At 71.1% G+C, this 114,045-nt stretch carries 89 protein-coding genes, 6 pseudogenes and 1 riboswitch (1 of these 96 only partly in view); of the genes and pseudogenes, 43 read left to right on the forward strand and 52 right to left on the reverse strand.

The window, feature by feature from the left end:
• Window positions 1–90: 90 nt before the first annotated feature.
• Genes ACZ7J0_RS27345 through ACZ7J0_RS27360 form a run of 4 tightly spaced genes read right to left on the reverse strand, consistent with a single transcriptional unit; the run spans window position 91 to window position 4,829 of the window.
• Window positions 91–1,260, reverse strand: a complete 1,170-nt coding sequence (locus ACZ7J0_RS27345; RefSeq protein WP_470891665.1) for a Gfo/Idh/MocA family protein — start codon at window positions 1,258–1,260, stop codon at window positions 91–93.
• 28 nt (window positions 1,261–1,288) lie between these two features.
• On the reverse strand, window positions 1,289–2,938 hold the full coding sequence (locus ACZ7J0_RS27350; protein WP_470891667.1) for a type 2 periplasmic-binding domain-containing protein: 1,650 nt from the start codon (window positions 2,936–2,938) through the stop codon (window positions 1,289–1,291).
• A gap of 17 nt (window positions 2,939–2,955) precedes the next feature.
• Window positions 2,956–3,852: a carbohydrate ABC transporter permease gene (locus ACZ7J0_RS27355; RefSeq protein WP_470891669.1), complete on the reverse strand. Its 897-nt coding sequence runs from the start codon at window positions 3,850–3,852 to the stop codon at window positions 2,956–2,958.
• Window positions 3,849–4,829 carry an ABC transporter permease gene (locus tag ACZ7J0_RS27360; RefSeq protein ID WP_470891885.1) on the reverse strand — a complete coding sequence of 327 codons (981 nt, stop codon included), beginning with the start codon at window positions 4,827–4,829 and terminating at the stop codon, window positions 3,849–3,851. The genes ACZ7J0_RS27355 and ACZ7J0_RS27360 overlap by 4 nt, the downstream gene beginning before the upstream one ends.
• A 244-nt stretch (window positions 4,830–5,073) precedes the next feature.
• Between ACZ7J0_RS27360 and ACZ7J0_RS27365 the strand changes: the two genes are divergently transcribed.
• On the forward strand, window positions 5,074–5,874 hold the full coding sequence (locus ACZ7J0_RS27365; RefSeq protein ID WP_468713289.1) for a DeoR/GlpR family DNA-binding transcription regulator: 801 nt from the start codon (window positions 5,074–5,076) through the stop codon (window positions 5,872–5,874).
• Window positions 5,875–5,946: 72 nt separating this feature from the next.
• Here the strand turns inward: ACZ7J0_RS27365 and ACZ7J0_RS27370 are convergent, their stop codons facing one another.
• Both ACZ7J0_RS27370 and ACZ7J0_RS27375 read right to left on the reverse strand, forming a co-directional pair.
• Window positions 5,947–8,004 carry a phosphocholine-specific phospholipase C gene (locus tag ACZ7J0_RS27370; protein ID WP_470891671.1) on the reverse strand — a complete coding sequence of 686 codons (2,058 nt, stop codon included), beginning with the start codon at window positions 8,002–8,004 and terminating at the stop codon, window positions 5,947–5,949.
• Between the two features lie 397 nt (window positions 8,005–8,401).
• Entirely contained in the window at window positions 8,402–9,139 is a 738-nt protein-coding gene (locus ACZ7J0_RS27375; protein ID WP_470891673.1) for an SDR family NAD(P)-dependent oxidoreductase, read from the reverse strand.
• 202 nt (window positions 9,140–9,341) lie between these two features.
• Between ACZ7J0_RS27375 and ACZ7J0_RS27380 the strand changes: the two genes are divergently transcribed.
• Together ACZ7J0_RS27380 and ACZ7J0_RS27385 are read left to right on the forward strand one after the other, a co-directional pair.
• Window positions 9,342–9,713: a DUF6479 family protein gene (locus tag ACZ7J0_RS27380; protein WP_470891675.1), complete on the forward strand. Its 372-nt coding sequence runs from the start codon at window positions 9,342–9,344 to the stop codon at window positions 9,711–9,713.
• A 204-nt stretch (window positions 9,714–9,917) separates the two neighbouring features.
• On the forward strand, window positions 9,918–11,141 hold the full coding sequence (locus tag ACZ7J0_RS27385) for an FAD-dependent monooxygenase (protein ID WP_470891887.1): 1,224 nt from the start codon (window positions 9,918–9,920) through the stop codon (window positions 11,139–11,141).
• On the opposite strand, the gene ACZ7J0_RS27390 is transcribed toward ACZ7J0_RS27385, so the two are convergent.
• The 3 genes from ACZ7J0_RS27390 to ACZ7J0_RS27400 all read right to left on the reverse strand — a co-directional run bounded on the left by ACZ7J0_RS27390 (window position 11,114) and on the right by ACZ7J0_RS27400 (window position 16,698).
• Window positions 11,114–15,031 carry an RICIN domain-containing protein gene (locus ACZ7J0_RS27390; RefSeq protein ID WP_470891677.1) on the reverse strand — a complete coding sequence of 1,306 codons (3,918 nt, stop codon included), beginning with the start codon at window positions 15,029–15,031 and terminating at the stop codon, window positions 11,114–11,116. The genes ACZ7J0_RS27385 and ACZ7J0_RS27390 overlap by 28 nt on opposite strands.
• Before the next feature lie 169 nt (window positions 15,032–15,200).
• On the reverse strand, window positions 15,201–16,064 hold the full coding sequence (locus tag ACZ7J0_RS27395; protein ID WP_470891679.1) for a YhjD/YihY/BrkB family envelope integrity protein: 864 nt from the start codon (window positions 16,062–16,064) through the stop codon (window positions 15,201–15,203).
• 76 nt (window positions 16,065–16,140) lie between these two features.
• Window positions 16,141–16,698, reverse strand: coding sequence for a TetR/AcrR family transcriptional regulator (locus tag ACZ7J0_RS27400; protein ID WP_470891681.1), 558 nt, complete (start codon window positions 16,696–16,698; stop codon window positions 16,141–16,143).
• Between the two features lie 176 nt (window positions 16,699–16,874).
• Between ACZ7J0_RS27400 and ACZ7J0_RS27405 the strand changes: the two genes are divergently transcribed.
• The 4 genes from ACZ7J0_RS27405 (at window position 16,875) to ACZ7J0_RS27420 (ending at window position 22,274) form a co-directional block, all read left to right on the forward strand.
• Window positions 16,875–18,272 carry a purine-cytosine permease family protein gene (locus tag ACZ7J0_RS27405; protein ID WP_470891683.1) on the forward strand — a complete coding sequence of 466 codons (1,398 nt, stop codon included), beginning with the start codon at window positions 16,875–16,877 and terminating at the stop codon, window positions 18,270–18,272.
• 110 nt (window positions 18,273–18,382) lie between these two features.
• Window positions 18,383–20,032 carry an amidohydrolase gene (locus ACZ7J0_RS27410; protein WP_470891685.1) on the forward strand — a complete coding sequence of 550 codons (1,650 nt, stop codon included), beginning with the start codon at window positions 18,383–18,385 and terminating at the stop codon, window positions 20,030–20,032.
• A 150-nt stretch (window positions 20,033–20,182) separates the two neighbouring features.
• Window positions 20,183–20,803, forward strand: coding sequence for a LysE family translocator (locus tag ACZ7J0_RS27415; protein WP_470891687.1), 621 nt, complete (start codon window positions 20,183–20,185; stop codon window positions 20,801–20,803).
• Window positions 20,804–20,984: 181 nt separating this feature from the next.
• Entirely contained in the window at window positions 20,985–22,274 is a 1,290-nt protein-coding gene (locus ACZ7J0_RS27420) for an ATP-binding protein (RefSeq protein ID WP_470891689.1), read from the forward strand.
• Window positions 22,275–22,403: 129 nt separating this feature from the next.
• On the opposite strand, the gene ACZ7J0_RS27425 is transcribed toward ACZ7J0_RS27420, so the two are convergent.
• On the reverse strand, window positions 22,404–23,201 hold the full coding sequence (locus tag ACZ7J0_RS27425; RefSeq protein ID WP_470891691.1) for a putative protein N(5)-glutamine methyltransferase: 798 nt from the start codon (window positions 23,199–23,201) through the stop codon (window positions 22,404–22,406).
• 285 nt (window positions 23,202–23,486) lie between these two features.
• Between ACZ7J0_RS27425 and ACZ7J0_RS27430 the strand changes: the two genes are divergently transcribed.
• Window positions 23,487–24,341, forward strand: a complete 855-nt coding sequence (locus ACZ7J0_RS27430; protein ID WP_470891693.1) for a GNAT family N-acetyltransferase — start codon at window positions 23,487–23,489, stop codon at window positions 24,339–24,341.
• 315 nt (window positions 24,342–24,656) lie between these two features.
• On the opposite strand, the gene ACZ7J0_RS27435 is transcribed toward ACZ7J0_RS27430, so the two are convergent.
• The 4 genes from ACZ7J0_RS27435 to ACZ7J0_RS27450 all read right to left on the reverse strand — a co-directional run bounded on the left by ACZ7J0_RS27435 (window position 24,657) and on the right by ACZ7J0_RS27450 (window position 27,434).
• On the reverse strand, window positions 24,657–25,427 hold the full coding sequence (locus ACZ7J0_RS27435; protein ID WP_470891695.1) for a polysaccharide deacetylase family protein: 771 nt from the start codon (window positions 25,425–25,427) through the stop codon (window positions 24,657–24,659).
• A 215-nt stretch (window positions 25,428–25,642) separates the two neighbouring features.
• Window positions 25,643–26,020 (reverse strand): hypothetical protein, encoded by a 378-nt coding sequence (locus tag ACZ7J0_RS27440; protein ID WP_470891697.1) that lies wholly within the window; start codon window positions 26,018–26,020, stop codon window positions 25,643–25,645.
• 238 nt (window positions 26,021–26,258) lie between these two features.
• A complete protein-coding gene (locus tag ACZ7J0_RS27445) occupies window positions 26,259–26,942 on the reverse strand; it encodes a DUF6766 family protein (RefSeq protein WP_470891699.1) in 684 nt (227 codons plus the stop codon).
• An 87-nt stretch (window positions 26,943–27,029) separates the two neighbouring features.
• Window positions 27,030–27,434, reverse strand: coding sequence for a hypothetical protein (locus tag ACZ7J0_RS27450; protein WP_470891701.1), 405 nt, complete (start codon window positions 27,432–27,434; stop codon window positions 27,030–27,032).
• A gap of 182 nt (window positions 27,435–27,616) precedes the next feature.
• Here ACZ7J0_RS27450 and ACZ7J0_RS27455 point away from each other — a divergent pair, with 182 nt between their 5' ends.
• On the forward strand, window positions 27,617–28,207 hold the full coding sequence (locus tag ACZ7J0_RS27455) for a DUF6328 family protein (RefSeq protein WP_470891703.1): 591 nt from the start codon (window positions 27,617–27,619) through the stop codon (window positions 28,205–28,207).
• Here the strand turns inward: ACZ7J0_RS27455 and ACZ7J0_RS27460 are convergent.
• Window positions 28,192–29,745 (reverse strand): ATP-dependent DNA ligase, encoded by a 1,554-nt coding sequence (locus ACZ7J0_RS27460; RefSeq protein ID WP_470891705.1) that lies wholly within the window; start codon window positions 29,743–29,745, stop codon window positions 28,192–28,194. The two genes, ACZ7J0_RS27455 and ACZ7J0_RS27460, sit on opposite strands and share 16 nt — an antisense overlap.
• Window positions 29,746–30,069: 324 nt before the next feature.
• On the reverse strand, window positions 30,070–30,801 hold the full coding sequence (locus tag ACZ7J0_RS27465) for an SDR family oxidoreductase (protein ID WP_470891707.1): 732 nt from the start codon (window positions 30,799–30,801) through the stop codon (window positions 30,070–30,072).
• 95 nt (window positions 30,802–30,896) lie between these two features.
• On the opposite strand from ACZ7J0_RS27465, the gene ACZ7J0_RS27470 reads away from it, so the two are divergent.
• Both ACZ7J0_RS27470 and ACZ7J0_RS27475 read left to right on the forward strand, forming a co-directional pair.
• Window positions 30,897–31,748, forward strand: coding sequence for a LysR family transcriptional regulator (locus tag ACZ7J0_RS27470; RefSeq protein ID WP_470891709.1), 852 nt, complete (start codon window positions 30,897–30,899; stop codon window positions 31,746–31,748).
• Between the two features lie 184 nt (window positions 31,749–31,932).
• Window positions 31,933–32,976 (forward strand): phosphatidylinositol-specific phospholipase C domain-containing protein, encoded by a 1,044-nt coding sequence (locus ACZ7J0_RS27475; RefSeq protein ID WP_470891711.1) that lies wholly within the window; start codon window positions 31,933–31,935, stop codon window positions 32,974–32,976.
• Window positions 32,977–33,137: 161 nt separating this feature from the next.
• Here the strand turns inward: ACZ7J0_RS27475 and ACZ7J0_RS27480 are convergent, their stop codons facing one another.
• The 5 genes from ACZ7J0_RS27480 to ACZ7J0_RS27500 all read right to left on the reverse strand — a co-directional run bounded on the left by ACZ7J0_RS27480 (window position 33,138) and on the right by ACZ7J0_RS27500 (window position 37,857).
• Window positions 33,138–34,085, reverse strand: coding sequence for a DUF6397 family protein (locus ACZ7J0_RS27480; RefSeq protein WP_470891713.1), 948 nt, complete (start codon window positions 34,083–34,085; stop codon window positions 33,138–33,140).
• Between the two features lie 110 nt (window positions 34,086–34,195).
• Entirely contained in the window at window positions 34,196–34,609 is a 414-nt protein-coding gene (locus ACZ7J0_RS27485; RefSeq protein WP_470891715.1) for a roadblock/LC7 domain-containing protein, read from the reverse strand.
• A gap of 275 nt (window positions 34,610–34,884) precedes the next feature.
• On the reverse strand, window positions 34,885–36,537 hold the full coding sequence (locus ACZ7J0_RS27490) for an MFS transporter (RefSeq protein WP_470891717.1): 1,653 nt from the start codon (window positions 36,535–36,537) through the stop codon (window positions 34,885–34,887).
• Window positions 36,534–37,121, reverse strand: a complete 588-nt coding sequence (locus ACZ7J0_RS27495; RefSeq protein ID WP_470891719.1) for a TetR/AcrR family transcriptional regulator — start codon at window positions 37,119–37,121, stop codon at window positions 36,534–36,536. The genes ACZ7J0_RS27490 and ACZ7J0_RS27495 overlap by 4 nt, the downstream gene beginning before the upstream one ends.
• 118 nt (window positions 37,122–37,239) lie before the next feature.
• A complete protein-coding gene (locus ACZ7J0_RS27500; RefSeq protein WP_470891721.1) occupies window positions 37,240–37,857 on the reverse strand; it encodes a GTP-binding protein in 618 nt (205 codons plus the stop codon).
• A 794-nt stretch (window positions 37,858–38,651) separates the two neighbouring features.
• Between ACZ7J0_RS27500 and ACZ7J0_RS27505 the strand changes: the two genes are divergently transcribed.
• The 7 genes from ACZ7J0_RS27505 (at window position 38,652) to ACZ7J0_RS27535 (ending at window position 46,524) form a co-directional block, all read left to right on the forward strand.
• The gene (locus ACZ7J0_RS27505; RefSeq protein WP_470891723.1) at window positions 38,652–39,581 is read left to right on the forward strand and encodes a CAP domain-containing protein; all 930 of its coding nucleotides are present in this window, start codon (window positions 38,652–38,654) and stop codon (window positions 39,579–39,581) included.
• An 80-nt stretch (window positions 39,582–39,661) separates the two neighbouring features.
• Window positions 39,662–41,446, forward strand: coding sequence for a sigma-70 family RNA polymerase sigma factor (locus ACZ7J0_RS27510; RefSeq protein ID WP_470891725.1), 1,785 nt, complete (start codon window positions 39,662–39,664; stop codon window positions 41,444–41,446).
• 88 nt (window positions 41,447–41,534) lie between these two features.
• Window positions 41,535–42,812: a VWA domain-containing protein gene (locus ACZ7J0_RS27515; RefSeq protein ID WP_470891727.1), complete on the forward strand. Its 1,278-nt coding sequence runs from the start codon at window positions 41,535–41,537 to the stop codon at window positions 42,810–42,812.
• Window positions 42,812–43,696 (forward strand): hypothetical protein, encoded by an 885-nt coding sequence (locus tag ACZ7J0_RS27520; protein ID WP_470891729.1) that lies wholly within the window; start codon window positions 42,812–42,814, stop codon window positions 43,694–43,696. Before ACZ7J0_RS27515 ends, ACZ7J0_RS27520 begins: the two co-directional genes overlap by 1 nt.
• Window positions 43,697–43,946: 250 nt before the next feature.
• Complete coding sequence (locus ACZ7J0_RS27525) at window positions 43,947–45,119, forward strand: serine hydrolase domain-containing protein (RefSeq protein ID WP_470891731.1); 1,173 nt, start codon at window positions 43,947–43,949, stop codon at window positions 45,117–45,119.
• Window positions 45,120–45,529: 410 nt separating this feature from the next.
• Window positions 45,530–45,667 (forward strand): hypothetical protein, encoded by a 138-nt coding sequence (locus ACZ7J0_RS27530; RefSeq protein WP_470891733.1) that lies wholly within the window; start codon window positions 45,530–45,532, stop codon window positions 45,665–45,667.
• Between the two features lie 134 nt (window positions 45,668–45,801).
• On the forward strand, window positions 45,802–46,524 hold the full coding sequence (locus ACZ7J0_RS27535) for a YoaK family protein (protein ID WP_470891889.1): 723 nt from the start codon (window positions 45,802–45,804) through the stop codon (window positions 46,522–46,524).
• 79 nt (window positions 46,525–46,603) lie between these two features.
• Here the strand turns inward: ACZ7J0_RS27535 and ACZ7J0_RS27540 are convergent, their stop codons facing one another.
• The 4 genes from ACZ7J0_RS27540 to ACZ7J0_RS27555 form a co-directional block, all read right to left on the reverse strand.
• Entirely contained in the window at window positions 46,604–47,017 is a 414-nt protein-coding gene (locus ACZ7J0_RS27540; protein ID WP_470891735.1) for a DUF742 domain-containing protein, read from the reverse strand.
• Between the two features lie 12 nt (window positions 47,018–47,029).
• Window positions 47,030–47,464 (reverse strand): roadblock/LC7 domain-containing protein, encoded by a 435-nt coding sequence (locus tag ACZ7J0_RS27545; protein ID WP_470891737.1) that lies wholly within the window; start codon window positions 47,462–47,464, stop codon window positions 47,030–47,032.
• The gene (locus ACZ7J0_RS27550) at window positions 47,461–50,292 is read right to left on the reverse strand and encodes a sensor histidine kinase (protein WP_470891739.1); all 2,832 of its coding nucleotides are present in this window, start codon (window positions 50,290–50,292) and stop codon (window positions 47,461–47,463) included. Before ACZ7J0_RS27550 ends, ACZ7J0_RS27545 begins: the two co-directional genes overlap by 4 nt.
• A gap of 76 nt (window positions 50,293–50,368) precedes the next feature.
• Complete coding sequence (locus ACZ7J0_RS27555; protein WP_470891741.1) at window positions 50,369–51,211, reverse strand: MHYT domain-containing protein; 843 nt, start codon at window positions 51,209–51,211, stop codon at window positions 50,369–50,371.
• A gap of 150 nt (window positions 51,212–51,361) precedes the next feature.
• On the opposite strand from ACZ7J0_RS27555, the gene ACZ7J0_RS27560 reads away from it, so the two are divergent.
• The 3 genes from ACZ7J0_RS27560 to ACZ7J0_RS27570 all read left to right on the forward strand — a co-directional run bounded on the left by ACZ7J0_RS27560 (window position 51,362) and on the right by ACZ7J0_RS27570 (window position 53,540).
• Complete coding sequence (locus ACZ7J0_RS27560) at window positions 51,362–51,961, forward strand: class I SAM-dependent methyltransferase (RefSeq protein ID WP_470891743.1); 600 nt, start codon at window positions 51,362–51,364, stop codon at window positions 51,959–51,961.
• 260 nt (window positions 51,962–52,221) lie between these two features.
• A complete protein-coding gene (locus ACZ7J0_RS27565) occupies window positions 52,222–52,524 on the forward strand; it encodes a hypothetical protein (RefSeq protein WP_470891745.1) in 303 nt (100 codons plus the stop codon).
• 101 nt (window positions 52,525–52,625) lie between these two features.
• A complete protein-coding gene (locus tag ACZ7J0_RS27570; protein WP_470891747.1) occupies window positions 52,626–53,540 on the forward strand; it encodes a hypothetical protein in 915 nt (304 codons plus the stop codon).
• 54 nt (window positions 53,541–53,594) lie between these two features.
• Here the strand turns inward: ACZ7J0_RS27570 and ACZ7J0_RS27575 are convergent, their stop codons facing one another.
• From ACZ7J0_RS27575 to ACZ7J0_RS27585, 3 genes are all read right to left on the reverse strand, one after another.
• On the reverse strand, window positions 53,595–54,137 hold the full coding sequence (locus ACZ7J0_RS27575) for an MOSC domain-containing protein (protein ID WP_470891749.1): 543 nt from the start codon (window positions 54,135–54,137) through the stop codon (window positions 53,595–53,597).
• A gap of 139 nt (window positions 54,138–54,276) precedes the next feature.
• Window positions 54,277–54,459: a hypothetical protein gene (locus ACZ7J0_RS27580; protein WP_468713370.1), complete on the reverse strand. Its 183-nt coding sequence runs from the start codon at window positions 54,457–54,459 to the stop codon at window positions 54,277–54,279.
• Between the two features lie 98 nt (window positions 54,460–54,557).
• Complete coding sequence (locus ACZ7J0_RS27585) at window positions 54,558–55,631, reverse strand: fatty acid desaturase family protein (RefSeq protein WP_470891751.1); 1,074 nt, start codon at window positions 55,629–55,631, stop codon at window positions 54,558–54,560.
• A gap of 272 nt (window positions 55,632–55,903) precedes the next feature.
• On the opposite strand from ACZ7J0_RS27585, the gene ACZ7J0_RS27590 reads away from it, so the two are divergent.
• Together ACZ7J0_RS27590 and ACZ7J0_RS27595 are read left to right on the forward strand one after the other, a co-directional pair.
• Window positions 55,904–58,846 carry a DEAD/DEAH box helicase gene (locus ACZ7J0_RS27590; RefSeq protein WP_470891753.1) on the forward strand — a complete coding sequence of 981 codons (2,943 nt, stop codon included), beginning with the start codon at window positions 55,904–55,906 and terminating at the stop codon, window positions 58,844–58,846.
• Window positions 58,843–60,180 (forward strand): SWF or SNF family helicase, encoded by a 1,338-nt coding sequence (locus tag ACZ7J0_RS27595; RefSeq protein WP_470891755.1) that lies wholly within the window; start codon window positions 58,843–58,845, stop codon window positions 60,178–60,180. Before ACZ7J0_RS27590 ends, ACZ7J0_RS27595 begins: the two co-directional genes overlap by 4 nt.
• A gap of 352 nt (window positions 60,181–60,532) precedes the next feature.
• On the opposite strand, the gene ACZ7J0_RS27600 is transcribed toward ACZ7J0_RS27595, so the two are convergent.
• Window positions 60,533–61,393 (reverse strand): bifunctional 5,10-methylenetetrahydrofolate dehydrogenase/5,10-methenyltetrahydrofolate cyclohydrolase, encoded by an 861-nt coding sequence (locus ACZ7J0_RS27600; protein ID WP_470891757.1) that lies wholly within the window; start codon window positions 61,391–61,393, stop codon window positions 60,533–60,535.
• A gap of 21 nt (window positions 61,394–61,414) precedes the next feature.
• Window positions 61,415–61,513, reverse strand: a riboswitch (ZMP/ZTP riboswitch).
• Between the two features lie 120 nt (window positions 61,514–61,633).
• Here ACZ7J0_RS27600 and ACZ7J0_RS27605 point away from each other — a divergent pair.
• Both ACZ7J0_RS27605 and exaC read left to right on the forward strand, forming a co-directional pair.
• On the forward strand, window positions 61,634–62,905 hold the full coding sequence (locus ACZ7J0_RS27605; RefSeq protein ID WP_470891759.1) for a GAF domain-containing protein: 1,272 nt from the start codon (window positions 61,634–61,636) through the stop codon (window positions 62,903–62,905).
• 58 nt (window positions 62,906–62,963) lie between these two features.
• Window positions 62,964–64,487, forward strand: coding sequence for an acetaldehyde dehydrogenase ExaC (gene exaC, locus ACZ7J0_RS27610; protein ID WP_470891761.1), 1,524 nt, complete (start codon window positions 62,964–62,966; stop codon window positions 64,485–64,487).
• A 254-nt stretch (window positions 64,488–64,741) separates the two neighbouring features.
• Here the strand turns inward: exaC and ACZ7J0_RS27615 are convergent, their stop codons facing one another.
• Together ACZ7J0_RS27615 and ACZ7J0_RS27620 are read right to left on the reverse strand one after the other, a co-directional pair.
• Window positions 64,742–67,030, reverse strand: a complete 2,289-nt coding sequence (locus ACZ7J0_RS27615; protein ID WP_470891763.1) for an ABC transporter permease — start codon at window positions 67,028–67,030, stop codon at window positions 64,742–64,744.
• 68 nt (window positions 67,031–67,098) lie between these two features.
• The gene (locus ACZ7J0_RS27620; protein ID WP_470891765.1) at window positions 67,099–67,791 is read right to left on the reverse strand and encodes an ABC transporter ATP-binding protein; all 693 of its coding nucleotides are present in this window, start codon (window positions 67,789–67,791) and stop codon (window positions 67,099–67,101) included.
• 227 nt (window positions 67,792–68,018) lie between these two features.
• Between ACZ7J0_RS27620 and ACZ7J0_RS27625 the strand changes: the two genes are divergently transcribed.
• Both ACZ7J0_RS27625 and ACZ7J0_RS27630 read left to right on the forward strand, forming a co-directional pair.
• Window positions 68,019–69,308: a sensor histidine kinase gene (locus tag ACZ7J0_RS27625; protein ID WP_470891767.1), complete on the forward strand. Its 1,290-nt coding sequence runs from the start codon at window positions 68,019–68,021 to the stop codon at window positions 69,306–69,308.
• Entirely contained in the window at window positions 69,305–69,991 is a 687-nt protein-coding gene (locus ACZ7J0_RS27630) for a response regulator (protein ID WP_470891769.1), read from the forward strand. The genes ACZ7J0_RS27625 and ACZ7J0_RS27630 overlap by 4 nt, the downstream gene beginning before the upstream one ends.
• Here ACZ7J0_RS27630 and ACZ7J0_RS27635 read toward each other — a convergent pair.
• Window positions 69,937–70,371: an aldehyde dehydrogenase family protein gene (locus ACZ7J0_RS27635; protein WP_470891771.1), complete on the reverse strand. Its 435-nt coding sequence runs from the start codon at window positions 70,369–70,371 to the stop codon at window positions 69,937–69,939. The genes ACZ7J0_RS27630 and ACZ7J0_RS27635 overlap by 55 nt on opposite strands.
• Complete coding sequence (locus tag ACZ7J0_RS27640) at window positions 70,364–70,654, reverse strand: FAD-dependent oxidoreductase (RefSeq protein ID WP_470891773.1); 291 nt, start codon at window positions 70,652–70,654, stop codon at window positions 70,364–70,366. The genes ACZ7J0_RS27635 and ACZ7J0_RS27640 overlap by 8 nt, the downstream gene beginning before the upstream one ends.
• 74 nt (window positions 70,655–70,728) lie before the next feature.
• Here ACZ7J0_RS27640 and ACZ7J0_RS27645 point away from each other — a divergent pair, with 74 nt between their 5' ends.
• On the forward strand, window positions 70,729–70,869 hold the full coding sequence (locus ACZ7J0_RS27645; RefSeq protein WP_470891775.1) for a hypothetical protein: 141 nt from the start codon (window positions 70,729–70,731) through the stop codon (window positions 70,867–70,869).
• A 318-nt stretch (window positions 70,870–71,187) separates the two neighbouring features.
• Complete coding sequence (locus ACZ7J0_RS27650) at window positions 71,188–72,297, forward strand: AfsR/SARP family transcriptional regulator (protein ID WP_470891777.1); 1,110 nt, start codon at window positions 71,188–71,190, stop codon at window positions 72,295–72,297.
• Window positions 72,298–72,419: 122 nt separating this feature from the next.
• On the opposite strand, the gene ACZ7J0_RS27655 is transcribed toward ACZ7J0_RS27650, so the two are convergent.
• Complete coding sequence (locus ACZ7J0_RS27655; protein ID WP_470891779.1) at window positions 72,420–73,073, reverse strand: cutinase family protein; 654 nt, start codon at window positions 73,071–73,073, stop codon at window positions 72,420–72,422.
• 345 nt (window positions 73,074–73,418) lie between these two features.
• Between ACZ7J0_RS27655 and ACZ7J0_RS27660 the strand changes: the two genes are divergently transcribed.
• On the forward strand, window positions 73,419–75,080 hold the full coding sequence (locus ACZ7J0_RS27660) for a PLL family lectin (protein WP_470891781.1): 1,662 nt from the start codon (window positions 73,419–73,421) through the stop codon (window positions 75,078–75,080).
• A gap of 89 nt (window positions 75,081–75,169) precedes the next feature.
• Window positions 75,170–75,301 (forward strand): annotated as a pseudogene (locus ACZ7J0_RS27665) (YxiG-like protein); the annotation flags it as partial.
• A gap of 40 nt (window positions 75,302–75,341) precedes the next feature.
• On the opposite strand, the gene ACZ7J0_RS27670 reads toward ACZ7J0_RS27665, so the two are convergent.
• The gene (locus tag ACZ7J0_RS27670; RefSeq protein ID WP_470891783.1) at window positions 75,342–76,298 is read right to left on the reverse strand and encodes an NADP-dependent oxidoreductase; all 957 of its coding nucleotides are present in this window, start codon (window positions 76,296–76,298) and stop codon (window positions 75,342–75,344) included.
• An 85-nt stretch (window positions 76,299–76,383) separates the two neighbouring features.
• On the opposite strand from ACZ7J0_RS27670, the pseudogene ACZ7J0_RS27675 reads away from it, so the two are divergent.
• Together ACZ7J0_RS27675 and ACZ7J0_RS27680 are read left to right on the forward strand one after the other, a co-directional pair.
• Window positions 76,384–76,491: pseudogene (locus tag ACZ7J0_RS27675) on the forward strand (TetR/AcrR family transcriptional regulator); the annotation flags it as partial.
• Between the two features lie 25 nt (window positions 76,492–76,516).
• A pseudogene (locus tag ACZ7J0_RS27680) lies at window positions 76,517–76,666 on the forward strand (SbtR family transcriptional regulator); the annotation flags it as partial.
• 213 nt (window positions 76,667–76,879) lie between these two features.
• Here the strand turns inward: ACZ7J0_RS27680 and ACZ7J0_RS27685 are convergent.
• Together ACZ7J0_RS27685 and ACZ7J0_RS27690 are read right to left on the reverse strand one after the other, a co-directional pair.
• Window positions 76,880–77,896: an alpha/beta hydrolase gene (locus tag ACZ7J0_RS27685; protein ID WP_470891785.1), complete on the reverse strand. Its 1,017-nt coding sequence runs from the start codon at window positions 77,894–77,896 to the stop codon at window positions 76,880–76,882.
• A 183-nt stretch (window positions 77,897–78,079) separates the two neighbouring features.
• Window positions 78,080–80,479, reverse strand: coding sequence for a penicillin acylase family protein (locus tag ACZ7J0_RS27690; protein WP_470891787.1), 2,400 nt, complete (start codon window positions 80,477–80,479; stop codon window positions 78,080–78,082).
• Window positions 80,480–80,835: 356 nt separating this feature from the next.
• Here ACZ7J0_RS27690 and ACZ7J0_RS27695 point away from each other — a divergent pair, with 356 nt between their 5' ends.
• From ACZ7J0_RS27695 to ACZ7J0_RS27715, 5 genes are all read left to right on the forward strand, one after another.
• Window positions 80,836–81,087 carry a hypothetical protein gene (locus ACZ7J0_RS27695; protein WP_470891789.1) on the forward strand — a complete coding sequence of 84 codons (252 nt, stop codon included), beginning with the start codon at window positions 80,836–80,838 and terminating at the stop codon, window positions 81,085–81,087.
• Window positions 81,088–81,152: 65 nt separating this feature from the next.
• Window positions 81,153–82,664, forward strand: a complete 1,512-nt coding sequence (locus tag ACZ7J0_RS27700; RefSeq protein WP_470891791.1) for a DUF8189 domain-containing protein — start codon at window positions 81,153–81,155, stop codon at window positions 82,662–82,664.
• 85 nt (window positions 82,665–82,749) lie between these two features.
• The gene (locus ACZ7J0_RS27705) at window positions 82,750–84,780 is read left to right on the forward strand and encodes a DUF8189 domain-containing protein (protein ID WP_470891793.1); all 2,031 of its coding nucleotides are present in this window, start codon (window positions 82,750–82,752) and stop codon (window positions 84,778–84,780) included.
• Window positions 84,781–85,274: 494 nt separating this feature from the next.
• Window positions 85,275–86,078 (forward strand): serine/threonine protein kinase, encoded by an 804-nt coding sequence (locus ACZ7J0_RS27710; RefSeq protein ID WP_470891795.1) that lies wholly within the window; start codon window positions 85,275–85,277, stop codon window positions 86,076–86,078.
• Window positions 86,075–87,508, forward strand: a complete 1,434-nt coding sequence (locus ACZ7J0_RS27715) for a serine/threonine-protein kinase (protein ID WP_470891797.1) — start codon at window positions 86,075–86,077, stop codon at window positions 87,506–87,508. The genes ACZ7J0_RS27710 and ACZ7J0_RS27715 overlap by 4 nt, the downstream gene beginning before the upstream one ends.
• Window positions 87,509–87,619: 111 nt before the next feature.
• On the opposite strand, the pseudogene ACZ7J0_RS27720 reads toward ACZ7J0_RS27715, so the two are convergent.
• Window positions 87,620–87,916: pseudogene (locus tag ACZ7J0_RS27720) on the reverse strand (enolase C-terminal domain-like protein); the annotation flags it as partial.
• 23 nt (window positions 87,917–87,939) lie between these two features.
• On the opposite strand from ACZ7J0_RS27720, the pseudogene ACZ7J0_RS27725 reads away from it, so the two are divergent.
• Window positions 87,940–88,593, forward strand: a pseudogene (locus ACZ7J0_RS27725) (pyridoxal phosphate-dependent decarboxylase family protein); the annotation flags it as partial.
• A gap of 76 nt (window positions 88,594–88,669) precedes the next feature.
• A complete protein-coding gene (locus ACZ7J0_RS27730) occupies window positions 88,670–88,855 on the forward strand; it encodes a hypothetical protein (RefSeq protein ID WP_470891799.1) in 186 nt (61 codons plus the stop codon).
• Between the two features lie 56 nt (window positions 88,856–88,911).
• On the opposite strand, the gene ACZ7J0_RS27735 is transcribed toward ACZ7J0_RS27730, so the two are convergent.
• The 5 genes from ACZ7J0_RS27735 to ACZ7J0_RS27755 all read right to left on the reverse strand — a co-directional run bounded on the left by ACZ7J0_RS27735 (window position 88,912) and on the right by ACZ7J0_RS27755 (window position 102,607).
• A complete protein-coding gene (locus ACZ7J0_RS27735) occupies window positions 88,912–89,778 on the reverse strand; it encodes a Dyp-type peroxidase (RefSeq protein ID WP_470891891.1) in 867 nt (288 codons plus the stop codon).
• Window positions 89,779–90,701: 923 nt separating this feature from the next.
• The gene (locus ACZ7J0_RS27740; protein WP_470891801.1) at window positions 90,702–98,522 is read right to left on the reverse strand and encodes an RHS repeat-associated core domain-containing protein; all 7,821 of its coding nucleotides are present in this window, start codon (window positions 98,520–98,522) and stop codon (window positions 90,702–90,704) included.
• A 257-nt stretch (window positions 98,523–98,779) separates the two neighbouring features.
• On the reverse strand, window positions 98,780–100,492 hold the full coding sequence (locus ACZ7J0_RS27745) for a serine/threonine-protein kinase (RefSeq protein ID WP_470891803.1): 1,713 nt from the start codon (window positions 100,490–100,492) through the stop codon (window positions 98,780–98,782).
• A 520-nt stretch (window positions 100,493–101,012) separates the two neighbouring features.
• On the reverse strand, window positions 101,013–101,642 hold the full coding sequence (locus ACZ7J0_RS27750; protein WP_470891805.1) for an SMI1/KNR4 family protein: 630 nt from the start codon (window positions 101,640–101,642) through the stop codon (window positions 101,013–101,015).
• Window positions 101,643–101,737: 95 nt separating this feature from the next.
• Window positions 101,738–102,607 (reverse strand): class I SAM-dependent methyltransferase, encoded by an 870-nt coding sequence (locus tag ACZ7J0_RS27755; protein ID WP_470891807.1) that lies wholly within the window; start codon window positions 102,605–102,607, stop codon window positions 101,738–101,740.
• 67 nt (window positions 102,608–102,674) lie between these two features.
• Between ACZ7J0_RS27755 and ACZ7J0_RS27760 the strand changes: the two genes are divergently transcribed.
• On the forward strand, window positions 102,675–103,103 hold the full coding sequence (locus tag ACZ7J0_RS27760; RefSeq protein ID WP_470891809.1) for a GntR family transcriptional regulator: 429 nt from the start codon (window positions 102,675–102,677) through the stop codon (window positions 103,101–103,103).
• Between the two features lie 48 nt (window positions 103,104–103,151).
• On the opposite strand, the pseudogene ACZ7J0_RS27765 reads toward ACZ7J0_RS27760, so the two are convergent.
• The 4 genes and pseudogenes from ACZ7J0_RS27765 to ACZ7J0_RS27780 form a co-directional block, all read right to left on the reverse strand.
• A pseudogene (locus ACZ7J0_RS27765) lies at window positions 103,152–103,385 on the reverse strand (zinc-binding dehydrogenase); the annotation flags it as partial.
• Window positions 103,386–103,720: 335 nt separating this feature from the next.
• The gene (locus ACZ7J0_RS27770) at window positions 103,721–104,425 is read right to left on the reverse strand and encodes an alpha/beta fold hydrolase (protein ID WP_470891811.1); all 705 of its coding nucleotides are present in this window, start codon (window positions 104,423–104,425) and stop codon (window positions 103,721–103,723) included.
• A gap of 213 nt (window positions 104,426–104,638) precedes the next feature.
• Complete coding sequence (locus ACZ7J0_RS27775) at window positions 104,639–105,475, reverse strand: alpha/beta fold hydrolase (protein WP_470891813.1); 837 nt, start codon at window positions 105,473–105,475, stop codon at window positions 104,639–104,641.
• A gap of 52 nt (window positions 105,476–105,527) precedes the next feature.
• The gene (locus ACZ7J0_RS27780; RefSeq protein ID WP_470891815.1) at window positions 105,528–106,556 is read right to left on the reverse strand and encodes a saccharopine dehydrogenase family protein; all 1,029 of its coding nucleotides are present in this window, start codon (window positions 106,554–106,556) and stop codon (window positions 105,528–105,530) included.
• 121 nt (window positions 106,557–106,677) lie between these two features.
• Here ACZ7J0_RS27780 and ACZ7J0_RS27785 point away from each other — a divergent pair, with 121 nt between their 5' ends.
• Window positions 106,678–107,649: a helix-turn-helix domain-containing protein gene (locus ACZ7J0_RS27785; protein ID WP_470891817.1), complete on the forward strand. Its 972-nt coding sequence runs from the start codon at window positions 106,678–106,680 to the stop codon at window positions 107,647–107,649.
• Between the two features lie 338 nt (window positions 107,650–107,987).
• On the opposite strand, the gene ACZ7J0_RS27790 is transcribed toward ACZ7J0_RS27785, so the two are convergent.
• Complete coding sequence (locus tag ACZ7J0_RS27790) at window positions 107,988–108,584, reverse strand: NADPH-dependent F420 reductase (protein ID WP_470891819.1); 597 nt, start codon at window positions 108,582–108,584, stop codon at window positions 107,988–107,990.
• A gap of 56 nt (window positions 108,585–108,640) precedes the next feature.
• The gene (locus ACZ7J0_RS27795) at window positions 108,641–109,459 is read right to left on the reverse strand and encodes a 3'(2'),5'-bisphosphate nucleotidase CysQ (protein WP_470891821.1); all 819 of its coding nucleotides are present in this window, start codon (window positions 109,457–109,459) and stop codon (window positions 108,641–108,643) included.
• A gap of 137 nt (window positions 109,460–109,596) precedes the next feature.
• On the opposite strand from ACZ7J0_RS27795, the gene ACZ7J0_RS27800 reads away from it, so the two are divergent.
• Window positions 109,597–110,502 (forward strand): LysR family transcriptional regulator, encoded by a 906-nt coding sequence (locus ACZ7J0_RS27800; protein WP_470891823.1) that lies wholly within the window; start codon window positions 109,597–109,599, stop codon window positions 110,500–110,502.
• Window positions 110,503–110,908: 406 nt separating this feature from the next.
• On the opposite strand, the gene ACZ7J0_RS27805 is transcribed toward ACZ7J0_RS27800, so the two are convergent.
• The 3 genes from ACZ7J0_RS27805 to ACZ7J0_RS27815 all read right to left on the reverse strand — a co-directional run.
• Window positions 110,909–111,619, reverse strand: coding sequence for a 4'-phosphopantetheinyl transferase family protein (locus tag ACZ7J0_RS27805; RefSeq protein WP_470891825.1), 711 nt, complete (start codon window positions 111,617–111,619; stop codon window positions 110,909–110,911).
• A gap of 90 nt (window positions 111,620–111,709) precedes the next feature.
• Complete coding sequence (locus tag ACZ7J0_RS27810; RefSeq protein ID WP_470891827.1) at window positions 111,710–112,501, reverse strand: thioesterase II family protein; 792 nt, start codon at window positions 112,499–112,501, stop codon at window positions 111,710–111,712.
• 6 nt (window positions 112,502–112,507) lie between these two features.
• Window positions 112,508–114,045: the 3' portion of an AMP-binding protein gene (locus ACZ7J0_RS27815; protein ID WP_470891829.1), read on the reverse strand. The gene runs 118 nt beyond the window's last position; 1,538 of the gene's 1,656 nt are visible here — the last part of the coding sequence; the start codon falls outside the window, past its right edge — the gene reads right to left on this strand; the stop codon is at window positions 112,508–112,510.

Genomic DNA, 114,045 nt, shown 5'->3' on the forward strand with positions numbered 1-114,045 from the left:
CGTGGTGTGTTCCTAGACAGCTCCACCACACCGGAGGTCTTCGCCATGATCAAGACCCGCGACTGTCAACAACGCTCGTGATCAATACACCTAGCGCTGACCGGCGGTGAAGTAGGCCACCAGCTCGGGGTCGAGTGCCGGAACGTCGTACGGCATGCCGCCCTCGCGCAGCGAACGTGTGGCCATCTCCCCCGCCGCCACGCTCATGCGCGCGGCCACGGGCGAGGTGTCGGTGGTTCCGCCGTCGCGCGCGAAGCGGCAGAACTCCTCCACGATCCGGTCGTCCGCGCCGCCGTGCGAGCCCTCCGCGTCGGGCACCCGGTGGACGGCGTCCGCGTCCGGTCGGTAGGCGGACGGGCCGGTGTTCCAGACGCGTACCTCGTCGCCGGGGCGGTCGCCGAAGTTCTCCAGCCGGCCCTCGGTGCCGATGACGGTGTAGTTGCGGAAGTAGTCCGGGCTGAAGTGGCACTGCTGGTACGCGGCGAGGACGCCGTTGTCGAGGCGCATGTTCATCACCGACACGTCCTCGACGTCCACGACGTGGTGGAGGTCCTTGCGCGTGGCCGGCGGCCAGTCGAACTCGCGCAGCCAGCCGGCCGGGCGCGGGGTGTCCGGCGCGCGCCGGGGCAGGTCGCCGTAGAGCATCAGATCGCCCAGGGCGTTGACGCGGCTGGTGTAGCCGCCCGCCAGCCAGTGCACCACGTCGATGTCGTGCGCGGCCTTCTGCAGGAGCAGCCCGGTGGTGCGGCGCCGGTCGGCGTGCCAGTCCTTGAAGTAGTAGTCGCCGCCGTAGGAGACGAAGTGCCGCACCCAGACGGTCTTCGGCTCGCCGATGTCACCACGGGCGATGATGTCCCGCATGAGGCGGACGACGCCCATGTGCCGCATGTTGTGACCGACGTAGAGCCTGGTGCCGGTCTTGTGGGCGGTGCGCAGGATGGTGTCGCACTGCTCGACGGTGATCCCGAGCGGCTTCTCGACGTAGACCGTCCTGCCCGCCACCAGGGCGTCGCGGGCGACGGTTTCGTGGGTGTCGTCGGGGGTGGCGACGACGACGGCGTCGATGCGGTCGTCGTCGAGCAGGCGGCGGTGGTCGGCGACGGCCACCGCCCCCTCGTACAGGCCGGGCACCTCGGCGCGGACGGCGGGGTCGACATCGGCGACGGCCGCCACGACCGAGCCCCTGCCGGGGCGGTGGAGGGCGGTGGCCAGATTGCGCCGGAGCCCGAGCCCGACGACGCCTATGCGCAGGTCTTCCATGGTCCTCTTCTCCGGTGGTGGGCGGAGCTCACTCGGCCTTCGCGAGCGCGTCCTCGAACTCGCCGCGGATCGCGTCTCCGCCGGTGCGCAGGAACTTCTTCACGGTGTCCTTGTAGGAGGACAGCGGCTTGCGTCCGGCGACGATGTCGACGACGTCGAGTTTCAGTTCGTTCTGGAGGGACTGCCACTTCTGGGCGTAGGTGTCGGAGTAGTGGCCGGTGGTGGGGTTGGCCTGGGCCATCCTCAGCAGCGCGGTCTCCACCTCGTGGATGTGGCGGGTGGTCCGGGCGGCGTCGGGGAGGTAGAGGGTCTGCGGGGTGTTGCCGAGGAACATCAGGGCCTGGTTGGTGGTGAGGACCTCGCCGTTGCCCTTGGCGGTGAGCCTGATGTCGCCGTCCTTGGTGCGTTCGTAGTGGGTGCCCTCGATGCCGTTGTCGAGGAAGAGCCGCTCCTCGCTGCCGAAGGGCGCGTTGAGGTAGTTGAGGACGTCGAGGAGCATGTGCAGGCGCTTCTTGTCGGCGGTCTTGCTGATGGCGGTGAAGCCGACGGAGCCGTACCCGAGGTTGTAGACGGGCTTGGCTCCCCTCTGCGCCGCGAAGGGCACGATGACGTCCATAGGGAAGTCGTACATCGAGCTGTCGTCGAGGAAGCCGGGGAAGGACTGGACGTGGGCGCCGAGGAAGCCGCCCTCGAGCTTCTCCAGGGTGGTGCGGAGATTGGGGTCGGGCCAGAACAGCTGTGCCTGGCGGCACTTGAGGGCGAACTCGATGGCGGCGAGGTACTCGTCCGTCTCGAACTGACTGGTGAGCCGGCCGTTCTTCAGGGACCAGGCGTTCGGGGCGCCGTACCACTGGCTGAACATGTGGATGTGGTTGTAGTAGGCCGGTTCGAGGACGTACTTCTTGCGCCGGGTGTCGAGGAGCTCCTTGCCCTTGGCGAGGAAGTCCTCGGCGCTGTCGAAGGTGATGCCGCCGACCGGCTTCCAGAAGTCGGTGTTGGCGACGTAGACCTGCCCCATGCGGCCGTAGGGGACGGCCGTGCCCCAGATCCTGCCGTCGACCACAGCGGTCTTCCAGGCGAACTCGGGGATGTTGGCGAGGTTCGGGTACTTCTTGACCGCGTCGCCCGAGAGGTGGGGCGTCAGGTCGTGGAACTTGGCCTCGAGGATCTGCGGGACGTTCTTCAGGCCCTGGTTCGGGGTGAACCACACGAGGTCCGGGACGCTGTCGCCGGCCACCATGGCGTTGAACTTGGTGCGGTAGACGTCGTCGGAACCGAGTCCGTTCACGATCGTCATTCTGAGCTCGGAACCGAGCCGCTTGTTGAGCTCCTGCCAAAAGGTGTTGCGGTCCATGGCCGGGGCGGCGGTGGTGAAGGTCTCCGTGAGCGCCGTGACGGGGGTGCCGTCGCCCGGTGCCTTGGCGACCGTACGGGTCAGCTTCGTGGGGTAGCGCAGATAGGCGGGGTCGAGACCGGCGGTGTTCCCGGCCAAGTCGGGTGCGGCGACGTTCGCCTGCACGTACGTCGGCAGCCTCACCTTCGCCGACTTGGCGGCGCCGCCCTTGCCGGGCGTCCCGCCGGGGCCGCAGGAGGCGAGCGCTCCGCCGCCGGCGATCGTCAGGCCCGCGGCACCCACGGCTCCGAGGAAACCGCGCCGGTTGATGCTCGGGGAAGTCATGGTTCTCCTCAGGAGGTTCAGGCCTTGATGGCGCCGGTGAGGACGCCCTTGACGAAGTACTTCTGGAGGAAGGGGTAGACGGCGACGATCGGGACGATGGCGAGGATCAGTACGGCCATCTGGAGGGAGCTGGAGGGCGGCAGCGTGGCCACGCCCATGGCCTTGGCGTTGATGGTGTCGCCCTGCAACACGTAGGAGCGCAGCACCAGTTGGAGGGGAAGCTTCGCCGAGTCGTTGAGGTAGAGCATGCCGTTGAAGAAGTTGTTCCAGTACGTGACGGCGTAGAACATGCCGACGACGGCGATCACGGCCTTGGACAGCGGCAGCACGATCCGGACGAGGATGCTCAGCTCTCCCGCTCCGTCGAGCCGTGCGGCCTCGTACAGCTCGTCGGGGATGGACTGGAAGAACGCCCGGATCACGATGATGTTGAAGGCGTTGAGCATGATCGGGACGATCAGCGCGGCGTAGCTGTCGATGAGGCCGAGCTGCTCCACCACGAGGTAGGTGGGGATGATGCCGGGAGTGAAGAGGAACGTGCCCAGCACGACGAACAGGATCGGTTTGCCGGCGACCGTGCCCGGCCGGGACAGTCCGTACGCGAGGCAGACCGTGCAGAGCAGGCTCAGCGCCGTGCCGACGAGGGTGACGCCGACGCTGACCACGGCGGCCCGGGTGACGACACCGCCGGCGAGCACGGCTTCGTAGGCCTCCGTGGTGGGGTGGTGCGGGATGAGGACGTAGCCGCCGTTGGCCGCGAGTTCCGCCTTCCCCGCGAGGCTGGTGCCGAAGGCCAGCAGGAAGGGGTATCCCACGGCGACGGTGAGGGCGAGGAGCACCAGTGCCTTGGCTCCCTGGCCGTACCAGTGCGGCTTCTCCATCCACGGCGGGCGGGAGGGGGAGAGTGCGGTCATCGGTAGACCCCCTGTTCGCCCAGGCGGTGGGCGACCTTGTTGGCGGCGACGATCAGCGCGAAGCCGATGACGCCCTTCATGAGTCCGGCGGCGGTGGACATGCCCCAGTCGCCGTCGACGACGCCGTGGAAGTAGACGTAGGTGTCGAGCACTTCCGAGGCGTCGGCGCCGACGGACTCGCGTTGCAGCACGATCTGTTCGAAGCCGACCGAGAGGATGTCCCCGAGTCGCAGAATGAGCAGCAGGACGATCGTGGGGCGGATGCCCGGCAGGGTGATGTGCCAGATCCTGCGCAGCCATCCGGCGCCGTCCATCGCCGCTGATTCGTACAGACCGTTGTCGATGGAGGCCATCGCGGCGAGGAAGATGATCGCGCCCCAGCCGGCGTCCTTCCAGATCACCTGGGAGGTGATGAGCAGGGTGAACGTGTCGGGGTTGGTCATGATGTTGCCCACGGACACGCCGTGGTCGTTGAGGAGGCTGCTGACGGTGCCGGCGCCGCCGAGGACCTGCTGGAACATGGCGACGACCACCACCCAGGACAGGAAGTGCGGCAGGTAGACCAGGGTCTGCATGACGCGCCGGATCCGGTCGCTGATCAGGGAGTTGAGCAGCAGCGCGAGGGCGATGGGCGCGGGGAAGTAGAGCAGCAGCTGGACGGCGGTGATCTCCAGGGTGTTCTCGACGGCGGTCCAGAACTCGGGCTCCTGGAGCAGGGCGGTGAAGTTGGCCCAGCCGACGAAGGGACTGCCCTGGAAGCCGAGGTAGGGCTGATAGTCCTGGAAGGCGATGGTGTTGCCGGCGAGCGGCAGATAGAAGAACACCACGAAGTAGAGGACTCCGGGTACGCAGAGCAGCAGCAGCGCGCGGTCCCGCCGCAGCCGCTCGCGCAGCGGCCGGCGGGAGGGCCGCGACCGCTGTTTCCCCGCCGTCGGCCGACCGTCGTCGGGCGGGGGCGTGGGAGAGGGCGGGGACATGACCGGGTGGGGCGCGGCAGACGCGGCGGCCGACACATTCACCTCCGACTTCTCGTGGCATCAGTGGCACGAGGGGTGGGCAGCGCTCAGGGCCCGAATCTTGCAACGCTGCGCACGCCCGTGACAAGAGTTGCTCGCAAACTGTTTACTGCGTGCAGTTTCGCGCACGCCGGGCGCCCGGTGGCGTGATGATTAGACTCACCTCCGAGCAAGGCGCTCCCGTCCCGGTAAGGAGTCCCGACGCATGTCGAAGCACGAGCGGTGGAGCGCACTGCTGGAACTGCTGGCCGCCACCGGCCGACTGGAGGTCGAGGAGGCCGCGACCACTCTGGACGTGTCCGCCGCGACGATCCGACGGGACCTGGACGAGCTCGCCGAGCAGCAGATGCTCGTACGCACCCGGGGTGGCGCGATCGCGCAGGGCGTCTCCTACGAGCTGCCGCTGCGCTACAAGTCCTCCCGCCACGCGTCCGAGAAGCAGCGGATCGCCGCGGCGGTGGCCGATCTGGTCGGCGACGGCGAGGTCGTCGGGCTCAACGGCGGTACGACCACGACCGAGGTGGCCCGGGCTCTCGCCCTGCGCGCCGGAAGCGGCCGGCGGGAGGCCGGCGCGGTGCCCACCGGCCCGGCGCTGACGGTGGTCACCAACGCCCTCAACATCGCCGGCGAGCTGGCCGTGCGACCGCAGATCAAGATCGTGGTCACCGGTGGTGTGGCGCGTCCGCAGACGTACGAACTGGTCGGCCCGCTGACCGTGGGGGTGCTGAACGAGGTCGTCCTCGATGTCGTCGTCCTCGGCGTCGACGGTGTCGACCCTCAGCTCGGCGCCATGGCCCACCAGGAGGACGAGGCCAGCATCAGCCGGCTCTTCGCCGAACGCGCGCACCGGGTCATCGTGGTCACCGACTCGTCCAAGATGGGCAAGCGCGCCTTCGCCAGGATCTGCGGTCTGGACCGGATCGACATCCTGGTCACCGACTCCGCGATCTCCCCGGAGTCCGTACGCCACCTCACGGACGCCGGAGTCAAGGTCATCGCCGTCTGACCGCACGCGTCGTCGCACGCTTCTGCCCGGGGACCTGGGCCCCCGGGCAGAGACGCGTGCGGCCGCGACGGGTCAGCCGGTGATGAGGGCCGGGTCGCTCACGCCGGGAGCGCCGGTCTCGACGTGTCCGGCGAACCGGCGCAGGAAGGTGCTGTTCCCGTCGGAGACCACCGACAGGTCGTACCAGCGCTGGGACGCGCGCAGATCCACCGTGTGGGTCACCGTCGCGCCCCTGGCCACCTTGAACGTCTGCCCGGACCCGCCGTACGCGTTGGTCACCGTGAGGTTCACATCGGTCGCGCCGGGGTTCTTCATGGTCAGGACGACCGTGCCGGCCACGCCGTCGTGGCGCGCGGTGACCTCGGGACCGGCGGTCTTGCCCGGCCCGCGGAACGTGCGCAGGAACCCGTTGGGACCGAACACCGAGAGGTCGTACACCCCCTGCGAGTAGGCGGTGTTCCAGGTGTCCGAGACGCTCTTGCCGGCGCCGGCCGTGTAGGTCCAGGGGCCGTCGGTCCGGTTGGGGGCCGTGACCTGGAAGAACGCTCCGGCCGCGGCGCCCGCGCCGAAGGTGAGCGTGAACTTCCCCGTGGCGGGGGTCGACGCCCCGTCGACGAGCAGCGCGTACGGCAGCGGGCGCGCCGGCCGTGAGCCCGGCTCCTGGACCGGCAGCGCCGGGTTGGCGGGCGGCGCCGGTACGTAGCTGGAGTGCCGCTCACGGTCCGGTGGCTGGTATCCGTCGGTGTCCGGGAGCGCCGCCGGCGTGGCGTTCTGAAGGCCGAAGTCGAAGGCCGAGGTGAGGTCGCCGCAGATGGCGCGCCGCCACGGCGAGATGTTCGGCTCGGTCACGCCGAAGCGGCGCTCCATGAAGCGGATGATCGAGGTGTGGTCGAAGACCTCGGAGCAGACGTAGCCACCGGTGCTCCACGGCGAGACGACCGTCATCGGGACGCGCTGGCCGAGGCCGTAGGGCCCAGCGACGTAGCGGGAGTTGCCCGCGAAGTTGTCCAGGGTCGTGGCCACGGTGGACAGGCCCTGCGCGGCGGAGGCGGGCGGGTACGGCGGCACGACGTGGTCGAAGTAGCCGTCGTTCTCGTCGTAGGTGATGAACAGGGCGGTCCGGCTCCATACCTCGGGGTTGGACGTCAGTGCGTCCAGCACCTGGGAGATGTACCAGGCGCCGTAGTTGGCGGGCCAGTTGGGGTGCTCGCTGAAGGCCTCGGGGGCGGTGATCCAGGAGATCTTCGGCAGCGTCCCGGCGGCGACGTCCGCCCGCAGGCGGTCGAAGAGTCCGTCACCGGCCTTGGCGTTCGTGCCGGTGCGGGCCTTGTCGTAGAGCGGGTCGCCGGGCTTGGCGTTGCGGTAGTTGTTGAAGTACAGCAGTGAGTTGTCACCGTAGTTGCCGCGGTAGGCGTCCTCGATCCAGCCCCAGTGCCCCGCCGCGTCGAGACCGTCGCCGATGTCCTGGTAGATCTTCCAGGAGACGCCCGCCTGTTCGAGGCGCTCGGGGTACGTCGTCCAGCTGTATCCGGCCTCCTCGTTGCCGAGGACCGGGCCGCCGCCCTTGCCGTCGTTGCCCGTGTGACCAGTCCACATGTAGTAGCGGTTGGGGTCGGTCGCCCCGATGAAGGAACAGTGGTAGGCGTCGCAGATGGTGAACGCGTCGGCGAGCGCGTAGTGGAAGGGGATGTCCTCGCGGGTCAGATACGCCATGGTGCCCGCCGACTTCGCGGGTATCCACTGGTCGTACTTGCCCTTGTTCCAGGCCTTGTGGCCGCCGGCCCAGTCGTGGTTGAGGCCGGCGATGAACTGCATGCCGAGGTCCTCGGCCGTGGGGTGGTACGGCAGCACGTCCTTGGTGCCGTTGGACTGGTGCCAGACCGACTTGCCGCTCGGCAGCGTCACCGGGCGCGGGTCACCGAAGCCGCGGACGCCCCTGAGCTTGCCGAAGTAGTGGTCAAAGGAACGGTTCTCCTGCATGAGGACGACGATGTGCTCGACGTCCGCGAGGGTGCCGGACTGCCGCGCCGCGGGGATCGCGGCGGCGCGGGCGATGCTGTTCTGCAGGGCGGCGAAACCGGCGGTGGCGCCGGCGATCTGGAGGAAGCGGCGCCGATTGAGTTCAGGCATGTGTGTGGGGACCTCTTGGGAGTCGGGGGGCGATGGGCCTGGCGGGTTCCAAGAGCAGCGAGTGGAGAGTAAGGACGCGTGTCGTCGGTGTGAAGAGGTGCGGTACGTGACACGAACGGCTGGCCGTGGGGCCGGCGGGCGGCTGCCGGGCATCGTGCCGGGTCGGCGGCGTGGAGCGGCGGGGCACCGTCGGCGTCCGGGCGCGAAGAGTCCATGAGGACGTACGGGAAGTCCATGTGCCCGGCCCGGGAGTGCCGCCAACACTGGTGGCCGGCCGAAGCGTTGTCGTGGACCCTCCTGATGGGGCCCACCGGCGGTCGGCACTCCCGGCGGTGGCGTCCGACCGACGGTCGGTACTGCCGCCGACGCTCTACGGGCCGTCGGCATCCGCGGCGGTCTACCGGCCGCCGGCCACTCTCAGCACCGTCCCCGTGGTGTAGGAGGCGTCGTCGGACAGCAGCCAGGCGACGGCGGCGGCGATCTCGGAGGGTTCACCCGGGCGGCCGAGCGGGATTCCGGAGGCCGCCCTGGCGGGGCGGCCGGGGTCGCCCATGGTGGCGTGCATGTCGGTGTCGATGATGCCGGGGGCGACGGCGTTGACCCGGATGCCGTCCGGGCCGAGCTCCTTGGACAGGCCGATGGTCAGGGCGTCGGTGGCCGCCTTGGTCGCCGCGTAGTGGACGTAGTCGCCGGGGCTGCCGAGGGTCGCCGCGGCCGAGGAGATGTTGACGATCGCGCCGGAGCCGTGCGCGGCCATGTCGCGGGCAGCGCGGCGGCAGCACAGCAGATAGCCCAGGAGGTTGACCTCCACCACCCGTCGCAGATCCTCGGTACGGGCGTCGGCGAGCCTGCCCAGCGGCCCGGTGACACCGGCGTTGTTGACGAGGCCGGTGAGCTGTCCGAGCTCGGTCGCGGCGATGTCGAAGAGCCGCTCGACCCCGGTCTCGTCGGCGGTGTCCACGCGGACGGTCACGCAGCGCGCGCCCGCCGCCCGCACCGCTTCAGCGGTCGCCTCGGCGGCCGCGCCGTCACTGACGTACCCGAGGACCAGATCGTGCCCGTCGGCCGCCAGACGGACGCATGTGGCCGCGCCGATGCCTCGGCTGCCGCCTGTGACGATGGTGACCGGTGACACACGTTCCTCCTGGGAAGCGGCGATGCGGGGGTGGCGATGTGATCAAGTCCTACCGCACCGCCGCCGTGGGCCTGCGAGGGGTACCGGGCCGCGCCTGGGTCACCCCGTAGCGGACCGTAGTCGCCGCAGGTCACAGTGGAGTCACTCGGCCATTCGGCCGCCAGGGGCACATGGGTCGCGGCCGTCCGGGTATTCGATCGGTATGAGCACAACGAGCGCACTTCACGACATGGCGTCCGGGGGCCTCGCGGCCAATGAGTTCTGGACCGACGGCGCCGGGCAGTTCACCGTGGGCCTGGTGGTCGTGGCGATCCTCATCGGTGCCGTCTGGCTCGGAATGCGAAAGCGCCGCGAGGAGCCGCCGGCGCCGCTTCCGGAGGAGCAGCCCCACGCGCCGAACCATCAGGCTCACATCGAGGAGTCGGGAAGTCACTCGTCGACGGAGTTTCCCGACAACGGGACGCGGCTCACCCCCCATCAGCTGAAGGGCCACGGCAACGATGCGCCGCATGCCAAGGAGGCTCCGGGTGGCGAGGCTCCGCGGGGCGAGGGCGACACGAATCCGCCGAGCTGACATCCGCCGCGGCGACGCGTGGCGGCCGTACGGCGAAGACCCCGACCGGAGGGGACTGGTCGGGGTCTTCATGTGTCCGGGTGCGCGCTGTTCCGGGGCGCACGCATTCAGTGTGTCACTGGGTGATTGACGGCTCAAGCGTGCCATTTCGGGTGATACTCTCCGTTGCCCGTGGCATACGGTGAGTATCAACTGGAGCGCGTTGTGAAGGTCGCCTGTGTCGGTGGCGGGCCCGCCGGCCTCTACTTCTCCATCCTGATGAAGCGGCAGGATCCGTCCCATGACATCACCGTCCACGAACGGAACCCCGCCGGTTCGACATACGGCTGGGGCGTGACCTACTGGGCCGGTCTGCTCGAGGAACTCGAGCGTCATGACCCCGTGTCGGCGCGGGCCGTCAGCGAGAGTTCGGTCCGCTGGAGCGACGGCGTCGCATACGTCGGCGAGAACATGACGACGCATCATGGCGACGAGGGCTTCGGCATCGGCCGTCACCGACTGCTGCGGATCCTCGGCGACCGGGCCCAGTCCCTCGGCGTGCGCGTAGAGTTCGATCGCGAGTTCGCCCCCGACGGTCCCCTTCCCGACGCCGACCTGATCGTCGCCTGCGACGGTGTCAACAGCGGTCTGCGCCGGCGCTACGCCGAGCACTTCGGCTCCCGGATCGCACGGGGCACGAACAAGTACGTCTGGCTGGGCACGACGAAGGTCTTCGACGCCTTCACCTTCGCCTTCGTGGAGACCGCGCACGGCTGGATCTGGTGCTACGCCTACAAGTTCAGCGAGGAGGGGAGCACCTGCGTCGTCGAGTGCGCCCCGGAGACCTGGGCGGGTCTCGGACTCGACACCGCCGACGAGCCGGACGGTCTGGCCCTGCTGGAGCGGCTCTTCGCCTCGTTGCTCGGCGGGCACCGGCTGGCCGGCCGGGCGCAGCCCGGCGGCAGCGCCCAGTGGCTCAGCTTCCCGACGCTGACGAACCGCACCTGGTCCCGCGACAACCTCGTCCTGCTCGGCGACGCGGCGCACACCACGCACTACTCGATCGGCGCGGGCACCACGCTCGCCCTTGAGGACGCCATCTGTCTGGCCGGCGCGCTGCGGGGCGGCGCCGAGCTGCGGCCGGCACTCGCCCGGTACGAACGGGAACGCAGGTCGGCGCTCCTGCCCGTCCAGAGCGCCGCGCGCTACAGCGCCCAGTGGTACGAGAGTCTGCCCCGCTACATCCACCTCGCCCCGGAGCGGATGTTCGCGCTGCTCGGTCAGAGGCACTCGCCGCTGCTCCCCCACATCCCGCCCCAGCTGTACTACCGGATCGACCGGGCGGCCGATCAGCTCGAGCCGCTGCGCAGGTTCAAGCGCTGGCTGGGCCCACGCGTCGCGCGGACCCTCCATGCGCGGCGTCAGGACACGATGAATGTCCACAGCTGAGTGGGGGCACCGGAGGGGGGCTGCTGGGTGAGCGGGGCGTTGTCGGCGGTGCCGCCCGCTGTGAGGGCGAGGCCGCTGGAGCGGGAGGTGACGGTGTGGGCGCCGCCGGCCGCGGGGGTGAGCAGCCAGCGCTGGTTGGCGTTCCCGGTGCAGGTCCACTGGATGATCGCGGCGCCGGGCGACGCCGAATCGGCGTCGACGTCCACGCAGAGGCCGGAGCGGACGTTCTTCATGGTGTAACTGCCATCGGGCTGGGCGGAGAGCGTCCACTGCTGGTTGGCGCCCCCATGGGCGGTCCAGACGATCAGGCGGGTCCCGGTGGACGTGGACCCGCCGGGGACGTCGGCCACGCGCGGGGTGGCGGACAGGCCGATGGTGTACGTGCCGGGGGGTACGGGTGGTCCGGCGCAGGTCACGGCCGGGCCACCGTACGCGCCGATGTTCGGTGCGCCGGTCGCGGGGACGGGGTTGCCGTAGTAGTCACGGCCGCCGTTGCCGGGGACCGGGGTGCCGGCCGCCAGGGCGGGCGAGCCGGGGCACAGCCGGTAGCCGTCGGCGTGGGCGCGGTCCGTCGCGGTGCCGGGGCCGGACAGGCGCGGGTCGGCGGTGGTTCCCGCACCCGCCGGGGCGCCGGAGATGTGGACGAGGATGTTGTGGCTGAGTGAGTATCCGCCTCCCCTGAGCGTCATGGAGGCCGTGCCGCTGCCGGTCTTGACCACGACGTTGTTCCGGAAGGTGACATTGCGTCGGGTGGTGTTGTTCTCCTGGAGGACCGACTGGCTGATGCCGGGACCGACGTAGAGCGTGTTGTTGTGGATGTCCGCCGACTCGATGGGGCCCGAGCAGTTCTCGACGCCCCGGTAGGAGTCGTTCTGGCTGATGTTGTACCGGACGACGGCGGACGTGAGGACGCCGGTGGCATTGCAGAGCAACAGGAAGCCACCCGCGTTGTCGTGGCTGTAGTTGTACTGGAAGAGAGTGCCCACGCTGCCCTGGTCGACGTCGTAGGCCATGCCGTCGCGGGTGGTCCGGCCGCCGGTTGCCTCGTTGAACTGGAAGACGGCGTGGTCGGAGTCGTAGGACCACATGCCGGCGTTGTATCCGGCTGAGCGCTTCTGGAAGCCGTCGACCTTGTTGTGCTCGATCAGGGCGCCGGTGGTGTTGCCGGCGACGATGCCGTCGCCCCCGAGGTCGGAGAGCTGGTTGCCGGTGATGAGGACGCGGGGCCAGGGCACGAACGTTCCGGCGCTGGGGGTCTCGAAGCCCGAGCGGTTCCAGGTCGAGACGAAGAAGACGCCCTCGCGGTCGACGGCGCGCACGGTGTTGTTCCGCAGGGTGATGCCGTCGAAGGCGGTGGGCTTCGCGGTGCCGGCGACGGTGAAGTAGATGCCCCCGCTGCCGCCGAGGTCCTTGGTGTCGTCGCCGTTGACGTCGTGGATGTCGAGGTTCTCCAGGACGTAGTGGCTGCCGGTGCCGTAGTCGGAGAGTTCGACCGAGACCCCCCGCCGGTTGCCCGCCGCCGCGCCCTTGTTGGTGATCTCCAGGTCGCGGATCTCCCAGCCCTGCTGATTGCGCAGCACCACGGCGCGGGAGGCGCCTCCCGCGGCGATCAGCGGTTTGCTCCCGGTGCCGTAGGTGCCGACGGTGATGGGGGCGCCGACGGTTCCCGATCCCTTGGGAGCCAGGGTCCCGGCGCAGGTGGCGCCGCGTCTGATCAGGATCGTGTCGCCCGCCGCGAAGGAGGTGGCGCTGACCTTGGCCAGGGACTTCCAGGCGGTCGTGGTGGAGGTGCCCGCGGCGGCGTCGCTGCCGGCCGCGCAGTCCAGGTGGTAGGTGGTCGCGGCGGCGCGCGGCGCGCCCGGGGAGCGGGCGGCCGGGCCCGTCGTGGGCGCGTACACCTCGAACTCGTAGAGGGAGTAGCCATAGCCGGTGCCGCGGGCGGTGCCCTGCATCCGCAGATAGCGGCCGGAGCCGCTCAGGCCGCCGAGGTCGTCGGTGCCACCGTCGCCGGCGGTCGTGGTGTGGAGCGTGGTCCAGGCCGTTCCGTCGGCGGAGGCCTGGATGAGGTAGCCCTTGCCGTAGGCGACTTCCCAGGAGAGCTTCACCCTGCCGATCGGGCGGATGCCGCCGAGGTCCACCTGGATCCATTCGCCGTTGGCGTAGGCGCTGGACCAGCGGGTGGCGTAGTCGCCGTCGACCGCCTGGGCGGCGGGGAAGGCGGGGGTCTCCGTACTGGAGGCGGTCACCGGCCGGCCGTGGGCGAGGTTGCCGGGCTGAGCGGCACCGGGCCAGGAGGGGTTGCGGCCCACGGTGGCGATCACCGACCGGTACGCGGCCCAGGTGGCCACGGGCTTGGGCGAGCCCCAGGTCTGCTGGGCGAGCATCCGCAGCGGATCCTTGATACCGGCGGCGATCTGCGTCTCGGTCTCGGCTCCGGGGTTGTCGCACCAGATATGGATCTTGGATCCGAGGTTCTTCGCTGCCGAGGCGGCGTCGAGGCCCTGGTTCCCCTGGAAGCGGTTCGGCGTCCAGGTCTCGTAGCCCCAGGTGGTGTTCGGCTTCGCTCCGCCGAGGACGTAGTAGGTGGGGTCCCAGCTCTCGTTGGAGATCAGATGGCCGTTGTTCACGTGGGCCTGCGGCGAGAGGCCGTAGTCGTACCAGAACTCGATGACGACGTTCGGGTCGACGGTGACGGCGCTTCCGCCCCCGATGCCGTCGTTCCACACACGAGTGGTCCTGCCCGCGGCGCGGACGAGGGCATTGGCCCAGTTGATGAAGCCGAGGTAGGCGTCCTTGGCGTTGGCGTTCGCGCCGTACTTCGCCCGGGCGTGGGTGAGGAGCTGCGGGTAGGCGCTGTAGTTGGTGACGTACTCGTCGGCGCCGATGTGGAAGTACTTCGCGGGGAACAGCGGCAGGTACTCGTCGATGATGTCCTTGATGAGTGCGTAGGAGGCGTCCTTCGACAGGTCGATGAAGCCGTGGTTCACCGCGCCGGTGTTGCTGACCAGCTTGAGGTCGGGGTGCTTGGCCAGGATGGTGTCCATGTGGCCGGGCGCGTCGAACTCGGGCACCACAGTGATCTTGTAGCGGGCGGCGAGCGCGATGAGGTCGGTGACCTCCTGCTTGGTGAGGTGCTGGGCCGAGACGTATTCGGGGTGCCGGGCGCTCTCGATGCGGAAGCCCAGGTTGTCGGACAGGTGCAGGTGCAGCTGGTTGAGCTTGAGATAGGCCAGTTCCTTGACGTGGTCGCGCAGCCACTGGGGGGTGAAGTACTTGCGGCCGTTGTCGACCATGAGGCCGCGCTCGGGCTTCAGCGGCCAGTCGCGTGCGCTGCCCTGCGGGAGGTTCGGGCTCTGACGGAGGAGTTGCAGCAGGCTACGGGTGCCGTAGAAGGCGCCGGCGTCCGCGCGGGCGGTGACGGTGATCCGGTCGCCGATGGCGAGGGCGTAGCCCTCGGCGCCGAGCACGGTGTCCGTGGAGCCGAGGGTCAGGAAGATGTCACCGGCCCGGAGGTCGGCGGCGGTGCCGGCGACCTGCACGGGGCTGGATCCGGTGAGATCGGCCAGGTCGCCGGCGAAGGTCTGGCTGGTGCCCGCCAGGGCCGAGGCGTGGGCGGTGGCACGGACGATCCGCGTGGTGGCCGAGAAGGTGTAGCCGCCCGTGCCGCCGGTCCACTCCTGGAGCGCGGGCACGGTCTGTGGCTTGGGGTTCGGGGCCTGGGCACGCGCAGGAGAGGCGCCGGCGAGCAGACCGCTCCCGGTGACGAGAGTGGCCAGAGTGACGAGCAACGCGAGAAGGGCGCGTAGGGCCGTGCCGGGCGGCGTGGCGTCCGCGGATGGGGGCGCTGGGGGGACGGGCGCGGCTGGGGACGCCGCTTCGGGCTGCGTCATGGACTGCCTCCGTGGGCCGGTTGGGGGACGGGCCGAGCGGGCACGGACGCGCCGAAGGGGCAGGCGGTCTGTATCGCAGAAAGGTGCCGCCGGGAGGACACAGTGTCAATAGGTGCGCGGTTGCGGCACACTTGAAGCAGGAACAAGCAAAAACGGGTCCTTCGGTGCCTCAGGACTCCTCGTCGGCCCCCACGTTCAGTCGGCGCCTCACCTGCGCCTCATGGATCAGACGCCCGACCAGGGCCCCTCCGTACACGACGAAGCCCACCCCCACCAGCCACGACTGCAGCACCAGCACCGTCCCGAACTGGCCATAGGTCACGGCGTTCGAAGCGATCAGGGGCGAGAAGACGAACTGCGAGAAGATCCGCAGTCCGAGCAGCCCGAGCGCCGTCGCGGCGGCTCCGGGGGCGAGGGCGCGCCAGCGGATCCTCCCGCAGAGCAGCAGACGCTGGGACCACCAGAAGAAGAAGAACGTACCGACGACGTCCCCCGCCGCCACCAGGAGCGACGAGAGGGAGGACGCGTCGTCCGGGGGCGCGTTGACGAAGAGCAGCAGGGACGCGACGAGTACGGCCAGCCAGACGACATGCCGCCACATCGTGTGCCAGCGCGCGGTCGGCAGGTCCCACGCGCGTTCGTAGCCCGTCTGCACGGCGGACCCGAAGGTCACCCCGAAGGTGGCGAGCGCGGCGAGACCGAAGGCCGTGGTCCGCTGGAGCGCCTGCTCCGACCGCCCGAACAGCCGCTCGACCTCCTCCTGGGAGACCTCGGACACCCCGAGCCCCTGCACCAGCCAGCGGGCGAAGCCCTGCCCGCTGGCCAGGTCGGCCGCGGCGACCACGATCAGCAGCGGTACGAGGGTCAGGAGGCTGAGCGCCGCGAAACCCATGGCCCGGTGCATCAGCTCCATCTCGCGCCCGCGGTTCCAGGCGACCCCCACGACCGACGTGAGGGCGCGCCGATGGAGCCGCTGGAACCAGTGTCCGCGCTCGGGGCCGCCCTGCCGCGGCCCTCGGGAAGTGGGAGGCATATCCGGTGGGGTACCCCCCGGGGCGCGTGACCCCTCCCCCGTACCGCCGAACGGGTGTGCGCCGTGCGGCGCGCGGTCAGGCGCGCTCGATCAGCCGCGCGGCGGCCGACCGCGCCGCGGCGAGGGCCCGGCGGCGGTCGGCGTCGCGCTGCCCGAGGACGACTCTGGTGCTCAATCCGTCCAGCAGGGCGAGGAGTTCGGAGGCGCGGCCGGGTACGTCCAGATCCGGCGCGAAGCGCGACTGCGCGACTCCTTTGCCAAGGAGTGCCTCCAGGTCCTGCTGCCACCCCAGGTCCATCTCCTCCTGCGCCCGGCGCAGCTCCTCGTTGGACGCCGTCCGCGCCCAGAGCTCGATCCACAGCGTCCAGCGCGGATCGCGGGGGCCCCGCGGCAGATACAGCTCGATGAACAGATCGAGCTTGCGCTCCACCCCCAGGCGCCGGCCCAGCAGCCCCTTGCGCTCCTCCGTGAGGGCGGCCTCGCTCCAGCGCAGGGCCTCGAGCAGCAGCCGGTCCTTGCTGCCGAAGTAGTAGAGGATGTGGCCGCCGCTGGTGCCGAGCCGTTCGGCCAGGGCGGACATGGTCAGCGAGGCCAGACCGTCCTCGGCGATGGCCGTCATGGCCTCTTCGAGCATGCGCTCCTGCGCGACCTGCCCGTCACGCCGCCGTGCCGCTCCGCCCACTGCTCCCGCCCTCCGCTCTTCGTGGCCAGACCTTATCCCGGCGAAGGTCTTGACGCCGCCGGGATCCACCCCTCATCTTGAATGCCATTCAAAGAGTTAGAACGTCATTCAAGATCAAAGGCGGCAGAATGAGTCAGTCCGAAGCAGAACTCGGCCGGCGGGAGACAGCCGCCGTCGACGAGGTGTTCCGGGTCGAGACGCACGGCATCGACCCCATCCCCGACGAGGAGCGGCACGGCAGCGCCAAGGATCTCTTCTGGCTCTGGTTCGGCTCCAACCTCACCTTCACCTATGTGATCAACGGCGCCCTCGCCGTTGCCTTCGGACTGTCCTTCTGGCAGGCCACCGCCGTCGTCGTCATCGGCGGGCTGTCCTTCTTCGCCATCAGCGCGGCCGGTCTCAGCGGCATCCGGACCGGAACCGCCACCCTCGTCATCTCCCGCGCCGCCTTCGGAACCCTCGGCAACCTTCCCGCCGGAGTGCTCAACTGGGTCGTCAGCATCGGCTACACCATCGTCAACACCGTGGTCGGCACCCTCGCGCTGGAGGTCTTCTTCGCCGACCTCGGATGGCAGGGAGGCGACACCGCACGCGCTCTGGCCCTGCTGATCACCCTGGCCCTGACCTTCGTGGTCGCCATGTGGGGACACGCGACCGTCCAATTCGCCGAGCGCTGGATGGCGTACGTGCTGGCAGTCGGCTTCGCCGCGCTGCTCGTCTTCCTCCTGCCCGGCGCCGACACCGCCGCTCCCACGGCGGCCCCGGGTGCCTCCGGGTGGAGCCTGGCCTTCGTCGTGATGCTGGCCGGCCCCTTCTCGTACCTACCGATGCCCGCCGACTACACCCGCTATCTGCCTCGGACCACCTCGCTCCGCGCGATCACCTGGAGCGGGGCGCTCGGCGGCTTCCTCTCCTCCGTCGCCCTGGGGGTCGCGGGGGTGGCGGCCGCCACTCAGACGGACATGACCGACGCGGTCGCGGGCACCGAGAAGCTGCTGCCGGGCTGGTTCCAGCCGCTGTTCCTCGCGCTGGTCCTCGGCGGCTGCGTCACCAACTCGATCATCACGCTCTACTCGTCCAGCCTGAACCTGCAGGTGCTCGGCATCCCGTGGACGCGGGCCAAGGCCATCGTGATCAGCGCGGTCGTCACCGCGCTCGGCTCCCTCGGCGCGCTGTTCCTCACCGACTTCACCGAGTCGCTGCTCTCCTTCCTCTCCCTGCTGATCATCGTCTTCGCGCCATGGGGCGGCGTGTTCCTCGCCGACATGGTGCTGCGGCGCTGCCGGTACGACGCGAACGCCCTGCACGCGGGACGCGCGGGCGCCTACTGGTACCGCTCCGGCTACCACCCGGCGGGCATCGCCGCACTGCTGACCGGCATGGCCTTCGCGGCGCTCACCTGCGATTCGGAGCTGTGGACCGGACCGCTGGTGGCCCCGCTCGGGGGCGCCGACCTCACCCTGCTCGGCTCCGTGGTCTCGGCGCTCACCTACTGGGCGCTGGCCCGGCCCCGAACCGCCGCATGAGCCGTCCGCGCGGCCACCTGTACACGGACGGACCGGAGTCCCCCCAGGAACCGCCGCCACACAGCCAGAACCACCCGCTCGACCCGAACCGCCACCGGAGCGCACATCCCATGACCCGCACCACCAACGCCGACCTCGTCCTCACCGGCGCCCGCATTCATACCGTCGACCCGGAGCTGCCGGAGGCCGAGGCGCTCGCCGTGCGCGACGGCCGGATCGTCTGGCTGGGGGCGGACGCCGACGCCGGCCGCTGGAGGGGGCCGGACACCGAGGTCATCGAGGCCGGCGGGCGGCTGGTGCTGCCCGGTTTCATCGACGCGCACAACCATGTCCGGCTCGGGTCCGACGACGCGTGCGTACAGCTCGCGGGGGTGCGCACGCTCGCCGGGATCCACGAGCGGATCCGCGCCTGGCACACCGCGCACCCGGATGCCGAGTGGATCGAGGGCGAGGCGTTCGACTACTCGGCGATCGGGAACGGGCGCATGCCCCGTGCGTCCGATCTCGACCCGGTCACGGGGGACACTCCGGCTTTTGTCCTCAGCTACGACGTCCATACCGCGTGGCTGAACACGGTGGCACTGCACCGTCTCGGTGTGACACGTGACCGTACGAGTCTGCCCTTCGGCGAGGCGGAGACGGACCCGGAGACGGGCGAACCCACCGGCTTCATCAAGGACTTCGCCGTCAAGGGGCTCTCCCGGGACGGCCACCGGGCCCTGCGGGAGCTGGGCGTGCCATGGGCGTCCCCCGACCGGCAGTACGGGCGACTCGCCAAGAGCCTCGACGACGCCATCCGCTACGGCATCACCACCGTGGTCGAGCCGCAGAACTCCCTCGACGACCTCGCCCTCTTCGAGCGGGCGCGGGCCGAGGGCCGGCTGCGGTCCAGGATCGTCGCGGCGCTGTTCCACCCGCGCGGCACCACGGACACCGACCTGGACGACTTCACGGCCGCGGCACAGCGCTTCAACGACGACCGGCTGCGGGTCGGCCCGCTCAAGCTGTACATCGACGATGTCGTCGAGCCGCGTACGGCCGCGCTGCTCGAACCGTACGCGGGGTGCGGCCACCACCGGGGCGAGACCTTCTACCCGGCGGAGGAGTTCGCCGGGCTCCTCGCCGACCTGGACGCGCGGGGATTCCAGTGCTTCGTGCACGCCACCGGCGACCGGGGCATCCGCACCGTCCTCGACGCCGTCGCGCACGCACGCCGGGTCAACGGCCCGCGCGACGCGCGCCATCAGGTGGTGCACGTCGAATGCCTGGACCCCGCCGACACCCCGCGCTTCGCGGAGCTGGGCGTGGTCGCCTGCATGCAGCCGAGGCACTGCGCCCCCGAGATCGCGGGTCCCGGCCAGGACTGGGCCGAGAACGTCGGCGTGGACCGCTGGCACAAGGCATGGCCGATGCGCGGCCTGCACGAGGCCGGGGCGGTCCTCGCCTTCTCCAGCGACTGGAACGTCGCCGAGATGGACCCGATGGTGGGTATCTACACGGCCGTCACCCGCCGCCCGCTGGGCGGCGGCGAGCCGTGGCAGCCCGCCGAAACGGTGGATGTGGAGACCGCCGTGCGCGCCTACACGATGGGCTCCGCCTACGCCAACTTCCTGGAGACCGAACGCGGTTCGCTGACCGTGGGCAAGCTCGCCGACTTCGTGGTGCTGTCCCGGGACATCCTGAGCTCCGCGCCCGAGGACATCCCCGGCACGGTCACCGAGATCGCGGTGGTCGGCGGGGAGGTCGTACACCGGAGCTGAGCCGGGCCGGGCCCGCACGCATCCTCCGGGCGGGCCCGGCCCGGCCGGCACGGTCGGCCGGGCGGCACCACGGACCCGCGAGCGCCGAAGGACCCCGCGGACCGGCAAACACGGTGGACATGCCCGGAGAACGCGGCCCACGATGGGCCCATGCCGAGCACCCTTCTCCCCTTTCTCGGGGCCTGCGCCCTGATCGCGGCGTCGCCGGGCCCGAGCACGGTACTGATCATCAGGCAGTCGCTGCACAGCAGACGGGCCGGTTTCCTGACCGTGCTGGGCAATGAGACGGGGGTGTTCGTCTGGGGTGTGGTCGCGGCCCTCGGGCTGACCGCGCTGCTCGCCGCCTCGCAGCTCGCGTACGACGTCATGCGAATCGTGGGCGCGGCCGTCCTGATCGTCTTCGGCGTACAGACCCTGCTGGCGGCGCGGCGCGGTTCGGAGGCGCGGGCGACCGACGAGGAGGCGGTCGCGCGTTCGGGCTGGTCGTCGTACCGCTCGGGTCTGCTGCTGAACCTCGCCAACCCAAAGGCCGCGGTGTTCGCGATGTCGTTCCTGCCGCAGTTCGTGCCGACCGGGTCGTCCCAGCTGCCGACGATGATCGGCCTCGCGGCGGTCTGGGCCGTCTTTGAGATCGGTTATTACGGGTTTTATGTCTGGTTTGTCGGTCGAATGAAGGCGATCATCTCCCGTGCGAACGTCCGCAAGCGGCTGGAACAGATCTCTGGCGGCGTCCTGCTGCTCCTCGGCGTCCGGATGGCCCTGGAGAGCTGACCGGGAGCTGACCGGAGAACCGACCCGGCGGGAGCTGAGCAGCCGCCCGGCCGGGGACGCCCCTCGTCTGCCTAGAGCCGGAACGTAGAGTTTCCGGCCGCCGATTGTGCACGGTGGCAGGAGCCCCGGCGCGCCCCCGCCCCTAGCCTCACCGGAACAGTACGAACGAGGGGCGGTACCGGTGAACTGGCTCATCCACGACTACCGCGAGAGCGATCTCGCGGCCGTCGTCCACCTCATCGACACCACGGCCGAGCTCGGCCAGGAGTCGGTCTTCTCGCTCGCCGAATGCATCGGCGCACTCACCTCCCGGCAGCCCGCCGTGGTCGCCGTTCACCAGGGCGTCCCCATCGGGGCCGCGCTCGCCTGCGTGGCGGGCGAGCGCGCCTGGGTGATGCGGATCGCCATCTCGTCCGCCTGGCGCGGGCGGGGCCTGGCCAGCGCGCTGCTGGTGGAGCTGGAGCGCCGGCTGGTCGCGGCACGGGTCGGCCGGATCGCGTACGTGCTGCCCGAGGAGGAACTGCTCGGCGAGGGGCTCCTCAACGCGGGCTACACCCGCCAGCCGGCCGTCGCGTACTTCGAGAAGGTCGAGCCGCTCCACGGACCCTCGGCCAGCCTGCTGGAGGACCTCGGCGGCCGGTTCCTGCCCAAGGACCTGTGGGCCAAGGTCGCCGGCATGGAGGCGGAGAAGGACCTGATCGAGCGGCGAGTCGTCCTGCCGCTGGCCGAGCCGGAGCGCGCGGCGCGCCACGGCGTGCGGCCCCCGCGTGCCATCGCCCTCTTCGGGCCGCCCGGAACCGGCAAGACCACCTTCGCCCGGGGCATCGCCTCCCGGCTCGGCTGGCCGTTCGTCGAACTCCTGCCGTCGCGGCTGGCCGACGAGGGGAACCTCTCGGCCGCCCTGCGCAGCGCGTTCGCCCGGATCGGCGAGCTGGAGCGGGTCCTCGTCTTCATCGACGAGGTCGAGGAGATCGCCCCGGTCCGCACCGAGCCGGCGCAGCCCGGCGGAATGCACGGAGTGACCAACGAGCTCCTCAAGCTGATACCCGGCTTCCGGGAACGCGACGAGCGGCTGCTGGTGTGCGCCACGAACTCGATCCGCTCCCTGGACCCGGCGTTCCTGCGGCCCGGCAGGTTCGACTACCTGATTCCGATCGGCACACCGGACCAGGCGGCGCGTGCCGCGATCTGGGCGCGGTACACCGACGGCCGCCCCGATGTGGACGTCTCGGAGCTGGTGGCGGCGAGCGAGCTGTTCACCCCGGCCGACATCGAGCACGCGGCCCGGATCGCGGCGCAGAGCTCGTTCGAGCGCGACCTGGTGGCGGTCGGCGCCCGGCTCGGCGAGGAGCGGGCGTACGGAGCGAGCACCCAGGACTATCTGGCGGCGATCGCCCAGTGCCGTCCGACGGTGACGCCCGCGATGATCACCCAGTTCGAGTCGGACATCACGACCCACGCCCGGGTCTGACGCCGGCCGGGCGCCGAGAGGGCCGGCTTGAGTGGGTGGAGGCCCCGGCGCCGCCTCCCGTAGCGGGAAGGGAGGCGCCGGGGCCGCTTCCCGTAGCGGGAAGAGGGCGCCAGGGCCGCCTGCCGGGCGCTAACCCGCGGCGGGGCGGGCGCCGATGACGACGGTCGCGTCGAGGTCGTCGCAGGTCATCACCCGCGGAGAGAGCCCATGCGCGGCCATGACGCCGACGGTGTGCGGGGCCTGCCGCTCGCTCGTCTCGATCAGCAGATGGCCACCCGGCGCCAGCCAGCGCGCCGCCGATTCGGTCACCCGCCGCTGCACATCGAGGCCGTCCGCGCCGCCGTCGAGCGCGACCAGCGGCTCGTAGTCCCGGGCCTCGGGCGGCAGGAAGCCGATCGCTTCCGTCGGTACGTACGGGGCGTTGGCGACGAGGACGTCGACGCGCCCCCGCAGGGCGAGGGGAAGCGGTTCGTAGAGGTCGCCCTCGTACGCCCGTCCTCCGACGGTGGCCACATTGCGGCGGGCGCAGAGCACCGCGGCCGGCTCGATGTCGGCCGCGTGCAGTTCGACGCCACCCACGGTCCTGGCGACGGCCGTGCCCACTGCCCCCGATCCGCAGCACAGGTCGACGACGACCGCCCCCGCCCGGGCGAGGGCGACGGCCTGCTCGACAAGGAACTCGGTCCGGCGGCGCGGGACGAACACCCCCGCGTCCACGAAGACGCGCAGACCGCAGAACTCGGCCCAGCCGAGGACGTGTTCAAGGGGGAGCCCTTCAACACGGCGGCCTGCCATGGTGTCGAGCTCTTCCGGGGTACGCGCGGCGGAGATCAGCAACTCCGCCTCGTCCTCGGCGAATACGCAGCCTGCGGCGCGCAGCCGGGTGACGAGCGAGGAGAGCACGCGAGGGGAAACAGTGAGAGACAAGAGGGGCCTTCCGGGATGCCTACGGGCGCTCCCTCGGCCGACCGTGTCGGTCAGACCGCAGTTTCGTGAGGCGAGAGCACCCAGCCTGAACTGGCGAAAATGGGTCCCACCTCCTCGGTCGTGCGCTGCTGAGGCCGCAACCATACATGATCCATAACGCCCCGGCGCAAGCCCTGGTTCTGCCCTGGCTTCCTGAACGAGGCACGCCGGCAGGCCTCGTCGGCAGACGTGAGCCCGCCGGTAAAACAGTGGTGGAGCCGGAGGCCCCGGTGGTTCGATGCGCGCGTGACTTCCAAGGATCTTGACGATGTCCCAGGCCTGCTGGACCGACTCGAGCGGTACTACGACGCCGTGCCACGCAGCAGCGCCCGGACCGAGGACTTCGGGCCACTGACGCTGTTCGTCCAGGAGGGCAATGGCTGGCCCTTCTACGCACGCCCCACCCTCGACCACTCGGGTCCGGTGCACGCGAGCGACGTGGCGCGGGTGCGTGCGAGGCAGCGCGAGTTGGGGGTTCCGGAGAGTTTCGAGTGGGTCGCCGAGACCTCGCCGCACCTCAGGGTCGCCGTCGAGGCGTCGGGACTCGTCGTACACGAGCACCCCTTGATGGTGCTCGACCCGGGTGCCACCACGCCTTCCGCCGACGGGCCCTCCGGCGGTGTGCCCGCGCGGGTGCTGGGCCCGGACGACCCGGAGTTGGCGAGCGCGCTGGCCCTGCCTCATCTCGCCTTCTCGGAGCCCGGGACCGGTGTCGGCGCGGCAGGCGTCGAGGACCTGGTCAAGACGGTCGAGGCCATGGAGGGCGATGGTTCCGTCGAGCGGGCGGCCGCGCGGATCCGGGCGGGTCTCACAGCGGTCGCGGCCGCCGTCTCGGACGGTGTGGCGTTGTGCTCGGGGCAGCATCAGCCCGTGGGCACCGTCAGCGAGATCGTGGGGGTGGGGACGCTGCCCAGCGCGCGCAGACGCGGCCTCGGGCTCGCCGTCACCGGCGCGCTGGTCGGAGACGCCCGGGCACGCGGGGCCTCGACGGTGTTCCTCTCGGCGGGCGACGAGGATGTGGCCCGGCTCTACGGCCGGCTCGGCTTCCGCCGTGCCGCCACCGCGCTGATCGCCGAGCCCGCGCCGGACAGCCCGACCTGATGTGAGGCAGTTCGGCGTCGATGGTCACCCTGACCTGATGTGAGGCCCCGAAGCCGTGTTCCATCCCGCTTCGGTGCGGTGCGCTGATGCGGTCTGCGGCGGGGCCTCCGAGACGGGTGTTTTCCGTACGGGGAACGACGGAGCCCCGGCTGGACGGGGGATTCCAACCGGGGCCGTTCGTCGTGACCGGGAAGGCCGGTAAACCGATCCCTTCGCAGTCACATATGTGTGAACGATAAACCATCAGTCGGCGTTCCCCTGACTCCGGAGTAACCGGTGTGAGTCACCTCACCGACCTGGTCACCCGGTGTCCGCCTAAGGCCGGTACACCTCTCCCGGCTCCGCCCTGCCCGGCGCCAGCAGCTGGGGGACGGTCACGAATGTGAAGCCGCGCTTCTTCAGCTCGGTGATGATGCCCGGCACGGCGGGCACCGTGCCGTCGTAGATGTCGTGCAACAGGATGATCCCGTCGGCCTGGGCGCCGTCGAGCACACGCTGCCGGATGAGCGCCGAGTCGGTGGTCGAGTAGTCCTTGGCCGTCACGCTCCAGAGCACCTGCGCGAGGCCGAGCTCCCGGCTGACGTCCGAGACAGTCCCGTCGGTACGGCCCTGCGGCGGGCGCATCAGGGTGGGCTTGCGCCCCGTCAGCTTCTCTATGGCGTTCTGGGTGCGTGAGAGTTCTTCGCGGACCTCGCCCTCGTCGATGTCGGTGAGGATCCGGTGGGTCCAGGTGTGGTTGGCGACCTCGTGGCCTTCGTTCGCGATGCGCCGTACGACATCGGGATAGCGGTCGACATGCTTCTGGCCGAGCAGGAAGAAGGTCGCGGGGACCTTCTCCGCCTTGAGCGTGTCCAGCAGCCGGGGCGTGTCCTTGCCGGGGCCCGCGTCGAACGTCAGGGCTATGCACTTCGCCTTGCGGCAGTCGACCGCCCCCGTGGAGTTCTTGCCGTCGGAGCCGGCCCGGCCCCTCACGTCCCCGGGAGCCACGGGGTGGACCCCGCAGCCGCCGAGTGCGAACACCAGGAAGGCCGTCGCCATCAGAGCGACCGCAGGCCTCCGGAGCTTCGCCGGCTTCTTCCTGAGCATGGCCCAACCCGCTTTCCCGTAGCAGTGCCGACGAGCCGAACAGGGCCGGGACAGGCCTGATCCAGTGGCACGCCGCGCACTCTACACTCGGTGTATACATGCCGTGTATACCGGGTGGGGCGACGGCGGAGCGCAGGTGGGAACGGGTCGGGGCATGCGCGGGCGAAACACATCGGCGGCCGCCCCGAAGGGCGGCCGCCGTCAGAGAAGCACAGTCAACGGGACGCGAGCAGCAACCGCGCCTCCGTCTCCTGATCACCCGAAACGGCTTGCAGGGACCGGACGTCGAAACTGCCGGCCAGCGCCTTCTCGACCTCGTCCACCGCGTGATATCCGCCGTTCAGGACGGCCTCGACCTCGCCGTCGATCTTCGTGGGAGGGGGAGTTCCCTCGCTCTTCACGGCCGTGTCGAACGTCGCCATCCATACGGTCGGTTCGGGCCCCCCGCCCGACGGCGGCCCCGAGACCGTCAGGTCTTCACAGGCGTACAGCTTGTCGAGGACGTCGAAGACGGCTCGCGCGTCCTCACGGCCGCATCGGCTCAGCTGCACCGTGACATCGGTATCGATATTTCTGCCCTCCACGTCGCTCATCTCCTCGTGCCCCGGGGGACAATCAGCGCCTCCCCGACCCTGCTCGCTTCACACTCACCCTCCAGGATCCCTTTCAGGATCGCTTCTCCACGGGCTCGACGCAGGGCGTGAGGGCCGCACGTGTGGTCCACCGTTCCCCCGGCTCTTCCGTTCCCCCGTCGCCCGGCTCTCCGCTTCCCTCGTCGCCCGGCTCTCCGCTTCTCGTCGCCCGGTACTTCCGTTCCCTCGTTCCCTCGGGTCAGCCTTCGACGCCTGTCGCGTCGTGCGGCGCTCCGACCGGTTTCGACTCCGGTGAGCCGCGCTGACGCAGATACACGGCGAAGATCGCCATGGAACCGACGGCGAGCAGCTCGGACTGCCAGTTCTGAAGCGTGCGGCCCCAGAAGTCGGACGAGCCCAGATAGCTCGACCAGGGGACGGGCTCCCGCAGGCCGCGCAGCTGCTCCTCGCTGTACGAGGCGGCGCCCGCGACGGACTGCGCGAACCAGGAGCACAGGAACGCGGTGAGCATCAGCGCGCCCAGGGAGTGGGAGTACACCGTCAGGCGCAGCCCCCGGGCGGCGGCCCAGCTGGGGGACTCCTCGTCGGCGTGCGGGCCGACGCGCTGCTCCCGGTCCGACTCGGGACCCGCCTTGTGCAGCTCCTTCGACTCAGGTGAGCCGCGCTGCAGCAGCCAGACCGTACTGAAGAGGAACAGGAAGAACTGCAGGTACTCCGACTGCCAGTTCTCGGTGACGTTGACGGCGAAGTGGGAGGTGGCCAGGTAGCGGAAGAAGCCGATCGGGTGCCCGCCGTCGGCCCGCAGCTCCTCGTTGTACTCCGCGCACCCCGCGATCGCCTGTCCGGCGAGCGAGAGAAGGAAACCGGTTCCGAAGACGACGGAGATGCCGTTGTCCTTCAGGAATCGCCGGACCCGGCTCATCCGTGCATCACGCCCACGGCGGTGAAGTACGCGAGCCCGCCGAACAGGCCCACCAGGTAGATCACGAACATGGTGCGCACCGGGGCCTCAATCCCCCTTCACAAGACATCGATAGGGCTTGTCCTCACGGGGGGTGCAACCCGCCGCGTTGACGTGCCAGCCGTCGGGGAACGAAGTGAGGAAGTAAGTGTCGCCGTCCAGCACGACCCGGGCCTGGCGGCCGTACACATCGGTGGCGCGGACCTCGCCCGCCCTGGGCAGATCCGCCTCCGCGAGGCCCTGCACGCAGGTCGGCCCCGAGGTGTGGACCAGCTCTTCACGGGTGGCCGGGGCAAGGAGAGCGCAGGCGCCGCGGAGATCGTCCGCGGCTTCCCGGGCGGCGAACTGCGAGGCCGCCGCGGAGACGGCCTCCCGGCGCTCCTGGGGTACGGAGCAGCCACTCAGCACGACAGTCACCGAGGCAAGGAGCGCGAGCAGGGCAGTGGTGCGCAACGCGGTCTCCTTTCTGCCGGGCGTGCGACAGCACGGCGACCGTACGAGCATGGAGGGGACAGCAGGGAATCGGCAGTTCCGATGGTGCGACACCCGCGCGGTTCGTTCGTGTGCAGTACTTCGGTGGGTTGAGGTGCCTGCCCGCGGATAACCGCGAGACAGGGCCGAACACGGGAGGTCGCATGTCCGATGAGCGACGAGGGGCGGAGAAGCGCGGACGAGGGGCGGAGAAGCGCGAGGAGCCTGGGGGGCACGGGGGCTCTGAGGGGCGCGGAGGCGGGGACGACGACGGCGCGGAGCACCTCATCAAGGGCCGGCACGAGACGCCCGAAGAGCGGGCGGACCGCCGCTGGGGGGAGCTGATCCAGGAGATCAGGGTGGCCCAGACGGGTGTGCAGATCCTCTTCGGCTTCCTGCTCACCGTGGTGTTCACTCAGAGGTTCCCGCAGTTGCCGGAGAGCGATCGCGCGATCTACATCGTCACTGTGTCACTGGGTGCCGCGGCGACGGGGGCGCTGATCGGCCCGGTGTCGTTCCACCGGCTCGTGGCCGGTCGGCGCATCAAGCCGCAGGCGGTGGTGTGGGCCTCGCGGCTGACCTTCATCGGGCTCCTGCTTCTGCTGGCGACGCTGACGTCCGCGCTGCTGCTCGTGCTGCGCGTGGCGAGCGGCGGCGGCTTCATACCCTGGCTGGTGGCCGGCCTGACGGGGTGGTATCTGCTCTGCTGGTACGTCCTGCCCCTGTGGGTCCGCCACCGCTACACCAACAGCTGAGTCTCCAGAAGGCGCTCGACCGTGTCCGCCTCACGGGCCGGCTTGTCGGGGCGGTGCCGGACGACGCGGGCGAAGCGCAGGGTTACCCCGGCCGGGTAGCGCGTCGAGCGCTGCAGCCCGTCGAAGGCGACCTCCACGACGAGTTCGGGCCGGACGCGGACGGTGAATCCGTCGTCCTCGACGGCCAGTTCCCGCAGGCGCTCGGTCTGCCAGCGGAGCATGTCGTCGGTGAGGCCCTTGAACGTCTTCCCGAGCATCACGAACGTCCCGTCGGCCGCGCGGGCCCCCAGGTGGAGGTTGGAGAGCAGGCCGGTACGGCGGCCGTGGCCCCATTCCACCGCCAGGACGACGAGGTCGACAGTGTGGACCGGCTTGACCTTGAGCCAGGAGCGGCCACGGCGGCCGGCCGTGTACGGCGCGTCGAGCGCCTTGACCAGTACTCCTTCGTGGCCCCGGCGCAGGGTGTCGGCGAGGAACGTCTCGGCCGCCTCGACCTGCGCCGCCGACGCCGGGTCGTCGACGACCGTGCGGCGCACGCGGAGGTTCTGCGGCAGGAGACGGGCGAGGACTTCGTGCCGGCGGCGCCCGGGCAGGTCGATCAGTACGTCTCCGTCGGCGGCGAGGATGTCGAAGAAAACGGGTGAGAGGGGCAGGGTCGCCTGCGCGGTCGTCACGTCGAGGCGGGAGCCGACACGGGAGGCGATGTCCTGGAAGGAGACGGGCCGCCCCGCCGGGTCCAGCGCGATCACTTCCCCGTCGAGGATGAACCGGTCCGCCGGCACGCTGCGCGCCACCGCGACGACTTCGGGGAGCCGCCCGGTGATGTCGTCGAGGGACCGGGTGTAGACCCGGACCTCGTCGCCGGAACGGTGCACCTGGATACGGATACCGTCGAGCTTCTCCTCCACGACGCAGGGCCCGAGGGTACCGACCGCCTCCGTGACCGACGCCGCGGTGTGGGCGAGCATCGGCTGCACCGGGCGGCCCACGGTCAGGCCGAAGGCCGCGAGAGCGTCGGGCCCTTCGGCGAGCAGCGCCTGGGCGACGCGGGTCAGCGAACCCTCCAGCATCACGGCACGCCGTACGTCGGTCGCCGGCACGCCCGCCGCCTTGGCCACGCCCTCCAGCGCGATCGCGTCCAGCGCGCCCTGACGCACCTCGCCGGTGAGCAGCCGCAGCAGGAAGGGCTGCTCGGTGGCGGTGGCGGCCGCCATCAGTTCCCGTACGAGCCGCTTGCGCTCGGCCAGCGACCCGGGCCCTGAAACCCGGGAGAGGATGGTCAGCGCGGCGTCCGTGTCGGCGAGGGTGAGGGTCGGCTCGCCGGCGGGCGGCACGGCCGGCGGCACCGCCTCCTTGAGGACACTCCACCCCACACCGATGCGGCCCTGCGGGAGCTGCCCGGCGAGGTAGGCGATGGCGAGCGGGCTCTCCTCGGGACGGGCGTCGGAGAACAGGTCGGCGAGCGCGGCGATCTTCTCGGAACGCGCGGAGGTGGCGGCGATCCGATGCGACACCTCCGCGAGACGGGCCAGCAGCATGCGGCCATCGTGCACCGGGGGAAGGGCGGGCCGCACCCGGGGGCGGCGGGTGCGGTGCGTTCCGGAGCGCCGGGTGAGCGGCCGACGGCGACGCACCGGGCCGAGGCTCGTCCTTGGCGCCGGCCGCACGGGCGGCTCGACCCGCTCCGCCCCAGGTGCAGGGGGGCCTTCCCCCTCCCCCCTCCCCCTCGGTTGTTGGAGCGGGTAGCGGTGCGGGGCGTTGCCCCGGGCACCGGAGCGTTGGCAGGGAGTGGCCGCCACGGATCTGTTCGAGATGCGTGGGCGCAGCGGCATCAGCCTGGCGGGTGATGGCCACCGTGCACATCACCAGGGCACTACGCCGGTGTCGTCGAAGAACTGTCCGGTGGGGCCGTCGTCGGGCAGGGTCGCGAGTTTGATGGCGACCGCCGCGCCCTGTTCGGGGGTGCGCACGCCGCGGAAGCCGTTGAGGTCGGTGGCGACGTAGCCGGGGCAGCCGGTGTTGATCAGGATGTTCGTGCCGCTCAGCTCCCGGGCGTATTGGAGGGTGACGGCGTTCAGGAACGTCTTCGACGGCGCGTACGCCGCGGACACCGGACCTGTCGTCTGCTCGGCGGCGGGTCCTGACTGCCGGGTGAGGGAGCCGACGCTGCTGGACATGTTCACGATCCGTGGTGCGGCGGAGCGGCGCAGCAGCGGCAGCATCGCGTTGGTGACGCGGATGACGCCGATCACGTTGGTGTCCACGACCGTGTGGATGGTGGCGGGGTCGATCCGGGTGGGCTCCTGTGGCATGTCGCCTGCGATGGCGGCGTTGTTGACGAGCACGTCGAGGCGTCCGGCCTGTTCGTCGATCAGCCGTGCGGCGGCGGTCGCGCTCGCGTCGTCGGTCACGTCCAGCGGTACGGCGAACGCGTCGATGCCGGCGGCGCGCAGTTTCTCCACCGCGGCGCTTCGGCGCTGGTCGTCGCGGGCGCCGACGCCGACGCTCCAGCCGAGGGTGCCCAGGCCTGCGGCGATCTCATAGCCGATTCCCTTGTTCGCGCCGGTGACCAGCGCGATCGTCCGTTCAGTCATAGGGACGATGCTGCCTTCGGGCCTCGGCGGGGGTCCAAGACCGATCGGGTGCGCAACGATACCGTCAGGGTATTGATCCGGGATAGCGTGGCCGGATGGAGACCCGGGAACTGCGGTATTTCGTCGCTGTCGCTGAAGAGCTGCACTTCGGGCGTGCCGCGCAGCGGCTCGGGATCGCGCAGCCCCCGTTGTCACGGGCGATCCAGCGGCTCGAACGCCGGCTCGGGGCAGTGCTGTTGGATCGGACCAGTCGCGCTGTCACGCTGACCGAGGCCGGCTCGGTGCTGTTGGTCGAGGGCCGGGCGGCTCTCGACGCGGTCGAGGCCGCCGAGCGTCGGACCCGCCGCGCCGCCCTTTCCGTGACCGGCCGCCCCGGCCTGGTCCTGGTCACGAAGGCCAGCGCGTCCAGGGAACTGCTGGCGAGACTGCTCGACGCGTACGCCGCCGAACCCGGCGCGGTCCCCGTCGACGTCATCCTGTGCGGTCCGGGCGAGCAGGAACGACTCCTGCGCGAGGGCCGGGCCGACGTGGCGCTGCTGCACCGGCCGTTCGACTCGACGGCCGGATTCCACACCGAAGAGCTCAGCACGGAGAGTCAGGTTGTGGTCCTGCCGGCCGGGCATCCGCTCACCGCCCGGGCCCACGTGCACATGGCCGACATCACCGGGCTGCCGGGCCTGCCCCTCCCACGCTGGCCCGACCCCGACGGCACCTACCCGCCCGGCCCCGGCCCGCAGGTCCGCGACCATTCGCAGTTGTTGCAGCTCGTCGCGCTCGGCCGTGCCTGTGCGGTCTCACCGGAGTCGTGCCGAGCCCAACTGCACGGTGACGTCGCCGCCGTGCCCGTGCTGGACGCGCCGACAGTCACCACCGTGATCGCCTGGCCACCGCACAGCCGGTCCAGAGCCGTCGCCGACCTCATCCGGACTGCGACACGCCTCCAGTAGCTCCCACCTTCGCATCATTCATCCAGGTGCGCCCCGGAACACCGTGACGCTCGCCGGCAGCGCCAGCCGGTGCCTTCCGCCGCACCCGCGCGTCACCGGAACGTCGGCCTGCTGCTTCCCGTAGGTCACCCAACTCCCCTACTGTTCCCTCCACTTGAAGCGCATCGACAGAGGGCAGGGGACCATGAGGAAGCCGTTACGCACCGCCATGACCACGGTGTCGGCCGCGCTGCTCGCCGTCGCGTTCGCGCCGGCGCATGCGCGGGCCGTCGATTCCGGTCAGCTCTCCTATTCGGCGTCGACCGGCGTGGGTGTGCACAACGCGTACGAGAAGTCCAAGTACCCCTACTTCGCCGACGCTCTGGACTCCGGCGCGGCCATGCTGGAACTTGACGTCTGGACCAACGTCTTCGGCAGATCCTGGCGGGTTTCGCACAGCAACCCCTTCGGTAACGACAACAACTGCGAGAACGCGGCGAACGCGGGCGAGCTCCGGACCAAGTCGCGCAACCAGGACCTCGGCGGGTGCCTCGCCGACATGCGGGCCTGGCACAACTCCCACCCCGGCCACCGTCCGATCCTCCTCAAGGTGGAGATGAAGGACGGCTTCCAGGGGAAGAACGGCCGCGGGCCCGCGGCGCTCGACGCTCTCCTGACGGCCCGGCTCGGCGACGCGCTCTTCCGGCCCGCCGATCTCGCGGGCGGGCAGCCGGATCTCGACACCGCCGTACGGACCGCCGGCTGGCCCGCCCGGAGCGCGCTGGCCGGGAAGTTCGTCGTCGAGCTGATCCCCGGCACGGTCGAGGAGGACAACCCGGCGGACACGCTGTGGACAGACCGCGAATACGCCACGCACCTCCGGGACTTGGCGGCGGCCGGACGGCTGCGCGACGCGAGCGCCTTCCCCGCCGTGCACGGAGCGCAGGCCGGGGATCCGCGGGCTCGGTACGCGGACGCGGGCATCCGTCCCTGGTTCGTCCTCTTCGACGGCGACGCGTCGGCCTACACGAACGGTTCGATCGACACCTCCTGGTACGGACGCCAGAACTACATGGTCGTGATGACCGACGCGCATCAGGTCGCCCCGGCCATCGACGGCACGAATCCGACGGAGACACAGGCCCGTGAGCGCCTCGGCCTGCTGGCCGGCCGGTTCGCGAACGTGGTCTCGGCGGACTGGTATCCCCTGCCCGCCGTCCTGTCCACCGTGGTCCCCCGGGGCCAGTAGCCGACGCGCGGGCGGCCGGCCCGGTGCGGTGAGCCGAGGGAGGGCGCCGGGCGCTGCGCGTCGCGGGGCGTCGTCCGCTCGCGCTTCCGCCTCGGGGCGGCTCGCCAACGGGGGCAGGCGCCGCGTCGGAACACGCTCGGAAGCGCGGAAGGAGGCGCCGCTCACGCCCTTGTGCGGGCCTCCTTCCGCAGCCGCAGCCGGCTCAACAGCCCCCTTCGGACGCGCCGTGCCGGTGGCCCTGTCTGCGCCGGGCGCCGCGGCGCGGCATGGGTGGGTCGGGTCGGTGGGGCGGTGGCCGGTGGCCGTACCGCCGTGTCCCGGCCGGGGCCCGCGGCGCTCCGCACGGGCCTGGGCGCGGCCCGCACCGTCCTGGCCTTGTCGAGGGCGATCGCCAGGCTCATGCGGTGCCAGAGGATCTCGTCCGGATCGTTCGCCAGCATCAGCCGGTCCACGATCTCGCGCGCCGCTGCGGAGTCGGGGCATCCTGGGGGCGCGTCCGGGCGCAGCCGGTTCACATGGGACCGTTCGTACGGATCGTCGACGACCTCGGCCACCTGGACGGGGTCGAGCAGCGACGCGATGGCCGCCGCCTGCTCCCAGGGGTCGTCCGTGGCCCGCAGGAGCAGTCCGAGGCGTCGGCTTCGCCAGTTCCGCGGCCGGACGTCCTGTCCTGTCGCCAGCCTGGCGCGGGTGTCCGCCGGGAGTCTGCCGGTCAGCAGTTCCGGATGCCCGTCGCCGAACTCGCACACTTCTCCGGCGAGATAGAGCCAGACGACCGCGCGATAGCGGTTGAGGTAGAAGCGGACGGGGCTGAGGTGTCCCGTGCGCGCCAGCCGGGTGAAGCGGTCCGGCGGCACGCTCAGCAGGTCGGCGGCGTCCGCGGTGCCGACCGTCTGCACGCGCCCGCGCATCCCTTCGGGGAAGTCGGGCGCGGCGCGCAGCCGCTCGATCTCCTGCTGGGTGACTCTGCGTGCTGTGCCCGGGGTTCCGGGCGGCACGGTGCGAATGTGGCCCAGCTGAACGGCCAGTTCGAACTCGGGCTTTTTGAGCCGCAGTTGCTGTGCCGCGGTGCCTGACGAAAGTGTGCGTACGGCTTCCCCCACCGTCATGACGGTTCTCCCCCGTGAGTCGTGAATACTCTCGGTGACGACCGTAGCGCTGACGGGCCCTTCCCCGCCCGGCCTGTGGAAAACTTCGTAGGCGAGGGCGACGTGGCAGGTCAGAGGCCTCCGGTGGCCGCGTGGCCGGGCTGGCGGGCGGCCACGCCGAGGTGTTCGCCGACGCGGTTCACCAGCAGTGTCATCTCGTAGGCGACCTGCCCGACGTCGGCCTCGGCCGTGCTCAGGACGCACAGGCAACTGCCTTCACCGGCGGCGGTGACAAAGAGCAGCGCGTCGTCGAATTCCACCATCGTCTGCCTGGCCCTGCCCGCCCTGAAATGCCGTCCGGAGCCCCGTGCGAGGCTGTGCAGCCCCGAGGAGACGGCGGCGAGATGCTCCGCGTCCTCGCGTGCCAGTCCTGTGCTCGCTCCGGTCACCAGACCGTCGTTGGACAGCACCAAGGCGTGCTGTATGTACTCGACCCTCTTGGTCAAGTCGTCCAGAAGCCAGTCGAGTCCCTTGTCCAGCGCCATGTTCGGTCCTTCCCCGTTGACGCGTTCCCCGTGATCCCGTGCAAGTGGTCGGTAAGTAGTCGCCGTTTGCGGTGGTCGCGGTTCCCGTGGGACCCGGGCGGTCTCCCTCGGTCCCCATGTGCGCGCAAGCCTTACGCACTGACGTGTGCAGGGCAAGAAGTCGGCACGAGCTGCGGAGCGGGCGGAGGCGTTGGGGGCGCGCGGCGGCGCATTGTGCCGTCGCGCGCGGGGGCTGTTTGGTCGGGAGACCGGCACGGCTGACGCAGTGAACCGGACTAGCGGGGCTGACCGGGCCCATGGGGCTGCTGACCGGGCTCAGGGGACTTGCGAGACAGGCGAGGCAGGCGCGCCGCGAGGAACGCACCCGTGAGCGCGATGCCCGCGAGGGCCACCAGCGTGGGCCCCATCGCGTCGAGGAACGCGTCGCCGCTCCAGCGCGTGACGCTGCCCGAAGCGTGCGTGACGGCCGGTTCCGGGGCGCACAGGGTCATGAGCATCGTGGCCACGGCCACACCGAGCGCCGGGCCGACGTTCATCGCCGTCTGCTGGAGTCCTCCGGCCACCCCGGCGTTCTCGACGGACGCGTGCCGCACGATCGCGGCCGTCGCGGTGACCATGACCGTGCCGAAACCGGCGCCCAGGACGAGGAAGCCCCCGCCCATCGCCCAGAAGGTCGCCCCCTGATCCAGACGGGACAGGAGCAGGGCGCCGAGGACGACGAGGAGCGCGCCCGCCGTGGTGGTCCTACGTGGGCCCTGCCTGCGCAGCACCATGGCGGAGAGCGGCGCGGCGAGGACCATCATCACGGCCAGGGGCAGCACTCGCAGACTGCTGCGCAGCGGATCCAGCGCGAGGACGTCCTGAAGGAAGTACGTGCCGAGGAACAGTGCCCCGAACATCGCCGCCGAGGCCGTCACCAGGACGCCGAGCGCGTGGCCGACGGTGGCCGAGCGCAGCACACTCGCCGGGATCAGCGGGTCCGCGGTGCGCCTCTCGTGCCGGACGAAGAGACCTCCGGCCGCCGTGGCACCGACCAGCCCCATCGCGGTGGATGCCGTCCAGCCCGACTCCGCCACGGAGGTCAGGGTGTGTACGAGACACACCAGAGCCAGGCCGAGGAGGCAGGCCCCCGGCAGGTCGAGCCGGATCCTCGAGGCACCTCTGGGCGTCGGAAGCCTGACCACGAGGGCCGACACCCCGACGGCGAGCGCGGGCGCCACACCGATGAAGAAGACGGCCCGCCAGCCGAAGTGGGCGGCGAGGGCGCCGCCGATGAGCGGGCCGGCCGCGGCCGACACCCCGATGGCGCTGGTGCGCAGGGCAAGGGGCATGGCGAGCCGGTCGCCCGGAAAGGCGGCGCGGAGGGTCCCGAGGGTCGCCGGTTGCAGCAGCGCCCCGAACACCCCCTGCACGACCCGCAGAGCGATCACCCAGGCGATGCCGGGCGCCAGGCCGATACCGGCCGACGCGGCGGCGAAGCCCAGTACGCCGATGGCGAAGATCCGTTGGTGGCCGTACCGGTCGCCGAGGCGTCCGGCGAACACGAGCAGGGTCGCCACGGCGATCAGATATCCCGTACTGGTCCACTGGACCTGGACGAACGAGGCGCGGAGGTCGCGCTGCATGGCCGGCTGGGCGAGGGTCAGTACGGTGCCGTCGAGCGCGACGATCACGGCGCCGGTGATGCTGCCGGCGAGGGTGAGGCGCCGCTGACGCGCGGAGATCGGAGAGGCGTCGGAGGCAGCGGAAGCCTGGGCGGAGGCCGCGCGGCGGGGCGGGGGCGCGGAGGCCTTGGAGGATGCGCAGGTCTCGGAGGATGCGGTGGCCTTGGAGGGTGCGGAGCTCTCGGAGTGCGCGGACGTCTCGGAGCGCGCGGAGGTCTCGAACGTCTCGTACGTCTCGGAGGCCTTGGAGGTCTCGGAGGTCATCGGGCTGCGTCCCGCCCCAGGTGCGCATCCAGCGCCGCGGCGAGCAGCGGATCGACGGCCTCGGCTCCCGTCGCGAGCTGAAGGCTCCCCCATCCCCACAGCTGGGCGATGCCATGCAGGTTCGCCCACAGCGCCCCCGCGACCACCGCCGGTTCAGCACCGGGCCGTGGGCCCGCGCGTTCGATCAGTTCCACGAGAACCGCGAAGAGCGGCAGGCTCGTGTCACGCAGGCCGAGTCGTCCGCTTTCCAGCAGGTCGTGGCGGAACATCAGTTCATACATGCCTCGTTGGGACAGCGCGAAGTCGAGATGGATCCGGCCGAGTGTCATGAGCTGGTCGCGGGGAGCGGCCTGTGTGTCGGCGAGCGCGTCGGCGACGCGACCGGCCAGGTCCGCGAAGCCCTCGCGGGCGATGGCGGACAACAGGTCGACATGGGTGGGGAAGTAGCGCCGGGGAGCTCCGTGCGAGACCCCGGCGCCGCGAGCGATCTCCCGCAGGGACAAGGCCTGTCCGCCCTGCTCGGCCACCAACTCGACGCCGACTCGCACGAGCCGGGACCGGAGACCGCTGTCCTGATCATTCATAGACACTGTCTACCAGGGTCAGTAGACAGTGTCTACTGACCTGATGGACCGCCTACGCACATCCGCAGCCGACCGGCCGGCCGTCGGGACCCGTTCGGCGACGTGGCTGGGCGGCGCCCTAGCCCACGGAGTTGAGCAGGCGCGCCGTGTGCATCCGGCCCGCGTACTCGACGAGCCGGATCAGGACCTCCTTGCCCGAGTCCCGGTCCCGCGCGTCGCACAGCACGACGGGCGTGCCCCGGTCGAGGTCGAGCGCGCGCGACACGTCGTGCGCGCCGTAGGAACGGGCGCCGGGGAAGCAGTTGACGGCGACGACGAAGGGGATTCCTCGGTGCTCGAAGTAGTCGACCGCGGGGAAGCAGTCCTCCAGGCGCCGGGTGTCGGCCAGCACGACCGCCCCGAGCGACCCCTGGGACAGCTCGTCCCACAGGAACCAGAAACGGTCCTGTCCAGGGGTGCCGAACAAGTAGAGGGACAGGCCCGAGCGGATCGTGATGCGGCCGAAGTCCATGGCGACGGTCGTGGTGGTCTTCTGGTCCACACCCCCGGTGTCGTCGACCGACTGCCCCGCCTCGCTCAGCAGTTCCTCGGTCCGCAGCGGCCGGATCTCACTGACCGAGCCCACCAGCGTCGTCTTGCCGACGCCGAAACCACCGGCGACCAGGATCTTCAGCGCCAGGGCGGCGGTTTCCCCACCGCCGCTCCCGGCCGTGGTGTCAGAGCGCTCGGAGGCCATCGATCACTTCTCTCAGGAGTGGGCGTCAACGGGCGGTGGAATCCCCGGCCGGGCATGGCGCAGGGTGCGTGGGATGCGCGGGGTCTGCGTACGGACGGCGGGAGTACGGCGGGAGCTCAGGGGGAGCACAACTGTTCTGTGCGAGGCCAGCAGTATGGCAACGCAGCTCGCCGCTCGGGTGTCGGCTTCGTTCTTTAAGTGATGTGACCGCTCTGGCGCGCAACCTGCCCGTATGAGGGCGCTTTCCGAAACTCCGCTCGACCTTCGGGACCGGACTCCGGTCGTGCGGAGGTGAGGCAGGGGGCAGAACTATGGACGGGCGACAGGGCGTTCACCCATCGCCACATGTCCGTACCAATGCCGGTTGGGGCACCCGCCGCACCGGGGCGGAGCGCACTGCCAGACGCCGTTCACTCACTTGGAGTCATGGCGGCTCCGCCCAGAAGAGTTACCAACTCCCGTGGCTCGCAAGGCAATTCATGAGCGGCTGCGCACGAGGCACGCGTCTGGTGGCCAGGCCGTTACCCAGCGCCCTGCGTACGCTCGAGCCAGCACGTCGAAAGCGGCCGCCGGGCCTTCGTCGCCCGTCAGCACCGCTCCCGCGCGAGCTCGGCTGTCAGTGCCCGGAGGCAGGACAGCCGGCCGGTGGGCGGACGGACGGGCGCGGTCGGCGTGGGGCCGATCGTCGATGGCTGGAAGATCGTCCACGAGTTTCTGTTATCGGCGTCCGGCCGGCAGGTCTCCTGAGTGTGGACCAGCACTCATCAACCCCCCGCACCGGAAAGTTGAGCAACATGAACGAGGAAGCCAAGACGTCGCCGTACGCGTCCACCCCCGCCCCCGCGTCCGCGCCCAGGCGGGGCCGGCGGCGCGGAGCGCACCGCAACCGCCCGCCCCGGCGCGCGGCGGTCGCGGGCGGCGCGGTCGCGCTGATAGCCGTCGCGGGAGGCGGCTACGGCGTCGTCCAGTCCCTGCCGGGTTCCGGCGGCGAGGCTCGTACGGTCGCCGAGGCGCCTCCCGCTCCGGGTGCGCTCCCGCCGGGCGGCCTGACGTCCACCGGCCCGTCCGACGGGGCCACCGGGTCCGTTTCTCCCACGGCCACGCGTGGCGCGAGTCCGAAGGCGACGCCTTCCTCGGCAGCCGCCCGCGCGGCGCGTACGGCACCGGCGAAGGCGCCCACCGCGAACACCCGCCGCAGCCACGCGGCCGACGTATCCGGTAGCGCCCGGAGTACCGGGTCCCGATCCGACTCCGGGTCGGGCTCCGGCTCCGGCTCCGGCTCCGGCTCCGGCGAGACCCGTAGGACCCCGGTCGTGCACGGCCGGGAGAGCGGGACCACCAGCCGGCTCGCCCGGCAGGTCATCGACATGGTCAACGATGAGCGCGCCAAGCACGGCTGCTCTCCCGTCACCCCCAACGCCAAGCTCCGAACCGCCGCCCAGCGGCACTCCGACGACATGGCGGCCCGGAACTTCTACGCCCACTCCACGCCGGAGGGTGCCGGACCGGGCGACCGCATCACCGCCGCCGGATACCACTGGCGCACATACGGCGAAAACATCTTCAAGAGCCCCAAGAACGCCCGTACCGCGATGGCCGGGTGGATGAAGAGCCCGGGGCACCGTGACAACATCCTCAACTGCGCCTTCAAAGAGATCGGCGTCGGTATCAACCTGAGTTCGAACGGTCCCTGGTGGACCCAGAACTTCGGTGCCTCCTCCTGAGGCCTCCCATGGTCCGGGGCGCGCGGGAAGGGCATGAGCCGGTGGACAGGCAGGAACGGTTCGGCGTGGGGCGGGTGGGCGTGGACAGGGATGCAGAGGCCGTGCGGGTGGCGGCTGCCGTGGCCGGGGACACGGTGGCTCGGGAGCAGGTACTCGCTGCCCACCTGCCGTTGGTCTACAACGTTGTCGGCCGCGCGCTCGGCGGGCATGCCGACGTGGACGACGTCGTGCAGGAGACCATGGTCCGCGCCCTGCGCGGCCTCGACGACCTGCGCGATCCCGGGGCGTTCAGGTCCTGGCTGATCGCCATAGCGATGAATCAGGTCCGCCGTCACTGGTCGGTCGGCGCCTGGCCGCCCGCCGACGGCATCGACGCGGCGCGGGAAGTCGCGGACCCGCGCGCCGACTTCGTCGAGCTCACGATCCTGCGCCTCGGACTGTCGGGACAACGCCGAGAGGTGGCCGAGGCCACCCGCTGGCTCGACGCGGAGGACCGGGAGCTGCTGGCACTGTGGTGGCTGGAGGCGGCGGGCGAGATCACCCGAGCCGAACTGGCCGACGCCCTCGGCATCGCCCCCGCCCACGCGGCCGTGCGCGTCCAGCGGATGAAGGAGCGGCTGGAGGCCGGACGGCTGGTGGTGCGCGCGCTCGCCGCGCTGCCCGGGTGCCCTGATCTGACCACGCTCACCACGCTGTGGGACGGGGCGCCGTCCGCGCTGTGGCGCAAGCGCATGGCACGGCACGTCCGCGGGTGCGCCTGCTGTTCGGGGCGTTCGGAGGATCTGGTGCCCGCCGAGGGGCTGCTGGCTCGCCTGAGCCTGGTGCCGGTCCCGTTCGCCCTCTCCTTGCCGGCGCCGGACGGGTCCGAGCTGCTCCACGTCGCGGGAAGCGCCCCGACGGACCCGGCCGGACCGTCCCTCACGGGGAGCACGGCGACGGACACGGCCGGGCCGCCCGCCCCGGAAGGCGCCGCGCCCTCGGAGCCGTACGCCTTCAACAGTCCCGCGCCTTCGGAGCCGTACGCCTCCGACAGCGTCGCGCCCTCGCCGTACGGCTCCGGGCAGGCCGTTCCCGAAGCGTCCCGGCCGCACGTCCCCGGGGGCGTCCCTCACGGCGTCGCGGACGGCCCCCGGCCCATGGCCGGCGAGGACGCCGGCCCTCTGCCCGGTCCTTCGCACGCCGCGCCGCGCGGCTCGCGGGCGCGGCCCGGACGCCGGCCCCGCACCTCGACCGTCGTGGTTGTGGCGGCACTTCTCGCGACGGCCACCACCGTCGTCCTGCGCCCCTGGGAACCCGGTGAGGGACCCCGGACTCAGCGTCCGGGGGACGGCGGACCTCAGCCGACGGCACCGACGCCCAGCTCCGTGCCGGCCGCGCCGCAGGTGACACCGACCCCGAGCGCGGAGACCTCCACGGCGGCCCCCTCGGCGCCGGAGAAGTCACCCACCCCAACGGCGCCCTCGCGGCCGCCCGTCCGGGAGCGACCGAGTGTCGAGCAGCAGGTCGTCGACCTGGTCAACGCCGAGCGGAGGCGCGCGGGCTGCGGTCCGGTGCGCACCGACCCGCAGCTCCACCGGGCCGCCCAGCGGCACGCGAACGACATGGCCGCACGTGACTACTACGAGCACACCAGCCCGGAGGGGGTGGGACCGGGCGAGCGGATCTCGGCCGCGGGGTACAAGTGGAGCGCGTGGGCCGAGAACATCCACCGGGGGCCGGAGACGGCCGGTGCCGCCGTGGACGGCTGGATGGGCGACGCCGGTCATCGTGACAACGTCCTCAACTGCCGCTTCACCCATATGGGACTGGGTTTGACCGCCGGGGCGGGCGGGCCCTGGTGGACCCAGGACTTCGCCGCTCGCTGAGGCTGCTCCACAGCGTCGCCGAGCCCCGCGAACACCGCTGCCCCGGGCTCGTTTTGGATTGCCGGGAGATCATCACTACGATCCGGCGATGATCACAAGAAAACGGCTGGCGGCCGGGGCCTGCGCCCTGTTCGCCGTACTGGCTGTCGGGCTCGTCCCGGGCAGCGCCGCCGCCGACGACGGGCGCGCGGCCGAGCCCTCCCCCAAGGTCGAGTTGGTGCTCGACGTCAGCGGGTCGATGCGGGCACGCGACATCGACGGCAAGACGCGCATGGCCGCGGCGAAGCAGGCGTTCAACGAGGTGCTGGACGCGGTGCCCGACGAGGTGCAGCTGGGCATACGCACCCTCGGCGCCACTTACGCCGGGCAGGACAAGAAGCTCGGCTGCAAGGACACCAAGCAGCTCTATCCGGTCGGACCGCTCGACCGGGTGGAGGCGAAGACCGCCGTCGCCACCCTGGCTCCCACGGGCTGGACGCCGATCGGGCCGGCGCTGCTGGGGGCGGCCGAGGACCTCAAGGGGGGTGAGGCGACCCGTCGGATCGTGCTCATCACGGACGGCGAGGACACCTGCGCCCCGCTCGACCCGTGCGAGGTGGCGCGTGACATCGCCGCCCAGGGGATCCATCTGGTCATCGACACACTGGGCCTGGTCCCCGACGCCAAGACCCGTGATCAGCTGAGCTGCATCGCCGAGGCCACCGGCGGAACCTACACCTCCGTGCAGCACACCGACCAACTCTCCGGTCGTGTCCGGCAGTTGGTCGACCGTGCGGCCGACACCGTGGTCACGCCGGTGGCCACCCAGGGGGCGAAGGAGTGCGCGAAGGCCCCGCAGCTCGGGGCGGGTCTTTACAGCGACCGTGAGACGTTCGGCGAGCACCGCTGGTACCGCGTGGACGTGCTGCCCGGCCAGGAGCTGCGGGCCTCGGTCAGCGTCGCGGCAGACCGTGCCGTCAACGACGACTACGGTGTCCTGCTGCGCGCGGTGACCGTGCACGGCCGTGAGATCGTCCGGGGCTCGGAGGCGGGCAACGGGCGCACCGATGTGATCTCGGCGGGCCTGCGCTACCCGAAGGCCCCGGGCGAGGGTACGGACAGCGACGAGAAGCCTGCGGCCGAGACGGTCTGTCTGCAGGTCAGCAACTCCTTCTCGGCTCCTGCCTCGGTCAAGTCCACTCCGGGCCTGCCCGTCGAGCTGACCATCGACGTCGTCGACGGGCCCGACGAGGCGTCCGACGTCGCCTCCTTCGGCCTCGGCCGCGGCTGGTGGCTGCTCGGCGTGCTGGTGCTGACGGGCTTCGTGGCCGGTCTGCTGTGGGGCTGGATCTCGCGCTGGCGCATCTCCGTCTGGAGGACCAACTGATGCGTACCGTACGCATACTGACCACCGCGCTGCTGGCGGGCGCCGCCCTCCTCGCAGTGGCCGGACCGTCCTCGGCGGACAGCCCTTCGGCGAGCCCCTCCCCGGGCAAGGAGGGTGCCGCCCCGACCGAGGCGGGAACCACCTTCCGGACGGCGACCGCTCTCCAGCAGGGCCAGAAGGCCACCGCCGGTGCCTCGGCCGGTGACTACCTCTACTGGGTGCTGCCCGTGGACGCGGGGCAGCGGGCGACGGTGAAGGCGAGCGTCACGCTCCCCGAGTCGGCGGCCCGGCACGGGGCTTCGACCTGGCAGCTCGACGTGTACGACGGGCTGCGCCGCCGCCAGGCCTGCGTGTACGGCATGCAGACCAGGGTGGCGGCCAAGGAGGCCGCCTCGGCCGAGCTGTCCTGCACGCTGCGGACGGTCCGCTCGTGGGCCGAGCCGTGGGCGAACGATCCGCTGCCGGGCAGCTACTACGTCCGGCTGACGGTCGTGGACCTGCCGAAGGAGGACCTGGGCCTGCCGGTCCGGGTGGCGCTGGAAGCCGTGTCGAAGGACGCGGGTGGCGCCCGTGCGGTGGACGGCTCCCTCTCCGCGCCGCTGGTGCCGGGCGCGTCGGCCAGGGCGGCGGGCTCCACCACCGGGACCACGTCCGCGCAGGAGACGTCCGGCGCCTCGGCCCAGGACACGGACCAGAAATCGGACGGGAACGCGGACGAGGCGTCGGCGGTCGGCGCGCCGGAGGACGGCTGGTCCTCCGACTGGTGGTCCGACCGCTGGGTCTGGACCGGGGTCGGAGGGGTGCTCGCCGCCCTCGCGGCCATCGGGGGCTACTGCCTCACCCGGGGATCCGGGCGGCCGGGACGGGTGCCGCCGGGCGCCTGACCGCGCCCATGTCGCGGGGGGTCCGAACGGGCCCCGCGTGACGGAGGTCCCCACAGGGGCGGCCGCGGCCCGGAGCCGTGGCCGCCCCTCTTTGTCGGCCGTACAGGTCCGAACCAGCCCCGGCCCGCCTTCTTCCCTCCAGTCCGACCAGTCGGTACGTTGCGTGTCAGTCGCCGCCCCCAGGCGTCCTGAGACGACACCCACCGCACGTACGACACCCATCGACACCTGCGCCATGGAGGAGAACCCCATGACCGAGTCCGTACCGCCTCCCCGGATCGAGGGGCACTGCGACGGCCGATTCACCGCCGTACGCGAGGCGTTCGAGGCCAACTTCCGGGAGCGCGACGAACTGGGAGCCGCGGTGACGGTCCAGGTGGGCGGCGAGACCGTGGTCGACCTCTGGGGCGGCTGGGCGGACGGCGCGCGCACCCGCCCGTGGGAGCGCGACACCGTGGTCAACGTCTGGTCGACGACCAAGGGCGTGACCGCCCTGTGCGCCCATCTGCTCGCGGACCGGGGGCTACTCGACCTGGACGCGCCCGTCGCCTCGTACTGGCCGGAGTTCGCGGCGGCGGGCAAGGAATCGCTCCCGGTACGCCATCTTCTCTCGCACCGCGCGGGCCTGAGCGGGCTCCGGGCGCCGCTCACCCTGGCGGAGCTGTACGACTGGGAGGTGACGACCGCGCGTCTGGCGGCGATGGAGCCGTGGTGGGAGCCCGGGACCCGCTCCGGCTATCACGCGATGACGTACGGCTTCCTGGTCGGCGAGGTGATCCGGCGGATCACCGGCCGGCTGCCGGGCGACTACCTGAACCAGGAGATCACCGGGCCGCTCGGCATCGACTTCACCATCGGACTACCGGAGAAGGACGCGGACCGGGCGGCCGAGCTCGTGCACACGCCCGCCGCGTCGGCGAGCGGACAGGCGGCCGTCTTCGCCCAGTTGGCACCCGCCGCCCAGGCGGCCCTGGCCAACCCGCTCGTCGGCGCCGCCCAGGCCAACACCCCGCAGTGGCGGGCCGCCCATCTGCCGGCGGCCAACGGCCACGGCACGGCCCGCGCGGTCGCGGCGCTGTACGGAGTCTTCGCCGGCCGGGGCCTGATCGCCGACCGCCGCGTCCTCTCCCCCGAGGCCGTCGAACGCGCCCGCGAGGGCCAGGGCGCCTGCCGGGACCTGGTCCTGGGCGCGGGATTCGCCCACGACACCGAGTGCGCGCTCGGTCTGTGGCTGAGTGGCCCGAACGGCTCCTACGGCTCCAACCCGCGCGCCTTCGGCCACGACGGCTTCGGGGGGTCCTGCGGGCTGGCGGACCCGGACGCGGGAGTGGCCCTGGGCTATGTGATGAACCGCATGGGCCCGCGCATCGCCGACGACCCGCGCAAGATGGCGCTGGTGGAGGCGGTGTACGGGGCGCTGTAGCCGCGAGGTCCGCCAGGGCCCGCGCCGATCCGCCGGCTGTCCACTCCCCGCACAGGCGGCGGGCCCACCTTCCGCCGGTCCCTCTGCCGGCGTGCCCGGCTCCGGCAGGCCCGTCGAGGCCCGGCGGGTCCCTTCCGGCGGGCCCGTCTCCGGCAGGCCCGTCGAGGCCCGGCGGGTCCCTTCCGGCGGGCCCGTCTCCGGCAGGCCCGTCGAGGCCGGGCGGGTCCCTTCCGGCGGCTTCCCCTTCTTCCCCCGCGCCCGTCCACTCCCGGCGTCCCCGCCGGCTCATCCGGCAGGCCCGTCGGCCGGATGGTGCACCCGGCGGGCGCGGGGGTCGTGGGCGTCTGATGCTGAGCGTGGACCCGGCCCCCGGCCCGGTTCGCGGCGAAGTCATCAGGAGGAACACCGGCATGCTCCGTCATCGTCTCCCGCGCTCGCTCTCCCGTAGGCATCGGCTTCGGATGTTCACCGGCGCCGTGCCGGCCGGGGCGTGTGCCGTCGGGCTGGTCGCCGCGCCCGCGCGGGCCCGCGCCCTGCTGCGCGCCTGAGCCGGCGTACCGGCCGTACGGGGGAAAGGAGCGAGGGCAACGTGCCGTCACAGTCGTACCCCCGGCCGCACTCCCAGCCGCCGCGGCAGGAGCGGGCGCAGTCGAGGTCCGTCGCCGCGCTCGTTCCGCTCGCCGTGCTGCTGACGGCGACCACCGGCATGATCGAGGCGGTGAGCCTGCTGGCCCTCGGTCCCGTCTTCACCGCCATGCAGACGGGCGACGTCCTCTTTCTCGCGTTCGGGGCCGTCGGAGAGGGCGGGCTGTCGTTGGTGGCCCCCGCGGCGTCGTTGGGTGCCTTCGCCGCGGGCACGGTCGTCGGCGCGCGGATCGAGTCGCGGCTGGAGACCCACCGGCACCGGTGGTTCACCCTCGCGCTCGCCGTCGAAGCGCTGCTGATCTCCGCCGCGGCCTTCACGGCGTGGGGTCTCGAACGCTCTCGTGGTTCGCCGACCGGGCGCCACGTCCTCGTCATCGCCGTGCTCGCGCTCGCCATGGGTTCGCCGAAGGACCGCCGCTGGCTGTCGACGCTGGACGCCATGGAAACCGAACTGGTCTCGGACAGTCTCGTGCACCGGTACGACCCGGCCGCGTCGCCCGACGGGTCGCGGGGCGACGAGGGCACCTTCTCCTTCTGCAGCTTTCTGTACGTGGGCGCGCTGGCCCGGGCCGGCCGGCTGGAGACGGCCCGCTACGCCTTCGACAAGATGCTCACCTACGCCAATCACGTCGGACTGTTCGCCGAGGAGATCGGTCCCACCGGAGAGCAACTGGGCAACTTCCCGCAGGCGTTCACGCACGTGGCGCTCATCACCGCGGCGATGACCCTCGACGAGGAGCTGGACCGGGCGGAGTCGTGAACGGCGGACCGATCCGTCGGAGCGCGGGACCGATCCGTCCGAGCGCGGGACCGATCCGTCGGAGCGCGGGACTGATTCCTCAGAGCGCCCTGAGGCCGTCGATCACCTCTCTCAGGATCTTCTCGTCGGGCAGTTGGGCGGGCGGCACGGGACGGCTGACCTTGACGTACCCGGCTTCCAGGAGGTCCCCGAGCAGGACCCGGACGACTCCCACGGGCAGATCGGCGTCGGCGGCGAGTTCCGCCACGGACTGGGTTTCGGCGCGACAGAGCGTCAGCAGGGCGCGGTGTTCCGGGCCGAGGAGCGATTCCTCGGCGCTGCCGGGCGGGTTGTCGTCCACGACGACCAGGGCGATGAGGTCGAACCGTACGTTGCTGGGTCCCGGTTTGGTGCGGCCGCCGGTCATCGCGTACGGGCGGACCAGTGGCCCCGCCTCGGCGTCGTACCACTGACTGCCCGGCAGGTCGGGTGCACCGCCGCTGTCCTCGTTCATGGATGCCTCCGGTCAGCCGGTGGCCGGCGGGGTGGTGGTGATGCGGGGCGGCGCGTACAGGTGCTCGCCGACCCGTTTGACGAGGCGGGCCATCTCGTAGGCGATGAGGCCGATGTCGGCGCTGGCCGAGCTGAGCACGGCGAGGCAGGATCCGTCGCCCGCGGCCGCCACGAAGAGGAACCCCTCGTCCATCTCGACCATCGTCTGGCGGACGCCACCGGCGTGGAAGTGGCGGCCCGCGCCCTTGGCGAGGCTGTGGAACCCGGAAGCCACCGCTGCCAGGTGCTCGGCGTCCTCCCGGGTGAGCGCGCTGGAGGCGCCCACGGCGAGACCGTCGTTGGACAGCACCACCGTGTGACGCACCTCGCGGACCCGCAGGACGAGATCGTCCAGCAGCCAGTCGAGTTCGCCCGACCGGTGGGGAGCGGTCCTCTCGTGCTCGATCATGCGTCGTCTCCTTCACTGCGGGGTGCGCTGCCGGTCTCGTTGCTGGGTCGGTGGCCGCGCTCGTCGCCGGCGCCGGTCGGCGTCAAGCGGGCCCGGGGCCCGCCGGGGGCCGCTCCGCCGCCCCGGGCCCAGCCGTCGCGGTAGGCCGTCATCCGGTCCCTGGCCTGTTCCGGTGTGCGCCGGACGTCGTCGGCCGGCGACTCGTACACCGCCGGTTCGGGCGCGGGGGCCTGGCGCAACTGCGGTACGAGGTGGGACTGGCGCACCCGGCGCGGCAGGCTCCCGGTGTCGTCGGACGAGCCGCCCGGGATACGGGGGTCGGGTCCGACGGGCCTGTCCGGACGGTCCGTGCCGCTCGGTGCGCTCGGGCCGCTCGGTCCATGGCCGTCGTCGTGGGAGGCGCGGCCCCGCATGCGGAGGCTGGTGACGGGGGCGGGCTGCCGCCCCGGAGGCTCAGGGGTCTCGTGGGGCTCCGGGGCTGTGAGGGCCTCCAGGGCGGGATGGGTGGCCGTGGGTGCGAGGCTCGCGCTCCGTGGCCGTTCGGGGCGGGGACCCGCGGGGGGCGCGGCGGCCCGCGTCTGTTCCGTACGGGGAGCGCCGTCGCCCCGGTGTCCGCCGGGCAGTTCGCCCGGCCGGGCGGACCTGCCCGGGCCCGCCGGGAGGGCGCTCTGCAGCAGGGCCGTCGGGAGCAGGACGACCGCGGTGGTGCCGCCGTACGGGGAGGTGCGCAGGTGGACCTTGATGTCATGCCGGGAGGAGAGCCTGCTGACCACGAACAGTCCCAGCCGGTCGCTGTCGAAGAGGTCCAGCGCCTCCGACTGCTCGATGCGTCGGTTCGCCTCGGCGAGGGTGTCCTTGCCCATGCCGAGCCCGCGGTCCTCGATCTCCAGGGCGTAGCCGTTGCCGACGGGTTCGCCGCTGACGCGCACCTTGGTGTGCGGTGGGGAGAACTGCGCCGCGTTCTCGACCAGTTCGGCCAGCAGATGCGTGAGGTCGGCGACGGCGGTGCCGATGACGGCGGTCTCGGGCAGGTGGCGCACCTCGACGCGCGCGTAGTCCTCGATCTCGGACACGGCGGCGCGTACGACGTTGGTCAGGGGCACGGGCATCCGCCAGGCCCGGCCGGGTGCGGCGCCGGAGAGGATGATCAGGCTCTCCGCGTGGCGGCGCATCCGGGTCGTCAGATGGTCGAGGCGGAAGAGGTCGCCGAGTTCGTTCGGGTCGTCCGCACGGCGCTCCATGCTGTCGAGGAGGGTGAGCTGGCGGTGGACGAGGACCTGGCTGCGGCGGGCGAGGTTGACGAAGACCCCGGAGATGCCGCTGGCCAGCTCGGCGCGTTCGACGGCGGCGCTGAGCGCGGCCCGGTGGACGGTGGTGAGCGCCTCGCCGACCTGCCCGATCTCGTCGTGCTCCGGGAACCCGGGCGGCGCCTCGGCGTGGACGTCGATCTCCTCACCGGCGCGCAGCCGCCGCATCGCGTGCGGCAGCTTGTGCCGGGCGATCTCCAGGGCCGTGTTGCGGAGGGTGACGAGTTCGACGACGAGGGCGCGTCCGATCCGTACGGAGATGACGAGCGAGGCCGCGACGGCGGCGAGGCCGAGCAGCACCGCCGCGCCGGCGGCGGTGACGAGGCCTCCCGCGAACGGGTCGGCCCGGTCGGCGGCGGCGCGCCGTGCGTCCGTCTCGAGGGTGAGCAGGGCTCCTCGTACGGTCGACTGGGCGTCGTCCCAGGTGGTCGCGGGGACGCTCTGGGCGGCCTTGCGGCCCGCCGGTGCCGTGCGGACCCGGTCCTCGGCCTCGGTGAGCAGGCGGTAGCCGCGCTGCGCGGTGAGGGAGCGCCAGGCGGCGCGTTCGGGTCCCCGGAGGTCGGCGGTGGCGCTTTCGGTGAGGTGGCGGCGGGTCTCCACGGCGCCGGTGAAGGCGCGTTGGCGTTCGGCGGTCAGCTCCGTGGCCAGGTGCGCGGAGGTGAGGAGGGCGTCCTCGCGGGCCAGCATTTCGGTGGCCCTGGAGAATTCGAGAAGCACCCGGGCGTCCGATCCGGGCTGCGTGTCCTGGATGCCGGTGAGGGCGCCGCCCACGCCGAAGGCGCTGGTGAGGGCGGTGGTGTACTGGTCGTAGACGGTGTCCCAGTCGGCGACGCCGTCGACAACGGAGGTGCGCAGGGCCGGCAGTTTCCGGCTGCGGTCCACGAACTCCCTGATGCGGTCCGCCACTTCCTCGGGCAGGTCGCCCGCGTCGGCGACGGTGTGCCCGCCGTCGAGGCCCAGTTTCGCGACGGCGGCGTCGGTGCGGCGGCCCTGCTGCTGGACTTCGGCGGCGCGGACGGAACTGGGCGCGGCGACCTGACGCACGGCGGCGCGCCGTTCGGCCTGGAGGGCGGTGACGGCGGCGGCGACCGGTTCGCGGATCTGGGCGTCGACGCGCTGGAGTTGCCGGAGGCGGGCGACGTCCTGGGCGGTGGTGACGGTGGCGAAGCCCCACAGGGCGAGCAGCGACACGACAGGCACCATCAGCAGCGAGACGATCTTGGCGCGCACGGTGCGTGGACGCACGCTCCACCGTGCCCGCCGGGGGCCGGAGGCGGGGCGGCCGGGCGCGGCTGGGACCGGGTGCGGGTGTCCGCCTCCGTCGGCCGGGCGGTGGCCGCCGGAGCCCCGGTCCCCGTCGTGGTCCGAGCTCCGGTCCGGATTCCGGTCGGAGCTCCTGTCCCGGTCCGGGTTGCGGGGTTCGTCGGCCGGCGGTCCGGCGTGGGCGCGCCGCCCGCGTGCGGCCGCCCGGGAGGGCGGCGGTGGTGCGCCGGTGGCCTTGGTCTTGCGGGGAGTTCGCATGGCCTCCTCGTTCCGGATACGGGACTGCCGACGCGGCGGCGGGTGGGCGCGGGGATGGGGGCGTGGGGGGAGGGAACTAGGCGACACCCGGGGAGTTGGTGGCCGCCCTGGCTGTCGGGGGCGTCCCGGTCGGGCCCGTGGACTCCGCGGGGTCGGGGGCCTCGTCGTTGCGTTCCGCCGACGCGTACGCCGCGCGTTCCCCCGCCGTCGGCGACAGGGCGACGAACGCCGAGGTGAGGAAGAGATAGGACCCGAGGCCCACGGCGAGGGGGAAGATGAACTGCATCGCCGTGGCCCCGGGCAGCGCGCCTCCGGCCGGCGCCACGTCCACCTCGACGGCGAACATGCCCGTGTAGTGCATGCTGCTGACGGCCGCGCCCATGACGAGCGAGGCGACGCCGACCGCGACGGGCGACTTGATGTTGAGGGCGGCCCACAGCGCGGCGGTCGCCGCGACGACGGCGATGGCGACCGAGAGCGCGACGAGCATCGGGTCGTACCGCACCTGGCCGTGCAGCCGCAGAGCCGCCATGCCGAGGTAGTGCATGCTGGCCACGCCGAGGCCGGTGGTGAGCCCGCCGAGCAGCAGCGCCCGGACCCGGTCGCGGCCGTATCCGACGGCGAAGACACCCACGCCGACGACGAGCATCGCGACGAGCAGGCTGAGGATGGTCACGGGCACGTCGTAGCGGATGTCGGTGCCGGTCACGCCGAAGCCGAGCATGGCCACGAAGTGCATCGTCCAGATGCCGGTGCCGAGCGCGGAGGCGGCGGTGAGCAGCCAGTTGCGCCGCGAGCGGCCGGTGGCCTCCACGGCGCGCAGGGTGCAGCGCAGCCCGAGAGCGGCGCCGATGCAGGCCATCGCGTACGACAGCGCGGGTGTCAGCCAGCCGAAGGTGGCGTGGTCCAGGTGTCCCATGGCTCAGGGACGCTAGACCCGTTGGGGGCGCGCTCGAGGGGCGCATTTCGAAAGGTGCTGGAATATGACGAAGAAATGTTCCTGAACGATCGTGCCGCGCTCGAACGTGTGCACCGTACGCCCGCCCCGCCGCCGAGAGATCATGGGCGTATGACCGATGACCACACGCATGTGCAGGAGTTCTTCAGCGCCCGGGCGGCCGACTGGGACAGCCGCTTCCCGGACGACGGACCGGCCTACGCCGCCGCCGTCGCCGGGCTCGGGCTGCGCCCGGGTGCCGCCGTACTGGACGCGGGTTGCGGCACCGGACGCGCGCTGCCCGCGCTGCGGGAGGCCGTGGGACCGGAGGGCACGGTGCTCGGCGCGGACCTGACCCCCGCGATGCTGGAAGCGGCCGTCCAAGCCGGGCGGGCCGACCACGGATTCCTGATCCTCGCCGATGTCGCTCGGCTACCGCTGCGCGCGGAGTCCCTCGACGCGGTGTTCGGCGCGGGCCTGATCTCCCATCTGCCGCACCCCGAGGAGAATCTGCGCGAGCTGGCCCGGGTGGTGCGCCCGGGCGGTCTGCTCGCGCTCTTCCACCCCATCGGCCGCGCCGCGCTCGCCGCGCGCCAGGGCCGGCAGATCACCGACGACGACCTGCGCGCGGAGGCCAACCTCCGTCCGCTGCTGGAGCGTTCGGGCTGGCGGACGGAGTCGTACGTGGACGAGGACAGCCGGTTCCTCGCGGTGGCCGTGCGGGAGGAGTGACCGTCCCGCGCCCGCGTCCTGGCTCATGGGCCATTCCCACGAGCCGCACAGCCCCGAGGGCTTGGCCGTCCTGGGAAAACCCTGCCGGTTCGGAGCGCGTTCGGGGGGCCGGGCTCGCGTGGATGACGACGACGGACACGGGCGGCCCGAGCCGGGCCGCACCGGCCCTCTTCTGCACCGGGACCTCCGGCTCTACGTTGGAGGGAGAAGCGTGGGAGAACCGGCGGTGAGCGCGCCGCCCGTGGGGAAGGTGGGCCGCAATGCTCGACACGTTGCGCGGGCTCCGCGCGTACGGGAAGAAGATCCTCGAGCGACGGGAGGCCCCCGGGCGCGCCGAGGGTTCCCGGCAGCACAATCTCTTCGAGGCGGCCGCGACCTATGTCGCCGGATGCGCGGAGGACGATCAGGAGCGGATGGACGAGGCCGTGACGTGGGTATCGCCCGAGGCGCTCTCCTTCGGAGTGAGTGAGCTGGCCTGCCGGGCGGTCATCGCCCTCGCCCGGGAGCGCGACCAGTCCCCGCAGGAGGTGGCCCGGAGCCTGCTCGGGCTGCCCGCGGCCTGACCCGGAAGGGCGCGCGCCACTTTCCCCCCGGCCACCTCTCGACGTGCGGGTTACCCACTGGTTATGGTGCGCCGACGAACGATCGGGATGGGGAGGCTGCCGTGGCCGGGACGGACGACGTCGGCGCTGTCGTCGACGACAGCGCCGACACCGCGGGCGGCACGGACGACGCGCTGTATGTGCTGACGGCCGTGCTGCTGACGCCCGCGCAGTTCCCGAGCGTGCTCGGCGACGACTATCCGGCCGCGTGCGCGGCGCTGGACCTCGAACCGTACGCCCAGGGCTACGGTCTGGTCCTCGGCCAGGACGGTGACGGGGCGCGGTGGACGGTCGTGGTCGACGACGTGTCGCTGGTCGCCGTGGCCATCGCGTCGTGGGACTGCGGGATGGCCTACGACCTGTCTCCCGACGAGCGCTCGGTGGTGGCGGGGATGCCCGGCTGGCCCCTGGCGGTGGCGAGCGCCGCGCCGGATCTGCCGGCCCCGCACGACCCGGAGCCCGAGGAGGGCGATCCGCCGCTGCTCAGGCCCGTGGACGGCGGTGAATGGGGGCCCGCCCAGCGGCGGCTCGGCGCGGACGAGATCGCGCTGGCGTGGACGACGTGGCGGGCCCAGTTCGACGAGGACGCCGAGGCGGCGGAGGTCGCGGACGACGGCGCCGCGGCGAACGCGGGCGCGGACCCGGGGCAGGACGCCGAGGCGGGCGCGGACTCCAAGGACGACGGTGCGGCGCCGGCCGGGACGGACCCGTACGACGGGGTGCGACGCGCGCTGAAGGAGCTGCGCGGCTATCTGGAGGAGCCGCCGCCGGTCGGGCGGGTGCGGTCCACGTTCGCTCCGGACGGCGCGCGGATGCTCCGGGCCGACGGGCCCGGCTGGTCCCTGGTCGCCCGCACCGACGACATGGCGTTCGTCCTGCTCGACGACGAGCCGCGCGAGGTGCTCCCGGTGGCCCGGGGTCCCAGGCTGCCGGCCCTGCTCACGTCACTGGACGAGATCGCGGTGCGCCCGTCCTGACGGGTGCACCGCTGTACGGCCGGGGCCGTCGCCCGCTGGGGACCGATCCCGGGCTCAGACCATCTCGAGGGGCCGGTGCGGCCCGGTCGGCAGCTCGATGCCGATGGCGTCGCCGGGCCGTACGACTCCGCCCGTCTTCACGATCGTCATGATCCCGGCCTTGCGCACGACGCGGCCGGACGCGTCCCGGCCGAGGACCTGCTTGAGCAGGCCGTGCTGGAAGTTGTCGATCTGCGCGCAGGGGTTGCGTAGGCCGGTGACCTCGACGACGGCCTCGTCACCGAGGTGCAGCAGGGTCCCGGTCGGCAGGCCGAGGAGGTCGATGTCGCGCGTGGAGATGTTCTCCCCGAGGTCGCCCGGCGTGACGGTGAAGCCGGACAGGGCGAGCTCGTCGAACAGCTCCTCGTGGATGAGGTGGACCTGGCGCAGGTTCGCAACGGTGGGGTCCTTGGCCACCCGCGAGCGGTGCTTCACGGTGACGCCCGCGTGGACGTCCCCCTCCACCCCGAGCCCCGCCAGCAGCGTGATGCTCTCCCGATGGGGCTTGCTGAAGCTGTAGGTGCCGTTGCTGCTGACCGTCGTCACTCTCGCGCTCATTCCGCGGAGCTCCCCTCTCCCGTACCGGTGATCACCCCGACCTTACTCGGGGGCACTCCACGGGGCCTCGGTGGCCGGACTCGTCCCTGTGGGGCCCGGCCGTTGATCGAGGGCGGGCGGCGCGGCGGCGCGGGCCGCGTCAGCGGCCGATCTGCTTGCGCGAGACCCTGCGCAGCCGCCTGCGCTGACTCGGGTCCAGTGCCAGATAGGCCACGGCGGGAACGCCGAGGACCACCAGGAGGGAGAGCCAGAATCCGATCAGGGGGATCAGGAGCAGCCCGATGGCCACTCCACCGATCGCGATCTTCGCGTTTGTCGACATCGTGTGCCTCCTTCGCGGCCCTGGCCGCGCTTCTTGTTCCCTTGAACGCCCGGCGGGGGCCGGCGGTTCCCTCCCGCCGGCCCCGGTCCGCCCACTCGTCAGACCGCACGGAGCGGCTCGCCCACCTCGTGGAGGTACCCGAGTGCCTGACGGTAGGAGTCCACGAGCCCGGTCTCCGTGTAGGGGATGCCCAGCGCGCGGCAGTGGTCACGGACCGCGGGCTGGGCGCGGCGCAGGTGCGGGCGCGGCATGCTCGGGAAGAGGTGGTGCTCGATCTGGTAGTTCAGACCGCCCAGGAACCAGTCGGTGAGGAAGGAGCCCCGGATGTTCCGGGAGGTCAGTACCTGCCGGCGCAGGTGGCCCCAGCGCTCGCCGTCCGCGTCGGGGATCTCCATGCCCTTGTGGTTGGGCGCGAAGGCCATGCCGAGGTGCAGTCCGAGCAGCATCTGGTGGAGGAGGGCGAAGAGGACCGCGTGGCCGAGCGGGAGGGTGGCCAGCAGCAGCGCCGCGTAGCCGGCGACATGCGCGAACAGCAGACCGCCCTCGACGAGACGGTCGCGCCGGGTGCGGCAGGGGCTGTCCTCGGAGAACAGTGCCTGGAAGCCGTACACCTTCAGCGCTATGCCCTCCAGGGTCGTCAGCGGGAAGAACAGCCATGCCTGGTGACGGGTGAGCCAGCCGCGGAAGCCGGTGCGCCCCTCGGCCTGGTGTGGGGCGAAGACGAGGACGTCGGCGGCGACGTCGGGGTCCTTGTCGAGGTGGTTGGGGTTGGCGTGGTGCCGGTTGTGCTTGTCGTTCCACCACTCCTGGCTCATGCCGAGCAGCAGATTGGCGTGGACGAGCTGGATGAGGCGGTTGGTCCGGCGGTCGGCGGCGATCTGGGCGTGGCCGGCGTCGTGTCCGACGAAGGCCACCCGCGCGGAGAGCAGGGCCAGCGGTACGGCGAGCAGCAGCGCCCACCAGGAGTGGCCGAAGAGAACGAGGCCCGCCACGACGGCTGCCAGGCCGAGGAAGTTGACGGCCATGCTCCGGGCGTACCAGCCGGTGCGGCGCTTCAGCAGCCCCTGCTCCTTGACGGTGCGCAGCAGCGGCGAGAATTCGCTGCCGGCGTTCCGGGGCGGCGCCGGGGGCGCGGCGGTGGGCGCCGTGAGCGTTGCGGTGGCCTGTGGCATGGCGGTCTCCCGTGTCTGTGGGCCTGTGCGCCGACTGCGCCGGCCCCCCAGAAACGTACGAAGGAGAGATCGTTCCGGACCATGGCGCCACCCCCCTGGTTTCCGGGGGGTCCGCCCGGGGGCCGGGGTGGTGCTGGCTCCACCCGCCGACGCACCGGCGGGCTCCCGTGTGAGCCGGGTCACCACGTCCGCGCTCCCGGTCCGGCGGCCGATCCGGTACCCTCGGCGGCTCCGGTCCCGCAGTAGTCAAATTTGAGGAATGCGTCTTCGCTGTGCAGAGACTTCCCGCGGCAACCCTCCCCCAGCTCTCCCCACTCGTCGCCTGCTCCGCCGTCTTCCTGCCCGCCGATCCCGCCCGCCGGGGACGGATCGCCTTCTGGTCGCCCGACGGTGACGTGCCGCCGGGCACCCCCGGTGCCGCGGTCGAGGACCACGTCGTCGTCGCGGACGACGCCCGGCCCCGCGTCGTCCGGGCGCTGGTGCTGCCCGTACGGGACGCGCTGCCCGTCCTCACCAGGGCACGGGTTTCTCCCGACGCCTCACCGGCGAGCGCCTTCTGGGGCGCGGCAGCCCTGCTGGCCCTCCAACTGGTCGCGCGGGGACTGCTGTTGCCCGGTCTCACCGTCACGGACCAGGACTCCTGGCGCATCGGGCCGATGTCCCCGGAAGACCTGGAGCGCGTACGCACGCTCGCCGCCTCGATGCCGCCCGACGCCCACGCCGTCCCGCTCGAGGCGGCGGAGGACCGGGAAGGACCGGAGGAGGGGCGGGAGCAGGCGGTCCTGCTGCCCGAACAGGAGGGCCTGTTGCGTGCCTTCCTGGACGCGGTGGCGGACACGCTGCCCCGGACGCCCGCCGCGCCGGTCGCCGCCGGTGGTCCCGCCTACGCGGCGGACGAGCCGCAGCATCTGCCCGGCCATCGCGGCTGGGCGTCGGACGTGGCCGCCGGTTACGACGCGGGTGTACGCCTCTCCCTGCGCGTCGAGTTGCCGGGGCTGACCGACGAACTGGCCCCCGCCTTCCGGGCCGTCCTGCAGATGCACAGTGTCAGTCACCCTGCGCTGGTCGCGGACGCGGCGGAGGTGTGGGCCGGAGTGGGCCCGGCCGGCGGCGCGTTCGGGCCCCGGGCGAGGATGGACACCCTGCTCGCGCTGCGCCGCGCCGCCCGCGCCTGGGCGCCGCTGACCCCGCTGCTGTCGGCCGCGGTGCCGGACGCCGTGGAACTGGCCGACGAGGAGATCACCGAGCTGCTCGGCGAAGCCGCGCGGGCGCTCGCGGTGACGGGCGTCCAGGTGCACTGGCCCCGGGAGTTGACGCGCGAGCTGACCGCGCGCGCCGTGATCGGAGCACCGGCGGACAGCGACGGGTCCACGGCCGGCCACTCCGGAATCGAGGGGAGCACCGGGCGTACCGAGGGGGGCGACCGGGCCGACGGCCGGAACGCCTCCGCGCTGCCGTCGTTCCTGTCCGCCGACGCCCTGTTCTCCTTCGACTGGCGCTTCGCCCTCGGTGGCGACGACCTCACCCGCGCCGAGCTGGACCGGCTGGCCGAGGCAGGTCGGCCCGTCGTGCGCCTGCGCGACCAGTGGGTGCTCATCGACCCGGAGGAGGTCCGGCGCGCCCGGGAGAGCCAGGACCGCAAGGTCACCCCGATCGACGCGCTCGGCGCCGTACTGACCGGCACGGCCGAGGTCGACGGCCGACGGGTCGACGTCGAGGCGACCGGCCCGCTCGCGCGGCTGCGGGAGCGACTGGCGGATCCCGAGGGCGGTCGGCAGGAGATCGCCCAGCCCGTCGCCCTCGCCGCCACACTGCGCGACTACCAACTGCGCGGACTGAACTGGCTGCATCGGATGACGTCCCTCGGTCTCGGTGGCTGCCTCGCCGACGACATGGGCCTCGGCAAGACCATCACCCTCATCGCCCTCCATCTGCACCGGCAGACCGACCCGGCGGCCGCCGGCCCCACGCTCGTCGTCTGTCCGGCCTCGCTGATGGGCAACTGGCAGCGGGAGATCGAGAAGTTCGCGCCGGGCACGCCCGTGCGCCGCTTCCACGGATCCGCGCGCAGCCTCGAGGGGCTGGCGGACGGGGAGTTCGTCCTCACCACCTACGGCACGATGCGGCTCGACACCGAACGCCTGGCGCGGCCGGCCTGGGGTCTCGTCGTCGCCGACGAGGCCCAGCACGTCAAGAACCCGTACGCCGCCACCGCCAAGCAGCTCCGCACGATCGGGACCAGGGCCCGGGTGGCACTGACCGGCACCCCCGTGGAGAACAACCTCACCGAGCTGTGGGCGATCCTGGACTGGACGACGCCCGGACTGCTGGGGCGCCTCGGGTCCTTCCGCAGCCAGTACGCGCAGGCGGTGGAGGGCGGCGACGACCCCGCCACCGCCGAGCGCCTCGCCGCGCTGGTCCGCCCCTTCCTGCTCCGCCGCCGCAAGTCGGACCCGGGCATCGCGCCCGAGCTGCCGCCGAAGACCGAGACCGACCACGCGGTGTCCCTCACCAGGGAACAGGCCGGGCTGTACGAGGCGGTGGTACGGGAGACGCTGGCGGCGATCGCCGAGGCCGACGGCATGGCGCGGCGCGGCCTCGTGGTGAAGCTGCTGACGGGCCTGAAGCAGATCTGCAACCACCCGGCGCAGTACCTGAAGGAGGAGTCGCCGAGGATCGCGGACCGCTCCGGGAAGCTGGAACTCCTCGACGAGCTCCTCGACACCATCCTCGCCGAGGGCGCGAGCGTGCTGGTCTTCACCCAGTACGTGACCATGGCACGGCTCCTGGAACGGCATCTGGCGGACCGCGGGGTGGTGACGCTGTTCCTGCACGGCGGCACACCGGTCGCCCAGCGCGAGACGATGGTGAACCGCTTCCAGGAGGGCCAAGCGCCCGTTTTCCTGCTGTCGTTGAAGGCGGCGGGCACCGGGCTCAACCTGACCCGCGCCGGTCATGTCGTGCACTACGACCGCTGGTGGAATCCGGCCGTGGAGGCGCAGGCCACCGACCGCGCGTACCGGATCGGCCAGACCCAGCCGGTGCAGGTCCACCGACTGGTCGCGGAAGGCACGATCGAGGACCGGATCGCCGGGATGCTGGCGCGCAAGCAGGCCTTGGCGGACGCGGTGCTGGGCTCCGGCGAGGCGGCTCTGACCGAACTGACCGACGCCGAGCTGGCGGATCTGGTGGAGCTGCGAGGGAGCGGCCGATGAGGGACACGCGGGACATCCACGACGACGGGGGCGGCGACGAGGCGAACGGCCGGGGCCGGTTCGGGGGCGAGGACGAGCGGACGTTCGCCGCGCCGGCCCCGGTGGGCGGCGGCGGCTTCGCGCGGAGCTGGTGGGGGCGGGCCTGGCTGAAGGCCCTGGAGGACACCGCCCTCGACGCGGCGCAGCTCAGGAAGGGCAGAAGGCACGCGCGCGAGGGGGCGGTCGGCGCGGTCTCGGTGCGGCCGGGGCGGCTCACCGCCGTCGTCAAGGACCGGGACGGCACGGGGCACCGCGGTGACGTACTGCTCCGGGAGTTCTCCGACGCGGAGTGGGAGCGGTTCCTGGACCTGGCCGCCGAGAGTGCCGGGCACATCGCGGCCCTGCTGGACCGGGAGATGCCGCCGCACCTGGTGGAGGACGCGGCGGCCGCGGGTCTCGACCTCCTGCCCGGGATCGGCGACCTGGAGCCCGAGTGCGGCTGCGAGGCGTGGGACCACTGCGCGCACACGGCTGCGCTCTGCTACCAGGTGGCGCGCCTTCTCGACGAGGACCCGTTCGTGCTGCTGTTGATGCGGGGGCGCGGAGAGCGGCGGCTGCTCGACGCGCTTCAGGTCCGCAGCGTCGCACGGGCGGCGCGGGACCACCGGGAGCCGGTCCGGGACCGGGAACCGGCGGGGGTGCCGGCCGGGGAGGCGTTCGCCGCGCGGGACATCCTGCCTCCGCTGCCCCCTCCCCCGCCGCTGCCCGCGACCGTCGGCGAACCCCCGTCCCTGGACACCGAGGCGGGGCCCGCCCCGGGTCTCGACCCGGCTGCCCTGGAGTTCCTGGCGGCCGACGCGTCGGCGCGGGCACACCGGATGCTGGCGGAGGCCCTGGCGCCGGGCCATGAGGGCCACCCGGTCGAGCCCCCGTTGGACCAGGACCAGGACGCGGTACGGCTGGCCGCGGCGGCCCCCGCCCCTGGGATCGTGGCGCGGCTGGCCGCCGGGACGGGACGGCAGCGCGCCGCCCTGGACCTGGCCACCCGCGCGTGGCGTGTCGGCGGCCCGGCCGCCCTGGCCGTACTGGAGGAGGAGTGGACGCCCACGCCCGAGGTCCTGGAGCGCGCGACGGCCCGGCTCGCCGACGCGTGGGAGGCCGGCGAACGCCCACACCTGCGGCCGGTGAGCGGCGCGGCCCGCTGGACGGTGGTGGGCGAGGGCGTCCAGCTGCGTCTGGGACAGGACGGCCGGTGGTGGCCGTACCGGAAGGAGAGTGGACGGTGGGCGCCCGCCGGCCCGGCGGACCAGGACCCGGCGACGGCGTTGGCGGGGCTCCTGGAGGGCTCCGGCTGAGCGGTGGGGGCAGCCGAGACGGGCCGGGCGTGTCGCCCGCGGCCGGCCGCGCCCGGGCCGCCTCGCCGTCGACGGGCCGGGCCCGCATCGGGCCTCAGGACCCGGCTGCACGGCACGCCTTGACCGTCGTCATGGACGGGCCTCAGGAGCCGGACACGCGCCGAGGCCGCCGGGTCGCGGACGGACCGGGCCTGTCCTCCGAAGCCGGCCGGCCGCGCCCGGGCCGCCTCGCCATGGACGGTCCGGACCTGCACCGGGCCCAACAGGGGCCCGAGGCCGCCTCGTCGTAGGCGCATATCCCCATGGAACGCCGGTGGGCGGCGGCTGTCGCCCGCAGGCCGCGCGCCCCGTGCTACCGCAGGCCCAGCTGACGCTCGGCCGCCTCCACCGTCTGGGCCAGGAGCACCGCGATGGTCATCGGTCCGACGCCGCCGGGGACCGGCGTGATCAGGCTCGCCCGCGCGGCCGCCGGCTCGAAGTCGACGTCACCGACGTTTCCGGGGTTGTAGCCGGCGTCGATGACGACCGCGCCGGGCTTGATGTCCTCGCCGCGGATGAAGCGGGGCCGGCCGACGGCCGCCACCAGGATGTCGGCCTCGCGGACGATCGAGGAGAGGTCGGTGGTGCGCGAGTGGCAGTAGGTGACGGTGGCGTCCCGGGCCAGGAGCAGCATCCCGGCCGGCTTGCCAAGGATGGCGCTTCGGCCGACGACGACGGCGCGCTTGCCGGTGGGGTCCACGTCGTACGCGTCGAGGAGCCGCATGATGCCGCCGGGGGTGCAGGACACGAAGCCGGGCAGGCCGAAGCTCATCGCGGCGAAGGAGGTCATGGTGACACCGTCGACGTCCTTCTCCGGGGCGATGGCCTCGAAGGCGGCGCGCTCGTCGATGTGCGGGCCGACCGGGTGCTGGAGCAGGATGCCGTTGACCTCGGGGTCGTGGGAGAGGTCGGTGAGGGTGGCGACGAGCTCCTCGGTCGTGGTGGCGGCGGGCAGCTCCATGTGGCGGGAGCGGATTCCGGCCTTCTCGCAGCGGGCGCGCTTCATCCGGACGTACGTCACGGACGCGGGGTCCTCACCGACGAGGACGGTCGCGAGGCAGGGGGCGGTGCCGGTGCGCCGGGTGATCTCGGCGGCGCGGGCGGCGGTCTCCTCGACGGTGCGGCGGGCGAGCGCGGTGCCGTCGATGAGGCGCGCGGCGGGGACGGTGGACATGGGCGACTCCTGAGCATCGATGCTGATCGCCCAGGCGCACGGCAGTGACGGGGTCCGGTCGAGTCCGTCGGGCCGCTCCCCGGTGGTACTCCACCTCACGCGCCAGTCACGGCCCGGGCCCACTGTACGGGAGGCCCGGGAGCGAAGACCGGACAGGGTGGTCGCGCGCCCGGTTGTCGGCGGCCCGCGTCGGTACCACGATGAGCCCCACGGGACCTGAACCCTTACCGGGAGGCCGAGTTGGGGATCGACGCATGGGCGGCCGAGGGTCCGGACGCCGGGGCGTTGCGGCGGGCTCACGACGCGTTCACCTCGGGCGGGGACCTGCCGAGGCCGCCCGTTCGGGCTCTGGTGGCCGAGTCGTGGCGGCGCTCGGCCAGGGCCCGGGTGAGCCCGGACGGCGCCGCCTGCGTGGAGCTCGCCGACGACGACCTCGCCGCGTACCGCGAAGGGCATCCGCTGGCTCCCGCGATGCCGGTGATCAGGGAGCTGATGGGCGCGTACGCGACCGACGGGGAACATCTGGTGGCCGTGTGCGACGCGTCGGGGCGGCTGCTGTGGGTGGAGGGGCACGCGGCGACCCTGCGCCGGGCGGGGCCGATGAACTTCGTCGCCGGTGCCCGCTGGACCGAGTCGGTCGCGGGGACGAACGCGCCGGGCACCGCCATCGCCCTGGACCGGCCGGTTCAGGTCTTCTCCGCCGAGCACTTCCGGCGGCCGGTACAGGCGTGGACGTGCGCCGCGGCGCCGGTGCACGATCCGCACAGCGGGCGGCTCCTCGGCGCCGTCGACATCACGGGCGGGGACCGGCTCGCGCATCCGCACAGCCTGGCGTTCGTGCAGGCGGTGGCGCGCGCGGCCGAGTCCCAGCTGGCCCTGCTGGCCCCGGCGCCGCCCGACGACCGGATGCGGCTGACGGCCCTCGGCCGGGACGAGGCGCTGCTGGTCGCCGGCGGGCGCAGGATCCGGCTGAGCCGCCGCCACAGCGAGATCGTGGCCGTCCTGGCCCGACGCCCGGAAGGCGTGGTCGGAGAGGAGCTGCTGACGCTGCTGTACGAGGACGAGTCGGTCACGCCGGTGACGTTGCGGGCCGAGCTGTCCCGGCTGCGCGCGGTCCTCGGCGCGGATCTGCTGCGTTCGCGGCCGTACCGGCTGGCGGGGGCCCTGGACGCGGACTTCGACACGGTCGCCCGCCGGCTCGCCTCGGGTGCGCTGTCCGCCGCGCTCGGCTGCTACGCGGGCCCGCTGCTGCCCGGCTCCTCGGCACCGGCCGTGGTGCGGCTGCGCGAGCGGCTGGCGGGTCAGCTGCGGGCCGCGCTGGTCGACCGGGGGGACCCGGGCCTGCTCGCCGACTGGGCGTACAGCCCGTGGGGCGAGGACGACCTGGTCGTGTGGAGGGCGCTGGCGGCGGCGGTGCCGGCGAGCGCCCGGTCGCCGGTGGTGGCCCGGCTCCGCGCGCTGGACGCGGAACTGTCCTTCGGCGCAACGGGGTTGCAACGTCCCGCTTCCTAGCCTCGCGGTGAGCGCCGGCCGAGGGAGGTCGGCCGCCGTCCGAGGGAGGCCGTGCACGATGACCCGCTACGCAGCGCCGGGTACCGACGACGCGATCATGTCGTACCTTCCCCGCTACGACCACTGGATCGGCGGGGAGTACGTCGCCCCGGCCCGGGGCCGTTACTTCGAGAACCCGAGCCCGGTGGACGGCCGTCCGTTCACCGAGATCGCGCGGGGCACGGCGGAGGACGTCGAGCGGGCCCTGGACGCGGCCCACGTCGCGGCGCCCGCCTGGGCCCGTACGGCTCCCGCCGAGCGCGCGCACGTCCTGCTGAGGATCGCCGACCGGATGGAGTCGCATCTCGAGGAGCTGGCGGTCGCCGAGAGCTGGGAGAACGGCAAGCCGGTCCGCGAGACGCTGGCGGCCGACATCCCGCTCGCCATCGACCACTTCCGGTACTTCGCGGGCGCGCTGCGGGGCCAGGAGGGCTCCCTCAGTGAGATCGACGAGGACACCGTCGCGTACCACTTCCACGAGCCGCTCGGGGTGGTCGCGCAGATCATCCCGTGGAACTTCCCGATCCTGATGGCGACCTGGAAGCTGGCTCCCGCGCTGGCCGCCGGCAACGCCGTCGTGCTGAAGCCCGCCGAACAGACCCCGGCCTCGGTCCACTTCTGGATGAGCCTGATCGCCGACCTGCTGCCGCCCGGCGTGGTGAACATCGTCAACGGCTTCGGCACGGAGGCGGGCAAGCCGCTGGCCTCCAGCCCGCGCGTCGCCAAGATCGCGTTCACCGGCGAGACGACGACGGGGCGGCTGATCATGCAGTACGCCTCGGAGAACCTCAAGCCGGTCACGTTGGAGCTGGGCGGCAAGTCGCCGAACATCTTCTTCGACGACGTCTGGGCGGCGGACGACGGCTTCCGAGACAAGGCCCTCGAAGGGTTCACCATGTTCGCTCTCAACCAGGGCGAGGTGTGCACCTGCCCGTCGCGGGCGCTGATCCAGAGCGGCCACTACAGCGAGTTCCTGGAGGCGGCGATCGCCCGTACCGAGAAGATCCTGCCGGGCCATCCGCTGGACACGGACACGATGATCGGAGCGCAGGTGTCCAACGACCAGCTGCAGAAGGTCCTTTCGTATCTGGACATCGGCCTCCAAGAAGGCGCGAAGATCCTCACGGGCGGCCTGCGGATCGAGCACGACGGCGAACTGGCCGGCGGCTACTACGTCCAGCCGACCATCTTCGAGGGCGACAACCGGATGCGGATCTTCCAGGAGGAGATCTTCGGCCCCGTGGTGGCGGTGACGTCCTTCGCCGACTTCGACGACGCCATCAGCACGGCGAACGACACGCTGTACGGCCTCGGCGCGGGCGTGTGGACCCGGGACACCAACACCGCCTACCGGGCGGGGCGAGCGATCCAGGCGGGCCGGGTCTGGACGAACTGCTACCACGCGTATCCGGCGCACGCGGCGTTCGGCGGATACAAGCAGTCGGGGATCGGCCGCGAGACCCACAAGATGATGCTGGACCACTACCAGCAGACGAAGAACATCCTCTGTAGCTACTCCTCCAAGAAGCTCGGCTTCTTCTAAGGAGTGAATTGGGGTGTTCGGAGCGGGCGTTGCCCTCTCCGAACACCCCACCCGTCGCGCACACGGAAGGTCCTCGAACGACGGCTGTGGTTGATCAACAGAGTCGTCCAGTCGCACGTCCCGGACCAGTCACGGCCTGAGTCCATGCGGAGGGATCCGCTGTCGGCCCGTGACCGCGGAGACCGTGAATCCTTCCCACGACAGCGGCGCCTTCGAGCCCTGCCCCGTGCCGCGCACCGGTACCCGAGCCCGGCTCACTCCGCCCGCAGTGCCCGCGCCGTCCGTGTCCGCGCGGCCCATCCCGCCGGCAGCAGTGCACCCGCCACCGCGATCAGCAGGCCGGCCAGCGCCAGTGCCCCCAGGAGCACGGGATCGTACACATCGACGTCCGCCTGCGGGATCGTGGTGCCGACGGCGCGGCCCATCGCCGGCATCACGCGGCCGTGCAGGGCCACCCCGAGCGGCACCCCGACGGCGCCTGCGGCCAGGCCGATGGCGCCGACCGAGGTGAGGACCTGGGCGACCGTCTGCCGGGGCGTCATCCCCAGTGCCTTGAACACGCCGAGGTCGCGCACGCGGTCCCGGGTGTCCAGCACCACGGTGCTGAGCACCCCCAGGCAGGCCACGGCCACCAGCATGAGCGTGAGCATGGCCATCAGGGCCCGCATCGCTCGGATCACGCTCGACTTGCCGGGCCCTGCGGCCTCCGCATGGGCGCCGATCGGCTTCAGCGCGGCGTTCAGGGCGTCGACGTAGCGCCCCGTGTCCGTGCCGGGGGCCAGCCGGACGGTGAAGTCGCCCGGCAGGTACCGGCTCTCCAGAGCGGCAACCGACGCCAGGTCGGTGCGCAGCGCCATCCCCTGGTTGCCGAGGTCGAACACCTCCCCGACGATCCGCAGCCGGACGGTGCGCCCCTGCTCCGACAGGACCACGGTGCCGCCCACGCGGACACCGGTTGCCCGGAGGAAGCGTGTTGCGGCGACGCCCTCACCCGGGGCGGCGAACCAACGGCCGCTCACCATGGTGTGGTCGGCGTCGGGCGCCTCGCCCTGGTACGCCACCAGCGGCACACCGCCCTTCAGTCCCGCCACCGACACCTGGACCCTGTCGGTCCGGTACCAGGAGGCGGTGTCCGGCAGGGCACCGATCGCGGCGGCCACCGCCGCCGGGTCGGCAGGCTCCGGGTTCGGGGCGGGCGCCGGGCCCTCTCCGGGACCGCCCAGCGTGCGTACCGTCACATCGCCGCCCCGGTCCGGGTCCCCGTCCCTCGTGACGGCCGTCAGTGTGGAGCCCAGGCCCACCGCGAAGGTCACCGCGAGCGCGCCCAAGGTGACGGCCGCGGCCATCGTCGCCGAGCGGGCCGGGCGGGCGAACGGGCCCGCCAGTCCGAGGCTGACCGGACGTGGTAGCGGCAGGCGGCCGAGCAGGTGCCCCAGCCGGCGCACCCGCCCGCCCCCGGAAGCCGTCCGGCCCATGCCGATCACGTGCGCGGTAGGAAGCCGCGCCGCCCGCCATGCGGGCACCAGCGCGGTGGCCGCCACCGCCACCAGGGCACCGGCCGGCACCACAAGGTCCACCCATACGGGGATCAGCACCGCCTCGGTGCCGTACGACTGAGCCACCTCCGCCATGAGCGGCACGGCCAGCGCGTTGCCCAGCGCCACGCCGAGTACGGCGCCCACCGCCGCCGGGATCAGCGCCTGGGCCACGTAGGCCCGGCCCACCTGGAGCGGCGTGAATCCCAGGGACTTCAGGATGCCGATCCGCCGGGTCGCGGCGCCCACCGCACCGCTCACGACGATTCCGATCACCAGCACCGACATGGCCAGACCCAGCACCGCGAAGGCGGACACGAAGGGGATATAGGCCGCCGTGTTCTCCTGGGCGGTCTGGCGTACGTCGAGGTAGGACTGGGTGCCGGTGACCGCGTGCGGCGGGAGCGTCGCGGCGATGCCCTCTCCGGCGGCCGTGACGGCGGCAGCGGTGCCTGGGTCGTTGAGCCGGTACAGCATCTGGTAGCCCGTCCGCTCCCCGGCGAGGCCGCCCAGTTGCTCGGCGACGACCCAGGCGTCGGCGCTCTCACCCACCGACTCGGCGATGCCGACCACCGTCAGTCCGGTCCCGTTGGCGGCCGTCAGGCGTGCCCCGGGCCGCACCCCCGGCAGCCCCGCGCCCCTCTCCAGCACGATCTCACCGAGCGCGGTGGCCCAGCGGCCGTCGACGAGCGCGACCCGGTCCACCTCGCCCCCGGCCGTGGACCGCCCGGCCACAATCAGCGGCGGCGGCTGGAAGCCGGGCGGCACCTCGCCAGCGGTGCGCAACCGCACGGAGGCGACGTCGAACGGGCCCGCCGCGGCCGCCACCCCGGACGCCCGGGCGGTGGCCGCCACTTCCCGCCCGGTCACCGCGGTGCCGTCGAACTGCACCGTCAGATGCGCCCCCTGCTGCCGGGCGAAGGCCCGGTCGAAGGGCGCCTGCGAGGCGACCAACAGCCCGACGGCGAGCACCGCCGCGGCCACCGAGATGAGGGTGGTGAGCACCATCACCGCGGTTTGCGCGCGCCGCCGCCCCACCCCGGCACGCACCACCCGCCCCAGGGCGCCTGTCCGCCTCATCGCGCCACTGCCCGGGCATCGCGCGCGATGCGGCCGTCGACGAGTTCGATGGTCCGGGTCGCGCACGACTCGGCCAGCGCCAGGTCGTGCGTGACCAGCACGACCGTCTGCCCGTCCGCGTTCAGCTCCCGCAGCAGGTCGCGTACGTCCGAGCCGGACGCGCTGTCCAGGGCTCCGGTCGGCTCGTCGGCGAGCAGCAGCCGCGGACGGTTCATCAGCGCCCGCGCCACCGCCACTCGCTGCCGCTCACCGCCGGACAGCCGGCCGGGAAAGGCCCGGGTGTGCCGGTCGATCCCGAGGTACGCCAGGAGTTCGGCCGCCCGGGCCGCGGCCTCCGCCCGGGGCATGCCGGAGAGCTGGGCCGGCAGCAGCACGTTGTCCAAAACGGTGAGGTCGTCGAGGAGGTTGAAGAACTGGAAGACCATCCCGACCTGGGAGCGCCGGTACTTAGCCGATGCGGTCTCGGTCAGCCCGTCCACCCGCACCCCGTCGACGGTCACGCTGCCGGCGCTCGGCCGATCCAGGCCGGCGATCAGATTGAGCAGTGTCGACTTGCCGCTGCCGGATGGGCCGAGCACGGCCAGTGCCTCACCCGCTCGTACCTGCAGGGTGAGCCCGGCCAGCACGGCCGGGCCTGCGTCGTACGTCTTGCTCACCTCGCGCACGTCGATGAGGGGGTTGTCGGTCATGGGTCCTCCAAGGTTCGTCCGTCGTCGGGCGCCGCGTATCCCGGTGTCCGGGCGCCGTCCTGACGCTAGGAGCCGACTCCTCGCAGCCGCGTCGGCCGCCGTACGGACCTTCGGTACCGTGCCGGGACGACGGCCCGCGCCGTCATCCGCGCGAGGTACGCCAGGAGTGGAGGGTGCCGGTCCTCGCGGCTGATCCGCGGGCTCCGTACGGTTGGCACACTGGTCCGATGAGCAGAAGAGCCGCCTTCATGCGCTGGGCCCGCGAGCTGCGTCCAGTCGGGGCGCCGCCGCGGCTGTCGTACCGGTCCTGGGCACTCGACGCGGCGATCGCCCTGGTGCTGGCGGTGAGCACGGTCATTGGCGACCTCAACCGGTCGTACGTGACGTTGCGAATGCCCGACGCCCCCGTACCGCCCCCCGAACGGATCCCGTCGCTGCCGCCCCTGCCGCATCCGGTGTCGGCCGTCGAGCACGTACTGCCCCCGGTGCAGCCCTGGGAATTCGCGGCCGCCGTACTGACTGCCCTGCCGCTGCTGGTACGCCGCCGATACCCGCTCGCCACCTACTGGGCCGTGATGGGCGCGACGCTGCTGCTGCACCAGGGGGCGGTCGCCGCGGACGCCACCAAGTACACCTTCGCCTCGGGCCTGATCGCGGCGTACAGCACGGTCGTGTACGCCCCGCACCGCAAGGCCGGCGCGGGGTCCGTTCTCGCTGGAGTCGCACTGTACGCGGCCTTCCCCCTGGTCCCCGACGTGGACAAGGGACTGGTCCCGGTACTCGTCCTGCTGCCGGTCGGCCTCACAGCGCACGGCATCCACGTCTGGCGGCAGCGGGCCCGGACGCTCCAGGAGGAACAACGGACGGCGCTGCGGCGCGCCGTGGACCAGGAGCGGTCACGGATCGCCCGGGAGCTGCACGACGTGGTCACCCACAACGTGAGCATGATGACCATTCAGGCCGGAGCCGCGCGCAAGGTGCTGGACACCGCGCCCGACCAGGCGAAGGAAGCACTGCTGGCAGTGGAGGCCGCCGGACGGTCCGCGATGTCGGAACTGCGCCATGTGATGGGCCTGCTCACCATGGCCGCCGACGGCCCCGAGCCAGCCGCCGCGGCGGACCTCGCGCCGCAGCCCGGTCTGGACCGGCTGCCTGAGCTGGTCGAGCGTGTACGGGCCACCGGTGTGCCGGTGGAACTGTCGGTGCGCTGCACCCCGGCCGGCCTCCCTCCGGGCGTGGGCCTGGCGGCGTACCGGGTGGTTCAGGAGGCGCTTACCAACACGGTCAAGCACGCCGCGGACGCGAAGGTGTCGGTCCTGGTGGAGCATGCGCCCGGTGAGCTACGGGTGGACGTGACCGACAGCGGCGGACGCCCCGGGCGCCCGGGCACCGGTGGCGGTCGCGGCTTGGTGGGCCTGCGCGAACGGCTCGCGGTCTACGGCGGTAGCCTGCACGCGGGCAGCCGCCCCGGCGGGGGCTTTCGCGTCCGCGCCGTCATCCCGGTGGAGGTACCGTGACCGAGGCACCCCGCGTGGTGATCGTCGACGACCAGGCCCTGGTCCGTACCGGCTTCCGCATGATCCTCGCCGCTGACGGCATCGACGTGGTGGGCGATGCCCCCGACGGCGACGAGGCGGTCGCGGTGGTCCGACGTACCCGGCCCGACGTGGTCCTGATGGACATCCGGATGCCCGGCACCGACGGCCTGGAGGCCACGCGCCGCATCCTCCAAGGCGACGGACCGGCGCCCCGGATCGTCATCCTCACGACTTATGACCTCGACCGGTACGTGTACGCCGCCCTCAGCGCCGGGGCGAGCGGTTTCCTGCTGAAGGACGTCACTCCCGAGCACCTGGCTGCCACGGTCCGCCTGGTCCGCGCGGGCGACGCGCTGCTGGCCCCTGCCATCACCCGCCGCCTGGTCGAACGCTTCGCCTCCGCCGACGACCGCACCGCGCCCCTCCACCGGGACCTGTCCGCGCTCACCCCGCGCGAGCTGGAGGTCCTCGAAGCTCTTGCCCGCGGCCTCAGCAACGCCGAACTGGCCGGCCGCTTCCACGTCAGCGAGGCCACGGTCAAGACGCACGTCGCCCGCATCCTCGCCAAGCTCCGCCTGCGCGACCGCGCCCAGGCGGTGATCGCCGCCTACGAAACGGGCCTGGTCACCCCCTCCACCCCGGGGAAGACCCACCTGGCCTGACGCAACCTCCGCCGACGGCAGGGTGCGCGCCGCTCCGGCGAAGAAGCGGATCGTGTCGACGATCGCCGGGAGTTCGTCCTCCGGAAGCGCTCAGCCGGTTTGCCCGTGTCCCGGCACTCGGCCTCGACCAGGACGTCCGCGTGTGCCTCGAGGGCGTCGGCGATGCCGAGCAGGGCGCGCTGGCGGGTGGCCGGGGTGGTCGCCGACCAGTGCGGGAACTCCGCTGCCGCCGCCGCGCAGGCCGCGTAGGTGTCGGCCCGCCCGGAGCGTGGGGCGTGGCCGTGGACCTCGCCGGTGGCGGGGTCCACCAGTTCCATCGTCTCGCCGGAGGCGGAGGGGCGGTCCGTGCCCCCGATGTGGTTCGCCAGCGTGTCAGCCACGGGTCAGTGCCTCCTTCGCCGCCGCACGGCCGCTGCGTACGGCGCCTTCCATGTAGCCCGCCACCCACTGGTCGGATCCACTGACGTAGAACGGCGGTTCGTGGGTGCCGTGGCGAGGTCCCACGGCCATGACGTCGCCGGGGGCCCAGTGGGTGACGTACCCCTGGGTCCACGGGTCGGTGCCCCACATGCGGACGTACGTGGCGAGCGGCCGGTGCGCCTCCTCGCCGTAGAGGCGGGCCACCTCGGCCAGCAGCTCGGTGGTGCGCAGCGCCGGCGGCATGCCGAGCAGTACGCCGTACCGCTCGGGCGGGACGAGGGCCGAGAGAGCAGTGCGACGTCACCGCGCTCAGCACCTTGGTGCCGGCGCTCTGCGACGGGCTCGGCATTCGCGTGATGCTGGACGACCCCAGGGTCGACCTGGCCACGGCCCGGTCGACGATCTGGGGAACCATCGCCCCCGCCCTCGGGATCGACCCGGAGTTCCCGGAGGTCTGAGCAGGGGCGTCGGGTGCGCCGGCCTGGCTGACCGCGGGTCTCGCAACTCCCCCGTCAGCCGGCCCGGCTCACGGGATCTCGTGGATCCCCCTCGATACCCCGAGCCCCGGGACGTACGTACGCGCCGGTCGGCCGCTTCCACCGGCACCCCGCGCCTGATCGACCGACAGGTCCTCGCAGGGTGTCGTAGCGGCCGTAGAGACGAGTCGCGGTCGCGCCTGTCACTCCGGATCGTTCCGGATGCCCTGCCCGACGCTCCCCCACTACCTTTTCGACGGCGCCCGTCAGACCGACCAGTCCGGAGCCCGGGGAGCAGCGATGCCGACGACCGCCACCACCGACCGTCCAACTGCCCCCGTGCTCAGGCATCAGGAGCGCAAGGTGCTCTCCGCGGTCGGCTGCGGCCTGCGCGACGACGAGATCGCCGCCGCCCTCGCCATCCCCGAGGACGCCGTGGCCGAACACCTCGCGCGGATCCTCGTGAAGCTCGGCCTGCGCGATCGGGCCGCCGCCATCGTCCACGCCTTCGACTGTGGCCTGGTCGTCCCCGGACGTGGCCCCCGCACGCAGTCGGTGAGCCGGGTGCTGCGGACCGCCGCCGGCCGAGCGGCGGGACCGAAGGTACGGATCTCCGTCCTCGGACCGCTGCAGGCGTGGCAGGACGGGCGGCCCCTGAACCTGGGGCATCTCCGCCAGCAAGCCGTGCTGGCGGCGCTGGCGCTGTGCGCGGGGCGGACCCTCAGCCGGCAGGAACTGCTCGAGGACGTATGGGGGATGGAGCCGCCGGTCGCGAACGTCGTGCCGGTATACATCTACCGACTGCGCAAGTCCCTGCGCATCGGGGACAGTCCGGACTCGGTCATCGAGCACGGCCGGCGTGGTTACCGGCTGGTCTCCGGCGCGGTCGACGTGGACGTGGCACGTATGGAACAACTGGTCACCGACAGCGAGGCGGCCGATCGAGCGGGCGAACCGACCGAGGTGGTACGCCTGTGTGCCCAGGCACTGGAGCTGTTCCGCGGGGAGCTGCTGGCCGGATTACCCGGGCCGCTCGCCGAACTGGAGCGGCTGCGGCTCACCGAGCGCAGGATCGCCGTCGTGCGGCGGAAGGTGGAGTGGCAGCTGCGGCTGGGCCAGGACTCGGAAGCAATCGCCGAGCTGTTCGCCCTGTCCGCGGCGCACCCCCTGAACGAGCCGTTGGCCGCGATGCTGATGCGGGCGTTGTACCGGAACGGACGACAGGCCGACGCATTGACCGTGTTCGACCGCACCCGCCGCCGTCTGGCCGACGACCTCGGGGTTCCTCCGAGCCGGATCCTGCGGCGGACGCACCAGATGATCCTGCGTGGTGACGAGGCGGGCCTCGGCCTCACCCCCTTGGCCGGGTGGGGGCGGGCACGGCGTCACGGCACGACGAATCACCGATGACGTGCTCGTACGTCTCCCCGAGCGGCGCGGGCGCGTCACCATCTGCCAGCAGCCGGTTCTTCTTGGCCGATGGCAGATGGCGAAGGGCTCGGCCGCGCAACCAGCCGGCGGGTTTCCCGTGATTACCAGGGATACCAGGCGCCGTTGTACCACTGCTCGCTTGCGCTGTCGTTGTGGTGATCCATGTTGAAGTCTTCGGGGTAGTTCCTGACGTGGTTGTTCGGGTAGGTCCAGATGCCGGCGGACTCGTCGCAGACGTAGTCCCAGTGGCAGATCGTCTTCACCGGAACGTTGCCGAAGAACCTGTCAGCGCCGGCGAGCGGAGCGCCGACGAAACCGCCGAACGGCACGGCTCCGCCGTTGGCGCCGGGAGGGCCCTGGCGCTTGGGGTCCGCGATGAGAACGGCGTTGACGTTGTCGAACGTCTGCCAGTTCTCGGTGACCCAGATGTGCACCACCGCGGCGCCCAGGGAATAGCCGCCCATCTTGACGTGCTGGCCCGGACACGCGGCCCGTTGGTCGCGGACCAGCCGGTTCAGCTCATTGACGCCTGCCCGGGCGCTCGCACCGTTGGGAATCTGGGTGGGATAGCCGACGTGCTGCTGGATGTTGCCGTAGAAGCCGTCGTTGTTCCACGAGCTGCCCGTGCCACCGACGACGATCGTGTAGGTCCCCTCGCACGGAGCCGCCGCTTGCGCCGTGGATCCCTGTGCCACTGAAAGCCCGGCTGTCAGCAGAAGCGTGGCTGCCGCGGCCGCGAACCCTTTTGCTCGCATTCGATCCTCCCCATGTAGTCGGCCCAGGCGTCCGCTTTCCGATGCGGTACGCGGTCGGCCGAGGTCACCGGACGACAGTGGCAGCGGCCGATGACATCCCGATGAAACCCGTGGGGCCCGACCGACGGGCGGGCCGATTCCATCGGCATTTCATCCGTGCCCTCTACTGTCGGCCGCCGGCGACGGGAGGGGAGTCGCCGACTCGTCCGACCGCGGCGGCCGGCAGCACCGGCGTCCTCCACCCATGGCTGACCGGCTTCGCCCCCTGGTCCCACTGGGCCCGGGCTTCCACAGGCCGGGAACCAGCTGAATTCCGCGCACTACTTCACGAGGGAAAGGCACACGATGGCAAGAAATGGCTTATACCGCGTGTTCACCAGATGGGCCGCCGTGGTCGGTATCTGGGCGTTGGTCACCGGGATGACGGCCTCGGTCGCCATCGCCCGACCCGGGCCTGTTCCGGGCCCGGGAAAGGACCGGGCCGGCGTCTCCAGGTATTTCAGTGGCCCGCAGGGATTGGCCATTCCGACCGAGCCTTGTGATCCGGCCGGACCCTCAGCCACCGACGGCATCATGGCCGACCAGCTCAACCCGCAGCTGCACGCGAAGATGGCCGGCTATGTGAACGCCTATAAGGTGTCCTGCGCGCGGATGGTCACGCAGGCGGTGAAGGACCGGGGGCTCAACCCGAGAGCCGCGGCGATCGCCATCGCCACGATCATCGTGGAGAGCAGCATGAACAACTACTCCCAGGCCGTCGATTACACCAGCCTCGGACTGTTCCAGCAGCAGGACTGGTGGGGTACCCGGGAAGAGCGTCTGAACCCGGCCCACGCCACCAACGCCTTCCTCGACGCGATGGAACAGCTGTATCCGGGCGGCTCGTGGAACAACGAGGCGATCGGCGAGGTGTGCTGGCACGTGCAGCGACCGAGAGAGGACCTGCGCGGCCTTTACGCGAACGAGGCTGACGACGCGGTGCTCATCGCCAACGCGCTGTGGTCCGGTATGAGCGGCGGCCCCAAGCACCCGTACGCCTCCGGCCGGGTGGTCTCCGGGCGGTCCGCGGACGGGCGGCTGGAGGCTTTTGCCGCTGGTGCCGACGGCGTGTATCACTCGTGGCAGACCGCGGTGAACGGCAGTTGGTCGCAGTGGCGGTTCGAGGGTGGTCCGCGCGACGCGCGGCTGGCGGTGGCGTCCAACGCGGACGGCCGGTTGGAGTTGTTCGCGCTGTCGGACAGCACGTTCGACCACATGTGGCAGACCGCGCCCAATGCGGGATGGTCCGCCTGGGCGAACTTCGGCACCGGCGGGCACCGACTGGCAGCGGGCAACAACGCTGACGGCCGTATCGAGGTGTTCGCTTCCAATGCCAACGGCGTGTTCCACCGGTGGCAGACGGCACCGAGCGGCGGTTGGGCCAACTGGGAAGGCACGGGCGGTGGTCCGGCCAATGCGCGACTGGCCATCGAGAACGCATCCGATGGGCGACTCGAAGTGTTCGCACTGTCGGACTCGACGTTCCAACACCTGTACCAGACCGGCGTCAACGGCAGTTGGTCCACCTGGGAGGACTTCGGCGGCGGCGGACACGACGTCACCGCCAGCTACAACCAGGACGGCAGGCTCGAGGTGTTCGCCTCCAACGCCAATGGTGTGTTCCACCGCTGGCAGACCAGCCCGACCTCGTGGTCGGAATGGGCGGGCACCGGCGGCATCTCCAACGCCGAGCTGACCACCTCGCGTTCGGTCGACGGCCGGGTCGAGCTGTTCGCGATCAACGCCGACACCGCGAGCCACGCCTGGCAGACCGGCCCCAACGCGTCGTACTCACCGTGGGAGACCTTCGGTGGCGGTGGCACCGAGATCGGTACGAGCAACAATGCCGACGGTCGCATCGAAGTGTTCGGCACCAGCCACGCCGGCGTTTATCACAGGTGGCAGACCGGGTTCACCACCTGGTCGGAATGGGCCTGGCTCAATGATTCCGGCCCCGCGGTCAACTAGGACTTCGTCGGGCGATCTTTGAGGCAACGGTGCCTGACGCCTGTGAATCTCGTTGTCGAAGGTCCCGCCGAGTGAGGTGGAAGGGCGGTATGGGTACCGCCGTTCTTGAACAGATGCTGGACGAGACCTTCGATCACGCTGTCGTGCACCACGGATACACCAACTACATGGGCGACTACGAGGTCATCGTCTACGCGACGGCGGATCCCGCAGCAGCCCTCACCATCTGGCTCCGATCATGAACGCCCGGACAAGTCCTGGTCAGGCGGCCACCTGGAGGACGATCTTGCCCTGCAGGTGGCCCTGTTCGGCGCGCGCGTGAGCTTGCGCCGCCTCGCTGAGGGGGAAAACGCTGTCGATGCCGACCCGTAGCCGGCCGGTGTCGATCAGGCGTGCCAGCTCGGCCAGTTGCTCCCCGCTGGAGCGCACCTGCCATCCGCCCACCGTGATGCCGAGCTCGGCGGCGCGCTCGCGATGGTAGTCCCCGAAGAAGACAGGGGCGATCCGGCCGCCGCGCCGCAGGACCGGCAGGAACCGGTGGCCGTCCGGGCCGCCGACGGTGTCCAGCAGCACGTCCACCTCCCGTACGACGTCCTCGACGGCGGTGCGTGTGTAGTCCACGAACCGGTCGGCGCCCAGGTCCTCGTGGCGCCCCGAGGCCACGCCGATCACCTGCGCGGCGCCCACGACCTTGGCCAACTGCACGGCGAAGTGGCCCACTCCGCCTCCCGCCCCGTTGACCAGCACCGTGCTGTCCGCTCCGAGGCGCAGATGCTCGACGAGGAACTGGTACGCGGTGAGGGCCGCCATCGGCACGGCCGCGGCCTCCACGTGTCCCAGCGCGTCCGGCTTGCGGGCCAGGTGCGCGGCGGGCGAGGTGGTGTACTCGGCGTACCCCGAGGCCCGGCCGGGGAAGTTCACCAGCCCGAACACCTCGTCGCCGGCCTGCCACTCAGTGACCCCGGTGCCTACGCCCGCAATCACGCCGGAGATGTCGGAGCCCGGTGTGAACGGCAGCGGCCACACCGGACGCATCGCCTGCGGGATGTTCGCGAAGCCCCCGCGCGCGTACCAGTCGGGCGGGTTGACGCCGGCCGCGTGGACCCGTACCAGTACCTCGCCCGGCCCCGCCGCGGGCCGCGGCACCTCCTCGTACGCCAACTGCCCGAGATCGCCGAAGGCGTGCACCCGCGCGGCCCACATCGTCGCTGTCCCCATGCCGTTCCCCCCAGACGCCTCATGGCGCACCCCGCTCCGATAGAATTCGGAGCACTGCTTCAGATAGTGCGAGTTCACGCTCCGGGCCGGCGCCTTCCGGGGGCTGCCGGCCTCGCTGATGGCCACGCTCGGCAACCAGGACTCGGCCCTGCACACCTCATGCCTGGCCATGCGCGAGGCCGGCGGCCGACTGCTGCGGGCAGCCCAGGAATCGGGGGCGGATCCGGCCCGATGTGGACGGCACCGACCTGTTCGCTCTGGTCAATGCCCTCAGCTGGATCGCCGACCAGGCGCCCTCGATCGCCGCCCGCCGCGACCACCTGCTCACCCTCGTCATGGACGGCCTCGCGAACCCCGGTGCCAGGTAGTCGATTCCAGGACTCGTCCGGGCCCGCGAAGATCGCCCGGACAAGTCCTGTCCTTGGATGGGGATCTGATCCGGGAATGAGAGACCTCCGGAGGGCGCCCGCCGTCGTCCCGCAGACCGCACGAGGGGTGGGCGGGACGACGACAGGCGCTTGACGTCGGGTACGGGGCGCGCCTGCTGAACAACTGGGGGTGATGCGGCGGCGCCGGGCCGGTCAGGAAGCGAAGGCCCTTTCCAGCCTGGGAATCAGGTCCCGGAGATCCTCTTCCCAGCAGCCCGCGCTGTGGCCGCCGTCGCACTGGGTGCCCCAGCCGGATCCGTCGCCGTAGTTGACGTAGTAGTAGGGCATGCGCAGGGCGTCCATGCGGGCCTTGACGTTCTTGGCCGCGCCGGCGAGCCAGAACTCCATGTTCAGAGGCGAGCCGCCTCCGTCGCCCACGTAGATGGAGACCCCGATTCCGGCGAGTCGGTCCATGTGCTGGGACGGGTCGACCTCGTTCCACCGCCAGTCGGCGTTGAACACCGGATAGGGCGAGCCGAACAGGGCGTCGCTGTCCACACCGGGCTTGTAGGGGGAGTCGTTGGGGTCGCAGGCTCCGGATGCCGAGCCGCAGATCGCGCCCGTCGCGTCAATGACGGAGGCGACGACGGCCAGCCGCAGGTCCATGGAATTGGCCGACAGATCGATGTCTCCCGACAGGGACGCGGTCTGGCTGAACAGGTCGGGACGGGCCTGGGCGTAGTGGAAGGCCCCGAACCCGCCCATGGAGACACCGGCGATGGCCCTGTACTTCTTGGTGGCGATGGTCCGCAGGTTCGCGTCGATGAACGGAATCACCTGCTTGAGGTGGAAGTTCTCCCAGTTCTGGGCACCGAGCACGGTCTTCTGGTTGAGCCAGTTCGCGTACCAGCTCCGAGCGCCGCCGTCCGGGATGACGGTGATCATCTCGTCCGACGTGCTCAGCGCCGGATAGGTCTGCTGGATCGGGTCGTCGGGCGAACCGTGCAGGAAGTACAGCACCGGATAGCGCCTGCCCGGGTCGTCGTAGTAGCCGCTCGGCAGAATGATCTTGATGTGCTGCTCGCCCGTGACCTCGGGCGTGGTCACCGTGAGGTAGAAGTTGGTGGCATTCCCTGTCGCCGTGCCGATCTGGGTCAGGCCGAACCCGTTCGCCATCGGTGGCGGTGCGGTGCCGTCCGCGGCCTGTGCCGAACCTGTCGGCATGGCCATTCCCACAAGGGCGACCATCAATGCCACCACTATTCGCCACCGACTCGCTGTTCTGATCACTGTGTGCTCCCTCCTGAGCCTTGTCGTCGCGCGGCGCGAAACGTATCGGGAAGCGATGAAATCCCGGTGAAAGGGGCACGCCGGAGACCGTCATCGAGGTTCCGGCGTGCCCGTTCGCCGATCTCAGTCCAGGACCTTGACTTCCAATTCCGGTGAGGCCGCGATCCGCTCCTCGGTGAACCGCTCGGTCACCCATTGGCCGGCCGAGAACAACTTGGTCTGATCGGCGTGGTGCGGCGAGTTCGGGTTGGCCGACTGGGAGTAGGCCAGGATTGAGGAGGCCTGTGGCGGGCCGTCGGCGGTGAACCGCACCTGCTGGATGAAACTGGACCCGAAGACGATGTCCAGCTTGCCGTCGACCTGGCCGGGAGTGATCACGTTCAGCACGCCCAGTTCGGAGATCGAGCCGTGGATCGGGATCTGCTCACCGTTGCGAGTGATCTTCTGAACGTCCGACAGCGGCGCGTTCAGCGGAATCCCCGCCTTGCGGAGCGCGAGAACCGCCCGGGCGAAAGCGTCGCGGACAGCCGAGCTTCCGGAGTCCAGCGAGTTGGGCGTGTGCACCGGGCCCTTGGGGTCGAAGGGAACCCGCCACGGCAGTTTCTCGATTCCCTGTCCACCGAGCAGGAGGGCCCAGTAATTCGCGAACAACCAGGATCCCCGGCTGTTCGCCGTGTAATTGTGGTCCTTCCAGGCAGCCAGGATCGGACATGCCTCGCTCACGTTGACCAGGTTGCCGTCCACCAGGACGAGGCCGAAGGGGACGCTCTGGCACATCGTCACCGTGGCGTTGAGGGCCAGGTCGGCCGCCCTGCTGTTGTCGGCGAACAGCAACTGCCCCATGGTCTCCGGTGTGAAGCCCTTCCCCGGCAAGCCGTCGGTGCCGTTGATCCGGTTCTGCGCGGTCAGGATCAACTCCTGGGTACGCAGCGACCGAGGCGCCGACATGTCGCCCATCACCCTGGGGAAGGACAGCGGCTGCTCGGGGTTGGCCAGCCAGGCGCTGTCGTTGGCGTTGCCCACGAAGTCGGACCGGATCAGGCGGGGCTGCTTGTGCGGGTCCAGCAGCCCCGGCGCGACCGCGTTCGGGTCGTCGGGCCAGTCGCACTCACTGCGCTTGCCGTCGAAGATGGAGATCGGCGGCACGTTCGGCAGCCGTAGCGGCTGGTTGAACAGCAGCTTGCCCGTCTCGGTGAGGCATGACCGCGCGTGCTCGTCGGTGATGTTCGGGGTTGCCTGGATGTCCGCGTACAGCGCGTTGCCCTTGCGGTCGGAGGCGACGGTGTTGAAGAAGGGGACGCCCTGCGTGGTCTCCAGTGTGTTCACCACGTCGTTGACGTCCTGGGCCTGGTCGAGACGGAACCAGGTGTTCAGCGCCCGCAGGTTGTCCATGTTCACGTCGCGTACCGCGTGCGCGCTGACCACCCAGGGCAACGGGATGCCCTGGATCGATGTGGTGATCGGGCCGTAACGGGTGGACCACAGCGTCCTGGTGACCCTGCCGAGGGAGCCGTCCGCGTTCCGCACGTCGACACCGACCTGCTGCGAGGTCATCTTCTCCCAGGTGCCGTCCACCAGATAGTTCGTCGGATTGAAGGGATCGACCTGCACGTCGAACAGCCCGAAGGGAGCGACCGTGGCGACCGTGTGGCTCCAGGCGACGTCGTTGTTGTACCCGATGTTCACCGCGGGGAGTCCGAGCAGGCTGGCCCCGGAGACATTGATCTTTCCCGGGATCGTCAGCTGGCTCTGCCACATCCGGTTCTTGCCCTGCCACGGGAAGTGCGGGTTGGCCAGCAACATGCTGGTGCCGCCTGACACACCCTGCGAGCCGACCGCCAACGCGTTGCTTCCCATGCTCTGTTGACGGCTCACCGCCATGGCGTCACGGATCTTCGTCGCGGTCTTCGCAGGTGAGGACGCCGGCTGCGCGGCGGCCGGGGCCCCCGGGGGTGCGGCGTTCACCAGACCGTCCAGCAGCGCGTCGGCGCTGCCCATGATGATCTCTGCGTGCGCGTGCCGGTAGACGTCAAGCTCCGTGATCGGCCGCACCCAGGCCGCACCCCGGCACGCCGGATCGGAGAGGTTGTTCACGCCCGTCTCGGCCAGGTACCTGTTGTATCCCTGGACGTAGCCGCGAATGGCCTCTTCGACCTCCGGTTCCGGCCCGTTGGGAGCGGGCTGGTCGAGCAGCCGCTCCACCACCCGGTCGTCCTTGATCCGCTGGAAGTACAGATCGCTGTTGAGATTGGTGGTGGTGTTCTGGTGCTGGCCAGGGCTCGCCCTGCCTTCGGGCCCCAGGTAACGGGACCTCTGCGCATTCACCATCAGATAGGTGTCGGCCAAGGTGCAGATGTTGTCCTTGGCCGCCGCGTATCCGTAACCCGTTCCCAACCCCTCCCAGTTCGAGGCGATGATGTGCGGGATTCCGTACTCGGTGTAACGGATCGTCGGCTTGTCCGGCCCCGGTGCGGCGGCGACCGCCCCGGTCGCCGTTGACCCGGTGGCCGCCAACGTGCTCATCACCGCCACCGCGGCCGTGACCACCATCGGCAGCCTCGCTCTGAATCTCCTCCGCGCCATCGAGCCGTCCTTCCCCTGTGGCATGGGCCTTCGTCCGAACGCGGCCACGCTAAGGACGACCGATGAAATCTCGATGACGCGGCTACACCCCGGGGCGCGTTGCCCGGCCGGGCTAGCCGACGCGCTCCCGCCTGTCAGTCCGTAATCTTCCGGGGTCACCCGGCCCCCTCGCCCTTGCTACGTTCCAGACCGCCCGTCCGCACGGCCCGAGACGACGGGCCGGCACGGTCCGAAGCGGCGCGACGGCCCCTCGCTGCTCCCGGACACGTCGTCACACTCCCGATCAGGAGGACACGTTGAGCGCGCAGCACCCCACCTGTTGGAGCATGCTCAAGACGGCCGGAGGCCTCTCGGCCGCGGTGGCCCTGGGCGGCGCGAGTGTCCTCGGCACCGCGTCCACCGCCTCGGCCTCCGCCTCCGACGTCGGTGACGGCTTCGGCCCGTGCATCCCGCACGAGTGGTACGAGCTGCCCGGCGGGGACTTCATTCGCCACGACATGCTGCGGCGCGACATCGACGGCATCATCGACCGGCTGCGCAAGGCGTGACCACCGTCCCTCGCACCGCACGTCCATCCCACTCACCCAGAGATCGCCAAGGGGAGGAGCGTCCCGTGCTTCCCGGACTGTCCCGACGCGTACTGACCTGTCTTCTCGCGGCCGCGGCCGCCCTCCTGCCGGCGCTGGTGGCCACGACTCCGGCCGCGGCCCGGACCGCCGTCTTCGCCGCGGCGTGCCCGGCCAGCGGTTTCGTGTCCCAGCACTTCCACAGCGGCCACAACGGCGTCGACATCGCCAACGACGTCGGGACGCCGATCTACGCCGTGGGCGACGGTGAGGTGACCATCTCCGGGTACACCGGCGACTACGGCCAGTGGATCCGCATCCTGCACCCCGACGGGAAGATCTCCGAGTACGGGCACATGTCCCGGCGGGACGTCTCCGTCGGCGACCGCGTCGTGGCCGGCCAGCAGATCGCCCTGATGGGCGCCGAGGGGAACTCCACCGGTCCCCACTTGCACCTGCGGATCTGGGGAGACCAGTCCACCTCCTACGGCATCGACCCCGAGGCCTACCTCGCGGAGCGCGGCGTGGTGCTGCCCTGCACCCCGGGGAACGGTCCGCGTCCCACGCCGTTGGTGTATCCGGCGGAGTCGGGCCGGGTGGTGTCGGCGCGGTCGGCGGACGGGCGCCTCGAGGTGTTCGCCGCCGGCGCCGATGGCGTGCACCACGCCTGGCAGCAGGAAGCGAACGGCAACTGGTCGGCCTGGGAGCCGCTCGGTGGACCGGGCAACGCCGAACTGGCCATCGCACCGAACGCGGACGGCCGCCTGGAGGTGTTCGCCCTCAACGGGAACACCTTCCAGCACCGGTGGCAACTGTCCCCCTCCGGCGGCTGGTCGAACTGGGAGGCCTTCGGCGGCGGCGGCAAGGACACCGCGGCCGGCGTGAACGCCGACGGCCGCATCGAGGTCTACGCCTCCGGACCGGCGGGGCTCTTCCACACGTACCAAGTGGCCCCGAACGGCGGCTGGTCCGACTGGGAACCCACCGGCGGTGGCCCCGCCGACAGCCGTGTCGAGATGGAGAAGTCAGCGGACGGACGCCTGGAGGTGTTCGCCCTCAACGGCAGCACCTTCCAACACCAGTACCAGACGGCTCCCAACGGCGGGTGGTCCCCCTGGGACACCTTCGGTGGCGGCGGCCGTGACCTGACCACCGACCACAACGCCGACGGCCGCCTTGAGGTCTTCGCCTCCGGCCCGGCGGGCGTGTTCCACAAATACCAGACCGGCCCGGTCAGTTGGTCGCCATGGGAGCCGACCGGCGGCCCCGCCGACTCGCAGCTCACCAGCGAACGCACCCCCGACGGCCGCGTGGAGGTCTTCGCCATGAACGGCGACACCGCCATGCACACATGGCAGACCGCCGCCAACGCCCCCTACGGCGACTGGACCACCTTCGGCACCGGAGGCACCGAGGTCACCGCGACCAGCAACGCCGACGGCCGGATCGAGGTCTTCGGTACCAGCCACGCCGGCACCTACCACAAATGGCAGACCGGCTTCACTACCTGGTCGGACTGGACCTGGCTCAACAACACCGCCGGCCCCGCCCTCGACTGACCCGTCGCCGACCTCCCCGCACACTGCCCGTGGTCGGCCGTGCCCTTACGGCGCGGCCGGCCGCACGGTCCCTCTGGAGAGACTCATGCTTCCGATCAGCAGACGGAACCTGTTACGGGGTGTCGCCGGGGCGGGCGCGCTCCCGTTCCTGGGCGCCGGCCGGGCCGTGGGCGCGACCTTGGAGGACGTCCCGCCCCATCAGTGGGTGGACGCGGGGCCCCTGGAGTACGTCTACGACCCGTCCACCACCGCTGGGCCGCGCTATCTCAACGACCACGCGCTGATCAAGGCTCAGGGCCGCTGGCACCTGTTCGGCATCGTCGGAGACAGCGCACCGCGCGGCGAATCCCCGGACAGCGCGGCGGAGATCTCCTTCGCCCACGCCTCCGCGTCCGGCCCGCGCGGGCCGTGGACCACCCACGCCGACGCGCTCACCGTCGACCCGTCCTATTTCGGCGAGGAGCACCTGTGGGCGCCGCACGTCGTCGAGGCGGGCGGCAGGTTCTGGATGTTCTACGCCGCGGGCGGCGAAAGTGGTGCCGCGATCAACCTCGCCACGTCGACCGACCTGTTCACCTGGACCCGCGAGCCGTCCGGTCCGCTGTTCCGGGGGCTCGCGGCGCGTGATCCGATGGTGCTGCGGGTCGGCGGCGAGTGGGTCATGTACTACACCGAACTCTCGGGGACTGGCGGAAACCATGTCGTCGCCTACCGACGTTCTGCCGACCTCTTGCACTGGAGCGATCCGGACGTCGCGTTCACCGACGCCGGCACGGACGCGACCGTATCGGTCACCGAGTCGCCGTGCGTCGTCGAACGGGACGGCTGGTACTACCTGTTCATCGGGCCGCGGGGCGGCTACGAGGGCACCGACGTACTGGCGTCCCGGAACCCGTTCCACTTCGATCTCGCCGCATACGCGGGGCATGTGCCCGGTCACGCCGTCGAGGTGTTCGCCGACGGGGAGACCTGGTACGCCGGCGCCGCGGGCTGGTTCCGGCACGGGCTGTATGTGGCGCCCCTGTACTGGCGGGACACGCCGCCGCCGTGGCAGAGCCCGGACAATCCGGTGGCCAGCCTCGACGTCGACGGCCGTCTCACCGTGTTCGCGCTCGACGCCTCGGACCGCTCGATGGTGCGGCGCGTCCAGACCGACCCGGACACCGACGCCTGGACGGAGTGGCAGCCCTTCGGAGGGCCGGCCGGTGCGGTTCCCACGCTCGGCCGCAACGCCAACGGCAGGCTGGAGGTGTTCTCGCTCGCTCCGGGCGGCGCACACCTGCACCACAGAGTGCAGCGGCCGGACGGCGGCTGGCACGACTGGGAGGAGTTCGGCGGGCCGGCCGGCGCCGCCCCCGCCGTCGCGCGCAACGCCGACGGCCGGCTGGAGGTCTTCGCCCTCAGCCCCGGCGGCGCGTCCGTCGCGCGGCGATGCCAGTGGTCACCCGGCTCCCTCACCTGGGACCCGTGGGAGCCCTCCTTCGGTGGGGCCGCGGGCGCGCCACCGGTCGTCGCGGCGAACGCCGACGGCCGACTGGAGGTCTTCGCCCTCTCACCCGGCGGCTCCGGGATCCACCACCGGTGGCAAGAGGCCCCGGGCGGGCCCTGGACCGCCGCGTGGCACCGATTCGGTACCTCGGCCGGCGCCGCGCCGCGGGTGGCCAGGGACGGCAGCGGCCGGCTCACCGTCGCCGCGATCGGACCGTCGGGCGTGGGAACCTTTGCCCGGCCGCAGGCCGTGCCGAGCGGCGGCTGGGACGACTGGGTGCCGATGTTCGGCTGGAGCGCCGCAGCCCCGGCGCTCGCCGCCAACGCCGACGGCAGGCTGGAGGCGTTCTCCCTGACGCCCGGTGGGGCCCGGCTCAGCCACCGCTGGCAGGTCGCTCCGGGCGGGGGCTGGGATCCCGGCGGGGAGTTCGGCGAGCCCGGCATCCGGCTCGCCGCCACGCCCGCGGCCGCGGTCGACTCCGTCGGGCGGATGCACGTCTTCGCCGTCACCACCGAGGGCAGGATGCGGACCCGCGTCCAGGTCCGGCCGAATGGCGGGTGGCGGCCGTGGGCGGCCTTCGGCGATCGCGCGGTCGCACCCCTCGTGTCGGGCGGTCCCGCTCTCTGAACGCGGAGTTCGGATCTCGCCAAGTGAACGGGGGAAACGGTGGCTCGGTCGCGCTGCGAACCTCCCGAACCCGCCGTTCCGCCCTTCGGTGCACGGTGACTTTCCCCACCTTGCCGGGTGCGCGGCGAGGCATCCACGCCCAGCACAGGAGGGCAGGTTCCGCACCCCGGCCTTCGGCATCGGCAGGCCGTCTCCCCACATCCGGCGTGAGATCTTCGGCCAAACCGCCCGGCAGGGCCCGGGGGAAGGCCGCAAATAGCCACTCCGGCCGCAGAGTCGTGGTGACCTGGGGCCCGGCGAGGGGCGCTCTCGCCGAGCGCGCCGCCGAGCGCGCCGAGGAGGGCGGCTGCGGGAGCTCCTCGCGCCGCCGGAGCCGGTAGCCGGCCCCGGCGGCGGCCGAGCCCGAAGTGGCCGAAGTACGCCGGTGAACTCCCCTGAGAGATGAGTATCGTTCCGCTCGTCCGACAAGTGCGACGCGTGGAACAGGGGGAGCGGTGAGCGGCGTAGTCGTCCATCTGCCGCGGGGAAGCGGTGGCGCCGACGGCGGCGAACCGCGCGGTGACGCGGTGACGTTACGGCTCGGCCCCGGCGAGGTCGCCCGCTTCGGAAGGGGCTCCACGGCGATCCCCGTCGAGCTGCGCCTCGCCGACGCGGCGATCTCCCGGCTCGCCGGGGAGATCCGAGTGACCGACGACCACTGGCAGCTGACGAACCACAGCGCCACCCACAGCTATCTCGTGGAGAATCCGGAGGGAGCGGGGGAATACCTGAGGGTTCCGCCGCGACGCGTCGGGGCGCCCATCCCGTTCGAGTTCTCGCGCGTCGTGCTGCCCACCCGTAGTGACGTCGCCGTCTCCTTCCAGGTGTTCGCGCCCGACCACGTCTTCCTGGACCCGGAGGCCATGGGCGTCGCCTGGGGAAACCGCACGGTCACCGCGTACTCCCTGGACGAGACGGCCACGTACTTCCTCGTCCTTGTCGCGCTCTGCGAACCGCGCCTGCGCGACCAGTCCCGTGTGGCGGTCCCCACCACTCCCCAGATCGTCGAGCGGCTCAGGTTGGCCTGCGGCTCGCTGACCGCGCGGGCGATCAGCTCGCACATCGACTACCTCGCCGAGGAGAAGCTGCGCATCGGCGTCCTGGACACCAACGAACACGGCAAGGGCGACCGCCGCAACGGCAAACGGGAGGAGATCGTCGGGCTCGCCCTGCGGTTCGGGCTCGTACGGGAAGAGCACCTCGCGCTGCTGCCGCCCCTGACAGGGGCCGGCGGGCGGGAGCGGCAGGCCGAGCGATGACACCGCCGCACGGTCCGGGCCGCACCACGGAGTGCGAGCGCACGGACCTGCTCCCGCCCGGCTACCAGGTGGGAGAGTGGGTGGTCACCGAGCTGATCGGGTCCGGAGGCTGGTCCACGGTCTACGCGGCGCGGCCGGCCGGCAGGCACCCGGACCGGACCGGCGGGGCCCCCGCGGGTCGGCCTTCGGGCCCCACCGACGTCGCGCTCAAGATCATGCCGACCGCCGGGCTCGCGCCGCGCCAGGCGCGCACGATCGTGGAATCCGCCCGCCGAGAGGTCGAACTCGGGCGCAGGGCGGGGCATCCCCGGCTGATCGGGTTTCTGGAGACCTTCGTTCTCGCCGCACCCGACCGGCCCTCCCTGGACGGCGCGATCGTGCTGGTCATGGAGAGGGCCGCGGGCAGTCTGCGGGAACTCGTCGACGCCGGGGTGCCCGAGGCCGATCGCGGCCGACTGATCGCGGGAATCTGCGAGGGACTCTCCCATCTCCACCGGTCGGGCTGGGTCCACGCCGATCTCAAGCCGGAGAACGTCCTCCTGGGCACGGACCGCTCCGTGAAGCTCTCGGACTTCGGCCTCGCGACCGAGCTGACGGGGACGCACGGGTACGCGCCGCCCATGGGCACCCTGGACTACCTCCCGCCCGAGCGCTGGAGGGCGCCCCTCGGGGAACTCGGCGTGCAGGTCCGGCCGAGTGCCGACATCTGGGCCCTGGGCATCATCATCCACGAGGTGTTCGCGTCCGGTGGCTCACCGTTCTCCGGTGCCACACCAGTGGCTCGGGGCGCCGCGGTCCAGGAGTACGGCGCGGGGCGTGCCCCGCTGCGCATGGACCACGCCCTGCCACCCTTCTGGCGCGCGCTGGCCGCCGACTGCCTCGCCCCCACCCACGCGGCGCGCGCCCCGCACACCGCCGAGAGCCTGCTCGCCCGCATCTCCGCCCAGCAGGGGACGCGGGGGACGGGACGGCTGCGGGACCGGGCCCGCGCCGCCGTCCTCGCCACCGCGCTCTGCGGGATCGCCGGCGCGACCCTGTGCTCGGACGCGGTAGGGGCGAGCTCGTCCGCGCCGCCCGGCCGTGCGGGCGCGACGGCCGGCGCGATCAGGGTGTTCAACGCGGAGCGGGGCTGCCAGGAGCGGGCCGACCGGGACCCGCAGTGCAGTCTGGGCCTGGCGATCGATCCCCTGAAGCCATACGCCGCGGACAACGTCGTACCGACCCGGGTGTGGCACGGCGACGTCCTCGCCGCCGACTGCCAGTTGGCCGACGGGCAGCCGGTCATCGACGAGGAGGACCTGCGGTCCACCCGCTGGTTCCGCGTCCGTCTCCCGTCCGGCTCCGCGCCCCCCGCGGCGTGGCTCCCCGCCGTACGCACCAAGGAACGGCCGGCTCTGCCGGGGTGCCCGCGCCCCACGGCCGTGCGCTGACGCGGGCGCTGCCGCTCCGGACGAAGCCGGGCTTCATCTGGGAAACGAACGGCCCCTGGGCGCACCCGCACCCAGGGGCCTTCGACATGCTCAACCACTCGGCGCCGACGGTCAGAACGGGATCCATTCGCTGGACGTGGTGACCTCGTTCAGGATCTCGGGATCCGGCTCGACACCGAGCCCCGGGCCGGTCGGAACGTCGAGGTGGCCGTCCGCGAGGACGAACGGCGGCGTGATGTCCCTGGCGAAGTAGCGGTGGGAGCCCGAGGTGTCGCCGGGGAGGGTGAAGCCGGGGAGGGCCGCGAGAGCGACGTTGGCGGCCCGGCCGATGCCGGTCTCCAGCATGCCGCCGCACCAGACCGGGACTCCGTGGGTGCGGGCGATGTCGTGGATGCGGCGCGCTTCGAGGTTCGGCGGGGAACCTCTCCGCCCTGGTCACCGCGCGCGACACGGCCCGGCGCGGGCGGGGCCTCGGGCCGTACGACCGCGTCAGGATCGCCGTGTCCGACCAGACTCACTCGTCCATCGGAAACACGCTGCGCATCATCGGCGTCGAACCCTTCGTGGTCCCGACCACGGACCACCGCCTGACCGGCTCCGCGCTGCGCGCCGCGCTTCTCGCCGATGCCGATCCGTCCAATGTCATCGGGGTGGCCGCGACCGCCGGTACGACCAACGCCGCGATCATCGACGACCTCGCCGGAATCGCCTCCGTGGCGGCGCGGTTCGGGCTGTGGTTCCACGTGGACGGCGCGTACGGCGGCGCCTGCCTCCTCGCCCCGAGCGTGCGGGACCGGTACCAGGGCATCGAGCACGCCGACTCCCTCGTCATCGACCCGCCCAAGTGGCTGTTCGCCCCCTTCGACTGCGCCGCCCTCCTCTACCGCGACCCGCGCCTGGCCGGGGCGGCCCACACCCAGGACGCCTCGTACCTCGATGCCCTGCACACCGGCGACGACACCCAGTGGAACCCGAGCGACTACGCCCACCACCTGAGCCGCCGCGCCCGGGGCCTCCCCCTCTGGTTCTCCCTCGCCGTCCACGGCACCCGCGCCTACAGCGAGGCCATAGAGCAGGCGCTCACCCTCGCCCGTGACACCGCCGCGCTCATCCAGAACACCCCGTACCTCGCGCTCATCCGCGAACCCCGAGCTCTCCGCCGTGCTCTTCCGCCGTGTCGGCTGGGAGCCCGAGGACTACGCGGAATGGTCCGCCCGCCTCCTCGCAGGCCAGACCGCGTTCGTCGCCCCGACGGGCTGGGAGGGCGAGACCGTGGCCCGCTTCGCCTTCCTGCACCCGGAGACGACCCTGGAGATGATCGAGGAGATCCTGAACACGATCGCCTGAGAACGGCGGTGGCCCGCGGGCCGTCACTCAGCAGACGAAGAACCGGCTGGGTGTCGTCATCGCCGAGAGTCCGGCGCGGCGCCGCCCACGCCGCGCTGGCGGAGGGCCCTGAGCCATCCGTCGCCGGGTGGCGGAACGAAGTAGTAGCCGCCGCCTGTGGTGAGCAGGTACGTGGCCATGGCTTCTCCTTGAAGGCGCTTCTGCACCGCCTCGAACCCATGGGACAAGTCCCGTTGGAAGCACGAGAAGATCAGGCCGGTATCTCCATTGCCGCGGTCGTAGCTGAAGCTGCGGCGCACGATCGGCGGCGGTTTACGCCGATCCGGAGCAGCAAGACGCACATGCGAATCCAGCGGCGTCAGCCTCCCCGCTGGGTCTGCGGAGAAGTTCGGCTCCTCCCCCACCGGCGCTCCGTCCAGCCACCGGCCATCGCGCCGCCGGCCCATGATCCGCTCCTGCTCCTCGACCGAGTCCTTGTCCCACAGCTCGGTCGCGAACCTGATGATCCGAACCACCTGATAGGAGCCGCCCACCGCCCACGCCGGCTCGCCCTGATCAGCACGGACAATGGCACGGTCCACGATCTCGCGCTCACTGCCCGGATTCCCGAACCCCTCGGTGAAATGGAACGGGTTCCGGGCCAACCCGCGCCCGTCCTCCACTCGGTTCTCCGCCCGAAACCCGTCGATCCGCCACCGGACCCGCCAGCCTGTCGCGCCCTTGATCAGGCTCTCTGCAGCCTTGCGCGCTGCGGCGTTTGTGGCTGCCGCCACCTGAACCAACACGTCCCCGTGCGAGTGCGCATGATCCAGCACATCCCCAGGGAATGAGGGCATGGACGCCAGTCTCTTTGGGAGGCTTGTGCCGGCCAAGAAGAGGCTGCGGCCGACAGCGAACGCGGCATGACCAGCTTCAGGACGCACTTCGTCAAGGACGGACCGCAGTAGGCGGAGTGCAGAAACAGGGATCGACTCCCGGTCGACCCAATCGAGTGCCAAGAGCGATACTTGCGGCGGCGGAGCCACGCCTTTGAGCAGTTCCGGGACACCATCTGCCGTGCTCCCGGACTCATCCTCAACCGACGAGATCGCCGCCGCCCCGGCGGCGCCCACTGCCAGGGCGCCGGCCGCGGAGCCGCTTATGAGCACGGTCCGCCGACTGAACTGAGCCATTCCCCACGTCCCCCAGAGTGTCGCTCGCCCCCCGCAGTATCGGAGCCCGAGCGCGACCTTGTGCGCTGCCGTGCCACGCCCGACCTGTGCAGTGGCTTGCCTTGATCGCTGTCCGCAGTAGGTCAGCAGCCGACCCCGCTACCTAGCCAGTGGACGACTAGCGCAACGAAGTCACTTCCACCCAGCCGCCACCAGCGGTTCCTCAGCGCCGCCGTCCAGCCTAAGCCCACTGAACGGCATCAGGTAATAGCCTCGACCCCCTCATGAATCACATTTCTGAATATTAACAGCACCCCCCGCCCCTTCCAGGAATTTCCCCACTAGCGTCACCTCTACGCGGGTACCTCGATATTCGGCGGCCAACAAATCACTCGCAGCTGCTTGCGCTTCCCTAATCGGCAAAGCAAGAGCATCACGAAAAGCTTTGAGAATCTTCCCCTTAGAAGTCACAGCTCTCGTGAGACTAAGACAATAGTAACCGTGCTGCTCTAGAAGTATGCGGCGAACCCCTTCAGGGGCTGGACCCCAGTCACCGTCCTCCACGATTCCGCAGGCATCGCACGCCCACTCGACTTCCCAGCGAAGTCGATCTTCCTTAACCAGCTGGACCGCCCAGCCCTCATGTTGTTTTCCGCAGCTAATGCATGCCCCAGTTAGCCGCACCGCTTGCTCAATCACTCCCAACCCCTCATCCTCATGTACCTATCCACTGCTCCATAAAATTTATCAGACAAGCCAGACCCGTCACGAGGGTGATGCGTTCCTGCGGGAACTCCGCGACCATACCAACGATGATGAAGTTCCTCGTGGACGATCGTCCTACGAAGATCCGCACGGCTCGAAAACCGCTTCACCCCTATGTGCGTACCGCCTCTCACTGGAGCGATTCCCGTGTTGACCCACGGACTATATTGAGGAAAATGAGTGAGCCTGAGATGCGGAAAATCCTCGGAGATTATGGCTGAAATTGCTCGATTCCTGGACTTTGCGGTCTTCCCACTGAGAATACTGAGATCTGCCACCCACACGTTTCCTGTGCCTGAACCCATATTTTCGAGTCCAGGCCGCGCCCCGAGTTTGGCACCTATTCCGGCACCGACCATCCCGAAGGCGCACCCCATGGCCGCGGCGCGTCCGACTTGGCCCCAGTTGACCTTGCGACCGGACAGGCGTTGCATTCCCCAGTCCATGCCGCCGTCGACCAGTCCGCCCATGGCGCAACCGAGGAGAGGATTGTTGCCGCTCGGGTCGGTGTACGTGGTCGGCGAGCTGAGCGCGTACTGGTAGAGATTGGCGCCGCCCGCGTGGCCGATCGGGTCCTGGGAGATGAACCGGCCGGTCTCCGGGTCGTAGTAGCGGTTGCGGTAGTAGAGGAGCCCTGTGCCGTCGTTTTCGCGGCCGGTGAAGGTGTAGGGGTTGGTGGATGCGGCGCCGGTGGTGGTGGGCTGCCCGTAGGGGTCGTAGGTGTAGCGGGTGGCGATGGTGCCGTCGGCGTTGGCCAAGCCGACGACGGTGCCGAGGGCGTCGGTGAGGTAGGTCTGGGTCTGGCCGTTCTCGGTGCGGGTGAGGTATTCGTCCAGGCCCGAGGTGGCGACGGTGGCCGCGGTGGTGCCTGTGCCAGTCTGTTCGACAAGGGCGTTGGAGCCGTCGGTCAGGAATTTGCTGGTCGCGCCCGCGAGGGTCTTGCTGGTGCGGGTGCCCAGCGCGTCGTAACCGAAGGAGGAGGAGCTGCCGCCGGTCTTTGTCAGTCCGGTGAGCCGGCCTCGGGTGTTCCAGGTGTAAGTGCGCTGTCCGTCGTCCTTGAGCCGGCCTTCGGTGTCATAGGTGAAGGTGCGGCCGTTGAACGTGGTGAGGCGGTTGTCCTTGCCGAAGACCGATCCGGTTTCGGCGGCCGGGAGGCCGACGCCGGCGAGGCTGCCGTTCAGGCGGGTCTGCAGGCCCCGGACGTCCCGCGTGTAGTTCAGGTCGCCGATGGCGGTGGTGCCGCGGGCGTAGGAGATGGACTTGGTGATACCCGTTTTGTCGTAGACGGTCGTGCGGACCGTGCCGCCGGGCATCGTCGCGGTCTTCTCCAGGCCTGTCGGGTAGAGGCCGAAGAAGACTTCCTGCGTACCGGTCCTGACGCTGGTGAGGATGCTCGACTTGTCGTAGCCGTACAGGGTGGTGGTGCCGGCCGCGGTCATCTGCTTACGGCGGTCGGCGGCGTCGTAGTCGTAGCCGACGGTGCCTGTGGGACCGGTGACGCTCTTGGTCCGGTCGTAGGCGTCGTAGGTGAAGGACTGGTTGCCGTTGGCAGTGTCGGTAACGGCCTTGGGCAGGCCGACCGCGTCGTAGGTGTATGTGACGGTCGATTCGGCCTGTCCCGCGATGTCGACGCCGTACTTGGTGTTCTCGGCCCGGCCGAGGAGGTCGTACTGCGCGGTGGCGACCTTGCCCAGGCGGTTGGTGACCGTCGCGATCTGCCCGGCGGGGTGGTATGCGAAGGACGCGGTGGCGCCGAGGGGGTCGGTGGCCGTCTTGGGCCGGTCGGCCTGGTCGTACGCCCAGGTGGTGACGTTGTTGCGGGCGTCGGTCAGGGTGGTCAGATTGCCGTTGTCGTCGTAACCGAAGGCGATCTTCTGACCGAGCGGATCGGTGACGGTGCGGGTCTGGTTCAGCTTGTCGTAGGTGATCCGGCTGAGTGAACCGGCCGCGTCCTTGATCGTGGTGCTGCGGCCTGCCGCGTCGAGGAACTGCCCACTCGTACGGCCTTCGGCATCCTTCACCGCCGTCAGCTCGCCAAGGCGGTAGGTGTACGTGGTGATCGCGCCGGCGGGGTCCGTGACGGACTTGAGCTGCCCGTCCGGCATGAAGTCGAGGCTGGTGACGCGGCCTTCGGGATCAGTGACCGTATCGAGGTTCCCCGCGGCGTCGTACGTGAGCAGCGTCGCGTTGCCGAGCGGGTCGGTTGACTTGGTCGGCTGGTCGAACGGCCCGTCGAAGACGGTCGTGCCGGAGTTGCGCGCCTGGGCTGTGCCGTCGAGTTCGGTCGTGGAGGTGACGTAGCCGTTGGCGTCATAGGTGAGCTTGGTACGCCGACCGTAGGGGTCCGTGACCGCGTCGATACGGTGATTGGCCGCGTTGCGGGTGTACGTGGTGGTGCGGGACAGGGTCGTGCCGTGGGCCTGAGTGTCCTTGATGCCGTAGCCGGTGGCGTCGAAGTCGACCCGGCGGACGGCGCCGCCCGGCTGGGTCACTGATGTCGATGTGACCTTGCCGGCACTGTCCTTGGTGTAAGCGAAGGTGTACTTCTGGCCCTCGGTGAGCGTCTGTTCCTTGACTCGTCCGTCCGTGTCGAAGGTGTTGGTCATGTAGACGATGCCGCGTGCGTCCTTCGCCGTGGCAACGCGGTGGGACGTACCGTCGTAGGTATAGGCGCTGACCTTGCCCGCCGGGTCCGTGACGGTGTCCAGCCGGCCCGCGCTGTCGTAGCTGTAAAGGGTGGTCCTGCCGGTGTTGTCCCGGGCTGTCTTGATGCGGTGTTCGGCGTCGTACTCGAAGCCGACCCATCGACCGCCTGGCGTGGTGACCTGGGTGATCTCGCCCTTGATCCCGTTCAGGCGGGTGATCCTGGTGGTGTTGCCGTAACGGTCGCGGATCTCCTTGAGCGGCGCGTACTGCGGGAAGATCCACACTGCGCCGTCGCGGAAGCGCATCTCCCACTGACCGTCCTTGTTGACGATCTTCGTTCCCCGGAACTCGCTCGCGGTGTCCTGGGGTTCAAAGACAGCGTCCTTGTAACCGGTGCCCGGTGAGGTGCGGGTGAAGTGGACCTTTCCCCCGCCGGGGAGATACAGGTCGACTTCCTGGTACTGCTGCTGTGAGTGCAGGAAGGCGTTGTAGGAGAGGTCGCGTCCGACTCCGAAAGCGCGCTTGCGGGTGTCGCCCTGCCAGTAGGTGCGGGTGACCTCCGCCGAGCCGAGCGGGTCCGCGACGGCAAGGTCGGTACGGGAGTCGGTGAGCATGCCCGTGGACAGCTCGACCGGGTCTCCGGAGAGCCAGTCGAGGGCGTCTTTGAGCCAGGGGGTCAGCCAGGGCAGCCAGTCGTCGGTGTTGAACATGGCGCCGTGGAAGGCCCATACGCGGGTCTCGGCGTCCGGGACGACCTGGCGGCCGTCCCGGGAGACGGTGCCGTGCCCGTAGACGTACCAGCCCTTCTTCTTGGGGTCGTAGTCCAGGAACTCCACCTGCGTGCCGGGGGCTTCGCGGGTGTAGTTGGGGTAGATGACCTGGGCGCCCTTGGGGAAGACATAGGTGCCGCCGGGCTGCACGGTGAAGTAGACCGGCACCACGCTGTTCTTCGGCAGCGGGAACGGCGGCCGGTCGATCGGGATCGGCGTGATGCCCAGTTCGGTGACCGGGCGGCCCTTCTCGTCACGGACCACCGAGCCCTTGGGGATCCTTACTTCGAGGCCGGGGATCTGCGGGGTCTTCAGGACCACCTCGGTCCTGGCCGGAGCGGCGAACTTCACCGTGTGCTTCGTGTCCAGCGGTGTCATCCACACCGGGAAGCCCAGATCGACGCTCTGGCCGGACTTCGGGTGGATGCGGATGTCGAAACGGCCGTACTGCCGGCTCCTGGTGTTCGCGCTCGCCCCGTCCACCACCACCGTCGTCGCGTCCGCGCTGATGCCGGTCAGGAGGAAGCGGCCCAGGGAGTCGGTGCGGGTCGTCCTGCCGCCGACGGTGACGGTCACCTTGGCCAGCGGCTTGCCGTCCAGCTTCAGCACATGGCCCGTCAGCGCGGTCGACTTCGGCGGCGCGCGCAGGGTCGGCGGCGCTTTGGGGGCGTCACCTCGGGCGGCGATCCAGTCCTGGCCGGCCAGGTTCGGCTTCCCCGGCTGCCAGGCATCCGCCCCGGTCGGCACGACAGCAGGATGCGATGGAGCGGGAGCCGGAGCCGACTTGGCAGCCTTGGCCTTGGGATCGGCGGTGCGCGGGGCTGTGCGGGCGACGGCGGAACCCGTGGTCTTGAGTCCCAGAGAAAGGGTGCCCGTGGCCTGGTACTGGGAGTCGACCGTCACCGTGTACGTACCGGTGGCGGGCAGCTTGGGAAGATCGGTCGAGAGCGCCGACTGGGTTATGTCGCGCTCATCGATGAGCCACTTGCCGTCCGGCCCGTAGACGGACAGCCACCATCCGAACGGGGCCGCGTCCTGGGTGAGGGTGAGGAGCTGGTCCTTGGTGCCGGTGAAGGTGAAGCGGCCGTTCTGCCCGGCCGCGGTGATCGCCGCGGGCAGTTTCGCGCCGCCGGTCGTCAGCGCACCGCCGAGGGCATCGGGCCGCAAGGTGGCCTGCGTCGTGCCGGTGGTGACGGGAGTGTCCGGGCGTACCAGGATCTGCCAGGTGCCGGCAGCCAGAGGTGCGCGCAGATCGACTTCGCCTGCGCCCGAGATGTAGGCGACGTTGTTCTGTACGGTCCCGCTCGGGGTGACGAGTGCGACGCTGGGAGTTCCCGTGACCGTGGTGGAGAAGGTGACCGCCGCGCCGTCACCCGCGGCGGGGCTGTAGGTATAGCGGATTTCCTGGCCGGGCCGGGTCGTCGCCCCCTGGCCCGTGGGCGAAGCCGCGGAGAGGGTGCCTGCGTCCACCGGCTTGGACAGCCACAACGTCATGCCGCCGGTGACGGCTTCGGCTGGCTTCAGCAGCAGCGCGTAGGAAGCACCTGCGGTCAGCCCCGTCAGGTATGAGGGCCTGTCCCACTCCGAGATGATGGTGGTGAGATATGTACCGGCTCCGCCGCTTGGGCCGACCAGCCAGACCTCTGTGCCCTTCGGCATCGTGCTGCCCGTGACGGCGAAGCCGATCGAAGGGGTGGACGGAGCGGTGAACTCGGCCCGGATGTGCTGGCCGGCGCGTCCCAGCGTCGTGGGAGCCGAAGCGCCATCGGCGGCCAGGGCCACACGCAGGTCCGCCGACAGGGTGAGGGCGAAGGAACCGGCGCCCGCGTCTTTCGGAGCGACCAGCACCGTGTAGATGCCCGCCTCCGGAAGATCCGGCAGTCCGAACGATTCGCTGAATCCAGCTGATACCCAGTTGTCGTTGATGACGATCTTGCCGGACGGTGCCATCACCCAGACACGCAGGGCCTGGGTGTAGGTGTTGGCCGTCAGCCCGACGGACAGGTCGTCGCCGGCTGCGGCGTTGAACATCCCCCTGACCCGCTGCCCCGGACGCTTCACATCGAAGGGCACCGTTGCGCCCTGGGCCGTCAACTGCGCCGGCAAATCCGCCGACAACGTCAGTGTCAAGGAGCCCGTTGCCCCCGCATACGGGTCCACCACCACCCGATACGTTCCTGTTTCGGGAAGGTTTGATAGGCCGATGGTGGCAGCAAAGCCGGCGGAGATGTACTCCTCACGAACGACGACCGCGCCGGAAGGCGCGCTCACGCTGACGTACACGGTGGTGGAGAAGGTGTTGGCTGCGACAGCGAGTGACAGGTCATTGCCCGCCACACCCTGGAACACCGACTCCGCGTTCTGAGCGAACCGGCCGATCGTCACCGCAACCGGCCCACCAGTGGTAGCCAGCTGGGCCGCCTCCAGCGTCCGCGACAACAGCATCTTCAGCGTGCCCGTCTCCGCACCGGAGGGGGCAACCGTGAGGGTATAGGTGCCGGTGGCCGGCAGGACGGGGAGGTCCCACGCCTTGTCCGACCCGGACGAGAGGAATGCGGAGTCGAGTTCTGCACCGCTCGGCCCCGTGACTGTGGCTCTCAGGATGGAGGCGAATCCGGCGGCCTTCAGCCCGAGGTGGAGCTTATGGCCCCCCTCACCGGTGAACGTGGCCCGCCCGTTCTGGCCAGGCCGGGCGATCGCCAGGCTCACCTCCGGACCGGCGGAGTCGATCACTCCGGCCTGTGCGTACGTCGAGCCGGTCACCGCCACTGTGCCCGTTCCGGCCTCATCAGGGTCGATCACCAGCGTGTACGTGCCCGTGGCGGAGAGCGCGTCGATGTCGATCGAGGCGGTCGACTTCGCCGACAGATACTTCGCTGTGCCGTCGACTTCGTTGCCGTCAGGCCCGTACAGGCGGCCGTACGAACTCTTGGTCATGCCCGCCGAGTCCAGGCCCAGACTCAGCGACTGTCCCATGACGGCGTTGAAGGTCCAGCGCCCGTCCTGCCCGGGGCGAGTGATATTCGTCGAAGCGGGGGCTGCGGCGAAGTCGAGCGTTCCGCCGGTCGGGGAGGACAAAGTGACCGCGGCCGCTCCGATGTTGCTCGAGCCCGGATTGATGACGAGCGAAAAGCGGCCGGACATGGGAAGGGAACGGACATCCCAGTCGCCGCCGGACGCTCCGACGTAGGCACTGTTGACGACCGGCTGCCCCTGTGGGTCGAACAGCGAGAGCGTCAGACCCTGGTTGAACGTCGACTGGCTGAAGCCGAAGCTGACGTCGTCCCCGCGGTCGGCATCGAACAGGACCTTCGCTTTGTTGCCCGGGGTCGTGATGGCCACCGTGGGCGGATTCGCATCCGTCACCGAAGTGACGACCGTGGTCTCGAACTCGGGCGGAGTCGACTGCACGGCAAAAGTGGCCGTGGATGCGGTCAGGCCATCAGCGGTCGCCACCTCCACCGGGCCCGTGACCGCGCCCGGCGGGACCTTGACCGTCAGGGTGGTGGATGTGCGGGCGGTCACCTCGGCGACGAGGCCGCCACCGAACCGCACGACGTTGTCCGTCAACGCGGTGGCGAAGCGGCTGCCGGTGAGCGTCACCTGCGTGCCGACGGCACCCGTTGCCGGCTCCATCGCGGTGATCGAAGGGGCCGACGTCGCGAGAGTGAACGTTTCGGTTGACTGGACGGTCGTGGCGCCGACCGTGACCGACACCTTCCCGTTCACGGCGCCGGTCGGAACCTTCACCACCAAGCGTGTCGGCGAGGCCGACACCAACGTGGCCGCCTTGCCTCCGAAGGAGACCGCGTTCGATGCGAGAGTCGTGGAGAAGCCGGTGCCCGAAAGCGTCACCTGTGCACCGGCCTTGGCCCGCACCGGGACCAGTGACAGCACGGACAGCGTGCTCGACGCGAAGCGGTCGATGCCCAGGCGGTTGCCGGCCGGGTCATAGCGGTAGCGCGCCGTCTCGCCACCCGGGTCCGTGACACCCACCAGACGGCCGGTCGCGTCGTAGGCGTAGATCGCATCGCTGACCGCCCCGGCCGCTGCGGCGGCCGCGGTCTTCGCAGACGACTTGACCGGCCCGGCCGTCGGCTTCCGCTTCGGGGACGCAGAAGGCGACGACTCCGCGGACAGCCCGGGGGACGGCGCAACTGAGGTGGCCGCGCGAGGCGTCTGTGCACTCGGCGCCACCGTCGGTGACCCGGACGGCGCCGGCGGCGCCGCCTCGGCCGACACCGTCCCGCCCGCCAACGCCAGGACCAGCACGCCGACCGTCACCGACCGCCGGCATGCGGCGAGATGTGGTCCGCCGAACTTTTCGCCGCGCATGCGCACCGCGCCCTCCCCAGAGCAGCAACAGCAGACCCTGGGGGCCCGCAACGCTCACACTCCCCATGCAAGCCGTCACAACGTACACACAGTCAGTCGCCATCACGGGAAAATTTGATCAACGGAAGGCACAGTCCGTCATATTTGAGTCACACAATGGCGTGAGTGTGCGGTCGCCCTGCGGCGACCGGGAGTGCGGTGGGGCGGGCACGCGGCCCGGGGCCGCCCCACCAGGCCCGTCGGGGAACCGGCCCGTCTCAGGACGACGGGTGGCTCGCCACGACCTTTCCGTCGGTGCCCGCGGCGAGGTAGCCGACCGCGCTGTACTCGTTGATCAAGTAGAAGCGCAGCGTCGGCTGGTCGGCGTTGAATGTCCAGCGGTCGGCGATGACGTAGCGCATGGTCGGGCGCTCCACCCGCAGTTCGCCCTCGCCGCGCTTCATCAGCGCGGGAAGGCCGGCCCAGGGCATGGCGGCTGCGTCGAAGGGCTGCTCGTCCGCCGCGTCGGCGCTGATGGTGCCGCCGGGGCCGGTGCGCCGGGCGACGCCGTTGCGGAACTCGTACTCGTCGTAGGTCTTCGCGCCGGGCCGGGTCGGGATCTCGGCCAGGGCGTACTCCTCGTAGATCGTCAGCTCCTTCATCCGCGTGGTGCCGCTGACCTTGCGGAAGGACTCGACGACCGAGCGGGCGTTCGCCGTGGTCAGCAGCGTGCCCTTGGTGACGGGGGTGCCGGAGCCCCCACTGGCGCCGGCTGTCTTCCCGCTGTCGGTGGACGGAGTGCGGTTACCGGTGCCCGGGGTGCGGTCGCCGGTGGACGCGGTGGTGCCGCCGGCCGATCCGTCGGCGTCGTCACGCGAGCCACCGTCGGGCAGCAGTTTCAGGACTCCGGCGACGACGAGCGCGGCCGCTGCCAGTCCGAGGGGGACGGCGAGCGCGGCGGTGCGGCGGCGCGGCCGGGGCGTCGCGGGTGGCGTGGGCGGACCGAACACACCGCCCCCCGGGGCGACGTGGGACGGGACGGTCGGCGGCGTCCAGGCCGGGGACGCGGGCGGCGTGTACGCGGGGTGCTGACGGGGCGCGGTGAACGGGCCGGGGACGCCTCCCACCGGTGCTCCGGTGGCGGGCTGCGCTGCCGCTGGGTCGGCCAGCAGCTGCTCCAGGCGGGCCCCGTCGGGTCGCAGCGCGGGATCGCGGACCAGGAGCTGAGTGAGTACGGGTGTCAGCGCACCGGATCTCACCGGCGGCGGGATGGGGTCGTCGAGCACCGCCACCAGGGTCGCGAGGCTGGTGGCGCGACGCAGGGGATGGTGGCCCTCGGCCGCCACGTACAGGAGCATGCCGAGCGACCACAGGTCGGAGGCCGGATTGCCCTCCTCGCCCCGCACTCGCTCGGGGGCGATGAATTCGGGCGAGCCGATCAGGTCACCCGTGGAGGTGAGGCGTGACGTCGCCTCGCCGAACGCGGCGATGCCGAAGTCGGTCAGGACGGCGCTGCCGTCGCGGCGCAGCAGGACGTTGGCGGGTTTGACGTCACGGTGCTGGATGCCGGCCGAGTGGGCGGCCCGCAGGGCCGACAGGACCTGCCTTCCCAGTGCGATGACCTCCGGCACGGGCATCGGCCCCTCGTCGAGGCGGTCGTACACCGAGCGGCCCTCGACGAGTTCCATGACGATCCAGGGGTGCGAGCCGTCCGCCGGCTCGACGATGTGATGGATCGTCACCACGTGCGGGTGCGACAGTCGCGCCAGCGCCCTCGCCTCGCGAACGGACCGTTCGCGCAGCTGCGCGGTGAGTCCCGGGGTCGCGTCCTCGACCGCGGGGTCGGGCGGACGGACCTCCTTGAGGGCGACGTCGCGGTCCAGGGCGACGTCACGTGCTCGCCAGACCGTGCCCATGCCACCGCTGCCCAGCCGGGAGATCAATTGGAAACGCCCGTCGACCAGGGGTCTTCGGTCCTCACTCGTGCTCATGGGCGGTCATGGTATGCCGGGCCGGTGACAGGCTGATCCCTGGGCGGCCGATGTAGGCGATCCGGCGCACCTGCAGCACGGGCCGATCATCACGCGGCGCCAACCACATCGGGTCATTCCGGGCAGGCCGTCCCGGCGGATCGTGCTCCGGGGCTCCCGGAGCACGATCCGCCGCGGGGGGCCTGCCTTCAGAATCGCAGGGTGGCGGCCACCACCCTGTTATCGGCCCGTCCCGTCGGTGGGGACAGCCGAGTCGCACGGTGATCGACCAGGCCCCACAGGCCACTGTGCCCGGACCATGCCGTTCCGCCAGCAGCGCCTCCACCCGCCGACGCAACCGGCCGCGGGTGCCAGTGGACTCGTTCGTCGACGCGGCCAGGGACCCTGCTCGCGGTAGCGCCTGCGCATCCGCTGAACGGTCCCCACACTCGCCTGCCGGCCGATAGCCCGCAGTTCCGCCTGGAGAAGTAATCGCGTTCGGTCATCTCGCTGGGGCTGGTCATGAGTTCGTTGAGCACCTTCAGCGAGGGAACATGCCGGCGTAGGGGTCTGGTTCGCCAGTGGCAGGGTCGAGTCCTGCCTTCCAGCGGAGTTGCTCCACCCGCCAGTGGACGAAGGTCGGTGGTGAGCAGTTCCAGAGCTCACCACTGATGCTGATCGGCCAGGGCGACCACCGGTCGTGGTCCTTCTGGACCAACCGACGGAGAAACTCGACCATGCCGACCGTGTGAATCGTGAAGGTCGGGTTTGTGTGTCGCCCGTAGACCAGGACCGGCCAGCGGTCCGGGTCACTGTCTTCGGTCAGCCAGCAGAGAATGTCTGGCCCGGAGGTGACCCCCCAGGCGAGAATGTGCCCCGGATCGACATCGAGAGCGGCCCGGCCGCCCTCCACTTCCCAGCCGTAGCGGGCATTCTCGGTCTCCCCTGCCATGCCGCTGGGGTCCCATTGAATGCCTTCCGTAGGGAGGGGAAGCAGGACGCTGGCCTCGCCGTTGATCGAGCCGCCGCCGTAGACAGACATGAACGTCTTGTAGTCAGCGGGAAAGCGAACGTGCCAGGTCGCTTCAGCGGCAGCCCAGTCGACCTGTTCGTCCGCACCGTACTCCGGCGACATGATCTGTGTGAGGGCTGCGATGCCCGGGTGCTCCACGACTGCGCTCCCTCCCCTCTGAGGTAATCCGATCAACATAGCGGCGAGGTCCGACAGTGAATCCCTCAGAGGCATATCTCATGAGAGCGTCCCGGCTACACCTCGGCGACGAGGAACTGTTCGGCCCTCGGCAGGCGCAGGCCGTCGTGGCGGTGGGCGAAGTACCGGGCGGCCATGTCGTCGGAGGACACGTGCCGGGCCCGCACGAATCCCGCCTCCAGGGCTGCCTGCCGCATCTCGTCGGGTGAGTACAGGCTGACGAACGGCGTACCCGACGCGGCGGCGTTGCGCATCGAGAACTCCTGGACCCGCCGCTGATCCGGGTCGAGCATGTCGAGCGGCATCAGGAACGTCGAGGCGAACACGGACCCGGATGCGAGCGCGGCGACCTGGCGCAGCGTCGCACTGTTGGCCTCGTGCGTGAGGTACATGCTGACGCCGGTCGACGCGACGACCGTCGGCTTCGCCGGATCGAACCGGGCGGCGGTCAGCCGCTCCCACCACGAGTCGCCGCCCTCGAAGTCGACGGGCACCAGCGTCAGCCAGGACGGGATGTCGTAGCCGAGTTCGGCCAGGCGCCGCCGCTTCCACGCCTGCGTGCCCGGTTGGTCGACCTCGAAGAGGCTGAGGCGGGAGGCGAGTTCGGGGCGTCGCTGGGCGAAGGTGTCCAGACCCGCGCCGAGGATGACGTACTGCGTCACGCCTGCGTCGGCGCGCTCGGCGACGAGGTCCTCGACGAAGCGGGCACGGGCGACCATGGACGCGCGGACGCCCTCGATGCCCGGCATCGTCATGTCGCCGCGCTCACGCCAGTCTTCCCCAGGATCGGCGAGTTTCAGCCCGATCTCGTCGTCGAGCACGTGGGGCGGGGCGTCTGCATGGACGTGAAGTGCACGCCACAGGGCGACCCGCACAGCGGTGTGGTCGGGTTCGTGGCGGTCGGAGAAGCGGTGTCCGTGAGCCATGGTGGTGGTCCCTTTCGTGTCGTCTCGAACGTAGCCGGATACCGGACCAGGCTTAAGATCCGGTTCCATGTCGAATTCCTGGTCCAGTTCCCGGCTCGACCTGCACATCTCCCTCGACCCCGTCGGCGGGCGGCGCTGCGGCCTGGAGTCCGAGCTCCGGGAGGCGATCCGCCAGGGACGCCTGCCGGCCGGGACGCTCCTGCCGTCCACCCGGGGGCTGGCCAAGGAACTCGGACTCTCGCGCGGCACCGTCGCTGCCGCCCATGACCAGCTGGCCGAGGAGGGATACCTGACCACCCGGCCCGGATCCCGGCACCGGAGTGGCCGAGGTACCGCAGCGCGCCCAGACTCCCGCGAGCCCGGCCCCGCGCCGACGACTCCCCGACTGGCGGCGGGACCTGACGGTCCCACGGTCGGTCCAGCGGCTCGTCGAAGTCGAGCAGGACCGACAGCAGGCCGGACACCGGGCGGGGGTCGCCCGGCTGCAGGTCGGTGATCTTCGTCGGGCACTGTACGAGGGCCCGGCGGGCCGGCCGGCCCCGGATCAGGGGACCAGGACCAGGCGGCCGCGCAGTCCGCCTTCGGCCAGCCGGGCGTGGGCCTTGGCGGCCTCGTCGAAAGGGTGGGACTCCGCGACGCGCAGCGTCAGCACGCCCTTGTCGACGAGGGCGGCGAGCTCCGCGAGGCGGGCACCGTCCGCAGCGACCTCGACGGCGCCGGTGCGCATGCCGCGTGCGGGCGCGGGATGCGCTCCGGGGTGGACTCCGGAGTACGCGCCGCGCTCTGTTCTGTGGGCCCAGGTCCTGGATGGCCGGCAGACACGGGCACTCGGACGTCGGCTACCCCACGGGGGGGCATCGGAGGCAGGCTGCCCGGACTGCCCAGCAAGGTGGACAGGTATTCGGGGCGTTCTTCGACCACGAGGTCTCCGGCCTCGGAGACCACACCCAGCTGAGCGCCGAGTGTGCCGCGCACTGCCGGGCTGAGCCGCCGCGGAGGGAGGAAGACGTCGTGCTCCGCGCAGGCTGGGCGGCTCGGCCCGTACCTGTGTGTCGTGAGGTGTACGAGCCGGGGCATCGCTGCCGGCTCCGGCCCAGCGGTGATGCGGGTGGTTCAGATACTCGCGAGGAACTCCCGAACCGCGGTGGCGAAGCCCTCGGGGTCGGCCTGCTGAACGAAGTGGTCGGTGTCCAGGGAGCGGTAGACCGTGCCGGGGCGCCGGGAGCACACGAGCTGGGCCTGCTCGGCGGGAAGGACCTGGCTGCGCAGCCCGTGGATCAGGAGCGCCGGGCAGTCGGTGGCGAGCCACTGCTTCCAGTGGTCTCCGTGGACGAGGTTCTCGGAGTCGACGGTGTCCTGCGGGTGGAAGGGCAGCCGCCAGCCGGCGCCGCCGGGCAGTGGGCGCAGCACGGGGCCGAGGACGGCGGCCAGGGGGCCGCAGGCGGCGGCCAGTTCCTCGCGGGTGGCTGCGGTGTAAGGAAAGTTGAGGACGAAGGCAAGGGGGCTGGTGCCGTGGTCGGGGAGGTCGACGGCGGTGTCGACGCTGATCAGGGCCTCGACCAATTCTGGGCGTTCGGCGGCCAGGTGGTAGGTGTTGAACGCGCCGAGGGAGTGGCCCAGGAAGACCGCACGGTCGACGCCGAGGTGGTCGAGGAGGGCGAGGAGGTCGTCGACGTAGCCGGCGCGGGTGTATTCGGAGGCGCGGTCGGAGTCGCCGTGGCCGCGCTGGTCGGGGGCGATCACCCGCCACTCGGGCCCGAGGGCGGCAGCGAGGGCGGTGAAGGACGCCCCTTCGGAGAGGTGGCCGTGCAGAGCCACCAGGGGGCGGCCGGTTCCGCCGAAGTCGAGGTAGGACAGGGTGCGGCCTCGATGGTCAGGGCGGGACGGGTGAGCTGGACGGTCATGGCGGTAGAACTCCCTCGGTTCGGGGTGTCTGGGTAGCGGTCCTTGTGCAAACACCGCCCAGATGAGCGCCTCGGTGGCAAGGCGGGGCGGAAGCCCACGCACTTTCGGGGGGCGTGGGTTCAACCGTCAGGCGCGGGCGAAGGCGAAGGCGCGCAGGTCGTCGTTGAGGCGGTCCGCGTGGGTAGCGAACAGTCCGTGACCCGCGTTTTCGTACACGTGCAGCTCCGCCCCCGGGATCAGGTCGGCCGCGCGGCGGCCCGTGAGGGCCACGGGGGCGGAGGCGTCGTCCGATCCGTGGATGACGAGGACCGGGCAGTCGATCTTCACCAGCTCCGGGACGAGGTTCAGGGAGGGGAGGAGGTCCCCCAGGGCGTTGGCAGCGCGCGCCGTTGCCCCGTGGCAGCGGTCCACCATGTACGCCACGTACGCGTCCGACACCTGCGGGCCGGGCAGGTGGCGGGCGAAGAACGCGTTGGCGCCGTCAGCGAAGAACTGTGCACGGTCCTGCCGGAAGGTCTCGTTGAATCCGCGGATCAGCTCCGGGTCCAGTCCCTCCGGGTGGTCCGCGCAGCGGGCCGGCCCCGGGGCGATTCCGGCCACGAGGGCGACGCGCGCCACCCGGTCGGTACCGCGAAGGGTCAGGTACCGGACCACCTCGACCGCGCCGATCGAATGCCCGACCAAGGTGATGTCGCGCAGGTCCAGGTGATCGAGCAGCGATCCCAGGTCCCCGGCGAGGGTGTCGAGGTCGAAGCCGCCCCAGACGTCCTCGGACCTGCCGTGTCCCCTGCGGTCGAAGCCGACGCAGCGGAAGCCTTCGGCCGCCAGCGGCAGCATCTGGTGCTCCCACATCTCGGTACCGAAGTACGAGCTGTTGACGAAGACGATGACGGGGCCGTCCGAGGGGCCGTAGTCGACGAAGTGGAGGCGGGTGCGGTCGGTGGCGGACTCGAAGTACGGCATAGCGGGTTCCTTCAGGGAGTGGCTGTCACGGGCCGTTCCGGTACGACAATCCCTACGGATGCAGTTCCAGGGTGATGTGCGGGGACAGTGCGCGCAGGAAGTCGGGGGCGTCGAACATCTGGCCCGCGGAGGCAACGCCGACCGCGTGGGTGCGACCGCCGAGGACACGGTCGAGGGCTTCCACGACGAGCGGCGCGGTAACGGCGTAGATGTCCTGCCCGCGTGCGACGGCACGTCGTTCGGTGTCGCCCGACCGTACGACGGCGTCGATGAGGAAGGTCTGGTCGGACCGGCCGCTCTCGTCGGTCGCGGTCGGCGCGGGCGTGTCGGGCGATACGACGTCGCGGGCCGCCTCGGCCGTCATGTACGTGGTCACGTCCGGGATGGACAGATGGCTGGGTATGGTCACCACGTCGGCCATGGTGAACTCCCCGATCACCTGACGTGATCCCATCGGTTCGGGGAAGGACCATTCCAGGGCGGGCGGGGCATCGGTGCGGTGCTCCCACTGGCCGCCGGTGTAGCGAAGGCGGTAGTCGCCGCGCCGCTCCCGGGAGACCGCGCCGGACAGGCGAGTGCCGGCGGTGGGGTGCCAGTGGCTCAGTCCGTAGGCGACGTGCGCCGAGTCGGCCTCGGTCCAGTCGCCCATCGCCGCTGTGACCAGCAGGTCGCCCAGACCGCCGAAGAAGGCCATCGCCGGGACGATGAGCGCTCCCGCTTCGCGCGCCCGGTCGGCGAAGTGCGCGAACGTGTCGAGGTTGGCCTCGATCTCGGCCGCGACATCCAGATACGGAATCCCCGCCCGCAAGGCGGCCTCGATGACGGGTGCCGTCGTGGACGCGAACGGCCCCGCGCAGTTGATCACGGCAGACGTACCGGCCAGGGCGCGGTCGAGTGAGGCCGGGTCGCCGGCCGACGCCACACGGGCGTCCAGGCCGGCCTCGTGCGCCAGCGCCTTCAGCTTGTCGGCGTCACGGCCGCACAGCACAGGGACGTACCCGCGCTCGAGCAGTTCCGCCACGACGAACCGTCCGGTGTGCCCGTACGCGCCGAAAACCGCCACCTGCTGGCCCGATCCCATGAGTTGCTCCCTGCATCCGACTGATCCGCGGTAGCTCCGCTGTGATCCGTTATGGACATCCTGACGACGAACAGCACCTCCCACGAGCGTCTGGAACGACATGCGTCATACACTTTCGGACATGCATACCGTCGCGCTGGCCGTCACCGACGGCATGCTGCATTTCGAGCTGTCCCTGGCGATAGAGGTGTTCGGCTCGGACCTGACCCACATCGTGGACCCCTGGTACGGCTTCTCCCTCTGCGGACCGGGCGCCGTGCGGATCGACCGCTACCGCTTGGAAATGGACCACGGACTCGACCACCTTCCGTACGCCGACACCGTGATCGTCCCCGCCTGGGCCGACCCGGATGTGGACCCGCCCGTGGAACTCCTCGACGCGGTGCGCGCGGCCCACGCGGCGGGCGCACGCGTGGTCTCCCTGTGCACAGGGGCATTCGTCCTGGCCGCCGCCGGCCTGCTGAACGGCAAACGCGCCACCACGCACTGGGCGCACACCGGGGAACTCGCCCGACGCCATCCCCACGTCACGGTGGACCCGGACGTCCTCTACGTCGACAACGGCGACGTGCTCACCTCCGCCGGCAAGGCCGCAGCCTTGGACCTGTGCCTACACCTCATCCGCCTCGACCACGGCTCGGCGAACGCCAACAAGATCGCCCGTCGGTTGGTCGTTCCACCACACCGCGACGGCGGGCAGGCCCAGTTCATCTCCACCCCGGTTCCCGACCCCGGCAACCACCCCCTCGCCGATCTCTTCCCCTGGGTCCTCCAACGCCTGGACGAGCCGCTCACCGTGGAAGACCTGGCCCGGCAGGCACGGATGAGCTCGCGCCACCTGGGCCGCCACTTCAAAGCACTTACCGGCACCACGCCGCTGCAGTGGCTCCACACCCAACGCATCCGCCACGCCCAGGAACTCCTGGAGACCACGGACGACACCATCGACGCCATCGCCACCGCCACCGGCATGGGCACCTCCACCACCCTGCGCCGACACTTCCACCGGACCGTCGGCGTCCCCCCGGACACCTACCGCCGCACCTTCCGCTCCCCCACCCACCCCGGCCCCGAACGCGACAACAGCAGGTGACACCACCCCGCCACGGACACGGGGAGCAGCAGGCGCCATGCCCGCAAGCACACTCTGCGAGTACGGCGCTCAGCGGCAGCTCAGATTCACTGACCGGCGACAGAAACCCTCGCCGACCTCGCAATGGACCGGGCCGGCTCGTGTTTCTTTTGCCCGGCAATCCTGCTCGAAGCCGGCACCCACTGCGCTGCGCGCCGGCCGGCGCGCAGCCGGCCGAGGAGTTCGGCCGGAGCCCCGGGGGCGGGAGACGGCGCCGTCCGGCGCTCCATCACCGGCCCCGGCTGCGCTGTCGCATCCGGGAGGGACGGACCCCGCCCGTCACGGTGCGGTGTGCGCGGTCAGCGGGCGATCGAGAACGCGAACGGCGCGAATCCGCTGGAGCGGATCACATGGGGCACGAACAGGATCGCGGCCTCCGTGGCGCGGGCGGTCTGGATTCCGCCGAGGTCGGTGATCCACTCCTTGCGCCAGCCCAGGTCGGTGAGCAGTTCGCGGACGGTCTGCTTGGCCTGCGGGTCCTCGCCGGAGAGGAACGCGGTCGGCGGCTGGGTGAGCATGGCCGGCGCGGTCATCACCGGGAAGAGCATGGTGTTGAGTGTCTTGACGACGCGGGTTTCGGGGAGCGCTTCCTGCAGCTGTTCGGCGAGGCTGGAGCCGGGATAGAGCAGGGCGGCGGGCAGCCCGTCCGGGCCGTCGACGGTGGCGTTGGAGACGTCGACGAGGATTTTGCCCCGCAGTTCCTCGCGCAGGGCGGCGAGACGTTCCAGTGAGCCGGCACCCGGTGTGGCGTTGATGGCGATCCGGGCGGTGCGGCCGGCGTCGGCGGCAGCGCCCTGCGCGCGGTCCGCCACGGTGACCTGGTGCCCTGCCCGGGTGAGGGCGGCGGCCAGGTTGCCGCCGACGCGGCCGTTTCCGAGTACTGCGATCTCGTTCATACAGATTCGTTCCTTGGTCTTTCTGGTTCTCGTAAGGGGTCAGTTCTCGTAAGGGGTCAGCGGGAGAGCGTCGCGACGGCTTCCGCGTGGACGCCGGGTGCGGCGGCCAGGAAGCTGTTGCTCTCAGGGGTCCAGGGGCGGCCCTCGGCGTCGGAAATCCGTCCGCCGGCCTCCTGGACGAGCAGCGCCCCGGGGAGCAGATCCGCACGGGCCCCGGCGAACTGCCAGAAGACGTCGGCCCTGCCGGCGGCCACGTTCGCCAGGTGCAAGGTCGCGGGCACGGCGGCTCGGACGACGAGTGCGTCGAAGAGCATCGCCGTGATCGAGGAGCCGACGCGCCGCACGACCTTCTCGTCCTCGTCCGGCCGGGCCTGGCTGGTGGCGACGATGCTCAGGTCGAGGCTCGCGGTCTGGGAGACGTGCAGGGGCCGGCCGTCGAGGTGCGCGCCCGCACCGGTGAGCGCGGAGTAGGTCTCGCCGGTCAACGGCAGGTGGACCACGGCGAGTACCGGCTGGTTCTCGCGTACGAGGGTGGCGGTGACCGCCCATTCCGGCAGGGCGTGAAGGTGGTTGACGTTGCCTTCGGCCGGATCCACGACCCACCATTCGCCGGGCGGCAGCGCCCCGCCGTCGAGTTCGTCCTCCACCCAGCCGGCGTCGGGGCGCAGGTATGTGAGGCGGGGGCGCAGGATGTCGAGGGCCGTGTCGTCGTTGGCGGCAAGCGCGTGCATGAGCTCTTCGCGGGTCTGGTAGCGGACCACCTCGCCGAAGCGCTCGCGCAGCGCCGAGCCGGCCGTCTGCACGGCGATCACGGTCTGGGTGAGCAGGTCGGCGTCGGAGCCGGTGATGGCCGTGGTCTGAAGCGTTTCGGACATGGTGGTGCTCCTGTCTGAGGAGGGGTTGGTGAAGTCGGTCGGGCCGAGCCGCGCGTTCCGTGGTGCGCTTCGCCTCAACGGTATGGAGCCCCAGCGTTAACTTCAAATGCATGTCAAGCACGGCTAGGATTACTCAGATGCAATTGGATCTGAACCTGCTCACCGCGCTCGACGCGCTGCTGGAGGAGGGAAGTGTGGCCGGGGCGGCCGCCCGCCTCCATGTCACCGCCCCCGCGATGAGCCGGAGTCTGGGCCGCATTCGGCGCACGACCGGGGATCAGATCCTGGTGCGCACCGGCCGCATGATGACCCCGACGCCGTATGCGATCGCCGTCCGGGCACAGGTGCACGAGCTCCTGCACCAGGTCCACGGGGTACTCGCACCGAGCCGTGAACTCGATCTGGCGACGTTGGAGCGCACTTTCACGCTTCGCTGGCACGATTCCCTGGTCGCCCTGAGCGGACCCGCGCTGCTCGCGTCCGTACGCGGGCAGGCGCCGGGCGTGCGATTGCGCTTCATCGCGGAATCGAGCGTCGACACACCCGAGTTGCGGCGCGGCGAGGTCGACTTGGAGGCGAACGCCAACCACCCGAGCGCGCCGGATATCCGTGCCGAGCACGTGGGCGAGACCCGCCTCGTCATCGTCGTGAGGCGGGGGCACCCCCTCGCCCGCGAAAAAGCCCTCACCGCGCAGCGGTACGCCGCAGCTGAGCACGTCACCGTCTCGCGACGTGGAAACCTCGGCAACGCCCTCGACGACGCCCTCGCGCGGCTCAGCCTCAGCCGCCGCGTCGTGGCGACCGCGCCCACAGAAGGGGCCGCGTTCGCGTTCGCGCGCGACTCCGATCTGGTGATCAGCGTCCCCGAGACAACCACGCGCTCCGCGGTCGCCGACCTCGGCCTGGTCGTGCTCCCCCTGCCGCTCGAACTGCCGTCGGCACCCATATACCTGTCATGGCATCAGCGCTATGACACCGACAGCGCCCATGCCTGGCTGCGCGGGCTGGCACGAAACGCGCTGACATCGTGCGGAACGTCGTAGGCGGCGTGGTGCGGCAGCTTCACCCGCACGTCCCCACGACCTCCTTGATGCCGCGCGGACGGTCGCCGCGCGGACCCGCGCCAGATCACCAGGCCCGAGCGGGCCCGTCGTCGCCGCAAGGCCGCCCGCCGTGCAACCCGGCCGGCAGACACGTCCAATGCGTCGGCCGGCGCAGCCCCATGATGGCGGCGCTGTCATGGAGTGCCCCATGACAGCGCCGGTTGTCCGGCTGCGGGCCCTGCCGCTGGACGTGCTGGCGCGGGCATTGCCGTCCGGGGGCCAAGTTGCCGACTGACAGCGGGCGCAGACGCTCGCGGGGAAGACCCGCATCGCCGGAACCGGCCCGGCTTGGCGTTCCGCTGGAGTAGTCGGCTGCGTTCCTTCTCCGGGGGTGAACCGGCCGGTGTCAGGTCCGCACCGCTACGGCTGCTTCATGGGCATCGCCCACGGCTACGTCGCGGATGATCCAGCCCGGCAGCCTGGCGCCGGCAGCGTCGCCGGAGCCCACGTAGTCGAGGGAGAGCCCCCGCACCAGCCCCGTGCCCAGCCCTTTCAGGTACGCCTCCTTGCGTGCCCAGGTCCGGGCGAAAACGCGGGGCCGTTCGGCTTCCCGTACTGCTGCCAGCTCCTGGGCCTCTCGAGGGTGAAGCATCGGAATGATTTCCTCGGCCACACCGGGGCTCGGGACTCTCTCCACGTCTGCTCCGATGGGTACGGAGGCGAAGGCCAGCAGACCCACACCGGCGCTGTGCGAGACGGAGAAATGCAGGGGTTGCCCCTCAACCACCGGTCGGCCGTGGGGGCCTTGGCACGACTGGCAGGGCAACCGCCTCAGTGGTACGTCGCCGGGACCGATCCCGAGATGCCTTCCGAGCAGCAGACGCAGCGCGACATGGACAGCAAGGTATGTGTCCCTGTCGCCGGCATGACGGAAGGAGGCCGCACGGGTCAACTCTGCGATGTCCAGCGAAGCGGTGTGCAGTGCCACCACCGGACGGAGCTCGGCCGCTCGCACAAGCAGCAGACGGGGTGATGCGCCTGTCAAGGCAAGCGCCGCCGGTTCCTCCCAGGGCTCAGGGCCCAGTTCGATGGGGACCACCCTTGTCTCCGTCTTCATGAGCGCAGGATAGGGACGGGAGGCGGCGCATCCCGCGGGTCTATCCGGAATCAGGCGTGCTTCGTCTGTTTGACCTGCGGGTCTTTCGTGCTAGCCGGTCAGGCAGGCCCTCAGCTCCTGCGTGAACCCCGAGTGGCTGTCCAGGTTGAAGAAGTGATCGCCGGGCATCGCCGTGTGCGCGAACGCGCCCGTGGTGTTGGCCCCCCAGCCGGCCATGGCCACCACCGGCAGTTCCGGGTCCGTCTCGCCGGCATAGGCACTGATCGGGCAGGAGAGCAGCGGCATGGCGCGGAAGGTGTAGGTGTCGGTCACCTCGAAGTCCGCCCTCAGGGAGGGCAGCAGCAGCTGCCGCATCGAGTCGTCGGCCATGATCTCGGGAGGGATGCCGCCCATCTCGCCGACCACCTGCCACAGCTCGCTGTCGCCGAGGAGGTGGCGGGCCTGGCCGGTGGGGCTGTCCTGGGGGGCTTCCATCCCGGAGACGATGAGGCGGCGGGGAGGCATGTTGTACGCCAGGGAGAACAGTCTCGCCGTCTCGAAGGCGATCAGTGCCCCCATGCTGTGGCCGTAGAGCACGTAGTTGCCGCCCAGGTGCGGGCACAGTGCCGGGGCGAGTGCGCGTACCAGGGGCCGGATGTCGGTGAACCGGGGTTCTTGGGCTCTGCTCTCGCGGCCGGGCAGGCGCACGATGAGACAGCGGGCGAAATCGCGCTGCGACTGTGCCAGGCGCCAGTAGGCCGCGGCGCCGGCCCCGGCGTGGGGGAACAGGATCAGCGTCGGCAGTGAGGCGGGGGCATCGACGGCGAGGAACCATTCGTCGTCGGCCGCGTGCGCGGCGCGTGGTTCTGGGGGCGTGGCGCGGGAGGGGTTCGCAGGCTGCATGCCGGCCTACTTCGTCGCGAGTGTGCTGGCTCGTACAGTGAGCTGGTTGGTCTCGTACTGAGTGCGGCACTGGCTGCGCTGGCGCTTTCCGGAGGTTGTCTTGGGCAGCGTTTTCGGGGACACCAGCACCACGTCGTGGGGCGCGTAGGAGAGCTCTTGGGAGAGGGTCTCGCGGACCGTGTGGGCGAGTTCGATGGCGGGTGTGCCGACGAGACTGGTCTCGGCCACGACGACCATGTTTTCGCTGGCCGGGAGCGAGAAGGCCATGACGTTGCCCAGCCGGATGCCCTGGATCCGTTCGGTGGTGAACTCGAAGTCCTCGGGGTAGAGGTTGCGGCCCGCCACGATGATCATGTCTTTCTGCCGTCCGCAGACGTAGAGGCGTCCGTCCAGAAGGAAGCCGAGGTCTCCCGTGACGAGCCGCTGGGAGCCGTCCAGCAGCGGGATGGGGTGAGGACTGTCGTCGGCTGTCCAGTACTGGCCGACCACGCCCGGTCCGTGGACCCGGATCGAGCCGATGCGGCCGTCGGCCAGCGGCACACCGTCGTCGTCGGTGATGGTGACGTCGGTGTGTTCGATCGCGGTGCCGCAGTCCACGAAGGTCCGCCCGGGTGCACCTTCCTGGACTTGTTGGGCGGTGCCTTCTTCGAGCACAGTCCGGTCGACGGTGACGCTGCGGTAGGTCTCGTCATGGCGTCCCACGGTGACCCCCAAGGTGGCCTCGGCCAGCCCGTAGGAGGGGGCCATCGCCGTGGGTGGCAACCCGTAGTCGGCCGCGGACGTGGTGAAGCGCCGCAGGGCTTCGGCGTCGATGGGTTCGGCACCGTTCACGGCAAACCTCAGGGAGGACAGGTCGTAACGGTTGCGGCGGAAGGTGAGGTAGCGGTGGGCCAGTCCGTAGGCGAAGTTGGGGGCGACGGTGGCCGCCGCCCGGTATGTCGTCAGCGCGTCGAGCCAGGCGCCGGGCCGGGAGCTGAACGTCTGGGTGGCCATCGTGCAGGCGTGGTAGCCGTGCACGATGGCGCCGGTCAGGAAGATGATGCCCATGTCGTGAAAGAGCGGGAGCCAGGAGACGAAGGCATCACCCGGTGTCATGCCTCCTGCGGCAAAGCACTGGGCGGAGTTGGCGACGATCTGTCCCTGGGTGACGGCGACCGCGCGCGGCAGAGCCGTCGTGCCGGAGGTGAACTGCAGCAGGGCCGTGTCGTGCGCACCCGGCAGCGGCAGCGGCCTGCCGGCAACGTTCACGGCCAGGGACGGGAAGTCGGCCACGGGGACGGAGACCTTGCCCTGCAGGGCGGTGGCCGTGGGCAGGTCGGTCACGACCAGCGAGCCGTGTGCCGCCGTCACCCGGCGTTGAGCCAGGTCGTGCAGGTCGGTGAGGTCTGCGGTACGCGGTGCGGGCAGGACGGTGACCGCCGCACCGGCCCGCCAGATCCCGAACAGTGTGGTGATCAGGTCGAGCGACGTGCGGCCGAGCACACACACGCGGTGCCCAGGTCCGACGCCGTACGTGTGGCGCAGCGCCCCTGCGACGACCTCGG

This window comes from Streptomyces sp. NPDC038280, from assembly GCF_055600045.1.

Excerpts from the sequence above, each read along its gene's own strand:
- ACZ7J0_RS27810 (WP_470891827.1), bottom strand. The coding sequence starts at position 112,501 with ATGCAGCCTGCGAACCCCTCCCGCGCCACGCCCCCAGAACCACGCGCC.
- ACZ7J0_RS27785 (WP_470891817.1), top strand. The coding sequence starts at position 106,678 with ATGCATACCGTCGCGCTGGCCGTCACCGACGGCATGCTGCATTTCGAG.
- ACZ7J0_RS27620 (WP_470891765.1), bottom strand. The coding sequence starts at position 67,791 with ATGACCGACAACCCCCTCATCGACGTGCGCGAGGTGAGCAAGACGTAC.
- ACZ7J0_RS27395 (WP_470891679.1), bottom strand. The coding sequence starts at position 16,064 with ATGCCTCCCACTTCCCGAGGGCCGCGGCAGGGCGGCCCCGAGCGCGGA.
- ACZ7J0_RS27485 (WP_470891715.1), bottom strand. The coding sequence starts at position 34,609 with ATGGCGCTGGACAAGGGACTCGACTGGCTTCTGGACGACTTGACCAAG.
- ACZ7J0_RS27360 (WP_470891885.1), bottom strand. The coding sequence starts at position 4,829 with ATGTCCCCGCCCTCTCCCACGCCCCCGCCCGACGACGGTCGGCCGACG.
- ACZ7J0_RS27800 (WP_470891823.1), top strand. The coding sequence starts at position 109,597 with ATGCAATTGGATCTGAACCTGCTCACCGCGCTCGACGCGCTGCTGGAG.
- ACZ7J0_RS27790 (WP_470891819.1), bottom strand. The coding sequence starts at position 108,584 with ATGAACGAGATCGCAGTACTCGGAAACGGCCGCGTCGGCGGCAACCTG.
- ACZ7J0_RS27545 (WP_470891737.1), bottom strand. The coding sequence starts at position 47,464 with ATGATCGAGCACGAGAGGACCGCTCCCCACCGGTCGGGCGAACTCGAC.
- ACZ7J0_RS27540 (WP_470891735.1), bottom strand. The coding sequence starts at position 47,017 with ATGAACGAGGACAGCGGCGGTGCACCCGACCTGCCGGGCAGTCAGTGG.
- ACZ7J0_RS27745 (WP_470891803.1), bottom strand. The coding sequence starts at position 100,492 with ATGAGCACGAGTGAGGACCGAAGACCCCTGGTCGACGGGCGTTTCCAA.
- ACZ7J0_RS27475 (WP_470891711.1), top strand. The coding sequence starts at position 31,933 with ATGAGGAAGCCGTTACGCACCGCCATGACCACGGTGTCGGCCGCGCTG.
- ACZ7J0_RS27365 (WP_468713289.1), top strand. The coding sequence starts at position 5,074 with ATGTCGAAGCACGAGCGGTGGAGCGCACTGCTGGAACTGCTGGCCGCC.
- ACZ7J0_RS27405 (WP_470891683.1), top strand. The coding sequence starts at position 16,875 with ATGAGTCAGTCCGAAGCAGAACTCGGCCGGCGGGAGACAGCCGCCGTC.
- exaC (WP_470891761.1), top strand. The coding sequence starts at position 62,964 with ATGACCCGCTACGCAGCGCCGGGTACCGACGACGCGATCATGTCGTAC.
- ACZ7J0_RS27415 (WP_470891687.1), top strand. The coding sequence starts at position 20,183 with ATGCCGAGCACCCTTCTCCCCTTTCTCGGGGCCTGCGCCCTGATCGCG.
- ACZ7J0_RS27600 (WP_470891757.1), bottom strand. The coding sequence starts at position 61,393 with ATGTCCACCGTCCCCGCCGCGCGCCTCATCGACGGCACCGCGCTCGCC.
- ACZ7J0_RS27455 (WP_470891703.1), top strand. The coding sequence starts at position 27,617 with ATGTCCGATGAGCGACGAGGGGCGGAGAAGCGCGGACGAGGGGCGGAG.
- ACZ7J0_RS27370 (WP_470891671.1), bottom strand. The coding sequence starts at position 8,004 with ATGCCTGAACTCAATCGGCGCCGCTTCCTCCAGATCGCCGGCGCCACC.
- ACZ7J0_RS27805 (WP_470891825.1), bottom strand. The coding sequence starts at position 111,619 with ATGAAGACGGAGACAAGGGTGGTCCCCATCGAACTGGGCCCTGAGCCC.
- ACZ7J0_RS27760 (WP_470891809.1), top strand. The coding sequence starts at position 102,675 with ATGTCGAATTCCTGGTCCAGTTCCCGGCTCGACCTGCACATCTCCCTC.
- ACZ7J0_RS27400 (WP_470891681.1), bottom strand. The coding sequence starts at position 16,698 with ATGCTCGAAGAGGCCATGACGGCCATCGCCGAGGACGGTCTGGCCTCG.
- ACZ7J0_RS27625 (WP_470891767.1), top strand. The coding sequence starts at position 68,019 with ATGAGCAGAAGAGCCGCCTTCATGCGCTGGGCCCGCGAGCTGCGTCCA.
- ACZ7J0_RS27685 (WP_470891785.1), bottom strand. The coding sequence starts at position 77,896 with ATGGCCATGCCGACAGGTTCGGCACAGGCCGCGGACGGCACCGCACCG.
- ACZ7J0_RS27505 (WP_470891723.1), top strand. The coding sequence starts at position 38,652 with ATGAACGAGGAAGCCAAGACGTCGCCGTACGCGTCCACCCCCGCCCCC.
- ACZ7J0_RS27350 (WP_470891667.1), bottom strand. The coding sequence starts at position 2,938 with ATGACTTCCCCGAGCATCAACCGGCGCGGTTTCCTCGGAGCCGTGGGT.
- ACZ7J0_RS27650 (WP_470891777.1), top strand. The coding sequence starts at position 71,188 with ATGCCGACGACCGCCACCACCGACCGTCCAACTGCCCCCGTGCTCAGG.
- ACZ7J0_RS27560 (WP_470891743.1), top strand. The coding sequence starts at position 51,362 with ATGACCGATGACCACACGCATGTGCAGGAGTTCTTCAGCGCCCGGGCG.
- ACZ7J0_RS27715 (WP_470891797.1), top strand. The coding sequence starts at position 86,075 with ATGACACCGCCGCACGGTCCGGGCCGCACCACGGAGTGCGAGCGCACG.
- ACZ7J0_RS27355 (WP_470891669.1), bottom strand. The coding sequence starts at position 3,852 with ATGACCGCACTCTCCCCCTCCCGCCCGCCGTGGATGGAGAAGCCGCAC.
- ACZ7J0_RS27380 (WP_470891675.1), top strand. The coding sequence starts at position 9,342 with ATGAGCACAACGAGCGCACTTCACGACATGGCGTCCGGGGGCCTCGCG.
- ACZ7J0_RS27520 (WP_470891729.1), top strand. The coding sequence starts at position 42,812 with ATGCGTACCGTACGCATACTGACCACCGCGCTGCTGGCGGGCGCCGCC.
- ACZ7J0_RS27480 (WP_470891713.1), bottom strand. The coding sequence starts at position 34,085 with ATGACGGTGGGGGAAGCCGTACGCACACTTTCGTCAGGCACCGCGGCA.
- ACZ7J0_RS27740 (WP_470891801.1), bottom strand. The coding sequence starts at position 98,522 with ATGCGCGGCGAAAAGTTCGGCGGACCACATCTCGCCGCATGCCGGCGG.
- ACZ7J0_RS27500 (WP_470891721.1), bottom strand. The coding sequence starts at position 37,857 with ATGGCCTCCGAGCGCTCTGACACCACGGCCGGGAGCGGCGGTGGGGAA.
- ACZ7J0_RS27495 (WP_470891719.1), bottom strand. The coding sequence starts at position 37,121 with ATGAATGATCAGGACAGCGGTCTCCGGTCCCGGCTCGTGCGAGTCGGC.
- ACZ7J0_RS27660 (WP_470891781.1), top strand. The coding sequence starts at position 73,419 with ATGGCAAGAAATGGCTTATACCGCGTGTTCACCAGATGGGCCGCCGTG.
- ACZ7J0_RS27780 (WP_470891815.1), bottom strand. The coding sequence starts at position 106,556 with ATGGGATCGGGCCAGCAGGTGGCGGTTTTCGGCGCGTACGGGCACACC.
- ACZ7J0_RS27515 (WP_470891727.1), top strand. The coding sequence starts at position 41,535 with ATGATCACAAGAAAACGGCTGGCGGCCGGGGCCTGCGCCCTGTTCGCC.
- ACZ7J0_RS27705 (WP_470891793.1), top strand. The coding sequence starts at position 82,750 with ATGCTTCCGATCAGCAGACGGAACCTGTTACGGGGTGTCGCCGGGGCG.
- ACZ7J0_RS27490 (WP_470891717.1), bottom strand. The coding sequence starts at position 36,537 with ATGACCTCCGAGACCTCCAAGGCCTCCGAGACGTACGAGACGTTCGAG.
- ACZ7J0_RS27470 (WP_470891709.1), top strand. The coding sequence starts at position 30,897 with ATGGAGACCCGGGAACTGCGGTATTTCGTCGCTGTCGCTGAAGAGCTG.
- ACZ7J0_RS27555 (WP_470891741.1), bottom strand. The coding sequence starts at position 51,211 with ATGGGACACCTGGACCACGCCACCTTCGGCTGGCTGACACCCGCGCTG.
- ACZ7J0_RS27565 (WP_470891745.1), top strand. The coding sequence starts at position 52,222 with ATGCTCGACACGTTGCGCGGGCTCCGCGCGTACGGGAAGAAGATCCTC.
- ACZ7J0_RS27615 (WP_470891763.1), bottom strand. The coding sequence starts at position 67,030 with ATGGTGCTCACCACCCTCATCTCGGTGGCCGCGGCGGTGCTCGCCGTC.
- ACZ7J0_RS27550 (WP_470891739.1), bottom strand. The coding sequence starts at position 50,292 with ATGCGAACTCCCCGCAAGACCAAGGCCACCGGCGCACCACCGCCGCCC.
- ACZ7J0_RS27640 (WP_470891773.1), bottom strand. The coding sequence starts at position 70,654 with ATGCCGCCGGCGCTGCGCACCACCGAGCTGCTGGCCGAGGTGGCCCGC.
- ACZ7J0_RS27690 (WP_470891787.1), bottom strand. The coding sequence starts at position 80,479 with ATGAGCACGTTGGCGGCCACCGGGTCAACGGCGACCGGGGCGGTCGCC.
- ACZ7J0_RS27575 (WP_470891749.1), bottom strand. The coding sequence starts at position 54,137 with ATGAGCGCGAGAGTGACGACGGTCAGCAGCAACGGCACCTACAGCTTC.
- ACZ7J0_RS27655 (WP_470891779.1), bottom strand. The coding sequence starts at position 73,073 with ATGCGAGCAAAAGGGTTCGCGGCCGCGGCAGCCACGCTTCTGCTGACA.
- ACZ7J0_RS27530 (WP_470891733.1), top strand. The coding sequence starts at position 45,530 with ATGCTCCGTCATCGTCTCCCGCGCTCGCTCTCCCGTAGGCATCGGCTT.
- ACZ7J0_RS27445 (WP_470891699.1), bottom strand. The coding sequence starts at position 26,942 with ATGAGCCGGGTCCGGCGATTCCTGAAGGACAACGGCATCTCCGTCGTC.
- ACZ7J0_RS27390 (WP_470891677.1), bottom strand. The coding sequence starts at position 15,031 with ATGACGCAGCCCGAAGCGGCGTCCCCAGCCGCGCCCGTCCCCCCAGCG.
- ACZ7J0_RS27595 (WP_470891755.1), top strand. The coding sequence starts at position 58,843 with ATGAGGGACACGCGGGACATCCACGACGACGGGGGCGGCGACGAGGCG.
- ACZ7J0_RS27755 (WP_470891807.1), bottom strand. The coding sequence starts at position 102,607 with ATGGCTCACGGACACCGCTTCTCCGACCGCCACGAACCCGACCACACC.
- ACZ7J0_RS27345 (WP_470891665.1), bottom strand. The coding sequence starts at position 1,260 with ATGGAAGACCTGCGCATAGGCGTCGTCGGGCTCGGGCTCCGGCGCAAT.
- ACZ7J0_RS27795 (WP_470891821.1), bottom strand. The coding sequence starts at position 109,459 with ATGTCCGAAACGCTTCAGACCACGGCCATCACCGGCTCCGACGCCGAC.
- ACZ7J0_RS27775 (WP_470891813.1), bottom strand. The coding sequence starts at position 105,475 with ATGCCGTACTTCGAGTCCGCCACCGACCGCACCCGCCTCCACTTCGTC.
- ACZ7J0_RS27460 (WP_470891705.1), bottom strand. The coding sequence starts at position 29,745 with ATGCTGCTGGCCCGTCTCGCGGAGGTGTCGCATCGGATCGCCGCCACC.
- ACZ7J0_RS27585 (WP_470891751.1), bottom strand. The coding sequence starts at position 55,631 with ATGCCACAGGCCACCGCAACGCTCACGGCGCCCACCGCCGCGCCCCCG.
- ACZ7J0_RS27525 (WP_470891731.1), top strand. The coding sequence starts at position 43,947 with ATGACCGAGTCCGTACCGCCTCCCCGGATCGAGGGGCACTGCGACGGC.
- ACZ7J0_RS27435 (WP_470891695.1), bottom strand. The coding sequence starts at position 25,427 with ATGCTCAGGAAGAAGCCGGCGAAGCTCCGGAGGCCTGCGGTCGCTCTG.
- ACZ7J0_RS27410 (WP_470891685.1), top strand. The coding sequence starts at position 18,383 with ATGACCCGCACCACCAACGCCGACCTCGTCCTCACCGGCGCCCGCATT.
- ACZ7J0_RS27580 (WP_468713370.1), bottom strand. The coding sequence starts at position 54,459 with ATGTCGACAAACGCGAAGATCGCGATCGGTGGAGTGGCCATCGGGCTG.
- ACZ7J0_RS27465 (WP_470891707.1), bottom strand. The coding sequence starts at position 30,801 with ATGACTGAACGGACGATCGCGCTGGTCACCGGCGCGAACAAGGGAATC.
- ACZ7J0_RS27440 (WP_470891697.1), bottom strand. The coding sequence starts at position 26,020 with ATGAGCGACGTGGAGGGCAGAAATATCGATACCGATGTCACGGTGCAG.
- ACZ7J0_RS27670 (WP_470891783.1), bottom strand. The coding sequence starts at position 76,298 with ATGGGGACAGCGACGATGTGGGCCGCGCGGGTGCACGCCTTCGGCGAT.